The sequence below is a fragment of the Psychrosphaera sp. HA2-10 genome (assembly GCF_055693745.1).
The window spans coordinates 285,209-400,551 of sequence record NZ_CM146341.1; the positions used below are offsets into that span (position 1 = coordinate 285,209).

Annotated in this window: 105 protein-coding genes and 4 tRNA genes (2 of these 109 running past the window's edge); 64 read left to right on the top strand and 45 right to left on the bottom strand. The window is 39.3% G+C overall.

Annotated elements, in window-relative coordinates; all coding sequences use genetic code 11:
• Positions 1 to 143, bottom strand: the start of a protein-coding gene (locus ACZ1GV_RS01445) for an EAL and HDOD domain-containing protein (protein WP_472674929.1). 1,090 nt of this gene lie to the left of the window's left edge; only the first 143 of its 1,233 coding nucleotides appear in the window; the start codon lies at positions 141 to 143; its stop codon lies beyond the left edge, outside the window.
• Positions 144 to 482: 339 nt separating this feature from the next.
• On the opposite strand from ACZ1GV_RS01445, the gene ACZ1GV_RS01450 reads away from it, so the two are divergent.
• On the top strand, positions 483 to 1,379 hold the full coding sequence (locus tag ACZ1GV_RS01450) for a methyl-accepting chemotaxis protein (RefSeq protein WP_472674930.1): 897 nt from the start codon (positions 483 to 485) through the stop codon (positions 1,377 to 1,379).
• 42 nt (positions 1,380 to 1,421) lie between these two features.
• Here ACZ1GV_RS01450 and ACZ1GV_RS01455 read toward each other — a convergent pair whose 3' ends face one another.
• A complete protein-coding gene (locus ACZ1GV_RS01455) occupies positions 1,422 to 2,633 on the bottom strand; it encodes a GNAT family N-acetyltransferase (RefSeq protein WP_472674931.1) in 1,212 nt (403 codons plus the stop codon).
• 134 nt (positions 2,634 to 2,767) lie between these two features.
• Between ACZ1GV_RS01455 and ACZ1GV_RS01460 the strand changes: the two genes are divergently transcribed.
• The 25 genes from ACZ1GV_RS01460 (at position 2,768) to ACZ1GV_RS01580 (ending at position 25,024) form a co-directional block, all read left to right on the top strand.
• Complete coding sequence (locus ACZ1GV_RS01460) at positions 2,768 to 3,511, top strand: hypothetical protein (RefSeq protein WP_472674932.1); 744 nt, start codon at positions 2,768 to 2,770, stop codon at positions 3,509 to 3,511.
• Entirely contained in the window at positions 3,512 to 3,994 is a 483-nt protein-coding gene (locus tag ACZ1GV_RS01465; RefSeq protein ID WP_472674933.1) for a regulatory protein RecX, read from the top strand.
• 30 nt (positions 3,995 to 4,024) lie between these two features.
• Positions 4,025 to 6,649 (top strand): alanine--tRNA ligase, encoded by a 2,625-nt coding sequence (gene alaS, locus ACZ1GV_RS01470; RefSeq protein ID WP_472674934.1) that lies wholly within the window; start codon positions 4,025 to 4,027, stop codon positions 6,647 to 6,649.
• A gap of 11 nt (positions 6,650 to 6,660) precedes the next feature.
• A complete protein-coding gene (locus ACZ1GV_RS01475; RefSeq protein ID WP_472674935.1) occupies positions 6,661 to 7,920 on the top strand; it encodes an aspartate kinase in 1,260 nt (419 codons plus the stop codon).
• 118 nt (positions 7,921 to 8,038) lie between these two features.
• Positions 8,039 to 8,230, top strand: a complete 192-nt coding sequence (gene csrA / locus ACZ1GV_RS01480; protein WP_155696319.1) for a carbon storage regulator CsrA — start codon at positions 8,039 to 8,041, stop codon at positions 8,228 to 8,230.
• Positions 8,231 to 8,419: 189 nt separating this feature from the next.
• Positions 8,420 to 8,512, top strand: a tRNA-Ser gene (locus ACZ1GV_RS01485).
• A 23-nt stretch (positions 8,513 to 8,535) separates the two neighbouring features.
• Positions 8,536 to 8,612, top strand: a tRNA-Arg gene (locus ACZ1GV_RS01490).
• A gap of 22 nt (positions 8,613 to 8,634) precedes the next feature.
• Positions 8,635 to 8,711 (top strand) — tRNA-Arg (locus ACZ1GV_RS01495).
• Positions 8,712 to 8,798: 87 nt separating this feature from the next.
• A tRNA-Arg gene (locus ACZ1GV_RS01500) sits at positions 8,799 to 8,875 on the top strand.
• A 902-nt stretch (positions 8,876 to 9,777) separates the two neighbouring features.
• Positions 9,778 to 10,017, top strand: coding sequence for an OadG family protein (locus ACZ1GV_RS01505; RefSeq protein ID WP_472674936.1), 240 nt, complete (start codon positions 9,778 to 9,780; stop codon positions 10,015 to 10,017).
• Between the two features lie 11 nt (positions 10,018 to 10,028).
• Positions 10,029 to 11,819 (top strand): sodium-extruding oxaloacetate decarboxylase subunit alpha, encoded by a 1,791-nt coding sequence (gene oadA / locus ACZ1GV_RS01510; protein WP_472674937.1) that lies wholly within the window; start codon positions 10,029 to 10,031, stop codon positions 11,817 to 11,819.
• A 4-nt stretch (positions 11,820 to 11,823) separates the two neighbouring features.
• Positions 11,824 to 12,954 carry a sodium ion-translocating decarboxylase subunit beta gene (locus tag ACZ1GV_RS01515; protein WP_472674938.1) on the top strand — a complete coding sequence of 377 codons (1,131 nt, stop codon included), beginning with the start codon at positions 11,824 to 11,826 and terminating at the stop codon, positions 12,952 to 12,954.
• 256 nt (positions 12,955 to 13,210) lie between these two features.
• A complete protein-coding gene (locus tag ACZ1GV_RS01520) occupies positions 13,211 to 14,842 on the top strand; it encodes a CTP synthase (protein WP_472674939.1) in 1,632 nt (543 codons plus the stop codon).
• A gap of 57 nt (positions 14,843 to 14,899) precedes the next feature.
• A complete protein-coding gene (gene eno / locus ACZ1GV_RS01525) occupies positions 14,900 to 16,192 on the top strand; it encodes a phosphopyruvate hydratase (protein ID WP_472674940.1) in 1,293 nt (430 codons plus the stop codon).
• 125 nt (positions 16,193 to 16,317) lie between these two features.
• Positions 16,318 to 16,965, top strand: a complete 648-nt coding sequence (locus ACZ1GV_RS01530; protein WP_472674941.1) for a hypothetical protein — start codon at positions 16,318 to 16,320, stop codon at positions 16,963 to 16,965.
• A gap of 78 nt (positions 16,966 to 17,043) precedes the next feature.
• Entirely contained in the window at positions 17,044 to 17,331 is a 288-nt protein-coding gene (locus ACZ1GV_RS01535; protein ID WP_244731714.1) for a septum formation initiator family protein, read from the top strand.
• Positions 17,328 to 18,062, top strand: coding sequence for a 2-C-methyl-D-erythritol 4-phosphate cytidylyltransferase (gene ispD, locus ACZ1GV_RS01540; protein WP_472674942.1), 735 nt, complete (start codon positions 17,328 to 17,330; stop codon positions 18,060 to 18,062). Before ACZ1GV_RS01535 ends, ispD begins: the two co-directional genes overlap by 4 nt.
• Positions 18,052 to 18,531, top strand: coding sequence for a 2-C-methyl-D-erythritol 2,4-cyclodiphosphate synthase (gene ispF / locus ACZ1GV_RS01545; RefSeq protein WP_472674943.1), 480 nt, complete (start codon positions 18,052 to 18,054; stop codon positions 18,529 to 18,531). Before ispD ends, ispF begins: the two co-directional genes overlap by 11 nt.
• Positions 18,532 to 19,596, top strand: coding sequence for a tRNA pseudouridine(13) synthase TruD (gene truD, locus ACZ1GV_RS01550; protein WP_472674944.1), 1,065 nt, complete (start codon positions 18,532 to 18,534; stop codon positions 19,594 to 19,596).
• The gene (gene surE / locus ACZ1GV_RS01555; protein ID WP_472674945.1) at positions 19,577 to 20,326 is read left to right on the top strand and encodes a 5'/3'-nucleotidase SurE; all 750 of its coding nucleotides are present in this window, start codon (positions 19,577 to 19,579) and stop codon (positions 20,324 to 20,326) included. The genes truD and surE overlap by 20 nt, the downstream gene beginning before the upstream one ends.
• A gap of 4 nt (positions 20,327 to 20,330) precedes the next feature.
• Entirely contained in the window at positions 20,331 to 20,966 is a 636-nt protein-coding gene (locus tag ACZ1GV_RS01560) for a protein-L-isoaspartate(D-aspartate) O-methyltransferase (protein ID WP_472674946.1), read from the top strand.
• The gene (locus ACZ1GV_RS01565; RefSeq protein ID WP_472674947.1) at positions 20,966 to 21,547 is read left to right on the top strand and encodes a YqaA family protein; all 582 of its coding nucleotides are present in this window, start codon (positions 20,966 to 20,968) and stop codon (positions 21,545 to 21,547) included. The genes ACZ1GV_RS01560 and ACZ1GV_RS01565 overlap by 1 nt, the downstream gene beginning before the upstream one ends.
• A 2-nt stretch (positions 21,548 to 21,549) precedes the next feature.
• Complete coding sequence (locus tag ACZ1GV_RS01570; protein WP_472674948.1) at positions 21,550 to 22,398, top strand: peptidoglycan DD-metalloendopeptidase family protein; 849 nt, start codon at positions 21,550 to 21,552, stop codon at positions 22,396 to 22,398.
• A 56-nt stretch (positions 22,399 to 22,454) separates the two neighbouring features.
• Positions 22,455 to 23,429, top strand: a complete 975-nt coding sequence (gene rpoS, locus ACZ1GV_RS01575) for an RNA polymerase sigma factor RpoS (protein WP_472674949.1) — start codon at positions 22,455 to 22,457, stop codon at positions 23,427 to 23,429.
• A gap of 170 nt (positions 23,430 to 23,599) precedes the next feature.
• Entirely contained in the window at positions 23,600 to 25,024 is a 1,425-nt protein-coding gene (locus ACZ1GV_RS01580) for a hypothetical protein (protein ID WP_472674950.1), read from the top strand.
• A 1-nt stretch (position 25,025) separates the two neighbouring features.
• Here ACZ1GV_RS01580 and mutS read toward each other — a convergent pair whose 3' ends face one another.
• The gene (gene mutS, locus ACZ1GV_RS01585) at positions 25,026 to 27,641 is read right to left on the bottom strand and encodes a DNA mismatch repair protein MutS (RefSeq protein WP_472674951.1); all 2,616 of its coding nucleotides are present in this window, start codon (positions 27,639 to 27,641) and stop codon (positions 25,026 to 25,028) included.
• 104 nt (positions 27,642 to 27,745) lie between these two features.
• On the opposite strand from mutS, the gene ACZ1GV_RS01590 reads away from it, so the two are divergent.
• Together ACZ1GV_RS01590 and recA are read left to right on the top strand one after the other, a co-directional pair.
• Positions 27,746 to 28,246, top strand: a complete 501-nt coding sequence (locus ACZ1GV_RS01590) for a CinA family protein (protein ID WP_472674952.1) — start codon at positions 27,746 to 27,748, stop codon at positions 28,244 to 28,246.
• A gap of 108 nt (positions 28,247 to 28,354) precedes the next feature.
• On the top strand, positions 28,355 to 29,395 hold the full coding sequence (recA, locus tag ACZ1GV_RS01595; RefSeq protein WP_210560300.1) for a recombinase RecA: 1,041 nt from the start codon (positions 28,355 to 28,357) through the stop codon (positions 29,393 to 29,395).
• A gap of 134 nt (positions 29,396 to 29,529) precedes the next feature.
• Here recA and ACZ1GV_RS01600 read toward each other — a convergent pair whose 3' ends face one another.
• From ACZ1GV_RS01600 to ACZ1GV_RS01645, 10 genes are all read right to left on the bottom strand, one after another.
• Positions 29,530 to 30,759 carry a hypothetical protein gene (locus tag ACZ1GV_RS01600; RefSeq protein ID WP_472674953.1) on the bottom strand — a complete coding sequence of 410 codons (1,230 nt, stop codon included), beginning with the start codon at positions 30,757 to 30,759 and terminating at the stop codon, positions 29,530 to 29,532.
• Between the two features lie 13 nt (positions 30,760 to 30,772).
• The gene (locus ACZ1GV_RS01605) at positions 30,773 to 33,190 is read right to left on the bottom strand and encodes a putative bifunctional diguanylate cyclase/phosphodiesterase (protein ID WP_472674954.1); all 2,418 of its coding nucleotides are present in this window, start codon (positions 33,188 to 33,190) and stop codon (positions 30,773 to 30,775) included.
• The gene (locus tag ACZ1GV_RS01610; RefSeq protein ID WP_472674955.1) at positions 33,177 to 33,857 is read right to left on the bottom strand and encodes a methylamine utilization protein; all 681 of its coding nucleotides are present in this window, start codon (positions 33,855 to 33,857) and stop codon (positions 33,177 to 33,179) included. Before ACZ1GV_RS01610 ends, ACZ1GV_RS01605 begins: the two co-directional genes overlap by 14 nt.
• Positions 33,858 to 34,012: 155 nt before the next feature.
• Positions 34,013 to 35,116, bottom strand: a complete 1,104-nt coding sequence (locus ACZ1GV_RS01615; RefSeq protein ID WP_472674956.1) for a phosphoribosylaminoimidazolesuccinocarboxamide synthase — start codon at positions 35,114 to 35,116, stop codon at positions 34,013 to 34,015.
• Positions 35,117 to 35,239: 123 nt separating this feature from the next.
• The gene (locus ACZ1GV_RS01620; RefSeq protein ID WP_472674957.1) at positions 35,240 to 36,859 is read right to left on the bottom strand and encodes a methyl-accepting chemotaxis protein; all 1,620 of its coding nucleotides are present in this window, start codon (positions 36,857 to 36,859) and stop codon (positions 35,240 to 35,242) included.
• 176 nt (positions 36,860 to 37,035) lie between these two features.
• A complete protein-coding gene (locus ACZ1GV_RS01625; RefSeq protein WP_472674958.1) occupies positions 37,036 to 37,803 on the bottom strand; it encodes an ABC transporter permease in 768 nt (255 codons plus the stop codon).
• Positions 37,803 to 38,738 carry an ABC transporter ATP-binding protein gene (locus tag ACZ1GV_RS01630; RefSeq protein WP_472674959.1) on the bottom strand — a complete coding sequence of 312 codons (936 nt, stop codon included), beginning with the start codon at positions 38,736 to 38,738 and terminating at the stop codon, positions 37,803 to 37,805. Before ACZ1GV_RS01630 ends, ACZ1GV_RS01625 begins: the two co-directional genes overlap by 1 nt.
• A 27-nt stretch (positions 38,739 to 38,765) precedes the next feature.
• Complete coding sequence (locus ACZ1GV_RS01635) at positions 38,766 to 39,413, bottom strand: flavin prenyltransferase UbiX (protein WP_472674960.1); 648 nt, start codon at positions 39,411 to 39,413, stop codon at positions 38,766 to 38,768.
• Positions 39,414 to 39,421: 8 nt separating this feature from the next.
• The gene (gene mpl / locus ACZ1GV_RS01640) at positions 39,422 to 40,807 is read right to left on the bottom strand and encodes a UDP-N-acetylmuramate:L-alanyl-gamma-D-glutamyl-meso-diaminopimelate ligase (protein WP_472674961.1); all 1,386 of its coding nucleotides are present in this window, start codon (positions 40,805 to 40,807) and stop codon (positions 39,422 to 39,424) included.
• A gap of 16 nt (positions 40,808 to 40,823) precedes the next feature.
• Positions 40,824 to 43,220 carry a zinc-dependent metalloprotease gene (locus ACZ1GV_RS01645; protein ID WP_472674962.1) on the bottom strand — a complete coding sequence of 799 codons (2,397 nt, stop codon included), beginning with the start codon at positions 43,218 to 43,220 and terminating at the stop codon, positions 40,824 to 40,826.
• A gap of 297 nt (positions 43,221 to 43,517) precedes the next feature.
• Between ACZ1GV_RS01645 and ACZ1GV_RS01650 the strand changes: the two genes are divergently transcribed.
• The 5 genes from ACZ1GV_RS01650 (at position 43,518) to ACZ1GV_RS01670 (ending at position 49,623) form a co-directional block, all read left to right on the top strand.
• Entirely contained in the window at positions 43,518 to 44,498 is a 981-nt protein-coding gene (locus ACZ1GV_RS01650; protein WP_210560290.1) for a class 1 fructose-bisphosphatase, read from the top strand.
• Between the two features lie 182 nt (positions 44,499 to 44,680).
• Positions 44,681 to 45,604 (top strand): manganese-dependent inorganic pyrophosphatase, encoded by a 924-nt coding sequence (locus tag ACZ1GV_RS01655; protein ID WP_472674963.1) that lies wholly within the window; start codon positions 44,681 to 44,683, stop codon positions 45,602 to 45,604.
• A gap of 132 nt (positions 45,605 to 45,736) precedes the next feature.
• Entirely contained in the window at positions 45,737 to 46,891 is a 1,155-nt protein-coding gene (locus tag ACZ1GV_RS01660; RefSeq protein WP_472675853.1) for an MFS transporter, read from the top strand.
• A 2-nt stretch (positions 46,892 to 46,893) separates the two neighbouring features.
• Positions 46,894 to 47,307: a hypothetical protein gene (locus tag ACZ1GV_RS01665; protein ID WP_472674964.1), complete on the top strand. Its 414-nt coding sequence runs from the start codon at positions 46,894 to 46,896 to the stop codon at positions 47,305 to 47,307.
• Between the two features lie 69 nt (positions 47,308 to 47,376).
• Entirely contained in the window at positions 47,377 to 49,623 is a 2,247-nt protein-coding gene (locus ACZ1GV_RS01670) for a putative bifunctional diguanylate cyclase/phosphodiesterase (protein ID WP_472674965.1), read from the top strand.
• Here the strand turns inward: ACZ1GV_RS01670 and ACZ1GV_RS01675 are convergent.
• From ACZ1GV_RS01675 to rpe, 12 genes are all read right to left on the bottom strand, one after another.
• The gene (locus ACZ1GV_RS01675; RefSeq protein WP_210560286.1) at positions 49,612 to 50,025 is read right to left on the bottom strand and encodes an acyl-CoA thioesterase; all 414 of its coding nucleotides are present in this window, start codon (positions 50,023 to 50,025) and stop codon (positions 49,612 to 49,614) included. The genes ACZ1GV_RS01670 and ACZ1GV_RS01675 overlap by 12 nt on opposite strands.
• A 61-nt stretch (positions 50,026 to 50,086) precedes the next feature.
• On the bottom strand, positions 50,087 to 50,881 hold the full coding sequence (speD, locus tag ACZ1GV_RS01680; protein WP_472674966.1) for an adenosylmethionine decarboxylase: 795 nt from the start codon (positions 50,879 to 50,881) through the stop codon (positions 50,087 to 50,089).
• A 145-nt stretch (positions 50,882 to 51,026) separates the two neighbouring features.
• Entirely contained in the window at positions 51,027 to 51,431 is a 405-nt protein-coding gene (locus tag ACZ1GV_RS01685) for an OsmC family protein (RefSeq protein WP_472674967.1), read from the bottom strand.
• An 11-nt stretch (positions 51,432 to 51,442) separates the two neighbouring features.
• On the bottom strand, positions 51,443 to 51,793 hold the full coding sequence (locus tag ACZ1GV_RS01690; RefSeq protein ID WP_472674968.1) for a DUF3802 family protein: 351 nt from the start codon (positions 51,791 to 51,793) through the stop codon (positions 51,443 to 51,445).
• Positions 51,794 to 51,827: 34 nt separating this feature from the next.
• Entirely contained in the window at positions 51,828 to 52,634 is an 807-nt protein-coding gene (locus tag ACZ1GV_RS01695; protein ID WP_472674969.1) for a 2-oxoadipate dioxygenase/decarboxylase family protein, read from the bottom strand.
• An 81-nt stretch (positions 52,635 to 52,715) separates the two neighbouring features.
• A complete protein-coding gene (gene astD, locus ACZ1GV_RS01700; protein ID WP_472674970.1) occupies positions 52,716 to 54,209 on the bottom strand; it encodes a succinylglutamate-semialdehyde dehydrogenase in 1,494 nt (497 codons plus the stop codon).
• A gap of 9 nt (positions 54,210 to 54,218) precedes the next feature.
• Entirely contained in the window at positions 54,219 to 55,244 is a 1,026-nt protein-coding gene (gene astA, locus ACZ1GV_RS01705; protein ID WP_472675854.1) for an arginine N-succinyltransferase, read from the bottom strand.
• A 66-nt stretch (positions 55,245 to 55,310) separates the two neighbouring features.
• Positions 55,311 to 56,516: an aspartate aminotransferase family protein gene (locus tag ACZ1GV_RS01710; RefSeq protein ID WP_472674971.1), complete on the bottom strand. Its 1,206-nt coding sequence runs from the start codon at positions 56,514 to 56,516 to the stop codon at positions 55,311 to 55,313.
• A 353-nt stretch (positions 56,517 to 56,869) separates the two neighbouring features.
• Entirely contained in the window at positions 56,870 to 58,015 is a 1,146-nt protein-coding gene (locus ACZ1GV_RS01715; protein WP_472674972.1) for an HDOD domain-containing protein, read from the bottom strand.
• 21 nt (positions 58,016 to 58,036) lie between these two features.
• Positions 58,037 to 58,621 (bottom strand): anthranilate synthase component II, encoded by a 585-nt coding sequence (locus tag ACZ1GV_RS01720; protein ID WP_472674973.1) that lies wholly within the window; start codon positions 58,619 to 58,621, stop codon positions 58,037 to 58,039.
• Between the two features lie 9 nt (positions 58,622 to 58,630).
• Positions 58,631 to 59,635 (bottom strand): tryptophan--tRNA ligase, encoded by a 1,005-nt coding sequence (gene trpS, locus ACZ1GV_RS01725; RefSeq protein WP_472674974.1) that lies wholly within the window; start codon positions 59,633 to 59,635, stop codon positions 58,631 to 58,633.
• An 85-nt stretch (positions 59,636 to 59,720) separates the two neighbouring features.
• Entirely contained in the window at positions 59,721 to 60,386 is a 666-nt protein-coding gene (gene rpe, locus ACZ1GV_RS01730) for a ribulose-phosphate 3-epimerase (protein ID WP_472674975.1), read from the bottom strand.
• A 165-nt stretch (positions 60,387 to 60,551) separates the two neighbouring features.
• Between rpe and ACZ1GV_RS01735 the strand changes: the two genes are divergently transcribed.
• The 3 genes from ACZ1GV_RS01735 (at position 60,552) to ACZ1GV_RS01745 (ending at position 61,998) form a co-directional block, all read left to right on the top strand.
• A complete protein-coding gene (locus ACZ1GV_RS01735) occupies positions 60,552 to 60,815 on the top strand; it encodes a DUF4404 family protein (protein ID WP_210560275.1) in 264 nt (87 codons plus the stop codon).
• A 218-nt stretch (positions 60,816 to 61,033) separates the two neighbouring features.
• Positions 61,034 to 61,228, top strand: coding sequence for a hypothetical protein (locus ACZ1GV_RS01740; protein ID WP_472674976.1), 195 nt, complete (start codon positions 61,034 to 61,036; stop codon positions 61,226 to 61,228).
• Positions 61,229 to 61,275: 47 nt separating this feature from the next.
• Entirely contained in the window at positions 61,276 to 61,998 is a 723-nt protein-coding gene (locus tag ACZ1GV_RS01745) for a SapC family protein (RefSeq protein WP_472674977.1), read from the top strand.
• 136 nt (positions 61,999 to 62,134) lie between these two features.
• Here ACZ1GV_RS01745 and ACZ1GV_RS01750 read toward each other — a convergent pair whose 3' ends face one another.
• From ACZ1GV_RS01750 to ACZ1GV_RS01775, 6 genes are all read right to left on the bottom strand, one after another.
• Positions 62,135 to 63,418 (bottom strand): inorganic phosphate transporter, encoded by a 1,284-nt coding sequence (locus ACZ1GV_RS01750; RefSeq protein ID WP_472674978.1) that lies wholly within the window; start codon positions 63,416 to 63,418, stop codon positions 62,135 to 62,137.
• A 37-nt stretch (positions 63,419 to 63,455) separates the two neighbouring features.
• Positions 63,456 to 64,133, bottom strand: coding sequence for a TIGR00153 family protein (locus ACZ1GV_RS01755; protein ID WP_472674979.1), 678 nt, complete (start codon positions 64,131 to 64,133; stop codon positions 63,456 to 63,458).
• 239 nt (positions 64,134 to 64,372) lie between these two features.
• Positions 64,373 to 65,077, bottom strand: a complete 705-nt coding sequence (phoU, locus tag ACZ1GV_RS01760) for a phosphate signaling complex protein PhoU (RefSeq protein ID WP_472674980.1) — start codon at positions 65,075 to 65,077, stop codon at positions 64,373 to 64,375.
• A gap of 25 nt (positions 65,078 to 65,102) precedes the next feature.
• On the bottom strand, positions 65,103 to 65,927 hold the full coding sequence (pstB, locus tag ACZ1GV_RS01765; RefSeq protein WP_472674981.1) for a phosphate ABC transporter ATP-binding protein PstB: 825 nt from the start codon (positions 65,925 to 65,927) through the stop codon (positions 65,103 to 65,105).
• Positions 65,928 to 65,987: 60 nt separating this feature from the next.
• On the bottom strand, positions 65,988 to 67,637 hold the full coding sequence (gene pstA, locus ACZ1GV_RS01770) for a phosphate ABC transporter permease PstA (RefSeq protein WP_472674982.1): 1,650 nt from the start codon (positions 67,635 to 67,637) through the stop codon (positions 65,988 to 65,990).
• Between the two features lie 25 nt (positions 67,638 to 67,662).
• On the bottom strand, positions 67,663 to 69,912 hold the full coding sequence (locus ACZ1GV_RS01775; RefSeq protein WP_472674983.1) for an ABC transporter permease subunit: 2,250 nt from the start codon (positions 69,910 to 69,912) through the stop codon (positions 67,663 to 67,665).
• Between the two features lie 189 nt (positions 69,913 to 70,101).
• Between ACZ1GV_RS01775 and ACZ1GV_RS01780 the strand changes: the two genes are divergently transcribed.
• Positions 70,102 to 70,614 (top strand): glycine cleavage system transcriptional repressor, encoded by a 513-nt coding sequence (locus ACZ1GV_RS01780; protein WP_472674984.1) that lies wholly within the window; start codon positions 70,102 to 70,104, stop codon positions 70,612 to 70,614.
• 145 nt (positions 70,615 to 70,759) lie between these two features.
• On the opposite strand, the gene udk is transcribed toward ACZ1GV_RS01780, so the two are convergent.
• From udk to ACZ1GV_RS01800, 4 genes are all read right to left on the bottom strand, one after another.
• Positions 70,760 to 71,389 carry a uridine kinase gene (udk, locus tag ACZ1GV_RS01785; protein WP_210560265.1) on the bottom strand — a complete coding sequence of 210 codons (630 nt, stop codon included), beginning with the start codon at positions 71,387 to 71,389 and terminating at the stop codon, positions 70,760 to 70,762.
• Between the two features lie 17 nt (positions 71,390 to 71,406).
• A complete protein-coding gene (locus ACZ1GV_RS01790) occupies positions 71,407 to 72,780 on the bottom strand; it encodes an alkaline phosphatase (protein ID WP_472674985.1) in 1,374 nt (457 codons plus the stop codon).
• A gap of 65 nt (positions 72,781 to 72,845) precedes the next feature.
• On the bottom strand, positions 72,846 to 75,995 hold the full coding sequence (locus ACZ1GV_RS01795; RefSeq protein WP_472674986.1) for a TonB-dependent receptor: 3,150 nt from the start codon (positions 75,993 to 75,995) through the stop codon (positions 72,846 to 72,848).
• A 47-nt stretch (positions 75,996 to 76,042) separates the two neighbouring features.
• Positions 76,043 to 76,873: a S1/P1 nuclease gene (locus ACZ1GV_RS01800; RefSeq protein ID WP_472674987.1), complete on the bottom strand. Its 831-nt coding sequence runs from the start codon at positions 76,871 to 76,873 to the stop codon at positions 76,043 to 76,045.
• 256 nt (positions 76,874 to 77,129) lie between these two features.
• On the opposite strand from ACZ1GV_RS01800, the gene ACZ1GV_RS01805 reads away from it, so the two are divergent.
• Positions 77,130 to 78,092: a type 2 periplasmic-binding domain-containing protein gene (locus ACZ1GV_RS01805; RefSeq protein WP_472674988.1), complete on the top strand. Its 963-nt coding sequence runs from the start codon at positions 77,130 to 77,132 to the stop codon at positions 78,090 to 78,092.
• Positions 78,089 to 79,030: a hypothetical protein gene (locus ACZ1GV_RS01810; RefSeq protein WP_472674989.1), complete on the top strand. Its 942-nt coding sequence runs from the start codon at positions 78,089 to 78,091 to the stop codon at positions 79,028 to 79,030. Before ACZ1GV_RS01805 ends, ACZ1GV_RS01810 begins: the two co-directional genes overlap by 4 nt.
• A gap of 83 nt (positions 79,031 to 79,113) precedes the next feature.
• On the opposite strand, the gene ACZ1GV_RS01815 is transcribed toward ACZ1GV_RS01810, so the two are convergent.
• The 5 genes from ACZ1GV_RS01815 to ACZ1GV_RS01835 form a co-directional block, all read right to left on the bottom strand.
• Entirely contained in the window at positions 79,114 to 79,686 is a 573-nt protein-coding gene (locus ACZ1GV_RS01815) for a hypothetical protein (protein ID WP_210560260.1), read from the bottom strand.
• Between the two features lie 13 nt (positions 79,687 to 79,699).
• Complete coding sequence (locus ACZ1GV_RS01820) at positions 79,700 to 80,872, bottom strand: glutathionylspermidine synthase family protein (RefSeq protein WP_472674990.1); 1,173 nt, start codon at positions 80,870 to 80,872, stop codon at positions 79,700 to 79,702.
• Between the two features lie 2 nt (positions 80,873 to 80,874).
• Positions 80,875 to 81,504, bottom strand: coding sequence for a DUF1190 domain-containing protein (locus tag ACZ1GV_RS01825; RefSeq protein ID WP_472674991.1), 630 nt, complete (start codon positions 81,502 to 81,504; stop codon positions 80,875 to 80,877).
• Positions 81,505 to 81,514: 10 nt separating this feature from the next.
• Entirely contained in the window at positions 81,515 to 81,928 is a 414-nt protein-coding gene (locus ACZ1GV_RS01830; RefSeq protein WP_472674992.1) for a DUF350 domain-containing protein, read from the bottom strand.
• A 93-nt stretch (positions 81,929 to 82,021) separates the two neighbouring features.
• Entirely contained in the window at positions 82,022 to 83,371 is a 1,350-nt protein-coding gene (locus tag ACZ1GV_RS01835; RefSeq protein WP_472674993.1) for an MATE family efflux transporter, read from the bottom strand.
• A gap of 305 nt (positions 83,372 to 83,676) precedes the next feature.
• Between ACZ1GV_RS01835 and ACZ1GV_RS01840 the strand changes: the two genes are divergently transcribed.
• Complete coding sequence (locus ACZ1GV_RS01840; protein WP_472675855.1) at positions 83,677 to 83,913, top strand: helix-turn-helix domain-containing protein; 237 nt, start codon at positions 83,677 to 83,679, stop codon at positions 83,911 to 83,913.
• 34 nt (positions 83,914 to 83,947) lie between these two features.
• On the opposite strand, the gene ACZ1GV_RS01845 is transcribed toward ACZ1GV_RS01840, so the two are convergent.
• From ACZ1GV_RS01845 to ACZ1GV_RS01865, 5 genes are all read right to left on the bottom strand, one after another.
• Positions 83,948 to 85,285 carry an AmpG family muropeptide MFS transporter gene (locus tag ACZ1GV_RS01845; RefSeq protein ID WP_472674994.1) on the bottom strand — a complete coding sequence of 446 codons (1,338 nt, stop codon included), beginning with the start codon at positions 85,283 to 85,285 and terminating at the stop codon, positions 83,948 to 83,950.
• A 68-nt stretch (positions 85,286 to 85,353) separates the two neighbouring features.
• Positions 85,354 to 85,677 carry a hypothetical protein gene (locus ACZ1GV_RS01850; protein ID WP_210560254.1) on the bottom strand — a complete coding sequence of 108 codons (324 nt, stop codon included), beginning with the start codon at positions 85,675 to 85,677 and terminating at the stop codon, positions 85,354 to 85,356.
• A 96-nt stretch (positions 85,678 to 85,773) separates the two neighbouring features.
• Positions 85,774 to 86,379, bottom strand: coding sequence for a peptidylprolyl isomerase (locus ACZ1GV_RS01855; RefSeq protein WP_472674995.1), 606 nt, complete (start codon positions 86,377 to 86,379; stop codon positions 85,774 to 85,776).
• An 8-nt stretch (positions 86,380 to 86,387) separates the two neighbouring features.
• Positions 86,388 to 86,921 (bottom strand): YajG family lipoprotein, encoded by a 534-nt coding sequence (locus tag ACZ1GV_RS01860; protein WP_472674996.1) that lies wholly within the window; start codon positions 86,919 to 86,921, stop codon positions 86,388 to 86,390.
• Positions 86,922 to 86,982: 61 nt separating this feature from the next.
• Complete coding sequence (locus tag ACZ1GV_RS01865) at positions 86,983 to 88,191, bottom strand: methyltransferase (RefSeq protein ID WP_472674997.1); 1,209 nt, start codon at positions 88,189 to 88,191, stop codon at positions 86,983 to 86,985.
• A 62-nt stretch (positions 88,192 to 88,253) separates the two neighbouring features.
• Between ACZ1GV_RS01865 and ACZ1GV_RS01870 the strand changes: the two genes are divergently transcribed.
• The 24 genes from ACZ1GV_RS01870 to lpdA form a co-directional block, all read left to right on the top strand.
• Positions 88,254 to 88,883 (top strand): alpha-ketoglutarate-dependent dioxygenase AlkB family protein, encoded by a 630-nt coding sequence (locus ACZ1GV_RS01870; RefSeq protein ID WP_472674998.1) that lies wholly within the window; start codon positions 88,254 to 88,256, stop codon positions 88,881 to 88,883.
• Between the two features lie 60 nt (positions 88,884 to 88,943).
• On the top strand, positions 88,944 to 89,270 hold the full coding sequence (locus tag ACZ1GV_RS01875; protein WP_472674999.1) for a BolA/IbaG family iron-sulfur metabolism protein: 327 nt from the start codon (positions 88,944 to 88,946) through the stop codon (positions 89,268 to 89,270).
• A gap of 102 nt (positions 89,271 to 89,372) precedes the next feature.
• Positions 89,373 to 89,876, top strand: a complete 504-nt coding sequence (locus ACZ1GV_RS01880; RefSeq protein WP_472675000.1) for a TRAP transporter small permease subunit — start codon at positions 89,373 to 89,375, stop codon at positions 89,874 to 89,876.
• Position 89,877: 1 nt separating this feature from the next.
• Positions 89,878 to 91,242 carry a TRAP transporter large permease gene (locus ACZ1GV_RS01885; RefSeq protein WP_472675001.1) on the top strand — a complete coding sequence of 455 codons (1,365 nt, stop codon included), beginning with the start codon at positions 89,878 to 89,880 and terminating at the stop codon, positions 91,240 to 91,242.
• A gap of 20 nt (positions 91,243 to 91,262) precedes the next feature.
• On the top strand, positions 91,263 to 92,360 hold the full coding sequence (locus ACZ1GV_RS01890) for a TRAP transporter substrate-binding protein (RefSeq protein ID WP_472675002.1): 1,098 nt from the start codon (positions 91,263 to 91,265) through the stop codon (positions 92,358 to 92,360).
• 119 nt (positions 92,361 to 92,479) lie between these two features.
• The gene (fabV, locus tag ACZ1GV_RS01895; RefSeq protein ID WP_472675003.1) at positions 92,480 to 93,670 is read left to right on the top strand and encodes an enoyl-ACP reductase FabV; all 1,191 of its coding nucleotides are present in this window, start codon (positions 92,480 to 92,482) and stop codon (positions 93,668 to 93,670) included.
• A 331-nt stretch (positions 93,671 to 94,001) separates the two neighbouring features.
• Positions 94,002 to 95,342 (top strand): Na(+)-translocating NADH-quinone reductase subunit A, encoded by a 1,341-nt coding sequence (locus tag ACZ1GV_RS01900; RefSeq protein WP_472675004.1) that lies wholly within the window; start codon positions 94,002 to 94,004, stop codon positions 95,340 to 95,342.
• Between the two features lie 2 nt (positions 95,343 to 95,344).
• Positions 95,345 to 96,547 (top strand): NADH:ubiquinone reductase (Na(+)-transporting) subunit B, encoded by a 1,203-nt coding sequence (locus ACZ1GV_RS01905; RefSeq protein WP_472675005.1) that lies wholly within the window; start codon positions 95,345 to 95,347, stop codon positions 96,545 to 96,547.
• Positions 96,540 to 97,307 (top strand): Na(+)-translocating NADH-quinone reductase subunit C, encoded by a 768-nt coding sequence (locus ACZ1GV_RS01910; RefSeq protein WP_472675006.1) that lies wholly within the window; start codon positions 96,540 to 96,542, stop codon positions 97,305 to 97,307. The genes ACZ1GV_RS01905 and ACZ1GV_RS01910 overlap by 8 nt, the downstream gene beginning before the upstream one ends.
• Complete coding sequence (locus tag ACZ1GV_RS01915) at positions 97,307 to 97,930, top strand: NADH:ubiquinone reductase (Na(+)-transporting) subunit D (RefSeq protein WP_210560242.1); 624 nt, start codon at positions 97,307 to 97,309, stop codon at positions 97,928 to 97,930. Before ACZ1GV_RS01910 ends, ACZ1GV_RS01915 begins: the two co-directional genes overlap by 1 nt.
• A gap of 4 nt (positions 97,931 to 97,934) precedes the next feature.
• Entirely contained in the window at positions 97,935 to 98,558 is a 624-nt protein-coding gene (gene nqrE, locus ACZ1GV_RS01920; protein ID WP_210560241.1) for an NADH:ubiquinone reductase (Na(+)-transporting) subunit E, read from the top strand.
• A gap of 61 nt (positions 98,559 to 98,619) precedes the next feature.
• Complete coding sequence (gene nqrF / locus ACZ1GV_RS01925; RefSeq protein ID WP_472675007.1) at positions 98,620 to 99,843, top strand: NADH:ubiquinone reductase (Na(+)-transporting) subunit F; 1,224 nt, start codon at positions 98,620 to 98,622, stop codon at positions 99,841 to 99,843.
• A 5-nt stretch (positions 99,844 to 99,848) separates the two neighbouring features.
• Positions 99,849 to 100,889: an FAD:protein FMN transferase gene (locus tag ACZ1GV_RS01930; RefSeq protein WP_472675008.1), complete on the top strand. Its 1,041-nt coding sequence runs from the start codon at positions 99,849 to 99,851 to the stop codon at positions 100,887 to 100,889.
• Between the two features lie 2 nt (positions 100,890 to 100,891).
• Positions 100,892 to 101,104, top strand: coding sequence for a (Na+)-NQR maturation NqrM (gene nqrM / locus ACZ1GV_RS01935; protein ID WP_210560239.1), 213 nt, complete (start codon positions 100,892 to 100,894; stop codon positions 101,102 to 101,104).
• 176 nt (positions 101,105 to 101,280) lie between these two features.
• Entirely contained in the window at positions 101,281 to 102,348 is a 1,068-nt protein-coding gene (dinB, locus tag ACZ1GV_RS01940; RefSeq protein WP_472675009.1) for a DNA polymerase IV, read from the top strand.
• A gap of 77 nt (positions 102,349 to 102,425) precedes the next feature.
• Positions 102,426 to 103,964 (top strand): M17 family metallopeptidase, encoded by a 1,539-nt coding sequence (locus tag ACZ1GV_RS01945; protein ID WP_472675010.1) that lies wholly within the window; start codon positions 102,426 to 102,428, stop codon positions 103,962 to 103,964.
• Between the two features lie 25 nt (positions 103,965 to 103,989).
• On the top strand, positions 103,990 to 104,844 hold the full coding sequence (locus ACZ1GV_RS01950) for an MBL fold metallo-hydrolase (protein WP_472675011.1): 855 nt from the start codon (positions 103,990 to 103,992) through the stop codon (positions 104,842 to 104,844).
• Between the two features lie 33 nt (positions 104,845 to 104,877).
• Positions 104,878 to 107,592 (top strand): ATP-binding protein, encoded by a 2,715-nt coding sequence (locus tag ACZ1GV_RS01955; RefSeq protein WP_472675012.1) that lies wholly within the window; start codon positions 104,878 to 104,880, stop codon positions 107,590 to 107,592.
• 14 nt (positions 107,593 to 107,606) lie between these two features.
• Positions 107,607 to 108,185, top strand: a complete 579-nt coding sequence (gene ampD, locus ACZ1GV_RS01960; RefSeq protein WP_472675013.1) for a 1,6-anhydro-N-acetylmuramyl-L-alanine amidase AmpD — start codon at positions 107,607 to 107,609, stop codon at positions 108,183 to 108,185.
• Positions 108,186 to 108,216: 31 nt separating this feature from the next.
• Positions 108,217 to 109,122, top strand: a complete 906-nt coding sequence (gene ampE, locus ACZ1GV_RS01965) for a regulatory signaling modulator protein AmpE (RefSeq protein ID WP_472675014.1) — start codon at positions 108,217 to 108,219, stop codon at positions 109,120 to 109,122.
• 133 nt (positions 109,123 to 109,255) lie between these two features.
• Positions 109,256 to 110,008: a GntR family transcriptional regulator gene (locus ACZ1GV_RS01970; protein ID WP_472675015.1), complete on the top strand. Its 753-nt coding sequence runs from the start codon at positions 109,256 to 109,258 to the stop codon at positions 110,006 to 110,008.
• A 31-nt stretch (positions 110,009 to 110,039) separates the two neighbouring features.
• Positions 110,040 to 112,715, top strand: coding sequence for a pyruvate dehydrogenase (acetyl-transferring), homodimeric type (gene aceE / locus ACZ1GV_RS01975; RefSeq protein WP_472675016.1), 2,676 nt, complete (start codon positions 110,040 to 110,042; stop codon positions 112,713 to 112,715).
• A 21-nt stretch (positions 112,716 to 112,736) separates the two neighbouring features.
• A complete protein-coding gene (aceF, locus tag ACZ1GV_RS01980) occupies positions 112,737 to 114,773 on the top strand; it encodes a pyruvate dehydrogenase complex dihydrolipoyllysine-residue acetyltransferase (RefSeq protein WP_472675017.1) in 2,037 nt (678 codons plus the stop codon).
• A gap of 152 nt (positions 114,774 to 114,925) precedes the next feature.
• Positions 114,926 to 115,343 carry the start of a dihydrolipoyl dehydrogenase gene (gene lpdA / locus ACZ1GV_RS01985; protein ID WP_472675018.1) on the top strand. 1,004 nt of this gene lie beyond the right edge of the window, so 418 of the gene's 1,422 nt are visible here — the first part of the coding sequence; the start codon lies at positions 114,926 to 114,928; its stop codon lies off the right edge, out of view.

The following is a 115,343-nucleotide window of genomic DNA, read 5'->3' on the forward strand; positions in this document are numbered from 1 at the left end:
GCTCCCTCAATAATTCTAGAAGTAGCCATGTCACCGTCAACATCTGGGAACACGTTGTCTACGCCATCTCGAAAAAGAAGTTCATAGGCATAAAGGTTTTTGTCAGCATCCAAAATGGGTTGGCGCGCCGCGTAAAAGTACATTAAAAAATCACCGAAATTAGTTTGGTCGTTCAATTATTAGCTTGTGTGATTCTAGACGTAATTCCACAAAAACTCATCTTATTTATTAATAAATTCATGTTGCTAGCGTTTCGTTTTGCTCGTTTTTCTATTTATAGAATATTCTCAAATATATTTTTAATAACTTTTTGATTCCATACTATAATTAGTCGAAGTTACTAGTAAAAGATAAAGATTTTTCGATTTTGTCCGATAACGTCTAAACTAAAATTACTAATGAATAACAATAAATTTTCTACGAAGGTTAGTTTGTTTGTTGTTTTAAACTTTAATTAGATAAAAAACCGAAGGTTTACACTAATGTTGAATTTTTTGAAACCGTCTATCCCTGACGGACACACAACGGTAAGTATACGAGAATTAAACGAACTTAAAGAGAAAGCGCTTGCTTATGACAGTTTCTCTAATAGTAACTCGTTAGAAATTGCCCATAAAATTCATGAAACTGCCAAAAGTGTAAACGAGGTAGCGGAAGAAAAGCTGCATTCAATAGATGCAGGATTTCAAGAAATTACTGCGTTTCTAGATCAGAGTAATGAAATAGAAATCAACTCTTCAAGCTCTCAAGAAAGTGCCAATGAAACCTACCAAATGAGCCAAGAGTCAATTGAACAGTTAGCGAGTTTGGTAAATACCATTAAAAGCTCTGCAACTTTTATTTCAGAATTCACGCAGTTGCTATCGTCATTAGATGAAAACAGTAAAAATATTGACCACCTAGTTGAATCGATTAAAGGTATCGCCGAACAAACAAACTTGTTAGCACTAAACGCCGCCATCGAAGCCGCCCGAGCGGGTGAACATGGGCGTGGTTTTGCGGTCGTTGCAGATGAGGTTCGTTCATTAGCAAATACCGCCAATAGTTCGGCAGACCAAATTCAAACTGAAATGAAAAAAATCATGGATATATCTTCATCCATTATTACTAAACAGTCTGAAGTTGAAAACTTAATGGATACCTCCGTTAGCATTGCAGATGAAACCACATCTCGCCTTAGTGCTTTAGCGGAACTTGCTGAAACCAGCAAGTCATCGGTTGAACAAACTATTACTATGGTGCAGCATCAATTAACGTCCTCACAAGACATACTGAATCATTTAGCGCAAATAAGAGAAGAAACAGAGCAAACCGTTTCTGGCTCGTCGCAAAACTTAGCGTTAAGCGCTCAGTTAATTGAATCGTTAAAAAATAAGTAACAAGAACTTTATTTAATGCCAATTAATTGTTGGCGATGCCGTTTATAAATCTAGTTTATAAGGGAGTCTTTCACTACAAGCACTAATATAAGCCTCGTTGTGGACAGACTCCTCATTACAAAATCGTTCTATCGCGTCGTGAAAAGGTTGTAGAAAAATTGAGTGCAACGAAGTTGTCTCAACCGGCTTAAATCCCCGAGCGATCTTATGCTCACCCTGAGTGCCAGGGTTGAAACGTTTTATTTTGTGCTTTATGCAATACTCTATGCCTTGGTAGTAACACGCTTCAAAGTGCAAATAATCAAACTCCGCCAACGCTCCCCAATAACGCCCATAAAGTGTATCTTCATCAACGAAGTAAAGTGCAGTTGCAACGATTTCGTCTTCTTTAAAACACAGGAGGAGTCTAACTTTTGTTGCTAATGATTTGAATATCTCTTGAAAAAAGGCAAGTGAAAGATAGCCTGAACGACCACGTTTGATATAAGTACTTTGATAACTCAAATAAAATGCATTTAACTCGTCATTAGTAATTTGTTCGCCGCTTTTCCAGCTAAATGAAAAATGACTTTTAACTTTACTTCTCTCTTTTAAAATCATTTTTCGCTTGCGAGCCGTCAATATCGACAAAAAGTCTGTGAAACTTTTAAATTGATTGGATTCGTTTTGCAATAAACACTCGTCAATTGCATCTAACTTCGCGATATTCCTATTATTGAACCAATGGAACTGATGGCCTTTACGGGTAATAAAGTTCTTCGCATCGTTAATTTCTTTTTCTGCGAATAATAAGTGAACACCGGAATATTGATTTGACTCAGCGTATTGGAAAGCAATGCTTAAAGCCTCATTCATACTTAGCGTTAAGTTGCCAACAAGTTTGCGACAAGGAACAGGAGAAAAGGGGATGCCAATAGTATATTTGGGATAGTAATGAATGCCATTTCGATGAAAAGCATCTGCCCATGCCCAATCAAACACGTATTCACCATAGGAGTCAGTCTTTTGATAGCCGATTAGTAAACCATATTTATCGTCGCTGTCTTCGCACAATAGATACTCTGGAATCCATCCTGTACCTTGACCGATGCTACCACTATTTTCTAATGCAGCTAAAAATTCAAAAGAGTGGAAAGGACAGTTCACATTAGCGAATAAAATACGCTTTTGATTTGCAGTTAAATCGTTGATTGAAGACAAGACACGCCAGGAATTAGGCAATATTAAATTTTCATTAGCTTTAACTTCGCGCACAAATTGCCTCAATGTCATGTTATTCGTAGTTTAGTTGATGGAAATAGATATTGATTAGGGTATTATTAACGCCTAATTTTATATAATCTGTACATTAAATTTTTAAACCCACCATCTAGAGTAGACTTTAAAATATGCAATTAGAAGTAACAAGAGCTAAAGCCTTTGCCGGATTTACATGGGTAAAACAGGCTTGGAAAATTTTTACTCTAAAACCAGCGGTTTTTATGGCAATGAGCGCCATTATAATAGTTATTTCAATTCTTCCCGCATTTATTCCATATGCGAATTTTATCGTGTTGTTCTTAATGCCTTTTATATCATTAGGCTTTTATCAAGTAACATCAAATGTAGAACATAACGAGCCAACAGATGTACCAGATATCTTTCAGTATTTAGGACAGATTCCTAAATATGCCGTGTTGTTAAGAATCGCAGCGGTAACCTTGATATTATCTATACCAATTACCATGGTAGCGAGCGATATGCAGTTGTTATTCGCCGAGCAAAAGTTACCGTCATTTTCTGATGTATTGTTATTGGCCATATTATTTTTCGTGAACGCAATGATAACGGCGTTTGCTGCCCCCACTGCATGGGTTGCGCCTGAAACACCTTTGTCGACAATTCTAAAAAATAGTTTTAAAGCCTGTTGGATAAATGCAATGCCATTAACAGTATTTGGTTTAATAGTGTTGTTAATTGTAATGGTGAGTATGCCGTTAATTATTTTTGGTTGGTTAATCGCATATGCAATCACAACAGTTGCATTTTTACAGGCCTTTTTGGATATTTATCAACCGGTGAAACCTGCGACTGATGATGCGTTTGTTGAAAGTACAGTCTCATCAAATCGAGATAGTGACATAGAACAATAAATGAGTTTTAAACAACCGGTACAATACGATCCGATTACAGATCCTAAAAAGCTCTACAACAGGGCCCTTTACTGGTTGTCGAAAAGAGATTATTCAATTGCAGACTTTTCAAAAAAGCTAGATAAAGTCTGTCTAATTCAAGAAATGAAAGATGATTTAATCGTTCGTTTAATTGAAAATGACTGGTTAAGTGAAAAACGTTATACAGCCGCATTTGTTAGAAGCAAAATATCCGCTGGATTAGGTGCGTTTAGAATTATTAATGACTTGAAGCAGCATGGAATAAAGGACACCGATGCTAAAGCTTGTATTGAAGAGCAGTCTGTAGACTGGTTTGAGCAAGCTAAAGCAACGTATATGAGAAAGTATGGTGAAACCACCATTGAAGAATATAAAGAACGAGCGAAACGTTTTCGATATATGCAATATCGAGGTTTTTCGATTGATCAAATTAATTATGCAATGTCGCCAAACGAAGATTGAGCGACTAATACAACTTTTTAGGTAACGCACATGTACAATACAACTGCCAGTTTAAGAACTGCCTTTTTAGATTTTTTTGCCTCTAAGCAACACCAAGTGGTGGCTTCAAGTTCATTAGTGCCAGGTAACGATCCAACACTATTATTTACTAATGCTGGGATGGTGCCATTTAAAGATGTTTTTTTAGGTGCGGAACAGCGACCATATACTCGAGCTACTAGTTCTCAGCGTTGTGTTAGAGCTGGTGGTAAGCACAATGATTTAGAAAACGTCGGTTATACCGCCCGCCACCATACTTTCTTTGAGATGCTAGGCAATTTTAGTTTTGGTGACTATTTTAAACTTGATGCAATTCAATACGCGTGGGAGTTTTTAACTCAAGTACTTGGTCTACCAGAAGAAAAACTATTAGTAACTGTTTATGAAACTGATGATGAAGCGTTTGATATTTGGAACAAAAAAATAGGCGTTCCAGCTGAAAAAATAATCCGCATTGGTGATAAATCTGCAGATAAAAAATTCGAGTCAGACAACTTTTGGTCTATGGGTGATACAGGTCCTTGTGGGCCATGTTCTGAAATATTCTATGATCACGGTGAGCATATTTGGGGAGGGCCTCCAGGATCTCCAGAAGAGGATGGTGACCGTTTTATCGAAATTTGGAATATTGTATTCATGCAATTTAACCGATCAGCTGATGGTGAAATGGCTAAATTGCCGAAGCCATCTGTGGATACGGGGATGGGTATTGAACGAATTGCAGCAATATTACAAGGCGTTCACTCAAACTATGAAATTGATATTTTCCAAAATCTAATCAAAGCGACAGCCACGTTGTTAAACGTACAAGATTTAGAAAATAAGTCCTTGAGAGTTATTGCCGACCACATTCGTTCATGTTCGTTTCTAATCGTGGATGGAGTCATGCCTTCGAATGAAGGCCGTGGATATGTTCTACGCCGAATTATTCGAAGAGCGGTAAGACACGGACATCAATTAGGAGCAAAAGGACTGTTTTTCAATAAACTAGTATCTACGCTTGTTGAGCAAATGGGTGAAGCCTATCCTGAGCTTGCTCAAAAACAAGCGGTAGTAGAAAAAATGTTGAGAATTGAAGAAGAGCAGTTTGCAAAAACCTTAGAGCGCGGTTTAGCGATGTTAGAGTCGCAGTTATCGACTCTTGAAGGTAGCGAAATTCCAGGTTCGGTAGTATTCAGTCTTTATGATACTTATGGCTTCCCTGCCGATTTGACAGCAGACATTGCGAGAGAAAAAGAGCTAACAATTGATGAGTCGGGTTTTGAAGCTCACATGTTAGAGCAACGTAAAAAATCACAAGCCGCTTCATCATTTAAAGCTGACTACAATAACCAATTAACATCACAACAACAGAGTGAGTTTACTGGTTACGACAACGAAGAATTTGCCGGCAAAGTCGTTGAACTGTTTGCAAACGGTGCTTCTGTCGATGAACTTTCTGATGGTCATCAAGGCATAGTAATATTGGACAGCACTCCTTTTTATGCTGAGTCTGGTGGTCAGTCTGGTGACAAGGGCGAAATTCAAGTTGCGGGCGGTACTTTTGTTGTTGCTGATACGCAAAAATTAGGTAACGCAGTCGCTCACTACGGCACTGCAAATGGCAACATTAAATTAGGCGACGACGTTAGCAGTAAAATTGATTCGGCACGTCGAAATGCAATAAAGAAAAATCACTCTGCAACGCATCTGATACATGCGGCGTTAAGAAATGTATTAGGAGAGCATGTTGGACAGAAAGGTTCATTAGTTGAAGCGGATAAGTTTCGCTTTGATTTTTCCCATTACGAAGGCGTAACAGCGGAACAGCTTAGAGAAGTGGAGTTACAAGTAAACCTACAAATACAACGCAATTTACCACTTAACACCGAAGTAATGGCGATTGATGCAGCGAAAGAGAAAGGCGCAATGGCGCTGTTCGGCGAAAAGTATGACGACGAAGTTCGAGTAGTCACAATGGGCGATTATTCTATCGAGCTTTGTGGTGGTACACATGTTAGTCGTACAGGTGATATCGGTTTATTTAAAATAATTAGTGAAGCGGGTATTGCTGCTGGTGTTCGCCGTATCGAGGCCGTGACCGGTTTAGCAGCGATAGAGCATGTACATGATCTTGAGTCTGTAATTGCAAACGCTGCAGCTGCTCTGAAGTCGGAACCAAGTGCGCTGGTCGAAAAAGTTGAGCAGTCAATTTTACGCACTAAAACGTTAGAAAAAGAGCTCCGTGGATTACAAGATAAAATGGCAAGTGCGCAAGGTAGTAACTTGTCTGAGCAAATTAAAGTTGTAAATGGCGTTAATGTTTTGCTTGTTAATTTAGGCGAGGCAGATCCTAAGTCATTGCGCGGTCTAGTCGATGATTTAAAAAATAAAATTGGCTCTGTAGCGTTATTGCTTGCTGCTACATCAAGTGGCAAAGTAAGTTTAATTGCTGGTGTAACCAAAGATCTTGTTGGTAAAGTTAAAGCTGGCGAGCTAGTTAACGTTGCTGCTGCTGAGGTTGGTGGTAAAGGCGGAGGTCGTCCTGATATGGCCCAAGCTGGTGGTTCACAACCAGAAAACGTTGAGCTTGCGATTAAAGCTGCGGATGAGTTTTTATTAAATAAACTTAGCTAGGCATTTGTGCATTGGCACTATTCGTACAAAAATATGGCGGCACATCGGTAGGTTCTATTGAACGTATCAATGCTGTCGCTGATCGAATAATTCATACGGTCCAGCAAGGACATCAAGTTGTGGTTGTTGTATCCGCTATGAGCGGAGAAACAAACCGACTTATCAATCTGGCCGAGCAAGTCGCACCTAACTATGCGAGCTCGGCAAGCCGTGAGCTAGACGTTTTGATGTCTTCAGGTGAGCAGGTTAGCGCATCTCTTTTATCTATTGCTCTCGTTTCGAGAGGCTTTTCAGCAATTTCTCTACTAGCCGATCAAATTGGTATTCGAACTACATCGACGTTTGGTAAGGCTCGCATCGTTTCAATTCAAGCTGATATTTTACGAGAACATATACAGCATGGTCGTATTGTTATAGCGGCTGGTTTTCAAGGACGTGACGAAGAAAACAATATTACAACGTTGGGACGGGGTGGAACGGACACGTCAGCTGTTGCAATAGCTGCAGCAATAAATGCCGATGAATGCCAAATATTTACAGACGTTGAGGGTGTTTACACCACAGATCCAAGACTTGAACCAAATGCAAAATTACTAAAAACAATAGCGTTTGAAGAAATGATTGAGTTGTCGAGTTTAGGCGCAAAAGTATTACAAAAGCGATCGGTTGAATTAGCTGGAAGGTTTAATGTCAAACTAAGAGTTTTGTCTAGTTTCATAGCATTTAACAAAGATACGTCAGATCAAGGCACATTAATTACCTACGAGGAGAGTGAATTGGAAGACTTGTTAATTTCGGGAATTGCAGCAACAAAAGATGAAGCTATGATCTCTTTCTCAAATGTTGGCGTAGATTTCTTTAGTGGTGCAGATGTTTTATCTTTGTTATCCGATAAGTCAATCGAAGTGGATATGATTAATCAGAGCTTGAATGCTAAGCGTGACAACAAAGAAATTGACTTTGCATTTACTGTAGGACTAGACGATTTTAAGGCGACTATGTCCCTTTTACAGCAATATATTGAAAAAAATGAAAATATTTGTTCTGAAAGTATGCAAGGTAGTGAAACTGTTGCTAAGATTTCTGTAGTTGGAATCGGAATGAGAACTCATGCTGGTGTTGCATCAAAAGTATTATCGACATTAGCTAAAGAACATATTCCTGTGTTGTTGATTTCCACCTCTGAGATTAAAATTTCAGTACTGATTGATCAAAGGTATACGGAACTTGGTGTAAGGGCGCTTCATAACGCCTTTGAATTACACATGTAAAATCAATTCAATTGTAAGATGCTTTAACTCTAGGTAGAATAGCAAAGATCAGCCTTGTGCTGGTATGTAGCTTTCACTTTATGAAAGAAACCTAAGTAAGCATATTAAGGAGCTTAGAATGCTTATACTAACTCGTCGTGTTGGTGAAACGTTAATGATCGGTGATGAAGTTACCGTGACTGTCTTAGGAGTGAAAGGCAACCAAGTAAGAATTGGTGTTAATGCCCCTAAAGAGGTAGCGGTTCATCGTGAAGAAATTTATATGCGAATTCAAGCAGAAAAAGGCGGAGCGCCTTCGGAAGCTGAATAAGCAGCAACCGGCCTAGTGCCGGTTTTTTTATGTTTATTTTTTATCTGATAGTTATATCTATAATTTAGTAATGGTTAAATTTGATCCTGTTTAATTTAAATTGGTTAAAATCAACGCAAACAAACGCGATTTTACAAATTTTTGTTTGACTTATATTTGTAGATCATTACTATACACCCCGCATTGATTGGAGAGGTGGCCGAGTGGCTGAAGGCGCTCCCCTGCTAAGGGAGTATAGGGTTTGTAGCCCTATCGGGGGTTCGAATCCCCCCTTCTCCGCCATTCTTTGTGTTTTTATGTATTGCGCGCTCGTAGCTCAGCTGGATAGAGTACCTGGCTACGAACCAGGCGGTCGGAGGTTCGAATCCTCCCGAGCGCGCCATTCATAAAGTTTTAAATATTGCGCGCTCGTAGCTCAGCTGGATAGAGTACCTGGCTACGAACCAGGCGGTCGGAGGTTCGAATCCTCCCGAGCGCGCCATTTTAAATACCCTCAAAATTATTCAAAATAAACCCTGCAAAAACGGAATTTTCAATCTAGGTTTAACTAGTTTCTAAAGATTATTGCGCGCTCGTAGCTCAGCTGGATAGAGTACCTGGCTACGAACCAGGCGGTCGGAGGTTCGAATCCTCCCGAGCGCGCCATTCTTTCAAAACAAACAATCTACAAACTCAAAAAAATATCGTCATAAAAATCAGATCTGCCTCGGGTCGGATGAGAACCTCCGTTAGGTTCGATAATTTTGTATGGAACAAAATTAAACGCCTTTAGGCGGCCCGAAGGGCGAAGTACAGGATGTACGTAGTAATCCTCCCGAGCGCGCCATTCTTTCAAAACAAACAATCTAAAAACTCAAAAAAATATCGTCATAAAAATCAGATCCGCCTCGGGTCGGATGAGAACCTCCGTTAGGTTCGATAATTTTGTATGGAACAAAATTAAACGCCTTTAGGCGACCCGAAGGGCGAAGTACAGGATGTACGTAGTAATCCTCCCGAGCGCGCCATTCTTTCGAAACAAACAATCTAAAAACTCAAAAAAATATCGTCATAAAAATCAGATCCGCCTCGGGTTGGATGAGAACCTCCGTTAGGTTCGATAATTTTGTATGGAACAAAATTAAACGCCTTTAGGCGACCCGAAGGGCGAAGTACAGGATGTACGTAGTAATCCTCCCGAGCGCGCCATTCTTTCAAAACAAACAATCTACAAACTCAAATAAATATCGTCATAAAAATCAGATCCGGCTCGGGTCGGATGAGAACCTCCGTTTTCAAACTTGAATATTATCTTTTAGTTCTTTTATATCCTAAACTTACTCAGCAACAAAAACGCACCTCAAAACAATTTTATTCATTAATTTGTTTTGTTTTAACTGTCTTTGTTTACAAGATACGGTTGCAAAATTTTCGTAAAACTTTTGTTTTTAGAGTGTTTTATGTTAATTAAGAGTTAAAGCTCTAAAAGTATGAGAATAAAGCTCATGTATTTTAATTCCAATTTCATGGTTTTATATTCAAAAGCTTATGTTAAGTAAGGAAAAGTAATGTCTGTATCAGAGTTATTGTACGAAGCTGCGATTTTAATGTTAGTAGGCATGGTTGTCGTATTTGTGTTTTTAACCTTGCTAATTTTTGCAACAAAATTGTTATCAAAATTTGCGGCTGGTGATACATCAAACTTAAAAGCTCCAGATTCTGCACCGCGCACTAAATTAAATGCACCAGAGCCTGTTATCGCCGCAATAAGTGCCGCCATCCATCAATATAAACAAAATAAAAAGTAAAGGACTGTCAAATGAAAAAGCCCTTATTACTAACAGAATTAGTATTACGTGACGCCCATCAATCTCTTCTCGCTACGCGTCTTCGACTCGAAGATATGCTCCCGATTGCTGATAAGCTCGATAAAGTTGGATATTGGTCAATGGAATCTTGGGGAGGGGCAACATTTGATTCGTGTATTCGTTATTTAGGTGAAGATCCTTGGCACCGTATTCGAGAGCTAAAAAAAGCAATGCCGAACACAAAACAACAAATGTTGTTGAGAGGACAAAATTTACTGGGCTATCGTCACTATGCTGATGATGTTGTTCGCAAGTTTGTAGAGCGCGCCCACCATAATGGCGTTGATGTTTTTAGAATATTTGACGCTATGAATGATATCCGAAATTTAGAGACAGCTATTAAATCGGCGGTTGATGTCGGTGCACATGCGCAAGGCACGATTTCTTACACCGTATCGCCAGTTCATAATCTAAATACTTGGTTAGATATGGCGAAAAGACTTGAAGACATGGGTAGTCACTCGATATGTATTAAAGATATGGCGGGTCTACTAAGGCCATATGAATGTGAAGAGTTAATTACAGAATTAAAGGCAACAGTTGATCTACCGATAGCGATGCAATGTCATGCAACAACCGGCTTATCAACAGCGACTTATCAAAAAGCGATCGATGCAGGCATTGATATGCTCGATACCGCTGTTTCTTCAATGAGTATGACTTATGGTCACAGCGCTACTGAAACTATGGTTGCTATTGTTGAAGGAACCGATCGCGATACGGGTTTAGATTTAGAGTTGTTAGCAGAAATCGCTGCCTACTTCCGTGATGTCCGTAAGAAATATGCAAAGTTTGAAGGTAGCTTAAAGGGCGTTGACTCTCGTATATTGCTAGCGCAAGTGCCAGGCGGAATGTTAACTAATATGGAAAATCAGTTACGAGAGCAAGGCGCAGAAGATAAACTTGATGATGTATTAAAAGAAATTCCAATTGTTCGAAAAGATCTTGGTTACATACCTTTAGTTACACCAACGTCACAAATTGTAGGAACACAAGCGGTTCTTAATGTATTAACTGGCGAGCGATACAAATCAATTACTAAAGAAACTGCCGGTGTATTAAAAGGTGAATACGGCGCTACTGCAGCACCAGTGAATTCAGAGCTACAAGCCAAGGTTCTTGATGGTGCGGAAGCTATTACTTGTAGACCAGCAGATGTTCTAGACGACGAACTCGATAAGCTAACTGATGAATTAGCGACTAAAGCCAAAGAGAATGATATTGAATTAGCAACAGATGTTGTTGATGATGTACTGACTTATGCTCTGTTCCCACAAATTGGCTTAAAGTTTTTAGAGAATCGAAATAACCCAGATGCTTTTGAACCAGCGCCGACGGGACTTGAAACTAAATCATCAGAACCAGCAGATATCAAATCCAAAGGCAACGAGGTTGAAGCTTATTCAGTATCGGTAGATGGTAAAGCCTACGAGGTTGTTGTCGCACCGTCAGGCACTATAGCAAGCGTAGAGCCTGCGCCATCTTCTTCTAATCCAGCATCACCAGTTCAGGCGGTAAACCCCACGTCGTCTACACCTTTAGAAGCGCCATTAGCAGGTAATATATTTAAAGTATTAGTTAAGCCTGGCCACGTCGTTCAAGAGGGCGATGTAGTTATTATCTTAGAGGCAATGAAAATGGAAACAGAAGTTCGTGCGCAGCATGCTGGCGAGGTTGTATCTGTTGAATGTAAAGAAGGCGATGCAGTGTCAACTGGCGACGTATTGTTAAGCATAGGATAATTATATGGAAGGCTTACAAATTTTGTGGGCGTCAACGGCATTGGCTAATTTTGAAATTGGTCAAATTGTAATGATGCTGGTTGGTTGCTTACTGTTATTTTTGGCGATTAAAAAAGGTTTTGAGCCGCTATTGTTATTGCCGATTGGTTTTGGCGCGATATTAGCAAACATTCCACTTGCTGGTTTCACAGAGCCAGGTGGTGTGCTTTATTATATCTATTATGTGGGTATAGAAACTGGAGTATTCCCATTACTCATATTCATGGGCGTAGGTGCAATGACGGACTTTAGTGCGCTTATAGCTAATCCAAGAATGTTGCTTCTTGGTGCTGCCGCGCAGTTTGGGATATTTGCCACTTTATTTGGCGCCATTGCACTGAATTTAGTACCAGGGTTTGAATTCACGTTAAAGGACGCATCGGCAATAGCCATCATAGGCGGTGCAGATGGTCCAACGGCTATCTTTCTTGCCTCTAAACTTGCCCCGGATTTATTAGGAGCGATTGCTGTTGCGGCGTATTCATATATGGCTTTGGTTCCTATTATTCAACCGCCTATTATGAAAGCGCTAACTACACCGGAAGAACGACAAATAAAAATGGAGCAACTTCGAGTTGTCAGCAAAAAAGAGAAAATCCTTTTTCCGTTAGCCGTTCTTATGTTAACAATTCTATTTTTACCAGCAGCAACTCCGTTAGTCGGCATGTTCTGTTTAGGTAATTTGATGAAAGAGTCGGGAGTAGTAGATCGTTTAAGTAACACAGCACAAAACGAACTTATCAACATAGTAACCATCTTTTTAGGATTAGCGGTTGGCTCTAAACTTAGTGCAGAACAATTTCTAACGCTAGAAACGCTAGGTATATTAGGACTAGGCGCGGTAGCCTTTAGTATTGGTACTGGCACGGGAGTACTGATGGCCAAGCTGATGTCTAAGTTTAGCGACAAACCGATCAACCCACTTCTTGGTGCTGCCGGAGTTTCAGCAGTTCCAATGGCAGCGCGAGTTGTCAATAAAGTTGGTCTGGAAGCAAATCCGCATAACTTCTTGTTAATGCATGCGATGGGACCAAATGTTGCGGGTGTATTGGGCTCAGCAGTAGCTGCGGGTATTCTTTTAGCTCTTGTTGGCTAGGTGCCGGGATGAAATCGTAACATTATAAAAACAAAAGCCTATTTATTGAAAAATGAATGGGCTTTTTTTTTGCAAATAAACTATCACATCTTCATTGTTGGAATAGTGTTCGTTTGTTATACTTTTATCCCGTCCTATGTACATCCAATTTAATTTTTTAACACTCACTTTGCTGTAGTTCCTATTAGCGAAGGTTTTTGTATTGTGTTGGCACTGTATGTAACCACGAATAGCAATCTAACTTGTAAAGGTTTGTATGACGACTCGATATATTTTTGTCACCGGTGGTGTAGTTTCTTCACTAGGTAAAGGCATAGCGGCGGCTTCTTTAGCAGCAATTCTAGAGGCACGTGGATTAGACGTGACCATTCTTAAACTTGACCCATATATAAATGTTGATCCAGGCACTATGAGTCCTATTCAGCATGGTGAAGTATTTGTTACCGAAGATGGTGCAGAAACGGATCTAGATTTAGGTCATTATGAGCGATTTATTCGCACCAAAATGACAAAAAAGAACAACTTCACTCAAGGCCGCGTATACCAAGATGTATTGTCTCGCGAAAGACGAGGTGATTATTTAGGCGCTACAATACAGGTCATCCCTCACATCACAAATGATATAAAGCGTCGAGTAATCGAGGGTGCACAAGGCCATGATGTTGCTATTGTTGAGGTTGGTGGCACGGTAGGTGATATTGAATCACAACCGTTTCTAGAGGCCTTGCGTCAGTTAGGTACTGAGTTAGGCCGTGAAAATGCCATGTATATGCATTTGACCTTAGTTCCGTATTTAGGCGCAGCGGGTGAAATTAAAACAAAACCAACTCAGCATTCGGTTAAAGAGTTACGCTCAATAGGGATTCAGCCAGATATTCTAGTTTGTCGCTCTGATCGTTCTATTCCAGCTAATGAAAGAGCGAAAATCGCGCTATTTACAAACGTAGAAGAAAAAGCGGTTATTGGCCTTAAAGACGTTAGCTCAATTTATCAAATTCCAGCGTTATTAAAGTCACAAGGTCTTGATGAACTTATTTGCCGTCGTTTCCACATTGAACCACCTGAAGCTGATTTAAGTGAGTGGGAACAGGTTCTTTATGAAGAGTCGAACCCTATTGGCGAAGTTACAATTGGTATGGTTGGTAAATATGTTGAATTACCAGACGCCTATAAATCGGTAAACGAAGCGTTAAAACACGCAGGATTGAAAAACCGCTTAACTGTTAATATTCAATATGTTGATGCACAAGACTTAGAGATTAAGGGAACTGAAATTTTAGCGGACTTAGATGCTATATTGGTGCCTGGTGGTTTTGGTGAACGCGGTACAGACGGTAAAATTATTGCTGCACAGTATGCTCGAGAAAATAAAGTACCGTATCTTGGTATTTGCCTTGGTATGCAAGTCGCGTTGATTGAATTTGCTAGAAATGTGGCGGGATTAGAAAATGCCCATTCAACTGAATTTGATGCCAATACACCTCACCCGGTTGTTGGTTTAATTACTGAATGGCTTGACGAAGATGGCCAAATTGAAATGCGTAATGCAAACTCAGATCTTGGCGGAACAATGCGCTTAGGTGCGCAGCAATGCTACTTAAAACCTAATTCAAAGGCAAAAGAAGTTTATGGCAGTGAGTGGATTACAGAGCGCCATCGCCATCGTTATGAAGTAAACAACAACTACATAGATAAGCTAGAGAAAGCCGGTCTTGTCTTTGGTGGTTTATCAGCAGATAAAAAACTGGTTGAAATGATAGAGATACCGGGACATCCTTGGTTTGTTGCTGGTCAATTCCATCCGGAGTTCACCTCAACGCCGCGAGATGGCCATCCTCTATTTTCTGGTTTTGTCGGTGCAGCTGGCCAATATCATAAAAATAAATAAAATTAGTTTAAACGCAGCTTATGGCTGCGTTTTTATATTTAAAATAAGGAATTGAGAATGTCTCAAATTGTAAAAATAATTGGTCGTGAAATCATGGATTCACGAGGTAACCCTACAGTAGAAGCTGACGTTTACTTAGAGTCAGGTGCATTTGGTCGAGCGGTAGCGCCTTCTGGTGCATCTACCGGTTCTCGTGAAGCACTTGAATTACGAGACGGAGACAAAGCTCGTTACTTAGGCAAAGGCGTTTTAAAGGCTGTCGCAAATATTAACGATAAAATTGCACCAGCTTTACTTGGTAAAGACGCACAATTACAAGTTTTGATCGACCAAACAATGCTAGATTTAGATGGCACCGAAAATAAAACCGAACTTGGTGCAAATGCGATCTTAGCTGTGTCACTTGCAAATGCAAAAGCAGCTGCACTTGAAAATGGTATTGCTTTATTCCAACACATAGCAAATTTAAATGGTACTAAGGGTGAGTTTTCTATGCCTGTACCTATGATGAATATCTTGAATGGTGGCGAGCACGCTGACAATAATGTTGATATTCAAGAGTTCATGATTCAGCCGGTATCAGCGCCAAACTTTAAAGAAGCGCTACGTATGGGTGCAGAAATATTCCATAGCTTGAAAAAAGTATTAAGTGAAAAAGGCCTAAGTACTGCTGTTGGAGATGAAGGTGGTTTTGCTCCGAACTTAGCTTCAAATGAAGAAGCCTTATCTGTGATTGAAATTGCAGTTGAGCGTGCAGGTTACAAACTAAATGAAGATATTACTCTAGCACTAGATTGCGCGGCATCTGAATTCTACAGTGATGGTGTGTATAACCTTAAAGGCGAAGGTAAAGAGTTTGATTCAGCTGGTTTTGTTGATTACCTAGCAGACTTATCGACGCGTTACCCAATTGTTTCTATTGAAGACGGCTTAGACGAGTCAGACTGGGATGGCTGGAAGCTACTTACCGATAAAATTGGTAAAAAAGTTCAGCTTGTTGGTGATGACTTATTTGTTACTAATACAAAAATTCTTCGTCAAGGCATTGAAAAAGGTGTGGGTAACTCAATCCTTATCAAATTTAACCAAATTGGTTCGTTAACGGAAACGTTAGAAGCGATTCGTATGGCTAAAGAAGCGGGCTATACGGTTGTAATATCACACCGCAGTGGTGAAACAGAAGACTCAACAATTGCCGACTTAGCAGTTGGTACTGCTGCTGGCCAGATTAAAACGGGCTCTTTATGTCGCTCAGATCGCGTAGCTAAATATAATCAATTGTTACGTATTGAAGAGCAACTTGGTGAAGTAGCTTACCGAGGTCGAGCTGAAATTAAAGGTCAGGCTTAATTTCTGTACTTTTAATGAATTAATTGATTAAAAAGTGTATAAACAAAAGGAGCGAATAAACGCTCCTTTTTTATACAAAAAGTCGCAGTTACTAATTTTTGTTATTGATTAAATAAGTTAACGCCATGTCACAAAATGATTTACAAAACACACTCTGGCAACAACGAGGCAATCTGCAAATAAAGGCAGAGCTGTGTAATGTTTTGTACGAACGTGAATTGGCGCGATTAGCTAAAGACCCAGACATAACCTTGGTAAAATTAAAGAGAACAATGCTTTCGTTACCGTTTTATATAGGGCGAGCAGCAGAAAATATAGTTAATACTTACTCACCTCTTGATTTAGATAGTAGCAACGCAAGTTGGTTAAGTCGTCAGTCACCACAACCCTTTAGTGTGAAAGCTAATGCTGCAAAAACCTTTGAGTTTTACCAAAACTCCAGCCAAATAGCGCTAGTTGTTCCTATCTCTATTGATGTTTTCGGGATTGAATGTGTTGTATTAGATAGTATTGATGAAATCGATGCTAAAAATAATAGGGTACACTGCAATCAACACGGTTGGTTTAATTACGATGGTAGCGAGCTAGATCAAATAAGTGGTGAAAGGAAATTATTGTTAAAACCAGGTAAACCAGTTATGTCGGCGGCATGTTGCGGGCATCAGTGGAAAAATCTTCAAAAAAACAGTGCAAGAGCACTCAGTCTTCGTGAGCTGCTGTTAGCGACACGCGTTAATTGGCATAATTTTTCAAAATTAGTTGCAGCAAAGTAGTAAATTCTAAGATTCTCCTTTATCTATGAGTTGGAGATTTGCATAATATAACCATGTATTAATTTGGAAGGAGATCACGTGAAGCCGCTCAATATATTAATGGTAATTTGTTCAGTGCTATTGCTTGTTCGTTTAATAGCTGGACATAACGGTATGCAATTCTATGCCGACAATAGAGCTGAAGTGAATAGTTTAAAACGTGACAACGATGAATTAATAAAACGCAACGAACTATTGGCTGCTGACGTAAAAGATCTCAAGGTAGGTTTGGAAGGAATTGAAGAAAGGGCAAGAAATGAGCTTGGTATGATTCGCCAAAATGAAACCTTCTTCCGACTAGTACCAAATACTGAAGAGAAACGATGAACTTGAATGAACAAGTAGCCTTACCAAAACTAGCGGTAGTAATACCTGCGTCAGGTGTTGGTAGCCGAGTTGGCGCTTCTATCCCTAAACAATACATCCCGCTGCTTGGTCAACCCATTTTAGCGCACACAATTGAAAAATTCATAAACCTGCCTTTTGTATCTAAGATCATTGTTGTGATAGCAAATAATGATGAATGGTTTTCGTCTTTAGCCATTTCTAAGCATGAAAATATACATGTTGTCATTGGCGGTAAAGAGCGTGCTGATTCTGTACTCAACGGTTTAAAGGCCGCAACAGAACTTGGTTTTGACTGGGTCATGGTACATGACGCCGCTCGCCCATGTGTTCTCACACAAGACATTGAAGTTCTTTACAAGAGTGCGCTTTTAACCCAGCAAGCCACAATACTTGGTAGTAAAGTACGAGATACGATGAAACGGACACTCAGCGCTAGTAATATCATAAAGTCGACAGTTAGCCGCGATGACTTATGGCATGCTTTTACGCCACAGTGCTGTAAGACAGACGACTTAATGCAGGCGTTATCTGCTCAAATTGGTGTGGATGGTTTAGTCAGCAAGTTAGTTACAGATGAGGCGTCAGCGCTGGAGTTAGCTGGATTTAATGTTGATATCATTGAATCTAGTGCCCGAAATATAAAAGTAACCCATCAAGATGATATCGAATTGGCATCATTTTATTTGAGAAGTGAGAAAAATGAATATTAGAATTGGTATGGGCTATGACGTCCATAAGTTTGGTGGCGTTGGGCCATTGTCATTAGCGGGTGTAAAGATCCCTTTTGAGCAGGGTTTTATTGCGCACTCTGATGGCGATGTAGCCATACATGCGTTATGCGACGCTATGCTAGGTGCCTTAGCGATGGGTGATATTGGTCAGCACTTCCCAGATAACGCCGATGAGTTTGAAAATATCGATAGCAGAATTTTATTACGTCATGTTAATAAACTAATTGCTGAAAAAGGTTATGTAGTAAGTAACTGTGATTTAACTATTATCGCTCAAGCGCCAAAAATGGCGCCGCATATCTTAACAATGAGAGAAACATTAGCGACCGACCTAGAAATAGATCCTAGTTATGTCTCTGTGAAAGCAACAACAACAGAGAAGTTAGGTTTTGAAGGCCGTAAAGAAGGGATATCCGTGCAAGCAGTCGTTTTATTACAAGGCAAATAAATGAGCGAATCGAACTTTTTTCAAGACTGGGATTTATCTCATTGGCAGTATTTACATGGTAAACCGCTAGGTGAAGCCGATTTTAAGTTATACCCAGAAGACTTTGTTGTTACAGAAAGCTTACCGTTTGAGCTAACAGGTGATGGCGAAAACTTGTACATGTTGATTGAGAAGCGTGAATTAAATACCCAACAAGTATGTCAACATTTAGCAAAAGTATTGGGCAAACGTTTACGAGACGTAGGTTATGCGGGTCTTAAAGATAAGCAGTCAGTAAGTCAACAATGGTTTTCGGTCCAGTCAAATGTCACACAAGAACTAGATCTTAGCGGTGTAGATACTGACCAAATTAAAATTGTTAAGACCAAACGTCACCAAAAAAAGTTAAAAGTAGGTGCGTTAAAAGGAAATCACTTTTCAATTAGGTTACGTAACGTCTCAAATATTGAAGAACTCTCCAGCAGACTAAAAACGGTAGCTGAACTAGGGGTTCCAAATTATTTTGGCTTGCAACGTTTTGGCTTTAAAGGGAACAACTTAAATTGGGCAAATCGCTGGGCAGATGGCGAGTCTATTCGAGATAAAAAAATCAAAGGCTTTGCGTTATCAGCGGCAAGATCATACGTATTTAATGAAGTAGTTAGTGCCCGTATCGAAAAAGGAATCTTTTCGACTCCAATTGACGGAGATGTATTTGTTTTAGCAGGAAGTAACTCTTACTTTACCGCAGAATTAGATGACTCGATAGACACTCGTTTGGCTGAGAAAGACATAATGCTGTCAGCACCGATGATAGGTAAAGGGCAGTCTATTTCTATTGCATCAGCGGCAGAGTTTGAAGAACCTATTGTTGCCAAGCATAAAAGTTGGTTATCGTTATTGGCTGAGCAAGGTTTAGAGCAACAAAGAAGAGTAATACATCTAACTCCACAAAATCTGATTTGTCAGGCTCAGGACGACGACTTGGTAGTAAAGTTTGAACTCCCCAGTGGAGCATTTGCAACATCGGTTTTAAGAGAGTGTGTAAACTTTAGGGAGCAACAATTTGAAAATACTAATAAGTAATGACGATGGGGTATTTGCACCAGGCTTAGAGGCTTTGTATGATGCGCTGAGCACAATTGCTGAGGTTACTGTTGTTGCACCAGATAGAAACTTGAGCGGCGCGAGTAGTGCGCTAACACTAACAAATCCATTACGATTGCAGCAACATAAAAACGGATTTTATAGTGTTAACGGCACACCGACCGACTGTGTGCATTTAGCAATTAATCAATTAATGCCAGAGCCACCAGATATTGTTGTGGCAGGAATAAACCATGGCGCCAATTTAGGTGATGATACATTTTACTCTGGAACTGTGTCCGCGGCTGCAGAAGGGCGTCATCTAGGCCTTCCGGCCATTGCGATGTCATTAGCGAGTAGGTCTGAAACTAATTTATCTTGTGCAGCACAAGTGGCGAAAAAGGTTGTAGAGCATTTAATAGCGCATCCAATTAAGTCAGACCAAATATTAAACGTAAACGTTCCCGATGTATCATTTGAGGCACTAAACGGTTTTTCAGTAACAAGACTAGGAAAACGTCACAAAGCGGAAATGATGACGAAACAAAAAGATCCTTGGGGACGCGAGATATATTGGTATGGTACCTTAGGAAAAGAACTCGATGCCGGTGAAGGTACAGACTTCTTTGCAGTAAACAACAATGAAGTATCAATTACACCGTTAAAAATTGATATGACCGCATATTCAAGTTTGGAAACGGTGTCCTCTTGGGTTGATAAAATTAAGTAGTGATATGAATCAATTTACTCGTAGCGGAGCTGCGCTTGCTAATCAGGTCAAAGGACTGGGCATTACAAACCCCGTTGTATTAGATGCACTAGCATCAACTCCACGACACCTTTTTGTAGAACAAGTGTTAGCTCATAAAGCTTATGAAAATACAGCTTTACCAATAGGGCAAGGACAAACAATTTCTCAGCCGTACATAGTTGGTAAAATGACTCAGATATTGGTTGAGCATGGAGTGACATCTAACGTACTGGAAATCGGCACAGGCTCAGGTTACCAAGCTGCTATTTTAGGACGCGTATTTAAAAATGTATTTTCTGTTGAGCGTATACGTCAACTTCAACTTGTTGCGAAACGTCGCCTTCAAAAGTTGGATATTTACAACGTGCAAATGAAACATGGTGATGGCTGGCTAGGTTGGGAGTCTAAAGCTCCCTTTGACGCTATTATTGTTACCGCGGCGCCAAGTGCTATACCTGTAGCGCTAAAAGAACAACTTAAAGATGGCGGCATTTTAGTGTTACCTTTAGGGACAGAAAATCAAACATTAGTGACAGTGACAAGGCAAGGAGATGAATATTTAGAAGTTCATCATGAGGCTGTTAAATTCGTACCTTTAGTGTCGGGAGATACAGCATAATGAAGTTGTTTACAAAGCTATACGATGCTTGTATCCGATGGGCTAAACATAAATACGCCACTTATTACCTAGCACTACTTACCTTTTCTGAGTCTATATTTTTTCCTATTCCACCAGACGTTATGTTAGCGCCTATGGTAATTAGTCAGCGCGATAAAGCATGGACATTAGCTCTAATTACCACAATAAGCTCTGTTATTGGTGGGATTGTCGGTTATATGCTTGGAGCATACTTATACGAGCCTGTTGTTTTACCTTTCATTGAAATGATGAGTTATCAGGATAAGTTCGCAACAATTGTGGGTTATTTTGATAAATATGGTGTGTGGATCGTTTTCCTTGCCGGATTTACCCCAATTCCGTATAAGTTATTTACTGTTAGTGCAGGTATGCTGTCTATGACGTTTTGGCCGTTTGTTTTAGCATCAGGAATTGGACGAGGAATGCGCTTTTTCTTAGTGGCCGGTATCTTATATTTTGGTGGCGAAAAAATGGAACAAAAGATCCGTCAGTATGTCGATGTATTAGGTTGGCTGGTTATTGGACTTATTGTGTTTTATGTAGGATATAAGCAATTTTAAATATGAAGTTACTTTTTACTATTTTGTTATGTTTTATATTATTCGGGTGTGCATCTCGAAAATATCCAGCTCCTATTGTTCAAATTGATCAGGCTGGATCTTCATATACAGAACGTAACAAAGCCTCATTAACGCAAAGTGTTTATGAGGTGCAAAAAGGTGAAACCTTGTACTCCATATCATGGCGTGCCGGTATCGACTTTCGTTTACTCGCGCAAATAAACGATATTTCTGAGCCATACGATATTTTTCCTGGACAGCAATTGGCGTTAACGAGAAACACCGTCGTTGATAATAAGAATCGATCGCAAAAACAGCCTGTTACCATAATAAATACAACACAAAAAAATAATAAAAAAACTATTGCAAAAGAAAATACAGAGGAGTACGGTAAAAAACAGACGAATCAAAAAGTAAAAAAACAAGTTCAAAAAGAACTAATTAAAAAGAGTGAAAATGATTCGTTTCCTCACAAGGTACGCAAATGGCAATATCCTAGTGATGGTAAAATTATCGATACCTATTCCACCAGGGAAAACGGTAACAGAGGCATCGATTTCGGAGGAAGACCCGGCGACCCTATTATTGCTGCAGCAGACGGCAAAGTAGTTTACGCAGGTAGTGCGCTAAGAGGGTTTGGCAATTTAATTATCGTCAAACACAACAATGATTATTTGAGTGCTTATGCTCACAATCGTGCTTTGTTGGTTAAAGAGCAAGATTGGGTAAAGGCGGGTCAAGTTATTGCGGAAATGGGCAGCTCTGGAACCGATAAAGTCAAACTTCATTTTGAAATTCGATTTCGTGGCCGTACTGTTAATCCTCTTAAATACCTACCTAAAAAGCGATAAGCATAGATTGTTAACCTGAAAAACGTTGTTAATACAACGTCGATAGGAGTCACACTATGGGTCAAGAACTGATATCTGAAGCTGAAGAAAATGCAAAAGAAAATGTTGAGCTTATTGAAGCGCAATTAGACGATTCAGATGATACCGTTGAAGAGGATGAGGTAGTTCTAAAAGCGGAACAACCAAAAAATCTTGACGCTACGCAAATATACTTAAGCGAAATAGGGTTTTCTCCTCTGCTTACCGCGGAAGAAGAAGTGTTCTTTGCTCGTAAATCTCTCAAAGGTTGTGATGCTTCACGCAAACGAATGATTGAAAGCAATCTGCGATTAGTAGTAAAAATAGCACGTCGATATAACAACAGAGGCCTTGCTCTGCTAGATTTAATAGAAGAGGGCAACCTTGGCTTAATCCGAGCTGTTGAAAAATTTGACCCAGAACGTGGTTTCCGGTTTTCGACATACGCAACGTGGTGGATCAGACAAACCATTGAACGTGCAATAATGAATCAAACTCGCACCATTCGCCTACCAATTCATGTTGTAAAAGAACTAAACGTGTACTTGCGCACGGCCAGAGAATTAGCACAGCAACTAGACCACGAGCCAACCGCAGAAGAAATTGCAGAAAAATTAGATCGTCCTGTGGAAGATGTATCGAAAATGCTTCGGTTAAACGAGCGTATTAGTTCAGTAGATACTCCTATTGGCGGAGATTCAGATAAAGTTTTACTTGATGTTATTGCTGACGATCGTATGAAAGGACCAGAGCTTAAGACCACCAACGATGATATTAATGACAACATAGTAAATTGGTTAGAGCAGTTAAACCCTAAACAGCGAGAAGTTTTAGCAAGACGTTTCGGTTTATTAGGTTATGAGCCATCTACGCTTGAAAATGTAGGAACAGAAATCGGACTAACAAGAGAGCGAGTTAGACAAATACAAGTAGAAGCTTTACGTAGACTAAAAGACATGGCGCTACATGAAGGTTTGAATATGGAGTCGTTGTTTCAGGTTGAAGAACACTAAGCCGTGACATAACAACGTTAAGATTTAAAATTTTTATGTTGTATAGACAAAAAGCCAGTAAATTACTGGCTTTTTTTGTACCATTAATTGGTAGTAATTTACTTACAAATCTGCATAAAATAGAGCTCGTTATGTAACTTCAAACATTGTAACCATAAAGACAGGCCATATTGAAAATACTAAACAAAATCATAGCCTTATTAATTGTGTTTTGGACCGCTTTTGCTAGTGAGAACGTTGCGGCATCTGTAAATGAAGAGCAAGTTTTAACGTCGGAACCACGCAACATTATAACATTGAGAACCCCGCCAGCGAACGCCCAAGGTTACTACTTATCTGAAGTGTTAACTATCATTTATAACAAGCTCGGGTACGAGGTATCGTTTATAAATACCCCGGGAGTCAGAGAATTACAACTAGCGGCAGCTTCAAATTTATCGGGTGTATTAGCAAGAGATAGAGTAATTGAATCTTCATTTCCTGATCTGGTTAGAGTCGATGTTTCTCTGTTTGAATACCAGGTTATTTTAGTCGGAGATAGAAGGGAGTGTGGTTATTGCTTACCGGAAAATATTACTTCTGTAGGTTACCCAAGAGGGTTAGTGGTTTTTGACAGCATCATAGAGCGATTTTTTAATAAGCCTAATGTCATTGCGTTGACTAATACCCATGATGTAGAAGAAGTGGTATTAAAAAAACGTCTGCCTGCTTTTTTGACCGTAAATATAGATTACTCTGCGAACTTGGATACAAGCCCACATATTGTTAAGCATGTTTTGGATGTTCGTCCCGATTACCATTATTTATCGCCCCAAAATGCTTTTTTAAAACCATTGGTTGAAAAGGAGCTTCGAATTTTAAAAGAGAGTGGCCAGTTAACTAAATTAAAAAATCAGTTTGGCATTCATGACTTTGAACAACAAGTTGCTAATCAACCGAAAGACTTAACGGTAAAGGCTGTTAGCGGCCATTGGGAAGCTTATACCGAGACAGATGGAACCGGTGTTTATTGGGGGATTTTAGAGGAAGGCTTGCCTAAGTCCATTAAGTTGCAGAAAGAGGCTAGCTCATGGGTTCGTGCAACGCGACAATTTAAGTCAAATAAAGCGGACATATTAGTAGGGACATATAAGGACATGCCAGAGGGTTACTTGACCTCGAAGTATCATATTGATTACGAAACATCGGTTGTTGCTTTAACCCAAGATTTGGAAACACTTAACCGGCTAAAAAAGAAAGACTTAGAACTAAATATTTGCGCAGCAGAAACCTATGAATTAGCAAAAAAACAACTCTCCGACAAAGCGTTAATTTACAGGGCGGACTTTTTCCTATGTGAACAATTATTTTTACAAAAGCGTGTTGATGTGATTATAGAATACCCTTACAACGTCACTTCATTTTTTGATCAATACCCCTCGATGGAATTTTATGAGTCGCTACCATTATTTATAATGTTTCAAAATAACGATAAAGGTCGATGGTTAAAGATGATGTATGATGATGGTATTGAGCAGGCGAGTAGAAAGAATATGTTATCCAAGCATTTCATATCCCTTGAAGACTATAAAAATGCTCGGATAAAACCTAATTAATTTAGCTAACCATATTCTTTAATTGATTAAGTAAATCCCATGCCTGTCTTGGCGAAAGTTCATCAAGGTCAGTACTAGCAATAATGTCCGCGGCTTGTAATTTAGACATTTCTAACAACGACATTGCAGGTAATGCTGAGTTATTGGCAGTTGCATTGCTTAGGCTATCGCTACGGCTTTTAGGCAGCTCGCCGAGGGACTCTAATTGGACTAGTTTTTGTTTCGCAAAACTCAACACTTCTTGTGGTAAGCCCGCTAGTTTTGCTACCTGAATACCGAAACTCTTACTTGCTGCACCGTCTTGTACGGCGTGCATAAAAATAATGTCATCCTGATGCTCTTGAGCATTAAGATGAACATTAACTACACCGTCTAGTGTATGGGCAAATTCGGTTAGTTCAAAATAATGAGTCGCAAAAAGCGTCAGAGAACGAAGTTTTGTTGCAAGATACTCAGCACTTGCCCAAGCTAAGCTTAAGCCATCATATGTACTTGTTCCTCTTCCTATCTCATCCATTAAAACTAATGAGTTTGGAGTGGCATTGTGCATAATGTTTGCTGTTTCTGTCATTTCAACCATGAATGTAGAGCGACCAGATGCCAAATCATCGGATGCACCGATTCGAGTAAATATCTTATCAATCTCACCAATCTCAGCCTGCTTTGCTGGTACAAATGAGCCAATATTTGCCATTAACGTAATTAACGCAATCTGACGCATATACGTCGACTTACCACCCATGTTTGGCCCTGTTATGATTGCTAAACGACGCTCATCGCACAAATCAACAGGGTTTGAGATAAATGGTTCTGACATGACTTGTTCAACAACAGGATGACGACCTTCAGTAATATTTATAACTCGGCCATGAACTAAGGTTGGTTTATTGTAATTTAGTGACTCCGCACGTTCCGCAAAGTTACACAACACATCTAACTGCGCGATTGCTTCGGCGGTATGTTGTAGTGGTTGAATCACTTCAATTAAAGAAGTGAGAAGTTCATCATACAATTTCTTCTCAAGAGCTAGCGAACGGCTTTGGCTCGTTAACACTTTTTCTTCATGTTCTTTTAACTCAGGAACAATATAGCGTTCATTATTTTTTAGCGTTTGACGCCTAATATAATGGTCAGGTACCTGCGCCGAGTTTGCTTTGCTGACGTCGATGTAAAAACCGTGTACTCGGTTATAACCGACTTTTAACGTTGCTATACCAGTTTGTTCGCGCTCTCTAGCTTCAAGCTCTTCAACAAATCGAGTAGCGCCTGCACTTAGCTCTCTTAGCTCATCAAGCTCTGGGTTAAACCCTTCACGTATGACTCCACCGTCTCGGATTAAAACAGGCGGGTTTTCAATAATTGCATCATTTAATAACTTCGCAATAGTTGGTAAATCTTCTACTTGATGGATTAATGCAGTAATGCGACTGGCGTTTACAGACTTTATACAAGATTTCAGTAAGGGAATTACTGCTAATGAATTTCTTAAACGCGCTAAATCTCGAGGTCTTGCAGACCTTAAGGCAAGCCGAGCGACAATTCGTTCAATATCACCAATTTGTTTTAAATAGCTTTGTGCTTCTTCAAAAAAACCATCTTGCATCAAAGCATCTACTGCATCTAAACGCGCGGAGACCTCAAGTTGCTCGCGACTTGGCATATGGATCCAACGTTTTAATAACCGGGATCCCATGGGCGTTGATGTTTTATCAATTACACTGGCTAACGTGTTGTCGTTACCACCAGATAAATTATGAGTTAACTCTAAGTTTTTACGAGTAGCCGAATCGATCAAAATAGTAGTGTGTAATGACTCGATAGTAATGTTACGAATGTGAGGCAATGCAGTACGCTGGGTATCTTTTACATATTGCATTAAGCAACCTGCAGCTGATAAACCGGCTGAATAATTTACAACTCCAAAGCCAGTTAGCTCTTTAGTATTAAACTGTTGGTTCAAAACACGATGGGCACTTTGCAGATCAAACTCCCAATCAGGTCTTCGGCGAGCGCCTTTATCTCGATCTATAACAGAAGTATGTGAAAACGATTCTGGGTAGAGCAGTTCGGCTGGCGATATTCTGGTTAACGTTGCTTGTAAGTCAGTAAGTTGTTCAAACTCATTGAGCAAGAATCGGCCACTATTTATGTCTAAATATGCAAGTCCAAACAGCACTCCTGTTTTGCTACTTTTCTCGAATACAGCTGCAATTAAATTGTCTTGTCGGTCAGGTAACAAGTTTTCATCAGTTACCGTTCCAGGTGTAACTATCCTAACTACTTTACGATCAACCGGGCCTTTACTCGTCGCCGGATCACCCACTTGTTCACATATTGCAACTGACTGCCCCATTTGCACCAGTCTTGAAAGATAGTTATCTACCGCATGATAAGGTACACCAGCCATAGGGATGGGTTGACCATGTGCTGTGCCTCGCTTTGTAAGTGATATATCTAAGAGTTCAGAGGCGCGCTTAGCATCATCAAAGAACAACTCATAAAAGTCGCCCATTCGATAAAATAAAAGCACATTCTGATGGTCTTTTTTCAGTTTTAAAAATTGCTGCATCATTGGCGTTTGAGCAGAAATGCTTGCATCGCTGTATAAATCTATCATTACAAAGTATGGACTGACGGTTGACTGTTAATATCGTATATTGTCACAGATCAGTTAACGAGTGTCTTGTAAAAATTGACTTTAGCGCTTTGAGGAATAAAAAAATGAACAGCTTTACCAACGCTCGACGTTTGCTAGCAGAGCATTTATTAAAAAACGGCTGGACCATAACTACGGCTGAGTCATGCACTGCTGGTGGAATATCGGCAGCAATTACAGATTTAGCAGGTAGCTCGGATTATTTTAATGAGGCTTATGTCACTTATAGCAATGAGGCCAAACAGCGTTTATTAGGCGTAAGTAAAAATACCTTAGATACTTTTGGGGCTGTATCTGAAGAAACAGTTGTAGAGATGGCAACTGGTGCCGTAAAAGCAGCAGATGCAAATATAGCAATATCGGTAAGTGGTATAGCTGGACCTGGTGGCGGTACAGAATCTAAACCAGTTGGAACAGTTTGGTTTGCATTTGCTGTGACTGCTACTAAAAATAATACAGATATTACTGTGCACACTACCAAACAACTGTTCGATGGCGATCGACATGCAATTAGAAATAAAGCTGTTGAATTTTCTATAAATCAATTGGTTACGATTTTATTTTAAAAATAATCTAAAAAAAATTCTATACAGTATTGATACTGTTTAATTATACAGTATACTCATTCCATAAATTTTGGTGGAAGCCCAAACAAAGTCATTCCGGAGAGTTAAATGGACGCAAATAAAGAAAAGGCACTTGGTGCAGCGTTGCAACAAATTGAACGCCAATTTGGTAAAGGTTCAATTATGAAGCTAGGCGACAGCAAGGCGCTAGATATAGAGTCAGTGAGCACAGGCTCGCTAGGTTTAGATATTGCATTAGGCATAGGCGGATTGCCGTGTGGTCGTATCATCGAAATTTACGGCCCTGAATCTTCGGGTAAAACAACTCTAACGTTACAGGTCATTGCACAAGCTCAGAAACAAGGTAAAACTTGTGCTTTCGTTGATGCTGAGCACGCACTTGACCCAATATATGCAGCCGCATTAGGTGTTAACGTAGATGAGCTATTAGTTTCTCAGCCAGATACAGGTGAGCAAGCCTTAGAAATTACCGATATGTTAGTTCGTTCAGGTGCAGTAGACGTTCTTATTGTCGACTCTGTAGCCGCGTTAACGCCAAAAGCTGAAATCGAAGGTGACATGGGTGACTCGCACATGGGTCTACAAGCTCGTTTAATGTCTCAAGCTCTTCGTAAACTAACAGGTAATATTAAGCGTTCAAACACACTGTGTATTTTCATTAACCAAATTCGTATGAAAATTGGTGTTATGTTTGGTAATCCAGAAACCACTACTGGTGGTAATGCGTTAAAATTCTACGCATCAGTTCGATTAGATATTCGTCGTATTGGTTCGGTTAAAGAAGGCGACGAAATTATTGGTAACGAAACTCGGGTTAAAGTTGTTAAAAACAAGGTTGCACCTCCGTTTAAACAAGCTGAATTTATTATCATGTATGGCAAAGGTATCTCTAAAGAAGGTGAACTTATTGATCTTGGCGTTAAAAATAACGTGGTTGATAAAGCAGGTGCTTGGTATGCATACAACGGCAGCAAAATTGGCCAAGGTAAAGCAAACTGTATTAAGTTCTTAAAAGAAAATACCGATATTGCGGAAGAAATTGAAACAAAATTAAGAGATATGTTGTTGTTACAAGCAACAATAAAAGATGAAGAACCAGAAGATAAAGACGCGACCTTAGAAGGTTAGTTCTTAGTTTTTCATTTAGTAAGATTGACCCTGTTAAAGTCGCCTCAGTTCAAGGCGGCTTTTTTTATGGAAATAAAAATTAGTATTAATTAACCACTATTTACGACTAACGGCACATAACAATGTGACACTGACTAAAAACGATACTGCGCGGTTAACGCAAAAGACTTCTGTGTGTGTTTAGGTGTCCAGTTCAGCCAAAGTGTTCTGTTTGTATTATTACTAGTTGTAATGGTTAGCTCTGTTCCTAGCTGCCAATTATCGTTGTATTCATAACGATAACTTAACGTTACGCTTTTGCCGGCGCTACTATTTGGATCAAACTCGTTCTTATCTGTGTCTATCACTCTAAAAGCGTCATGACGAATCGAATATCTATGTTGTGCGAGTTTATAATTTAGCATGACGTACCACGCTTCAAAGTCATTAAAAACGCCGTTTTCAACATCGCCCATTTTGGTTTTACCAGTCATTATTTGCGCAAGAAGTCTAAACTCACGATTAAACTTATGTAGCAAAGCCAACGAGAAAAATTGTGTATCCCAACCATATTGCATATCTGACTCAATAGATAATGGGTCTGCATTGTTATCGTAATAATAAGCACGGAGATCAGTTTTTCTTTGGTACTGAACGTGAAGACCAGCGTAATAACCTATTCTATGATCAGTTTCGTCATTAATGTCGACGTAGGTTGGGTTGGGTGCCTCAATAGGTTGAAATTGAAAGTAATTGGCAAAGCGAACTTTCTCCCCGATAAGTGATTGACGGCTATGTATGGCCCAGCCACGCCAAGCTAATAGCGATGCTATGCCGTCATTTTGAACGTAGGCAGATACCACACCGGTAAATGTAAAATTACTGTTGTGTGCTCGACCAGGTCGCTTTACTTGCCACTCTATACCTAAAGGTCTTACTTCTTCTGCAACCCAGCTATTGATCGACGAAAAATTAAAGGTATAAGGACTAGTCCAGCCAATGTCTGAATTCTCTAACGAAAATTGTGGATAAAAGTAACCAAGCTTCCACTCGTGTTTAATCTTATGTGTTAGTGGCTTATATTTTATATACGCTTCATTAACACCAAGATGTGTGTCGCCATCGGGCGTATATTGAGCAACAGTAAAAAACGATAAATTGTTAGTTAATTCATAGTCAATTTCAAGCAAAGCATGATTTAGGACCGCGGTAATTTCATCGTCGTATCTGTGTACACCAACACCATTTTCTAACCAAGCGTTTAGCCAAGGTTCAGGCGTTTCGTTGTGTATTAGGCTCGCGTCTATAACACCCTTTGTTGTCAAATCTGCGTTAGCAACGTTACTAATGAGAAGACTGATTAAAAGTGTAGTTTTAAGAGTCATTAGTTGGGTAACTTTAATCATCTTTAACTTTACCGTAATCAAGTTCATTATTGGCGACATAATTTACTTGAAAGTCGGTTTTATCGAGAGGGGCGTAAATTCCTTTATTTTCATCTAACCAAGTTTCTAAAGTTAAAGAATCAACGGGTTTACTAATAAAATAGCCCTGTGCTGTTTCTATATTTAGTTGCTTTAATTTCATTAAGCTACCTAAATCTTCAACACCCTCGGCAACTATTGTCATTCCTAGGTTATGTGCCAAACTTGTTATAGATTTTACAATGATAAAGTCATCTTTGTTGCTAGCTAGGTCTAATACAAAGGACTTGTCTATCTTAAGCTCGTCCACCGGCGCACGTTTGAGTTGCTCCATTGATGAGTAACCTGTTCCAAAGTCATCAATCGATAATTTAATGGACATACTTTTTAGCATGTTTAAAGCTTTCATCGCTTTGTCAGCATCAGCCATAATTGCGCTTTCAGTAACTTCTAAAATGAGCGACGTAGGTGCTACCTTATACTTTGCCAACAATACGCCAACAAAAGGAGGTAACTCTAAGTCAGACAAATCTACAGCCGATATGTTGACGGCCATTTTGATATCATATCCAAGCTGCTTTAAACGAACATGTTCAACTAGTGCTTGTTCAATAGCCCAGTGTGTTAGATGACGAATGTTACCTGTTTGCTCCGCCAAAGGAATAAAGTCATCCGGAAAAATGAAACCATGCTGGGGGTGACGCCAACGAACGAGTGATTCAACACTAACAACTTTACCAGATGCTATATCTATTTTCGGTTGGTAATTTAAAGTGAGTTGTCCTTCTTCTATGGCATTTTTAAGCTCAGTCATTAAGCTTAAACGAACAACAGAATATTTATTATTCGACGCGATATAACGAGCAATACTGTGGTGTTGTTCCTTCGATTCATACAAAGCGATGTCTGCATATTGCATTAACTGTTCTGCTAGTCTTGTATCATCGGGGTACAAAGATATACCTATGCTGATTGATACATCTAGTGCTATTTCATTAACTAGGAATGGTTGCTCAAATAAGTTTTCAATTTGACCTGCGGCAAGCATCGCTTCCTGTTCATTGTTCACATTGATATAAGCCGCAAATTCATCACCATCAAGGTAGGCAATGAATGTGTTTCGCTGTGCATTATCCTCGAGTCGGTGAGCAATCGCTTTGATGACGTCATCGCCAAATTCGTGACCTAATGTATCATTTATGTCTTTAAATCGATCCACGTCCATCCACAAAACGGCAAAGCGTTGATCTTCATGTTGTGCAATTTGTTTTTTAACCTGCGACATAAAGTAGGTTCTATTTGGGAGACCTGTTAACGAACTGAAGTAAGCAAGTTGGTGATTTTCTTTTTCCCTTTTTTGAATCGCACTTTGCATGCCTCCTAATGCTAACGATAATGTTTCTACTTCGTAGAGTGTTTTATCATGTTGAATATCAGGGTACTTACCTTTTCTAATTTCGTTGGCGACATCAGCCAGAATACGAAGAGGTTTAGCAATACTTTTAGAAAATGAAAACGTCAAAAATGAAATAAGGATCATAATGACGGCAATAGCCGCCGACAGTTGAAGTATTAAGTTGTCGTAATTTAAATGTGCCTCTGACTCTAGCAATGTAAAAAAAACGTTTATTGGTTGCTGGTTGATACGAGACAAGAAGGCTTGATAACTTATATATTTTTGGTTATCTAGAACTATAAATTGTTGAAGCTTACGTTTTTGCTCTTCCGCTATAGAAGGAACACTTAAAAACCCTTGGTCTAGCTGTTCTGCGGTGAGCCCTTCAATACTACTAGCCATGACTTTTTTGTTAAATCGTATACTGACTTCAAAGTTAGTTATTTTTCTAATATCAGCAGAAAAAAGACGAGATACATTTATGCCAGTAACAATATATGCGTTCGGCTTAGGTATTCTTTCAACTTCTTTAATTCCTTTAATCGAAATTAAATATAACTGTTGATTAACTAAACCAAATCGCAATTTTCCGCTTTTTGATCCAATCACTATCTCTTCATTTAATGGCAGGGTACTAACAACCGGAGTTTTATCTTGATCTAATACGGTAATAAAATCGGCACCTAGCCGTGTTTGGTAATTTGTTAATGCAAGCTTAAGCGAGTTAGGGTCTTTTTTACCGCCTAATATTAGACTTTTTATATTAAAGTTTTTACTTGCTGTCTCAAGTCCGCCATCTAAATTTAACGCCTCGGCTTCTAATCGATATAGAAGTACTGAGTATGAGCTATCAAATTGATTATCAATTTGTTTAGTAGAGTGGCCGTATGTTTGTTTTAGCGTTACCGCAAGTACAGCGCTAACGGTAACAATAAGTGCAAATAGAAAAAGAAAAAAATTGCGATTTTGTAAAGAACGAAAATTAATACGCGTCAAATTCGTCACCTTCTTCAAAACTATCAGTAGCTCTTAACATCGAGTGCTTTAATTGAATAGTGATATTTTTATTGGCTGAGATGGATACTTTATCAACTCTTTGTAGATCACTTTTTTGCAAAAGAGGATTATAGATACGAACTTCATAATCACCATCTGGCAATTCAAGTTGTAAAAAACCAGACTCGTTTGTTTTAGAAAAGTACGGAGTATCGACAACATATACATAGCCTAGCATCCAGTCGTGGATATTACAGCCGAGCGTGACTGTGCCCGCTTGTTCAAATGGCAAAGGCTCAGGTTTTTGGTCTTTATATAGTTTTAACTCAAATGTCTTAGCTTCAGAGAACGAATAAACATGATGTTTAACATTATCTGAATTAGGAAAACTAATGTTCGCACCTTTTTGCGCCATAAGGATATGAGGTGAAAACTGTGTATCAATTTGATTCATTACCTGAGGTTTAGGCGCCGTTGTTTGCTCTTGGTTTTTGCCTACTAGCGTTAAAGAAACTCCAACATTTGGTACCGATTGATGGTTGTTAGACAATACTAAAATATCAACCTTATTAGCAAAAGTATTACTGCTAAAAGCTGTCGCTAATAAAGCTATAAAAAAGGTTGAAGCAAGCGTTACACGTTTACGGGGAAGAGAGTTGAACGACATGATGACCTCATCAAAAAAGCAATAATTTCAGTGTACGGATATTGTTAACGATAGGCAAAAAATAATTGATTTGAAATATGTTAAGGCACGATTTAAATTTTATTATTAATTAAAACATGCCTTTATGTAGTTTGGATAATGTACCTAAGCAGCCTCTATACAATGAGGTCGTAATCTTCGCGAAGTATATCTATGATTTCTTGTTTAGGGTTATTGCTTAATACCAGCTTTGTTCCAGTAATTTTTTCTGCAATATTTAGGTAAGTTGTTGAAACGTCCATTAGTACACTTGTAGGTAGTGAGTTATTCCTCGCGAGTGCGTTACGTTCGTCCATTCTATTTTTGTTTAAAAGGATGTCTGGATCAGGGAAATAATTTAGCAATACCTGACGAAAGCCTTCTTTCGAGTTTTCGACGACCTTGCCATTGCGATATGCCTCTCCATCCCAAATACGAGATGAATCCGGCGTGCCTACCTCATCCATATATATAAGCTTTTCTTGTTGCTGTGAGTCTTTTACGTAACCGAATTCAAACTTCGTATCGATAAACATTTGTCCAATTTTAGCAAGCTCATTAGTAATCAATGAAAAACCATCTTTTAAAAGCGTTTGATATAAAGACACATCTTCAATACTTTTAAAATTAAAAGACGAGTAATTGTTAACTATATCTGCATTACTAATATTTGCATCATCCGCCTCCGGTACGTTTGGAATACCTTTAAGAATGCCTTTGGTCGATGGTGTTATTAAAATTTGATCTAACTTTTGGTCTTTGGTCAGGCCTTCAGGTAGTGTGATGCCACAAAACTCTCGTTCACCTTTTTCGTAGCTGCGCCACATTGATCCGGTTATGTATTGGCGAGCAATTGCTTCAATCATTACTGGTTTAGCTTTTTGTACAATCCAAACAAATGGATGTGGGATATCTAAAATGTGGCTGTCAGCTAAACCTTTCTCTTTAAATAATTTAAACCAATGATTAGAAATAGCATTTAGAGCAGCTCCCTTACCAGGAACACCATTTAGTCCGTTTTCTCCATGCCATACACAGTCAAAGGCAGAAATACGATCACTTATTACCATAATAGCTAATGGCGTGTCTTCGGCTACGTCGTAACCTTTATCTCTAATTAATCGGCTACTATCTTCGGCCGTAAGCCAGTAGACAGAGCGAACTTTTCCACTATGGACAGGAAGATTGGTTTTTATAGGAAGATCATCGTTTACCGCTAATACTGATTGAGCCAAATTCATTGGAATAGTTTCCATTTAGGTGAGGAAGCAAATTTGGCTTTAAAGTCTAGCAAAATGCGTCAAGAAATAGAAAATAAAAAAGGCCGATAATCGACCTTTTTCATGTATTTATCTTGGTTTCGCTTAAAGTTTAAATTTAGAAGCGGCCTCAAGTAAGTCATCAGATAATGTATGTAGGCTTTTCGAGACATCACGTATGCCATCAAGTGCCTCTAATGAACTTCCAATTGACTTGTTCATATCGTTAACATTCATCATTACAGTATTAGCAACAGACGTTTGTTCTTCAGTTGCCGTAGCAATTTGAGTATTAAGGCCATTAATCGTGTTGATATGCCCCGCTATTTTGTTAACAGACTCACCCGTTTGAGCTGCATATTCTTCATTACGCTCCGCTTGGGCGCTAGCACTTTCCATTGAGTCAACCGAAGCTGTCGCAGCTTCTGTTAGGGCATTTAATAGTTCTCGGATTTCAGTAGTTGATTTTGATGTTCTAGATGCAAGCTCTCGAACTTCGTCAGCAACAACCGCGAAACCACGGCCTTGTTCGCCAGCACGTGCCGCTTCAATTGCAGCATTCAATGCCAACAGGTTAGTCTGTTCAGCGATTGAAGTAATAACGTCAAGAATTTGATTTACGTTTTGAGTATCTTGAGCCAATTTATGGATAACTGAAGATGCGCCCTTTATTTCACTGTTCAATGCTTGAGAAACAGCCATAGACTGGTTAAGAATGTCTAAGCTTTGGTTAGCTTCTTTCTCTGCGTTTTCTGTAGCAACCGCCGCTTCGTTTGCAGAGTTAGATATTTCATTTACGCTTTGATTCATCTCTTCCATGGACTGTTTAACCATTTCTGAGTCTTCGCTTTGCTTATGCATTGCAGACTCAGCAACTTCCATCCGTTGGATTAATCGTGTTGAGTTATCAAGCAGAGGTTGAACAACCGCCATAACATCACTAATGGCCGCACGTAAAACCTCCATAAAACCATTGAAGTTTTTCGACATTTGACCAATTTCATCTTCGCTTGTGACATTTAGTGTTGAATTTAAATCACCGTCGCCCTTAGCAAGCTCACCAAGGGTATCAGCCGCATCGGACGCTGCTTGGCGAATAACTCTACCAATAAATACACCTAGAATGACGATTAAAACAACAAGCACAACCGATACAATAATACTTTGCATTATGGTGTTTTCAGAGCGTGCTTTTGCGTTTTCAGCTAGTTCAACGTACTCACGATCTGACTGAGATTTGTATTGTTCAAGATTATCGTTTAGTTGTTTAAATAACTCTGCTTTTTCAGAAGACTTTTGCTGTATAACAGAAAAATCTGCATCGCCACTTAAGAACGTGGTCACGATTTCTTTTGCTGTAATGTTGTATTTTTCTAGCGTTTGCTCGAATTGTTCTAATTTAGAACGATTAGCTTTATCTAGTTTAAGTATGCTTTCAATGTTCTTTTTTAATATTTCATATTCGGCGTCTGCTTTACTAATTAGCTCTTCGTCACCAAAGGAGACAGCTTGGCTATAAAACTCATCAATTCTGTTGATGATAAATGAGTTAGCCGTAGAAATTTTTGCTATTTGATAACGACGGTCCTTTAGATCGTCAATATTTTTATTATTTTCTTGGCTAGCGAGCGCATTTAAAACAATAACGACGATCAGAGCGATTAGCGCGATCAAGGTAATGACATTGATCTTTATGAAAACACTGAGATTTTGGAATTTATTCACACTTAATCTACCTATAGATTTATCGAAAGCATTAAATATATCGGCTTAAGCCGCCAGCCCTTTAGCATTAAAGAGCTGAATAATGTTTCTATGGTTATAATTTGACCATAACTGCTTGTAACGACTTAAGTTTAGACAAAGAATTTGATCTAACAAGGCAAACCGCAAATAAATATCTAACTTCGTATACCAATGCCTTTGTTTATCAACGTCATTGCGACACTAAAAAATATAATTACAAAAATAACAATCATACTTATAGCAACAGATAAATTGACATCAGACACGCCTAAAAAGCCGTACCTAAAAGCGTTAACCATATAAACGATAGGATTCGCTTTGGAAACGGTTTGCCAAACATCTGGTAGTAAACTTAAGCTATAAAATACGCCGCCTAAATAAGTAAGCGGTGTTAAAATAAAGGTTGGAATAATTGAAATGTCATCAAAGGAATTTGCGAATATTGCATTGATTAATCCAGCCAATGAAAACACCATAGACGTCATTAATACGGTAATAATTAGAATCGGGATGCTGTGAATTTGAATATCTACAAATAATAAGGACACGCAGGTAACGATTAAGCCAACGAGCAAACCGCGTAGCATTCCGCCGCCAATAAAGCCCAATACAATAACGAAGTTAGGCACCGGAGCTACAAGCATTTCTTCGATATTGCGCTGAAATTTAGCACTAAAAAATGAACTAGCTACATTGGAATACGAATTGGTTATCACCGACATCATAATGAGGCCCGGGACAATGAAAGACATGTAATCATACCCACCCATTTCGCCAATTCTAGACCCGATTAAGTTACCGAAAATAACAAAGTAAAGGGTCATAGTAATGGCCGGTGGCACTAAAGTTTGAACCCAAATACGTAAAAATCGAGTGCACTCTTTTATTAAAATTGCCTTTAATGCAACTGAATAACTGCCCATTATGCGTTCGCTCCTTTTTTACCATCTTCCACGAGTCTTACAAATAGCTCTTCTAAACGATTGGCTTTGTTTCTCATACTTAATACTTGAATGCCTTGTTCTGTCAGTTGCGTAAATACACTATTTAAGCCTTGCCCTTTCATGACATCAACTTCGATGGTGTGGTTGTCTTTTGTTTTTGAAGTAAAGCCTTCAATCGTTGGCGCGTCATTAAACTCAGACGTATCTAATACAAAGGTCTCCACATTGAGTTTGGCGAGTAAGTTTTTCATTGATGTATTTTCACCAATAACGCCTTTATCAATAATGGCGATATTACGACACAACATTTCCGCTTCTTCCAGATAATGTGTGGTTAGAATAATAGTTATGCCTTCATCGTTTAACTTTTGTAAGGCTTCCCACATACTACGGCGAATTTCAATATCCACGCCAGCGGTCGGCTCATCTAATATTAAGAGCTTAGGTTCGTGCATTAGCGCGCGAGCTATCATTAGACGTCGCTTCATTCCGCCAGACAGTGTGCGAGCTTGAGAGTCACGTTTTTCCCATAGATCAGTTTGCTTCAAATATTTCTCAGCACGTGTAAGGGCGGTTTTTCGCTCTACGCCATAATAACCAGCTTGGTTAACAACAATCTGTAAAACCGTTTCAAACTGATTAAAATTAAACTCTTGCGGTACTAAGCCAATATGAGATTTTGCGAGTTCAAGTTCTGAATCAATATCATGACCAAAAACTTTAACCATTCCGGACGATTTATTTACTAACGAACTGATAACGCCAATAGTCGTTGATTTACCTGCTCCGTTTGGTCCAAGCAGTGCAAAAAAATCACCTTCTTGAACATTTAGTGTAATGCCCTTTAACGCTTCAACGGTTCTATTTTTCGAGTGATAAGTCTTTTTTAAATCTTTAATTTCTAATGCGTACATAGACGTAATTATTCTCAATATTGTCGATTAATGAGTATAGCCCCAACGAGGCACCAATGTTTGTTCTATTTGTAAGTGATCTAACACTCTAGCAACCATAAACTGTACAAGATCATCAATACTTTTAGGGTGATGATAAAAGCCAGGAGCCGCAGGCATAATAGTGACACCTAGATTTGAAAGTTTAAGCATGTTTTCTAAATGAATAGAGGAAAAAGGAGTTTCTCTTGGTACCAATATAAGCTGTCCACGTTCTTTAATTACAACATCAGCAGCACGTTCAATTAGGTTATCTGAGCTACCTGTTGCGATAGCCGATAGTGTGCCGGTTGAACAAGGTAATACTACCATTTGTTTAGGAGCCGCTGAACCAGATGCAGGAGGACTAAACCATTGCTCCTTGCCTAATACTTCAATTTGATGTTGCTTAGCGGAAAAATAGTTTTTACACCATTCTGTTGCTTGACTAGGGCTGCCTGGAATATCGAGTTCCATTTCGGTCTTTAAAACGACCTTTGCTGCGGACGATAACAGTAAAAACACTTTAATATCTTGATTGATTAATTGCTGAATAAGCTCCATTGCGTAGGGCGCGCCGGACGCACCTGTCATAGCAATGGTAATTCGTCGTTTGAAAGAATTATCCATATAGGATTCAGCATTATTTTGAGACATGGAAAAAATTAACCCTTTTGCGTTATCACTTGTTTTAATTGTTGGTGAATACCACCAAAACCGCCGTTACTCATCACCACTATATGGTCATTGGGTTTAATTAGTTCAACCACACGCTCAATAATAGCATCAATACTACTGAAGATTTTGGTTGGTGTATGGTTTAACGACAGATCTAGCTGCCAAGTGCTGTCACTATTAAATATCAATACTTCATCAGCATTCTGCCAAGAGGATGCTAGAGTATGGTTGTGCACACCCATTTTCATGGTGTTAGATCTTGGCTCTAGTATGGCAATAATGCGTTGATTACCAACTTTGGCTCGAAGCCCGGCAAGTGTTGTTTTAATTGCAGTAGGGTGATGAGCGAAATCGTCATACAGGGTTATGTTATTGTGTTGCATCACCACTTCCATACGGCGCTTAGCATTGGTAAACGAGCTTAAAGCCTTGATGCAGGTGCTAATATCCATACCACAGTGCCTAGCAGCAGCAAGCGCGGCGAGACCGTTGTGAACATTATGTATACCAGTTAGCTGCCATTCAACCGTCCCAATTAATTCGTTTTTAAGGTATACCTCGAACCTACTACCGTCATATAAATCTAGCGCATTCGACTTTATCGAAACTTGCCAATCGGAGTCACTGTTGGTGGACAAACCTGAAGTGCTAATGGTTTCGCGAGGGCTCCAACATCCTAATTCTAGTGCAGACTCAATGTGTGTTTCGTCGGGATTAGAAATCAATAAACCATTATTCGGTAAAATGCGCACTAGATGATGAAACTGAGTTTTTATGGCATCAATGTCTTTAAATATGTCAGCGTGGTCAAACTCTAAATTATTGATAATAAGTGTTTTAGGTAGGTAATGAACAAACTTACTGCGCTTGTCAAAAAAGGCCGTGTCGTATTCGTCAGCTTCAATAACAAAAAATGGACTGTCGCCTAAGCGTGCTGACACTTCAAAATTTCCAGGCACTCCACCAATCAAATAACCTGGGTTCATACCACAAGACTCTAACAACCATGCAACCATACCGGCGGTAGTAGTTTTCCCATGAGTACCAGAGGCTGCAACTACCCATCGATGTTGGAGGACTTCTCGTTTCAACCATTCTGGTCCAGAGGTATAAGGCAAGTTACGAGCTAATACATATTCTACAGCGGGATTACCTCGCGACATGGCATTACCGATAATAACGAGATCCGGCTCTGGCTTAAACTGTTGTTCATCCCAACCCGTTGTCAAAGTGATACCTAACTGTTCTAGCTGAGTAGACATAGGTGGATAGACATTTAAGTCTGAGCCCGTTACGTCATGACCCAGCTGTTTAGCAATAGCTGCAATACCGCCCATGAATGTGCCACAAATGCCTAGAATATGTATATGCATAAATATAATCTGTTCGTTAAATTGGAGAGCCAGGAGGCAGTTTACTGGTATCTACTAATGGTAGCCACTTTCTGTGTTCAAAATACCAGGACAAATGGTGGCTTAACAAACGGTAATAGCCTCGTTGGCCAGAGCTCATATCGAGCGATGCTTGTTTTAACCAACTGTTTAGTTGTGACAATTCATTAAATAAGTCTGCTTTCACTTCAATTGGGGTTTTATCTGAGTTAAGCGTAGACACTAAGGTTTCAATTGTTAGTGCGCCAATTCTCTGTTGGACGGCAGACTCTAGACCTATCGACGCTTCGCTTTTGACTGTAGCGCTAATGATAGTTTGTAGGTACTCACCTACAGTTGAGTGTTTGCTATTTAAATTTGCTTGTTGTGCAATTCGTGTAAGACGAGCAGGGTGCAGTAGCCCAGACAAGGTGTGGTTCGCACTGGCCGCAGCTAGAGTTACGGGATCAAATGCTAGCCCAGTTTTATTTGGACCACTCTCTCTATTACGATAACTGCCGTATGCTTTAGGCGGAATGACATCAATAATAGAGGTTGGCAATGTCAGAGTTTTAGCATGTAGAGTCTTCAGTAACGACGCTAAGGCTTGAGATTGTTGCTCAGCACTTACCGGATTTACATTGGAAACACTATTTGGCTCTTTAATCGCATAATTATATTCAAGCCCACCAATTAACTTCACTGCAGCTGTTGTTTGATAACGATGGAAGTAATAAATAGGCATTAATATTTCTTCAAGATCCGATATTGGTTGGTTAGGAGCTAAGTTATCTAAACCAAATTTTGCCAGCGCGAGCTTGCGTATTTTTAAAACTCTGTCTAGTTCAGCTGCCGGATTATTTCCGTTGTCCCATAAGTGTCCAGTAGGGTGCGCGCCACTTAACGGTCGAGCATCCGAGTCAGACATATAAAGTAAACCTTGCGCTCTTGTTTTTGAAATTAAGTCACTAAGCGCTGTGGTTTCTTCTTCTTTGGATGAAAACTGCTGATAACCGTACTTAATAACATATTTGTCCCATTCGCCAATGCCTTCGGAATAGGCATCAGACAAATCTATTTTATCATCTTCAATCTTTATGTAAGGATGCGGGTAGTCCATTACCGAGGCTCTATTGTTTGCTGACGCGGCAAAGTTATGGGCAATTCCGAGCGTGTGACCAATTTCATGAGCAGCAAGTTGACGAATTCGAGCTAAGGCCATGTCTTTTATGTTACTGGTATCGTTATCTACAGAATTCTTAAATGGTCCAGTTAAGCCTTGTGCTAGCAGATAATCATGTCTAACGCGCAATGAGCCCAGCGTAACGTGTCCCTTTATTATTTCGCCAGTTCTAGGATCTATGACAGATGCGCCATAACTCCAACCACGAGTTGCTCTATGTACCCACTGAATGGTGTTGTAGCGGACATCCATTGGATCAGCTCGTTCGGGTAACATTTTAACCTGGAAACCGTTTTTAAAGCCGGCTGCGTCAAATGCTTCTGTCCACCATCTCGCGCCTTCGAGTAAAGCCGAGCGAACTGGTTCAGGTGTTCCAGGATCAAGGTAATAAACAATAGGTTCTTTGTCATTAAGTCGATGGCGTGGGATAACTTTTACATCCATGCTTTCATCTAAAGACGCTGCATAATCTTTATGGCTAATGCTCCAATAACCACTGAACGGATGAAATGCACGTGCTTGGTAGTTGTCGTCTGGTAGTTTAACCAAAGAATGATGCATATGGACGGTTATATTATGCGCATCAGGAGCAACTTGACGAACGTACTGGCCTGGTGAGCTCCCACTAAATGAAACAATGGACTCTAGTTCTGTATTTTTAGGAAATGACTTACTTCGAGCAAAATTTACAGCGCTGCGGTTTTTAACAACCGAGTAATTGCCTTGCTTTTGTGCTTTTAGTGTACGCGCAACGCCGTGAATATCACTTAATAAGAATGGCGTATAGTCGATGAGAGACGTGCCTCTGTCTTTGGCTATTATTTCAAATCCAAAAATAACAGACTTTGCAAAGGCCTCTTCAACACTTTTTTGCTCTGCGCGGTTATCACTATTTGCTCGGTAATCTGTATTAAGTTGCGTTAGTAAAACCTTATTGCCGTAACTTTCGAACTGCACTATTCGTGTGTCACCAAGTTGGCCTCGGTCAAGACCAATATCGTTTGAGCCTAAGCCATGAGGCAAGCTACTTTGAAAAAGGAATGGTTCTTTTTGCTCTTCAATTTGTAAATAAATTTTGTCGTTTTTTTTATCGTAGAAAAATGTAAAGTATCCTTCAACTTTCAACATACCGGATGTGAAATCCTTAACGGACTTAATCTCAGCAAATGTCACGCTTGTCATAAAAAAAGCAAATAAAGCGATTATACTAAGTAGGTAGCGACTCATTCTCATTGGTCATCCTTAAACTCTTATAGTTTTTAGAAGGTTGGCAAAATTTACGTTTAAGTGTGCCGTAGTTTATGAATTATGTGAACCAATAACTCACAACTGAAAATCATTCTGAAAGTGCGATTGAAAGTTTTCATAAAATAATCCCAAAAAACTGCAACTCACTTAAAAAAATGGTTAGAATAGCGCCATCTAAAAGTTACGCTTGGATTTATTGATTTTGTCCAAGCACGATATTGACTTAATTGTTGATAAGTTCCGCTTGTTAACTGATAAAATCCATAAAAGGCTTTAAATACAATGAAAAGACTAGCTCCTGAGTTACGAAAAGAAGGCGTTGAACTAGACCTGATTTCTTTAATTAGAACCATATTAGCGGCGTGTAAAGATATCTCTTTTCGAGTAGGTCAAGCGGATTTGTCTGGTGTATTAGGCTCTACCTTAAATGAAAACATTCAAGGTGAAACACAGAAAAAACTAGATATATTGTCTAATCAACTTCTCAAAGATATGTTATTAGAGTCTGGTTTTGTAAGGGCGATCGCGTCAGAAGAGGAAGATTACATTGTTGAAGGTCAGCATGGTGGTCGGTTTTTAGTAGCATTTGATCCGTTAGACGGCAGTTCTAATATAGATGTAAATAGCTTAACAGGTACGATATTTTCAATTCTTCCGGTACCAGAAGATAAGTTAGATGGAGCGCCAATTACCGAACAAGACTTTTTACAGCCGGGACGTAATCAGGTTGCTGCCGGTTATGTTATGTATGGCCCATCTACAATTTTAGCGCTGACTACTGGCAAAGGTGTACATTTTTATACGTTAGATAAAACCCATGGCTCGTTTTTGAAAACACGCGAGGACATTGCAATACCAGAAGAAACGCAAGAGTTTGCCATAAACAGTTCTAATCAGCATAAATGGGATATCCCAATGCAGCGTTATATTCGTGACATCCTTGATGGCAAGGCTGGTATTCGAGGCAAAAACTTTAATATGCGCTGGATCGCTTGCATGGTTGGTGACGTACATCGAATTTTATGTCGTGGAGGTATATTTACTTACCCTCGCCATACTGACAATCCTGACAAGCCAAACAAATTACGCTTATTATACGAAGCAAACCCTATGGGTTTATTAGTTGAACAGGCTGGTGGCCTTATTTCAACAGGTGAGCAGAACATTTTGGATATTCAGCCTACGGAACTTCATCAACGAGTACCGGTTATTTTAGGCTCCAAACAAGAAGTTAAAATCTGTCTTGATTACCACAATCAATAAGTAATATCAGCGCCATATTCATCATTGAATATGGCGCACCATCTCCTAGTACTATTCATTTGTTTATTATCGATATTTGTTGCTCGAATTTTTAATTGATTTGGTTATAATTCACGCCATCATTTTTACTATTTATAAACGTGCCTAGGTACGTAGCCAAATTAATTTATCAAAGGTGTGATATGCCAAATTATGTAGTGGGCCATAAGGTTCCAGATTCAGACTCTATTTGTTCTGCCATCGCGTTGTCTTATTTAAAAACTGAACTTGGTCAAGAAACTGTGCCTGCACGTTTGGGTGAATTGTCACCTGAAACTATGTTCATTTTAAATCGTTTTGGCTTTGAGCAACCTGAGCTTAAATTAAGCTATGCTGGAGAAAGTCTTTATATTGTTGATCACTCAGATCGTGTACAAGGCCCAGACGACATCGACGATGCGACTATCTTAGGGATTATTGATCACCACAAACTTGGCGACATCACCACATCTACACCGTTAGAGTGTTGGATTCGTCCGGTTGGTTGTACAAATACTATCATTAAAATGATGTATGACTTTGAAGGCATCGCTATCCCTAAAGATATAGCTGGCGCAATGATGATGGCTATTTTAAGTGATACTGTTTTGTTTAAATCGCCAACGTGTACAACTGCAGATATAAAGTGTGTTGAAGCATTAGCGGAAATTGCAGGTGTTGAAGATTACATGGATTTAGGCATGGAAATGTTTAAAGTAAAATCTGACGTAGAAGGTACGCCTGCACGTGACCTTGTGCTTCGTGATTTTAAAGACTTTAATATGAAAGGACAGTTGGTTGGTATTGGTCAGCTAGAAGTGATTGACCTTGCCATGCTAGATGAAATGAAAGATGACTTGCATGCTGACCTTCAAGCATTAAAAGAGGAAGGTAATCGTCATTCCGTAATTTTATTGCTAACAGATATTATGAAAGAAGGTTCAGAACTTTTAGTCGTTTCAGACGAACCAAGCGTAATAGAAAAAGCATTTGATGTAACTTTGGTTAACAATCGTGTTTGGATTGACGGCGTTCTAAGCCGCAAAAAACAGGTAGTGCCGCCATTACAAGATAGCTTTGTTGCTTAGTTTCCTAGTGTAAGATTTGGTCTTACTTAAAACATTAAGCCGTGATTGTTATCGCGGCTTTTTTGTTTAATAAAACAAATAATTTGGAGTGTAGATGTGACGCGTTTGAGCCCTAAGGTGTTTTTACTAGCTATGGCCTTTATTTTACCGTTTGTTTTTGCGGTTTGGGCTACCTTGCTCAATAACTTCGTCATTGAAAAAGCGGCTTTTACCGGTGCCGAAATTGGTATGTTGCAGTCAATCCGAGAGATCCCTGGATTTTTAGCGTTCACGGCTATTTATATTTTGCTTTTTATTAAAGAGCAACGCTTTGCAATATATTCAATAGCTGTATTGAGTATAGGCGTCGCATTTACCGGTTATTTCCCTACTGAGTACGGCTTGTATGTGACGACCTTTATAATGTCTATCGGCTTTCATTATTACGAAACAACGCAGCAGAGTCTCACTTTACAATGGGTCGATAAAAAAGAGTCCGCACATTTTTTAGGACAAGCCTTAGCAATGAAATCATTTGCATCATTACTGGCTTTTGGCGGCATTTGGGTGTTAATGGAATGGCTTGAGGTAACCTACAAAACTACTTACTTAATAGCAGGTGGTGTTGGTTTTGCGGTGGCATTATTGCTATTTTTTGGCTTTCCTATGTACGAACAACCTCATGTGCAAACTAAAAAAATAGTGCTTAAAAAGAACTACATGCTTTACTACGCGTTAACTTTTCTAAGCGGCGCTCGACGACAAATCTTTATGGTCTTTGCCGGCTTTATGATGGTTGAAAAGTTTGGTTACAGTGTTGGTGAAATTAGTTTGCTGTTTGGCGTCAACTACATATTTAACTTGTTATTTGCCAGTAAAATAGGGCAGTGGGTTGGAAAAATCGGCGAACGTCGAGCGTTAACCTTTGAATATATTGGACTTATATTTGTATTTGTCGGCTATGCATTAGTCGAAACCGCAGAAATTGCCGCAGCCTTGTATGTCATTGATCACATGTTTTTCGCGTTGGCCATTGCCATAAAAACCTACTTTCAAAAAATTGCTGATCAAAAGGACATAGCCGCAACAGCCTCTGTTAGCTTTACAATTAACCATATTGCGGCAGTAATAATACCCGTGATGTTAGGTTTAGTATGGTTATATTCAAGTACTTTAGTGTTTATGATTGGAGCGTCTTTTGCAATCTGTAGCCTTATTATAAGCCAGTTGATTCCAGATCAACCGAGTGAGGATAAACCATTTAGATTTAGCGCAAGTCCAAAAACACTCGACATAAATGCAAAGTAAAAATGTTTAAACGACAAGGCTTAGGCTCCAGACGAAACAAAAACTATATGGTTAAGAAGGGTGGTTTACGTGAAGCGTTAGTCGACCAGCAAGTTCTAATCATTCATCAAGCCATTGCTAAAAAGTTAGTTGCGTGTCATCAGCAAGGTGATCATCAATATGAAATTAAAATATTAGAAACGATGAATAAACGCCGTGATGAAGGTCGAATGAAATATGGCGAATACCTGACATGGCAAAGTCTTTTAGAAATAATTGGCAATTCGGATGATTTTATTAAGGGCATGTTAGAAGACTCGCCACAGATGCGAAAATATCGTCGTAGAACGCCATGTGTAGGGATTCTAACAGAAGAAGAACGAACTTTAGCTCTAGAAATAGGTACAAGCGAACAAATAGACAGTGCTCATTTTTAAGCATTGACACAAGCTTTCAGTTACTTACAATCAGATAACGATTACAGGGAGCGGGACAGCGGTTAGCTCGTGAATATAGAACAACTGAACAAACTGCTATTTGAAAAGGCAAACACACTATCGTCAATTGCAAGTGGTCAAGCTAATCACGATGCATTGGATCAAGTGTGTCTAGATTTAGAGAATACTATTTCTATTTCAAATGCACAGTGTGCAATATTTGAGAAAATAGGTGAAAACTTTTACTTTATCGCCGCTCCAAGTAATAAAATCGAAAGCTTAAATGATATTGATGAAGTTCCGCTGTCTTATTTTGGGTATAAGCCTGAAGCGCCAGCCTTTTTCGACTTGAAATATCGTTCCTTCGAGCTTGAGTCTAGTATACAGACGCACAGCGAATCTGAGTTAAATTCTTCTTCCAACATATTGCATACTGTCGGCGTGCCGATTATTGATGACGATAATACGTTGCTTGGGCTTATGGTCCTATTTTCCACTCAGGAACTAGCTATTAATCGAAGGCAAGTAGAGTTTTTGAAGTTTTTTAGTCATTTTACGTCTGCGATATTAATCGCTATAAATACGGCTCGAGATAACGAACTAAAAATTGAAGCGTTAAAAAAGAGTAATGAAAAATTTCGAGCATTCACCAAAGTAATGCCAGACTTAGCTTTGATCATTGACGAAACTGGTTTGTACGAAGATGTTCACGGCTCGCCAGATAACTTAGTTTATATCTCCGCTACTGAGATTATTAACCAAAATGTAAATGATATTTTTCCGCCAGCAGACGCGGAAAAAATAATGTCAGTCATAGGTGCTGCATTAGCCACAGACAAAACCCAAGAATATGAATACTCCATTCAAGGCGATTCTGGAATAGCTATATTTGAAGGCCGTATAACCCCTATCCATTATAATACCGATGAGTCAGAGAAAGCGAAACATGTGCTTTGGATGGCTAGAGACGTAACTGAAGCAAAAAAGACACAAAAGAAAGTAAAGCAGTTAGCTTATTTTGATCCTCTGACTCAGCTACCTAATCGTAGAATGTTCAATGAACGTTTAGAGCTTACGGTTGATAGCAAAGCGATGTCGCAAGAGTTTGGGGCTATTTTGTTTTTAGACTTAGATGAATTTAAGCGTATTAACGACTCGTTAGGGCACTCAGCAGGAGATAAGTTGCTTAAAGATGTATCAGAGCGTTTACGTTCTGCGTTACGAAAAAGCGACATTTTAGCCCGTATTGGTGGTGACGAGTTTGTTATATTGGTCGAGAATGTCGGAAAAACACTTGAACAAGCACAGTTGGAAATATCAATTGTCGCAAAAAAAGTTCAAGAGGCATTTACGACTAAGTTTGAAATTGAAGAACTAGTCTTTCAAGTATCTTGTAGTATTGGCATTTGCGTTATCGATGGCACGACAAGCGCGCAAAATATTATGAAATTTGCAGATACCGCGATGTATAACTCAAAACGGCAAGGGGGTAATAGCTATAGCTATTATGATCCTCAAAAACAAACGCTCCTAGATAGACAGCTAACCTTCGAATCTGAAATCGTGTCGGCTATCGAAAATCGTCAATTTTGTGCTTTTTTTCAACCTCAAGTCGACCGTTATGGCAAGTTATGCGGCGCCGAGGCGCTTATAAGGTGGCTTCACCCTGACAAAGGTATGATTCCACCAAATGAGTTTATTTCTGTAGCAGAACAATTTGGCCTGATACAAAGCCTACAAGATATCGTTCTTGAAGATATTTGCCAGCTGATTAAAACTTTAGAAGTTGAAGCTGTTCTTCCGAAAGACTTTAAGATTTCAATAAATATCAGTCACTCACAATTCAAGTCGACAAACTTCAAACGTTTGTTAATGAGTACAATTAATAAATACAATGTGGATGCGAGCCGTATAACCCTTGAAATTACTGAAAGTATGCTTTCTCATGATATTTCGAAAACGGTTCAACAGATGAATGACATCGCTGGAACTGGTTTTACATTTTCAATTGACGATTTTGGCACTGGTTATTCAAACTTATCAAATCTACATGCTTATCCTGTCCAAGAGCTCAAGATAGATAAATCATTTGTCGATCGACTATTAGACAGTTCTGGTTTGAGCATAGTTGAAACCATCATCAGTCTTGCTAAAAACTTAGAAATGCGAGTAGTTGCTGAGGGTGTTGAAGATGAAAAACAAGTCGCTGTGTTAAAAGGAAGAGATGTTGATATTCTACAAGGCTATTATTTTTCTAAGCCACTGCAATTTGAAGACTACGTACAGTGGCATAAAAACAATTTATTAGCTTTTTAACAACTCATCTTTATCTACTAAATGTTCAGTTAATTGGTCTCGTTCGTTGTCTGTGATAGCTGACGATGTGTTGGTCTTATAGTCAAACTTGACCATTACACACTCACCCCAAGCGACTCGCGACCCTTGTTGCCACACTTCTTGCAAAATATTTAATGAAGAACGACCTATTTTACTGACATGAGTCCGTATCTCGACTTCATGTTTGTAGTGAATCTGTGCTACGTAATTAACCTCAATTTTGGCAATAATTAAATTCCAATTATCTAAGTCTTGCGTTGGATTAAAAATTTTAAATATACCAGGACGTGCACTTTCAAACCAAACGGGTATCACAGTGTTATTGATATGTGCTAGTGCGTCCGTCTCTTGAAATCTGGGTTGGATTTTTATAGCAAACATTTAACTTCCTTAGGCTCAAAAAAAAACGGCACTTAAGCCGTTTTATGTTGTGAACTGTAGATTAATATATATTACGACCGTAGAAGATCTCTTGCATCTCTCGTTGTAATTTATCACGAATTTCTTGTTGTTCTTCTTCACTCAAATCATCTGTGCTTAAACCAAATAGATAGTTGTTTAAGTCGTTATTGTTGATCATCATTTTGGTGTGGAACATATTCTCTTGGTAAACATTTACGTCGATCATGTTGTATTGGTCAAGAATATCATCACCAATAAAGTTTTGAATAGAATTTATTTCATGATCAATATAGTGTTTGTTGCCTTCCGTATCACGGGTAAAACCGCGCACACGGTAGTCTAAAGTAACAATGTCTGACTCTAACGCATGAATTAGATAGTTCAAGGCTTTAAGTGGAGAGATAACGCCACAAGTTGATACTTCTATGTCAGCTCTAAAGGTACAAATACCATCGTGAGGGTGAACTTCAGGATAAGTATGGACACAAATATGGCTCTTATCTAAGTGACTTACGACACTCTCTGGAATAGGCCCTGGCGTTTCACTTTGGTCTACTTCATCTGGAGATTTAATTTCTTCTTCACTCACTAAGATAGTGACGGAAGCGCCTTGAGGATCATAATCTTGACGAGCAACATTTAAGATATTTGCACCTATGATGTCACACACTTCAGTGAGAATATCTGTCAAACGGTCAGCATTGTATTGCTCATCAATATATTCGATATACTCTTGGCGTTGAGCCTCGGTTTGGGCATAACAGACGTCATAAATACAAAAGCCTAAGCTCTTTGTTAAGTTGTTAAAACCGTGAAGTTTAAGTTTAGATTGCAACTAACAATTCCTCAAAACAAAATAGATTAATGAAAGGGCGGATGATAAATCAATACGGCCCATTCACAAAATTATTTTTCCAACTATAGAAGTGAATAATAAAGTTATCAACATAGATAATGTTAATATTATTTAGTTAAACGGCTTAAAGTTCTTTTATTTCATAGTTATGAGAAATAGTGACGCTAGCCTCAAGCATTTTCGCAACTGAGCAATATTTATCAGCAGATAAACGAACTGCTCGTTCTACATGGCTTTCGGCAACCGCAGTACCGGTCACAATAAATTTAAGGTGAATTTTAGTGAATACCTTAGGAACGGTTTCCGCTCGTTCAGCATCGACTTCAACTTCAACATTTTTGAAAGTTTGACGTGCTTTTTCAAGAATAGACACAACATCAATCGCGCTACAAGTTGCCGCTGACAATAGCACCATTTCCATCGGACTTGGACCACTGCCAGGGTTGCTGCCGTCTAACACTATTTTGTGTCCTGACTCCGTTTGACCTTCAAAGGCCATACCTTCACGCCATGATACATTTGCTTTCATTGCTAATTCCATTAATCGAGTAGGTCAGCGATAGCGCTGTCGAATACATTTTTAATAAGAGACGTGAATTCGGTAATGAATTCTATCTGTGTTTGATTTACTGGTTTATCCCAGTAGTCAGCCAGCACCTGCTGCATGTCATAAACTATGCCGTCTACTTCACGAACAATAATCGACCTGTGGTTAGTTTCTAGGTCGTCATGCTGGCTACAAAGGTTTATAATTTGAGTGGAAATTTCATTTTCAACCAATACTTCTAATGTAATATCAGAAAGAGTCTCACTCTCCGATTGAACAAAAATATCTATACTACTAGTAAGATAATTCATTAGTTCTACATAAGCGGTTTTGTCTGTGACCATAAAAATTTCCTTTTTTACAACTCAAAGCATAAATTTAACCTTTTACGTTAGTACTTTCAAAGATCTTATCAGCAGAAGCTGCAACAAATCCTGAATAAAGCTCGCCAGGTTTTACTTCGTAACGCTTTGCGAACTCATAAAAACAACTTGGCACTAACTCATCACCATCGATAAAAGAAACTGTAGCTTTATCAGCCATAGTTGAAGACTGTTCTAATAATACTTCCGCAGAACCTTTTATTTCGCCACCAGATGCATTTAAAACAAAACCTGCATCTTTAAGCTTTTGGTTTACTTGCTCAAGAGTTTCAAATTTTGTTAATTGATTTACACTTACGGTAAAGTGGTTCGGAATATATCCCCAAGCTGCCATCCAAGCCGCATACTCACTTTCTTCTAATAACACTTTGTAGTCATTAGAACTAACTTTCCATTGCGTACCTGAGTATAAGAAGTTATCTGCAGTCACAGAAGACTCATCAATCTGGTCAACCAAGTCCTTAATAATACGCTGAGTATTCTCAGAAAACTCTTCTACTAATAGCTCACTAATAAACACTTTTGGCAAAGTTGGATCTGCGTGTTCGAAGTGTTTCGCTTTTAATTTCTTCGCCTCAAAATCATAGTCACCGCCGTCTTTGTAACCAAGTGATAAAAAGTGTTGCGCGAGTTTATCTAAGCTCACTTTTTCTAAATTAAATGTGCGTAATGCAATATGATCATTGATAACGTCTTTGCCATTCCCTTCACCCAATAAAGCGTGGATTTGTTTTGCTGAAGGAGTAACGGTTAGATATTTTTCCCACATGTTATCAAAAAGAGCGTTTACATTTGTATGCATGACAATTCCTTGAATCTTTCTACTTGATGTTGATAAAACAAATTTGTTGTTTAAAAAAAGCGGCTAAGCCGCTTCTTTATTTTAAATACTTAGGCCAGGGCTTAAGGTTTCTGGCATGGTGACTTGTTCAAGCTCAACCGATGCAACAGGGTATGCACAATAATCAGCGGCATAATATGCACTTGCTCTGTGGTTACCAGATTGACCAATACCACCAAATGGAGCTGCACTGCTTGCTCCTGTAATTGGTCGATTCCAGTTAACAATACCTGCTCTAATTCGACTTAAGAACTTGTTGTACAGTTCTTGATCATCACTTAGTAGACCAGCTGATAAGCCGTAGTTTGTATTATTTGCGATTTCAATTGCTTGATCAAAATCATCAAAACGGAAAACTTTTAATAACGGACCAAAATGTTCATCATCTGGGAAGTCTGTAATATCAGTACAGTCGATAATACCTGGCGATACAAAACCGGTATCTTCTTTTAAGTGAGTAAGTTCAACAAGAACTTTACCGCCTAATTCAACTAGCTGTTGTTGTGCTGCAACCATGCCAAGCGCTGCTTTGTCAGAAATCATAGAGCCCATAAATGGTTGCTCAGAAGCTTCATCTAAAGAGTCGCCAACAACAATTGAGTTTGTTGCTTCAATTAACTTAGCAAGCACTACGTCACCTTCAGCACCTTTAGGTAGAAGTAACTTTCTTGCACATGTACAACGTTGACCTGAAGATATAAATGCTGACTGAATAATGTCATGAACAACGGCATCGGTATTTTTTGCGTCTTGGATAATTAGTGGGTTATTACCGCCCATTTCCAACGCTAAAATTTTGCCTGGTTGTGCAGCAAATTGCTTATGCAACAAATGGCCTGTACCAGAGCTACCCGTGAAGAATAAGCCATCAATTTGTGGATGGTTTGCTAACGCTTTGCCAGTCTCTACTTCGCCTTGAACTAAATTCAACACGCCTGCTGGTAAGCCAGCTTTTTGCCATAACTCAACAGTAATTTGAGCAACCATTGGTGTTAGTTCGCTTGGCTTAAAGATCACCGTGTTACCGGCAATTAAGGCAGGAACAATATGACCATTTGGTAAATGACCTGGGAAGTTGTAAGGTCCGTAAACTGCAACAACACCATGTGGACGGTGACGCAACATAGCGCGACCTTGAGGCATTGGGTTTTCTGTTGTACCAGTACGTTCGTTGTACGCTTTTTCAGAGATAGCGATTTTACCAATCATGGCGCCAACTTCAGTGCGAGTTTCCCATAACGGCTTGCCCGTTTCTTTTGCAATTGCAAGTGCAACTGGCTCTTTATATTCACCAAGTAATTCAGCAAAACGTTTGATAATAGTTAAACGTTCTTCTACGGTTTTGTCTGCCCATGGTAAAAATGCGGCTCGTGCAGCCTTAACAGCTTGGTCTACTTGCTCTTCAGTTGCGGTTAACGACTCCCATAACAATTCGTCAGTTGCAGGGTTAAGAGAACCAATTAGGTGTCCTTCGCCAGCAACCCATTCGCCGTTTATAAATTGGCCATTAATATATTTGTTTTCACTATTTGACATAAAATAATCCTATTTTAAAAGGGCAGCGCGTACTTGATCGCCGGCTTTCACATTTAATAAATCAGCATAATCCGAAGTTAATAGAACCGTCATATTTTCATGATCTAACGTGGTTTTTAGTCCAGTTGCTCTAAACTCTTCAACAGATAAGTTAGCAATGATGACGTTTTTGTCGGATTCAAGCTTTTCTACAATGTTCACGGTAAATAAATCGCTGTTTTGAACAGTATGGATTTGAGATATATCCGCTTCTACAGTAGGGCCGCCATCAAAAATGTCTACGTACTGCTTATAAGTAAAGCCTTCAGATTTAAGTAACTTTAATGCCGGCTCAGTGTTCTTATGAACTTTACCAATCACTGCTTGTGCTTCTTTTGACAAAAGATTTACATAAACTGGGTATTTAGGCATGAGTTCAGCAATAAATACTTTTTGACCTATACCCGTAAGGTAGTCAGCCGTTGGGAAGTCCATTGAGAAAAAGTGTTCTTCTAACCATTTCCAAAATGGTGAGTCGCCATTTTCATCAGAAACACCGCGCATTTCTGCGATAACGGTATTGGAAAAGCGCTCTTGGTGTTGAGCTAAAAATAAGAACCTAAACTTACTTAAAATACGACCTGTGCAGCCTTTACGGAACTCTTCTCTTAAGAATAATGTGCATAACTCACTCGCACCCGTATAGTCATTACACAAGGTTAATATATCAGCTGTGTTATAAATATTGAGCTGTCGACTATTATGAACAACCTTGCCTAAATGATAATGGTAAAAGGCATCATCAAGTCCTACATATGACTCTATGCCACTGGTGCCCATAATCTTTCCAGACGCTACGTCTTCCATAACAAAAAGAAAGCCATGTTCTTCTTTTTTGTCAGACACTTTTGACTTAAATGACGTTTCAGCACGCTGGATTTTCTTGGCAATTAGCTCATCATTAACAGGTAACGACGTAAAACCATGTCCTGATTCTTCTGCAATTTTCAAAAGTTCAGGAAAGTCTTTTTCTTGGATTGGACGAATTACAAACATCACATCTTCTTCCTTTATAAAAATAGCCAATAATCAATTGGCTATTTAAACTTAACGAGCGCTAAATTAAGCGTTTACGATGCTTGCAACGGCTTTTTCAAACTGAGCCATGCCTTGATCAATGTCTTCTAAAGGAACAACTAAAGAAGGTGTAAAGCGAATTACGTTTGCGCCTGCAACTAAAATCATAGTGCCGTGCTCTAAAGCTGCGTTTACAAACTCTTTTGCGCGACCTTCAAAAGCATCAGTCAGTTCAGCGCCGACTAACATGCCTTGGCCACGAATATCTTTAAACACGTTATATTTGTTATTAATTTCTTCAAGTTTCGCTTTGAAGATAGCTTCACGTTCTTTAACACCATTTAATACCTCTGGAGTATTAATAGTATCTAATGCAGCTTCTGCAACAGCACAAGCTAATGGGTTACCGCCATAAGTAGAACCGTGAGTACCAATCTTAAGATGTTTAGCTAACTCTGTAGTTGTTAGCATTGCACCGATAGGGAAACCACCACCAAGGCCTTTCGCTGAAGCTAGGATGTCTGGAGTTACGCCAAGACCCATATATGCATATAACTCACCTGTGCGACCAGCGCCAGATTGAACTTCATCAAATATTAACAAGGCATTGTTATCATCACAAAGCTGACGAACGCCTTCAATAAATTCTTTTGTCGGTGGGATAATTCCGCCTTCACCTTGAATAGGCTCTAGCATTACCGCACAAGTTTTATCTGAAATAATTTCTTTTAGGCTTTCTAAGTTGTTGTATTCAGCATGAACGATATCGCCTGGTTTAGGTCCAAAACCGTCTGAGTATGCAGGTTGACCACCAACAGTTACCGTAAAGAACGTACGACCGTGGAAACCTTTTTTGAATGAGATGATTTGTGTTTTGTGCTCACCATGAACATCAATAGCCCAACGGCGTGCTAGTTTTAGCGCCGCTTCGTTTGCTTCTGCGCCTGAGTTAGCAAAGTAGACTTTTTCAGCAAAAGTAGCATCAGTTAGTTTTTTTGCTAAACGTAATGCTGGTTCATTTGTCATTACGTTACTAAGGTGCCAAATTTTTTCGCCTTGCTCTTTTAATGCACCAACTAAAGCTGGGTGACAATGACCAAGGCAGTTGACCGCAATGCCTCCGGCAAAATCGATGTATTCTTTATCGTTTTGGTCCCAAACGCGAGAGCCTTGTCCTCTAACAGGAATCACAGCCGCAGGAGAATAGTTAGGTACCATTACGTCATCAAATAAAGCGCGTGTTACAGTCATTTTTGTTTCCTTGTGTTAAACCTATCTCGACAAATCGAAGAATTTCAAAACAGGATTTTAAAAGTAAATACCCGCCAATTATTGCAGATTTAGACGCAAATGTCTCCATTTCAAACATCTGAGCAGTTGCTATTCGGGCTGGATAGCCAAGTTATGAATAATTAGTGAATATTTATTTAGTGCGATTTTTTATGGGGAATTATTGTGCCTATCTGCACGCTTTTAAAATTAGACATTAACTATAAATTGTCTAATTATTGCCTCATAGTGGTGCAAAATTACCGATGAATAGATTGTCAGAAAAAAAATTAACAAAATTATAGATTAGAGGGATTTTGATGTTTTTTTTGCAATTATTGGCTAGTTCTATTCGATAAATTAAGTTTTGTTAGATTTATTTTATTAAGGGTAGTGACAAAGTCATTATTGATTTTGCAGCCAGTAAGAAAGCGCTTTGCTTCTGGTAATTCAATCAGTCTAGCTTTTTGTAATAACTTGTATTGAGAATAAGTCTTTGATTTTAATAATAGAGACGCCATCGGCGTAAGCGAATCAATCGCTTCATTATTAACAATTTGCTCCATTGCTGGAGCTAGTGGAGCAAATTTTAATTCTAAGTGTTGCAGTAATAAAAGGCTCACATCTAACCCATGGTTAAGTACCAACTGACTCGCAAACTCACCATCTAATACTAAAGAGTTTAAAACCTTTTCAATATCACTGCGACCAGAGTTTCGTGCCTTGTGCATTTCTTCAAGCCTAATTTTATCAAAAGCCCTAAGGTACATTCTCATCACTAAACCGTAACCAAAACTATGCAAGAGTCCAAGAGTGAAGGCGTGAAGAGGGTTCACATTAAAACGTGGTGCCAAGGTTTCCATACAATTTGCTGTTGCAATGGAGTATTGCCACAATTTTAGTTTAAAGTCTGAAAAAGGATCTGTGCTGTGCGGCAACCACTGTTTTGCAATTATCGCCAGCAGTGGCGCTTTTATATTGTCAATTCCAACATACCGAATCGCTAAACCAACATCTTCTTGAAAAGGTTTTGTCGAGTCTTTTTCACGGAAAGGGGGTTTGTTTACAATGTTTAGTAGTTCCCGCTTTATAATAGTATTTGGCTCTATAAGCGCAGCGAGCTGTTTGGTATTTAATGCTTTCGAGAGGCAAGCATCTACAGTTTTAGCTAAATTAGTGTCTAGCTTTAGAACTTCGCTGAACAAATATTCAGGGTCAGTCACTTTGCTGTCAATATAATCAAACAGTGCGTCATGAAAATATTCGTTAACGTAAACCTTAAACTCTTCTTCGGTTTTTATTTTTCGTTCTTTTAGTTTTTGAGCTTTGGCTTCAACCGACAATAAGTCTCGCGTTGTAGCAGTTTCTATTAATGTGGGTGTTAAACCTAAACGGGTTTTAGCGACTTTGTCAGATATCATCAAGTCAACAAAACGAGCTTGAATAATTTGATGAAATTTATTATTTGATGACTCTGTCATTTACGTTTTACCGGTTTCTAGTTAGGTTGTTTTTATAAAATTATTAAGCATATCAAGCCCATATTCAGACATTACTGATTCTGGATGAAATTGTACACCCATAACTGCATAATCGCGCATAGCCAGTGCCATCAATTCGACAGCTTCGTCACTCGATGTAGGCTTTACCCAGGCCGTAGGGTTTATGTATTCAGGCAATGTATCGGGTTTTACAATTAACGAGTGATAGCGAGTAACCGATAACGGATTAGGTAACGTTGTAAAAATGCCTGACTCATTGTGTTCAATGAGCGACGTCTTACCATGCATTACTTGCTGTGCTTTGCATACCGTCGCCCCAAAATATTGGCCAATAACTTGATGGCCCAAACATACACCTAAAATAGCTTTGTTTTTGTAAAAATGTTTTATTACGTCAAGGGAAAGCCCAGCTTCGTTAGGCGTGCCGGGTCCTGGTGAAATTACAATTCGTTCAGGGTTAAGAGACTTTATCTGATCGATAGTTATTTCGTCGTTTCTCTTAACAACAATTTCTTGGTCTAAAGACTCAAAGTAATTGACTAAAGTGTAAGTAAAAGAGTCGTAATTATCGATCATTAACAGCATGAAAAGCTCTTATCTTGGGTCAGCCACAAATCCTAGTGCGTCATAAACAGATTTTAATGTTTTCTCCGCTCTTGCTGAGGCTTTTTCAGCGCCAACTCGCATAATTCTATTTAATTCAGTTTGATCTTCTCTGATCTCTTTAAATTTAGCTTGAATAGGCTCAATCATTGACACTACCGCGTCAGCCGTATCTTTTTTCAAATGACCATACATTTTGTCTTCATATTCAGGAACTAACTGCTCAACAGATTTACCAGTTGCTACGCTTAATATAGTTAATAAGTTAGATACACCTGGCTTTTCATTAGTATCAAAATAAATTCGAGCTTGTTCGTCAGAATCGGTTACGGCTTTTTTCAGTTTCTTTTCAATTTTTTTAGGCTCGTCTAATAACATGATGTAACCATTAGGGTTATCATCGGACTTAGACATTTTCTTTAACGGATCCTGGAGGCTCATTACTCTTGCACCAAATTCAGCAATTTGAGGTTCTGGTACCGTAAATACGTCGCCATATATGTTATTAAAGCGAGTTGCTATGTCTCTCGTTAGTTCTAAATGTTGTTTTTGATCTTCACCAACAGGAACTTTATCTGCCTGATATAAAAGGATATCCGCAGCTTGTAAAACAGGGTAACTGAACAAGCCAACATTTATATTATTACTATGCTTGCTAGACTTGTCTTTAAACTGGGTCATGCGGTTTAGTTCGCCCATTTGAGCATAGCAGTTAAGAACCCAAGCTAATTGCGCATGCTCCTTAACTTGTGACTGCACGAATAAAGCAGATTTATCAGGGTCGATACCACATGCTGTATATAAAGCAACGCCGTCTAAAGTTCTGCTTCTTAATACATCAGGCTCTTGACGCACCGTTATAGCGTGTAAGTCAGCTAACATGAAATAACAGTCGTGGTTCTCTTGCATGATTCGCCACTGGTTAATAGCACCGATGTAGTTGCCTATAGTCATGCCACCAGTTGTTTGAATTCCACTTAATACTGTACTTTTCATTGTTACGCCGTTTGTTAGCTAATTTAAAATTTTCAAAGCGCATTGTAACGTGTCTTTGCCAACGCGCAATCGTGTATGTTTGTTTTTAAGAAAGGTTGGCTAGAATTTGCGCAATTCGGGCCGATCTGTTTTCTGCATTAAATATTGCCGAGCCCATAACAAATGTATCTGCACCAGCATCTGCAATCTGTTTTACATTGTCGGCGTTAACACCACCATCAACACTAATGCGAATGTTTCGACCTGATGCATCAAGCTTTTCTCTTAAACGAGTGATTTTATTGAGTGAGCTTGGAATAAAAGACTGTCCACCGAATCCAGGGTTAACTGACATAACCAGAACCATATCAAGCATGTGTATTACATCATCTAAAACGTCTATTGGTGTGCCAGGGTTTAGTGCTAAACCAACTTTACAGCCATGATCTTGAATCAAAGTTAATGAACGGTGTAAGTGTTTACTAGCCTCTGGGTGAAAGGTAATCATGTCGGCACCGGCTTTCGCAAATTGTTCAATCATGTCATCAACCGGCTCCACCATTAAATGTACGTCAATTGGAGCTTCTACACCGTGGTCTTTTAACGCTTTGCAGATCATAGGACCAAAGCTTAAGTTTGGAACGTAATGATTATCCATTACGTCAAAATGTACCCATTGACACCCGGCCGCTAACACTTCGTTCACGTCATCGCCTAATTTAGCGAAATTTGCAGATAAAATAGATGGTGATAATACAAATTCGTTGGTCATAGTAATCCTAATCGTATTTAGCTTTAGTCAATTGGTAGCGTTACCAGACTATCTTATAAAACTTTGTCTCTAACATCGACTCAATTGTATGTATTCCTTTTAACGACAATTTCCTTTTCGTAAATATCAGACTAAACTTTTATATAACCAAAGGAGTTTAACATCATGCTACCAAACGATTTAGTTGATTCACTTGCAAAACTTCATGCCGAACTTGAAACGTCAAAAGATGTTGATCCCCAAACTTTAAGCCAAGTTAGAGAGCTTGATAAACAAATGCATGAAATGATTAAGTCAAATGAGCTAAAAGCAGAAGAGACAATGTTGTCGCAACTTTTAGCATTGGAAACAAGATTCGCGTCTGAGCACCCTACATTAGAGCGAATAACTAGGGAGGTTATCGATCGACTCGCTATGATGGGGGTGTAGTCAGAGGCTAAATGCAACATGAAGGATATTTATAGCAATGAAGTATGCTTCAAATGCCATTTCGTTATATTAATCCAGCTTATTATCCGCGTTAAGTAGCAAACTGCTTGTTATTTAGGCAAGCAAAAAATAAATTTACCTTTTCTATTGCGATAGCCTTTAATTATGGCTTATTGTCCTCATGTACTTTCATAAGATATCTAGTATAGAAGGTGAGGATGGACTTTTCAGCCCTCAACAAAGCTACCGCTAATTCTTTTCATCAGCAAAAAGCGATTATTAAAAAAGTATTAGCGGGTAAATCGGTTCGGTGTCCTTCATGCAAACAACTTTTACTGCTCAAAAGTAGCGAAAAACAGCTAAAAATTGAGTGCGTAAAGGGTTGTACCGATATTCAACTTGAAACAGAATAATAATTATAGAAGTCACAAAGACTGACTCGGAACTTTGGAGAAAGAACATGGCGACAGATTTTCAGCCGTTACACAATGAAACACATAAAGATGTAAAAATTGGTCCTGCTAAGAGTGTAGAAGACCTAAAAGACCAGCATGCGCTAGGTTTGGTAGTTCAAGAGTTTGCAAAAGCGTCTGGTGAGTTTCCAGTTGTTTTCCTTAAAGACACAGCATCAGAAAAGTTTTTCCCAGTTGCAATGCTAGGAATAGAGCAAAATGTTAATTTATTTGTAACCGCTGATAACAAGTGGGACGCTAGCTACATGCCTGCTCGTTATACACATAAACCGCTTAGCGTTATACCTCATAAAGATGATGAGAATAAATTCGCAATCGCGATTGATATGGCAAGTTCACTTATTTCTGATGATGGCTTTCCATTGTTTGACGAAGAAGGTAAAGAAAACGAGCATTTAGAAAAACGTAAAAACGCTCTAATGGCTTATATTGAACACGAAAAGCTTACATCATCATTTATTGAAAAATTGGTTTCATTAGATTTAGTGCAGCCTAGAAACCTAAAAGTGAATGTTCAGGAAAAAGAATTTAATTTAAATGGTTTATATCTAGTTGATGAAAAGAAATTGACAGAATTGCCGGATGAGCAGTTCTTAGAGCTTCGCCGACTTGGTTACATTGCTCCTATTTATGCTCAATTAAGCTCAATGAACCAGTTAAATAAATTGTTAGAACGTCAAGCTAAAAGAATGGTTGCTGAAGCTTCATAAATTAGATTGATAAAAGTAAAAAGCCAGCGATAAGCTGGCTTTTTTGTTTCTGAATATTGGAGCTTAAGTTTTAGAAATAGTTACAAAAAAACCGAGCCTAAGCTCGGTTTTCGATAATGCTATTTGGTAATGCTAATTACGCTACACCAAACACTGCTTTAAGGGCTAAGAAACACATAATAGATAGTGCAGCGCCGATAGGTAATGTAATTACCCAGGATACTACGATGTTTCTAACTACGCCTAAATTAAGAGCTGCAATACCTCTTGCCATACCAACACCTAATACAGCACCCACTAGGGTTTGTGTTGTAGAAATTGGAAGACCAGTACCAGATGCGATGATTACTGTAGATGCAGCCGCTAACTCCGCAGCAAAACCGCGGCTAGGAGTAAGGTGTGTAATACCGTTACCAATAGTTTTAATTACTCGATGGCCAAATAATGCAAGACCAGCAACAATACCAAAAGCACCTAGAGGTAATACCCACCATACTAATTGCGCTTTGCTTGTGATTTCACCTTCATTTTGTACGATGCTTACTACAGCAGCTAAAGGACCGATAGCATTCGCTACGTCATTTGAGCCGTGTGCAAAAGCCATACAACAAGCAGTAACAACCATTAATACCGCAAAGATCTTTTCAACGTTAGTGAAATGCATTTCTTTGTCAGCATTCGGATCGATTTTAATCTTGTTAATAAAGAACTTACCAATTAACGCCACTAGGATACCAGCTAAAATAGCGTAGATATAAGCATCAGCCGCAGTGATAGAAAGATCGCCAGATTTAACAACATGCTTTAAGCCTTTTTTGATAGTTACCAAAGCCATAATAAAGCCAGCTAGGAACATGTAAAAAGGAACATATTTCTTCGCATTTTTTAAAGGCTCTTTGGTATCAAAGATAAGCTTTTGAGCTGAGATGAATATTACAAAAGCGATAAAGCCTGATATCGCAGGAGTTAAAATCCAACTACCGACAATGCCGCCTACTTTTGCCCAGTTAACTGCGTCCATACCAACACCAAACGCAGCAAAACCAACAATTGCACCAACAATAGAGTGGGTTGTACTAACAGGCCAGCCTAAATATGACGCAACCGCAAGCCATATAGCTGCAGCAAACAGTGCCGAAATCATACCTAAAACAAGTAGTTCAGGGTTTGGAATAAATGGTGCAGAATCAATAATACCTTTACGGATTGTTGAGGTAACTTCACCACCTGCTAAATATGCACCCGCAAATTCAAAGACCATTGCAATGATAATAGCTTGTTTAATTGTTAATGCTTTTGAGCCTACCGAAGTACCCATTGCATTTGCGACGTCGTTAGCACCAATACCCCAAGCCATAAAAAAGCCTACGATTGCTGCAATGGCGATTAACATAACGCCGTAAGTAGAAATAATATCCATTGAATATACCTAATATTTTCTTTTAAATTGGTTTTGCTTAACGGGCAAGCATAAGTTCTAATCGAGAACCTACACGTTCTGCTAAGTCGGCTAATTCCCCAATCCATTCAATCATTCTGTATGTCACCATGACATCGATAGGATTTAACTCGTCTTCGATTTGTTTTAATTGCTGACGAATAGAAATTTGCATTTCATCAGTGTCGTCTTCAATTGCATCTAACTCTGTGATCATTCGCTCAACTAACTCAACTTCACGGCCACGGAATCCCGTTTCCAATAATTCGTCAAATTCATTGATTGCTTTTGATGCTTGTGCGGTAGCGTCTATATTTCTTTCTACAAACGCCATAAAACTTGGTTGGATTTGCACTGGAATAGTTAATTCACGACCTAAATAACGCCCAGCTAAGTCTTTAGCTTTATTAGCGATTTTATCTTGTTGCGTTATTAACTCTAAAATGTCTGTTCTTTCTACTGGTAAAAATAAGCCTCTTGGAAGATTCATTCTTACATCGCGCTTGATAACATCCGCTTTTTTCTCAAGTTGAGAAATCTGGTAGCGAAGCTCAGTTGCTTCAGTCCAATTTTCTTCACAAACCGCTTCAAAAAACGGCTTTAATAACGAAGCCGCTGAATGAACGGTATTGATATGTTCTTCAAGTGCTTTTAACGGCGACTTTGCAAAAACACCTAAAATTGAGTGACTAGCCATAGTGAACCCTTATTTAATGGCAAAAAAAAACCAGCATGTTATTGCAGGTTAGTATCAATATTCATAGTGTACTACAAAAACAAGAATTCATGTCTTTATAATACAGGGCGTATTATATGACACATTTGTGACAAAATTGTTACAGAAGGGGGAAAAAAGATCCGTCCGCTTATTAATTCATCGACATGTTTGAATCAATATGCGAACTTAGGTCAGTATTTTTGATATAAAACAGCACCTTATGAGATGCTGTCCTGTATATCTGATTGGGACGTGTGACGTACATCTTTACCTTTAACAAAGTAAATAATGTACTCAGAAATATTTTGACAGCGATCGCCAATGCGTTCTAATGATCTTACTGACCAAAGAACGTCCATAACTTTAGGTATAGAACGTGGATCTTCCATCATGTATGTCATTAATTGACGTGTAATTGCTTCATATTCTTTATCTAATGCTTTATCTGCAGTATGAACATTAAACGCAGCATCAACATCCATGCGAGCAAAAGCGTCCAATACATTATGTAACATAGATAGTGCTTTACGACCCATATTATCCATCGACACTAAAAACTCTTGCTGTGTTTTATTAAATGACTCTAAAGCGACTTTTGCGATGCGTTCAGCTTCATCTCCAATGCGCTCTAAGTCGGTAATGGTTTTAATAATCGCCAAAACCAAACGAAGATCAGAGGCTGCAGGTTGACGTTTCGCGATAATCCGAGTGCAGGCCTCGTCTATTTGTACTTCCATTCTGTTAACCTGGTAATCGGTTTCCAGTACGTGTTTTGCCAACTCTTGATCTGCTTCATTTACAGCGTTTAATGCATTTGTTAGTTGCTGCTCAACTAAGCCACCCATTTTTAAAACGTCGTTTCGTATTTGTTCCAATTCAACGTTAAATTGGCCAGAAATATGTTTATTTAAATTAAGTTCCATAATTGCCTCTTAAACTCTTTATTGGTTACCCGTAACGACCGGTAATGTAGTCTTCAGTTTTCTTCATTTTTGGCGTAGTAAATAAAGCGTTGGTATCTGAATGTTCAATTAATTGGCCCATATACATAAATGCTGTTTGATCTGAAACACGAGCGGCCTGTTGCATGTTATGTGTAACAATAACAACAGTATATTTGTCTTTTAATTCAGTTATCAATTCCTCAATGGTCAGAGTTGATATTGGATCAAGAGCAGAGGTTGGCTCGTCGAGTAATAATACTTCTGGCTCTATGGCAATAGCACGGGCGATGACTAATCGTTGTTGCTGACCGCCAGATAGTCCAAGCGCACTATCATGAAGCCTGTCTTTGACTTCGTTCCAAAGCGCGGCATTAATTAACGACTTTTCAACCACTTCGTCAAGCACTCGACGATCATTAATACCTTGTAAACGTAGTCCATAAACTACGTTCTCATAAATACTTTTTGGGAAGGGGTTAGGGCGTTGGAACACCATGCCTACTTTACGACGTAATGATGCCACATCAACAGACCTGTCATAGATATTTTGGTTGTGCAGAAGTATCTGTCCATCGATTTTACAGCTGTCAACCAAGTCATTCATACGATTCATACAGCGTAATAATGTGGACTTACCACAACCAGAAGGTCCTATGAAGGCTGTTACTTGGCCTTTAGGAATCACCATGCTGATGTTTTCTAAAGCTTGTTTGTCACCGTAGAACAAGTTTAAATCTTTTATCTCTAGCGCAATTTGCTCTTGCGACAAGTTATCGATGTCGATGATAGATGACGACTTGTTACTCATATCAGGTGCTACCGAAATCATCTTAAAACCCCATTTTAAATTTATCTCTAAGCTACATAAATAGCTTTGTTTTAATCTTAATTAATGCTCTAACGACTTATACTTTTCACGCAAATGGTTTCGAATACCTATCGCAGTAATATTTAACGTTACAATGACAGTCACTAATAGTAGCGATGTTGCATAAACCAGTGGCCTTGCAGCTTCAACATTTGGACTTTGGAAACCAACGTCATATATATGAAAGCCAAGATGCATAAATTTCCGATCTAAGTGTACATATGGAAAGTTGCCGTCAATTGGTAACGTCGGCGCCATTTTTACCACGCCAACTAACATTAACGGTGCAACCTCACCAGCGGCGCGTGCTACCGCTAATATAAGACCCGTCATGATGGCAGGTGATGCCATTGGGACAATGATTCGCCAAATAGTTTCAGCTTTTGTTGCCCCAAGCGCTAATGAACCTTGTCTTAAAGAACCCGGAATACGAGATAAACCTTCTTCAGTAGATACAATAACAACCGGTAGAGTAAGTATAGCCAATGTTAAGGCTGACCAAATAACACCTGGCGTACCAAATGTAGGGCCTGGTAGTGCTTCAGGGTAAAATAATTGGTCTAACGAACCGCCAAGCATGTAGACAAAAAAGCCAAGACCAAAAACGCCGTATACAATAGATGGAACACCCGCTAAATTGATTACTGAAATTCGAATTATCTTAGTTACGGCATTATTACCAGCGTATTCATGTAGATAAATGGCTGCGATTACACCAAAAGGGGTAACGATAATCGCCATGAGCATAACCATAAACACAGTGCCAAATATTGCAGGGAATACACCGCCTTCAGTATTAGCTTCACGAGGATCATCAGAAACAAACTTGCCGAGTTGCTTGCCATACTGCACTAGCTTCTCAAAAAAGTTCATGTCATTTGGAAAAGACACGTCTAAAACATAATAAATTGGTAAGGTGACAAGCTCACCGCGCATATCTCGAACAATTACAGAGTCGCGACGAGCCAGGTCTCTATACTCAAACAGTTGCTTTTCATATACCTTGTATTCGTTGCGTAGTTCAGAGCGTTGGCGTTCTAGCTCAGAAAGTGCTTCACTGGTCAGCGCATCCTCTAATTCTAACTTACGCTCTTTTAATCTTAACTTTTCAAGTTGATAGTTAATCGCACCAATTTCGTCATTTTGCAAATCTAGCGCTTGATCGTTTAAATCAACGGCTCTATCAATAGCAGTAAACAGTACCTCTTCTTTGTTTTCTCTAATCGTTACACCGTCAACAACAAGCGAGTCGACAAAGCCGTAAAAATTACCGTTTTTACTGCGTTCAAATACTGCAATTCCACTAGGCTTTGACTGGGCCAAAATTTCTGGTCCTAAAATCCATTGAAAGTCTAAATCAACGTATTCTCGGTTACCTGTTTTAATTAAGTAACGCTCAACAAACTCACCCTGTAGCTCTTCAAACTTAATACCAGAGGTAATGAGTCGTTGAGTTGGCACTTTTTCTGTCTCGTAAATTTCACCAATTACCACACGAGATTCGCCACTGGCATTGGCAATTTCAAATTGATGTATATCTGATGGCCAAAAGAACGATAAACCGCGTGATGCAATAAGCAGCAACAAACCAATTACTGATAGTAAACTAATACTAACAGCGCCTGCGGTCATCCAAATCCAAGGGGCACCCGACTTAAACCATAACTTCATATTACATCTCCAACAAAGGTGCTAATTAAAGTGAACTGTACTTTTCACGAAGTCGCTGACGAACAAATTCAGCAATCGTGTTAAAGACAAAGGTAAAAATGAATAAAACAAAGGCTGCCAAAAACAGTATTCTGTAATGAGAGCTGCCCACTTCTGACTCTGGCATTTCTACCGCTATATTTGCGGACAAGGTGCGCATTCCTTGGAATATGCTCCAGTCCATAATTGGTGTGTTACCCGTTGCCATTAATACAATCATGGTTTCACCTACCGCGCGGCCTAACCCCATCATTACGGCCGAAAAGATACCTGGACTTGCGGTAAGCAATACTACTTTAATTAATGTTTGCCACTGCGTAGCGCCAAGAGCTAATGAACCACTAGAAAGCGTTTTAGGTACACTAAATACCGCATCCTCAGCAATTGAGAAGATAGTAGGGATTACCGCAAAGCCCATGGCGATACCAACAATTAGAGAGTTCCTTTGGTCAAAGGTGATGCCTAGTTCATTGGTAATATACAAACGTGTATTGCCATCAAATAACCAGTCTTCAACCAACGGGCTTAACTCAAATGAAAAATAACCGACTAATGCAACAATAGGAATGAGCAAAATAGAATCCCAACCTGCAGGCATTCTGTTTCTAATTGATTGTGGGATATTGTGCCAAGCAAAAGCAGTAAGGAAGATAGCAACCGGCAATAAGATAATTAAAAGAATCACACCAGGTAATTTGTCTTCGATAATAGGTGCTAACCATAAACCCGCCAAGAAACCTAAAATAACCGTTGGTAAGGCTTCCATTATCTCAACGGTTGGTTTTACAACTTTACGTACACTTGGGGCCATGAAGTAGGCCGTGTAAATTGCTGCTGCTAACCCAATAGGTACTGCGAATAACATGGCATACATAGCGGCTTTTAAAGTACCAAATGAAATCGGAACTAAGCTGAATTTAGACTCAAAGTCATCGCTGGCTGAAGAAGACTGCCAAACATAATCCGGTTCAGCGTAACCTTCATACCAAACTTCTTGCCATAATCCTGACCATGTCACCTCAGGGTGTTCATTTTCTACATTTAGGACGCTAATTTTATCGTTAGATAAAACGACAAAAGCGTTGGAACGAGGCGAAAAAGACACATCTATGACGTCGTCAACAGGAAGTTTCCCTTGCCATAAATCCGCTTCTGATGTGGTATGAAATAAGTTTGCAACGCCTTCAGAGTTAGTCGCAATAAACGTTCTGCGGTAGAACTCAGGATAAATATTTTTAATAGCTTTGTTAGCAGAAGGGACGTCAATGTTAAAATCACGAACCATGACAAAATCACGGCCGGCTTCACCATTGATTTCAAACCATTGTGTCAGCAAACCATCGTTGTAACCCAACACTAACGAGTTGGCACTTGCTAACAATTCAGCACTTGTTAAGCTTTGGTTTTTTCTACTGATATTTTTTGTATAAAGTAGCTCTACATCAGACCCGACACGACTATTTGCTACATATAGTTCATGTTTAGTTAAAATAAAGATCCTGCTGGTATCTGGTGATATCAGTAAGTGTTCTACTTTGCCTTCAACAAAATCCAAGTCTGACTGCTCTAACTGCCACTCAACTTCTTCGGTGAACATATTTTCTTCACCTTCATATCGAGCAAATCTAACAGAACCATTTTGCAGCTGATACAGTACAGCAACAACGCCTTCTTCTTCGGCAAAAGAAAACTTGTCTACGGTATAACCTTCATCGTCAAACAACTCAGGTAGAGGTTCTGTGCCCATTGGCATTTGAACAACAGGGGTAAGTGAGCGAGTGTTGTTCTTAAAATCGACTTTAAAAAAAGGCTTAATGATTGTGAGTTGAGCGTCATCATTAATAAACCCGTATAGGCCTTTATGAGGAGCGCTTTTTGAATAGGCTGTTATGTTACCAGGGATAGATGTTTGTATTGACGCTAATTGATTGTCTGTTTGACCACTTTGAACGTTAAAAAAGTCTACCGTTGCGTCACTAGTGATTGCGTATGCAATTTCGGTCTGTTCCTCAATACCGATAGCGAAATATGACTGCTGGAGTGTAACTTGGGTGTTTCGTGGCTCAACATGTGCTGAGTCAAATACCGGTTTCACAACATATAGTAAATAAAAGAAGATCAGCAATAGAGCGCAAAGCACTAAAATGCCACCTGTCATTACACCATATTTGGCTAATTGATCCTTTAGCTTTCGAGTTGATTCTGTCTTCAACACCAGTTTTGTCGACTCAGACATAAATAAATACCTACCCTTTATCAGATGGCAAAGATTATATTTCATTATTGTTACAATATTGTGACACTTTCTAAACACGAACAAAGGTATTCAGAAGTAAAAAGGGGCGTTAATTTCTAAAACAGGTACTGGATTAATTAACAATAATTGTTAATACTTAGTTTAACCAACATTAACGGAGCATGCTTGATGCAGCACTTGGTATTAACGGTTATTGGCGCCGACAAGACTGGCCTTGTAAAGACCTTGTCTGAAACGCTCAATCAGAACGAAGCAAATTGGTTAGCGAGTAACTTATCCCATCTTCGCGGTTACTTTGCTGGCGTTATAGAAGTTGCGGTAGTAGAAGCGAATATTCAAAAATTAACCCAAGACTTAGAGAATATAGAAGGCTTAACGATTTCAATTCATATATCGAATGATATTGAAGCCTTGTCACAACAAGAATTAGAGTTTGTTATTACCGGCAATGATAGACGCGGAATTGTTCAGGAGCTCTCATCTGTCATTAGTCACAAAGGCGCCAATATTATGAGCTTTGTGTCAACTCACCAGAGTGCTCCAAATTGGGGAGGCGAGTTATTTCATGCCGTTGCTAAAGTTGTATTACCGCCTGGTATGAGCCCAGACGTAATCGTTGATGCTTTAGAGCAAATAGCGACAGATATAATTGTTGATATTGAATTAGAGAAAGCAAGCTAAGACTTTGTGTTGATACGAGTCAGTTGAGCCGGTATTTGTTTAAAACAAACTTAAATAAAAAAGCCAACTTTGAGGTTATAGCAAAGTTGGCTTTTCTAATTTCAGTAACGTTCTAATTTCAATAACGTTGAGATATTCAGTAACATTAATTTAACAAAAGCTGCTTAATTTGCGCTTTTAATACATCAATCGCGATTCGATTTTTACCGCCATTAGTTACAATTAAATCAGCTACTTGTTTAGACGGAGCGATAAACGCTTGGTACATTGGTCGCACCGTTGTTAAGTATTGCTTAATAACGGAATCGAAACTTCGAGCTCTTTGTTTTATGTCACGCTCTAAACGTCTGACTAAACAGATTTCAGGAGGTGTATCCATAAATACCTTGATATCAAACTCACCGTACAATTCTGGGTGTGTTAACAGCATAATACCTTCAATTAAAATAACTTGAGCCGGTTGAACAGGCGTTGTTTCTTTTAATCGTGTATGTGTTTTATAACAATACTGAGGCATTTCAATTGCTTTACCAGCCTTCAGATCGCGAAGGTGTTCGATCAGTAAGTCGTGCTCAAATGCTTCTGGATGGTCATAATTGGTTTTTTCACGAACCGACATTTCCAGATGATCTTGGTTACGATAATACGCATCTTCAGAAATAAATGAGATTTGATCAGAGCCAAGCTCTTGTGCCAATTCTTCAAATATAGTGGCTGTTAATAATGTCTTTCCAGATGCCGATGCACCTGTAATTGCTAATATTGTGGTTTTCAAAGGAGTCTCTTCTCTTGCTACTTTGCCGAATTCAATTGAATAAATAATTTTTTGGCAATATCCGTATTGTCTTGTTGACCTGCAAAAAGGTGGCTATTTACGCCTGTTGCAAATACCTGAACATCACCAGCAGAGTGTCCACCGGTAGTCCAACCAGTCAGAGTTGTATCGTTAATAATAGCTTTTATTTCACGAGTCATCTTCTCTTTTTTCAACTTACTGTGAAGTGCCGCTTGAATTTTTGATACTTGAGCGTCTGATAACTCAAAATCAACATGTTTTGCCCAAGTAGATTGCACGTCGCTTGCCGAGGCATCCTTGTCCAAGCCCAAAAACGAGGGGATTATAACAGCTAATGATGATTTTATTTGTCTAACTTTATCAGTTTTCCAATCATATGTGCCGTTGGCACCGATACTTAGGCCACCAGTTGAATGGTCGGCAGTAATAATAAGTAAAGTGTCGCCATGTTTTTCGGTAAATGCTTTGGCATATTTAATCGCTTCGGAAAAGTCATGTAATTCGCCAATCGCACAACCAATATCATTGGCATGTGCACACCAGTCTATTTGGCTTCCTTCAATCATGGCAAAAAAGCCCTTTTCAGAACTGTGTGTAGCTAACAGCTCTAATGCTGCCTTAGTCATTGCCGTAACACGGTTTGGTAACTCTTTGTTATCAATAGCAAAAGGCAAGCCAACTGGTGCAAATAGTCCTAGTGCTGGTAACGAGTTTAACTTAGATAAATCTTCTAATTTATCAATGTAGTTATAACCGATAGATTTAAACTCATTCACGATATTTCTGTCATCGCGAATAAAAAATGAAGTGCCACCACCTAACATCAAGTCAGCTTTTGGTTTGCCATTAATTTTTTCGTCTATGTATGCGTTCGCAATTTCATTGTAGTTCTTACGTGACTCGTTATGTGCCATAAAACTAGCAGGTGTTGCATGATTTATTTGTGAAGATGAAACAATTGCTGTTGTTTTACCTAACTGCTTTGCACGTTCTAATAACGTAAGTACTGGATTTTTGTTTACGTCGACACCAATAGCACCGTTATACGACTTGATGCCTGAACTTAATGCGGTTGCTGAGGCAGCAGAGTCAGTGACATAAGTGTTGTCGTCTGGATATGTAGCAGCGGTTCCAACAAGAAGCTCGTCAAAAACCGTTCTTTCTACCATTTTTGTTGATTTGTCGTCAGAGAAATAACGATATGAAGTAGTATGCGCTACACCCATGCCATCACCAATCATAAAAATGATATTTTTTGGTGGATTGACGGTCGCAGCAGCTAAACAAGAAGTTAACCCAAGGCTAACGGCGGCTACTTTAAACAACGTAGTGAAAACATGATTCTTCAAAAGGATTCTCCAACTATTCATATGTAAATACAAAAATGCCCACCTATAAAATAGGTAGGCATTCTACTTTAGCGTTTAATTATAAATTAAAAGCTATATTTAACACCAACTTTGACGGTCCAAGATGAACGCTCAGCTTCGAAGTTATCGTAGTTGTTAGTATTAACACCACCAAAACGATTTCTTAACTGGTATTGGTTACCAACAGTTTCTAAGTCAAATAAGTTCTGCTGTGGGAAGTTCATGTTATAAATCTTGCCCCAGTCATCATTTAGTAGGTTAGCAAAGTTATCAATGATGAAGTAAAGCTGACCTTTATGACCTTCTGCAAAACCAGGTAATTGTTGAGTAATTGCCAAGTCCATGTTGGTTGTCCATGGTTGGTTACCAACATACTTAGGAATTACGCCACCTGCATACTGAGTTACACCTGCTGCTTCCATTAACGCATATGTTTCTTCATAGCTTACGCGAGAAAAATCAAAGTTTGCATCGTCTGGACCACTTGGTAATTCAGGTAAGTATGTACCAGCACGGTAGAAGCGTGATTGGTCACCAAAGTCTCTATCGTTGTAAAGACCTAATGTCCAAGAGAACGGCTTACCAGACTTGCGCTCGTAGAATAAGTTGAATGAAGTTTCATAACCTTCAAACAGCTCAGTTTCGTAACCTAAGTTAAGAACAAAACGGTGCTCAATTTCATAGTAAGCACGGCCCATTTCTGGGTTGTTACGGTTTGTTGTAACTTCATACTGGAAGTTAGATGTTGCTGTTGAACTTGTACCAGGGTTCACTTCATCAATATTTTGATTAGTGTAAGACATATTTAGTGATACGCCATTATCCCATTTTTTGTTTAATGCAGTTGTTAAGATACGGCTGTAACCGCCTTTGTCTATGTTTGTTAACTGTAGGTCATAACGGTCACGGTTATCCCAACGGTTTTCAAACACGATACGTTCGTTACCGATGCGCTCACCAGAGTCTACACGAGCTTCGTCTATCCAGTATGCAGCGTTTTCACGTTCAACAAATGTGAATTCTGTGAACCACTGGAAGTTGTCGCCAAGTACAGGAAGGTCAAACGTGTAGTCCGTTGAAACTTGGTAACGCCAATCTGAAGGCATTTCGAAGCCTTTAGCGATTGTATTTGTATTACCATTACCTGGTACTAAAGAATCTTGTAGTGTTTGAGGTACTTGGTCAAACATTACTTGTGAAGGATCTGCAATTACAGCATTTTGAGCGTCTTCTGTTGAAGAAATCAACGTAACGCCATCATTTGTGTATGCGTTAGAAACCCAAACTAAAGGCATACCACCTGAGAATCGACCTACGCCACCACGAACAGTTAAGTCGTCGTTTACAGTCCACTCAAGGCCGATACGAGGAAGGAAGATATCCGCGTCATCTAAGTTTTCTTGGTTATCAACACCGTATTCGTTTAGATAGTTTTGGTTTAAAGTTGGCTCGTCTTTAACTGATAGACGCTCATAACGAACACCTGCAGTTAACATTACGTCGTCCATGATCTCAGTGTTAACTTCACCGTATAGCGCGTACTGTGTAGACTCAACAGAAAACGCTAAGTCTTGCATGTCGTTTGTAAATGCATTGTCATAAGCAATAGACGCAGGTACTTTATTTTCAAAGTCTTCTAGTGAATCAAAAGTCCAAGTACCTGATGCATGACGAGCATAAAGGTTGTAATTTTCTACATTTTCAACTTCTAAGCCAAACTTATACTCTAAGTCGCCTACTAAGTATAAACCGTGGAAACCAAAGCTTAATGTTTCGTTAGAAAGTTCATTACCGTGACGGTTTTCATCTTGACCAGCAACAACAGTACCGCCGTCTAGACGAACATTGATTTCACCTAAATCAGATGCTGTGTTTGATGCTTGTACATAGTCTTTATATGCGAAGTTGAATTCAGTAGAAAAGTCTGCGCTCCAGTCAGAGAAAAGGTGACCAGTTAGGATCTCTGTATCAGAGTCTTGCGACCAAGCGTTAGACGCTAAATTTACTGTTCCGTCACTGTTTGTATAGTTACGAGCAGCTGAGTTTTCTTGAGTGCTGTATGTTAAATCAGCACGGTGATCGTCATTGATGTTCCAATCAAGCTTAACTAATAGTTTTTTGTCGCTATCTGGAGCAGGAGCTGCGCCCATTGAATCAGAGATACCGTAAGTATTTTGAAGAGCATCAATTACGCTTTGTACTTGGCCTGTTGAAAGGTTATGACCAGCTAATGTTGCAGGGTTAAATGTTACAGGAACATCTTTTTCCCATTCTTCATAAGAAACGAAGAAGAATAGTTCATCTTGAACAATCGCGCCGCCTAGTGCTGCACCGAATGTCATTTCTTCGTTCTTTAGGCTTTCTCTATCATACTGAACAACTTCAAATTCGCCTTCACGACGATTAAAAGATTGGTCATCACGAACTTCACCATTATATGGAGTACGTTCGTAGAAAACAGAACCAGATAGGTCATTAGTACCAGACTTAGTTACTACGTTGATAGTACCGCCTGAGAATTTTGCAGCACGTGCATTAAACGGTGCAAACTCGATGCTTACTTGGTCAACCGCGTTTAAAGAAACCGGTGGACGTTGAGCTGGGTAACCGTTTGAGTTAAGACCAAAAGTATCATTTACGCCAACACCATCAACTGTTAGTGAATTGTACTTAGGGTTAGAACCAGCAACACTTAGTTCAGTACCTGACGCATCTACAACTGCTAGAGGGTTAGAACGTACGATGTCTTTTAAGTCACGGCTAACAGTTGCTGCTTTAGCGATATCTTCAGACGTAAATACAGAGCTTGAACCTGAGTTAGCAAATAATACATTTGCAGAAGCATTAACAGAGATTTTCTCGATGCTATTGCTTGTTTCTAACTTAGCTGAAAGGTCTAAAATGTCATTAAGTTCAAGGTAAACATTTTCAAATACTTTACCTTGGAAACCTTCAGAAGCGATAGTTACTAAGTAAGGACCGCCAACACGTAAACCACGTGCACGGTATGCGCCTTCACTATTAACAGTTACTTCTTTTACGCTACCTGATGGTACGTGTAAGAATTTAATAGTTGCGTTAGTAACAGATTGGCCTGCAACAGTTTCAATCTTACCGCGAACGGCAGTAGAAGTTTCTGCTGAGTAAACAGAACCTGCGCTTAGTGCAGCTGTAACTGCTAAAGCTAGGGCGCTATGTTTAATGACATTTTTCATTGTCTTTTCCTGGTTGTTTTGTAGTTAAAGTTAAAGTTGTTAAATTATTATTTTATTTTTACACCGTTTTTGCCGATTTTTGCATTCGGATCAAAAATAGCATTTAGAATTCCAGCTAAACGTATGCCACCTTTTTGTAATTGGCTTTTAACCGTAGGCATATGTTGGTAAATATAATCGTATTTGAACTTAGCGTCTTTTACATCGTAAACATCCGCACGCAGTTTAAACGATTCAACTACCCAATCTCGTGGTTGAGTAGACATATAATTAGACACGACTTTTGTGTCATTTGTATTAACGAAACGTGCAAATTCAGTAAAAGATAAGTTTTGACTTTCAATTAGGTGAGTATCCCAAAGCGAATGTAAGTTCATCTTATCGCCAAAAAACTCTACTTGGATAGCGTTGCCACCTTTATCTTCAGCACGACCAACATGCAATGGCATGTGAAGATCACCAACTAAGTGAGTGAGGAAGCGAAGGTAAAATTCTTTTTCTTGTTGTTTTGAAGAGGGGGAGGTTAGAACGTCGATTGATTTACGAATTGCGGTGTATACATCTTTTACTTCACCATCATAGGCATCTGGTTTGAAGTCATCTAGCGTATCTAAGCTTATATAGTGCCACTTAGATCTCGAACGCCATTTCTTGTCTGGCGAAGAACGCATTTCGTCTGCCCATGTCGTGACTTCAGGAAGAAGATCACCACCAAGCAGCTTTTCGATGGCTTGTTTAGTCGCTGGCGTCAAATGCCATTCAGCTATTTGGCCAATTACTCTATGTCCATTTTGACCATAAGCTGCAGCATTATTTGAGACCGCCAACAACATTAGAGACAAAAAAGTAGTTGCAACTACCGACGTGAAGTTCTTCATTATTACCGTTTCCATTTTTTTGTAATGTAACTTGAAAATTTACAGTGTGCAAATAATGCACAGTTGTGTAAAAAACTTGCGCACATTATGCGGATTTAAAAAAGAATAGAAAGGATATATAGACATTCATAATTACATGTTAATAATCGTTTAAAATCAACAGTTTAAAATTAATGAGTAAAATTACTTAAAACAATAAGTAAATAAAGATAGAATAAATTGTTCGCACTTAGTGCAGTTGAAGGATTTTGAAAACATGCATTTGCTTTTTGCAAAAATACATAAAAGTTGGTACGTCACTATTATATTAATGGCCTCTGCTATCGTTTGGGGCATTGGACAGTTACACCATGACAAACAAGTAAACTCTTTAGTGCCACTTGTAGACCCGTCTTTGGATTGCCAAACAGACTCACAAGGTAATAATAGAACTTTTGTTATTTATAGTGGCGGAGAGTCAAGTTCAACACTGTTAAATAGTATTGTGTGTGATAACAGCATCATTAATAAACAATTTGGTATGGTCTCTTCATATTGGGGAGTAAGTGATGTAAATACCATTAGTATGTTGGGTAATGGCAAAGCTGATTTAGCATTAGTTAAAGAAAATATTATGTCTGCTTTAAAAGCTGAAGATACTCATGGCTATAAAAAGATAGCTTTTTATCCGAATTACAAAACTTATCTGATTTCTTTAGACGAAAAGCCGGTTTTATCAAAAGAATACTTTTTAGATAAAAAAATAGGCCTAGTGGTATATCCGACAAGCCGTTCTGGGCATATTGTCCCAAAAAAGCTGTTCACACAGTTGGGCTTAACGTTTAGTCGGATGAATATAGTTTATGCCAGTACTCACGGCGAATTACGAGAGCTTTTGATAGCAGGTAAAGTGGATATAATTTCTTCTTATTGGCAGGCTGAGGACGAAATACAGTTCTCCGAAAATTATATAACTAGTATTGCTGATTCAGTGTCAGGTACAGCCTGGTACTTGAGATTGGCACGACAGAATGATGACTTATTATGTGCTGCCCAGCAGTTTTTGACTGAGTTCGCAGCCCAGCAACAGTCATCGTACTATCAAAAATTAAAACTAACAGAGCAAAATTGTCGAGTTAGTCATAATTTATCTACAACTAATTTCAAAAATACGGAACAAATGCCGGCTCAAAGTTCAGTAAAAAAGTCGGCACAAAATAAAAGAGAGATTAGCTTGTGATTAATCAATTATCAGAACAAGTAGGTAAGTCACTGAAGTTACAAGGTCTTATAGCTTTTCTTGTTTCGCTTTTTATTCTTACCCTTGTGCATCAGTTAAGTGTTTTAAACACACACAATGACTACTACTCGCAAATAAAGTCAACAATACTGCAACGAATTGCACTAGACCTCCCTACAATTCCAGTTGAAAAACACTGGTTGAATGAGGCCGGCGATGAACAAGAAGTTAATAATTATAGGGTAACACTTAATAACTCTATTAAAGTTAATGAGTGGCCCATTAGCGTGACTTACATAGGCACTCAAAAACCAACAAACGCAAAGTATGAAATCTTGTCCGCAGTAGAGCAAAGTGTATATGTCACCTTTGACTATAAAGAGCTTGGCTTTTGGCATTCTATTAGTATTACTCCGATACTGTTTTCGGCGTTATTAACATGGATAGTGGTATTTAGACGTCACGCTAAAGAACAAATGAAACCAGTCGAGCAAAGGCTCAATGCATTGCCTCTAATACTTACGATCGATTTGAGGAGCAAACTGTTAATAAATGCGCGTTCAGGTAAAGAAACTGCGTTATCGAATAAACCGTTATGCTTTTATTGTGCGTTGATTGATTTTTGTATCGCAAATCCAGACTTAAACTTGAATATGAACAAAGACTTGCCTGAAGAGTTTTTGATCTTGTCACAAAAGTACTTTTATAGATTAATCGAATTAGGACATACGATTCGAAAACGTCCAAATTTTGAGAGTAACTTAGATAAAACATTAAGCGAGATTAGAGCCGCCCTAGAGGATGTCCTTGAGCAAGATGTGCTATCAAAAGAAAAATTGATACCACCAAAGGCGATTGGAGAAGGCTCTCGTTCAAAGCTGCATAATTTTGGCTTGAGTGATATCTCACAGGACATTGTGGAAATTGTTGGCAAGTAACTAAATGACCGGCGAACCTTTCAGTTAATCAATAAAAAAGGCCTGATATCTATCAGGCCTTTTTTATTTTAGACAAACTAGTTCTAGTTACCTTTTTCTAACTCTCTGTCTAGTTCTTGTTGTGCCTTATATGCCTTGAATTCTTGATAAAGCACGCTTTCTTGGCTCATTGATAGCTTCCTGTCGCTGGCTTCAATTAATCCCTTGAATAGCGCATCTGTTTTCTCGGGAGATAAGCCAGTTAATACACACAATTGATTTTTGCCATTAAAGTTAGCGTAACTGGTTTTAATTGGTGTCGCACCAACTAATGCTTGATTCGTCACTTGTTTTGACACCGATGAAAAGGTAGCACCAACCACTGATTGCCCCTCTACATCGACTCGTTCTTGAAAAGTCTTGTCTAATGCTTTAACTCTTGTGCTAATTTGTTGAGCCAGACCTACTCTAGCGAGAGCTATTGCTTGAGCCTTATCAATAGACATATTGCCAGAACTAGATACACATTCAGCATGAGCGATGCCGTTTTCGATTGACGGGTTTAGTACCCAATCAGGAATATTCTCGTTGAGTACTTCTGGTGTTGGTTTTGTGCTACAAGCCGACATAACTGCGACAACAGCTAAAGTTACTGATAATTTAATTGCTGATTTCATTGTTTATTCCTTTTTAACTTAAAATAATATGCGGTACAAACCTACTCAAATCTTGTGTTATAGGCTGACTATCCTCTCGTATTGAAATACCTGCAGACTTGTCATCAACCAGCCAACTGCCTATTAATGTATGGTTTTTACCAAACCTCGGCAATAAATGTTTTTGTTGATAAATATAGCCTTCTTGCCCATAAGGTCCATCTGACATTAATACTGACTTTGACCCGTCGACAAAACTAATATTAGCGCCTTCTCTGGAAAATAATGGCTTTTTAACTAAACCTATGACGCTATTGCTGTTATTAAGTTCATCTTCAAAAAATGCCGGGAGCAGATTAGGGTGGTGTGGAAAGTGTTTCCACAACATAGGTAACAAAGCTTTGTTTGATAAAACGCTCTTCCAAGCAGGCTCTAACCAATTTATATTTGCATTAGAATTAAGGTGGTGGCCAAACTCCTCCTCAAACATAAACTCCCACGGGTAGAGCTTAAACATCCACGTAATGACTTGATCATTATGATCGGTAAAATCCCCAAGGCTGGTCATTCCAATGTCTTCAATGTAAACAAACTGGTTAGGCAGACCGGCTGCAGATGCGCAGTCTTGAAGGTATTGAACGGTGCCTCTGTCTTCCTCGGTGTTTTTACAACAAGAGAAGTGTAAGATTTGAGCAGGATTTTTGAGTAATAATGTTCGAAATCGTTGAATTAGCTTGTCTTGAAGGCTATTAAATTGATCACTATTTCTATGCAAAACAGCGTTGTCGACATTTTGCTCTAGCCATAACCATTGCCAAAATCCGGTTTCGTAGACAGAGGTAGGGGTGTCAGCATTATTTTCATATAACTTAGCAGGAGACTTTCCGTCGTACGCAAAGTCTAACCGCGAATATAAACTTGCTTGATTTGTTAACCAAGAGTCTCTAACAAACTCCCATTTGTGCTCAGGTATGCAAAATCGACTAAGCAGTTCTTCATCGGCGACAACACGATCTACAATATCAAGGCACATTTGATGTAGTTCTTCAGTAGGGGCTTCTATGTCTTGTTCAATTTGCTTTAAACTAAATTGATAGTATGCGGTCTCATCCCAGTAAGCTTGCCCAAACATGGTATGAAACTTAAAGCCCATTTCATTTGCTAAGTCTTGCCAGTTTTTTCTTGGAGAAATTGGATGACGAAACAAAGTTAGCCACCCCAGCTTCTAGATCTATTTGTAGATTTTCGCTGATTAATTTGTACTTTTTGTGCTGCTACTTTGCCAAAACCGCCACGGGAAACGGTTCGTGAAAATTTTGGCTTTGGTTTAAGTGAATCACCTGAAACTTTAAATGCAGACCTTCTCATTGAGCCTAGCGTTTTGCCATCGGCGTACATATAGTTGTTATGAAATTTAGAGCCTTTTCGTTTGTAACCAAAAACAGGCGTATAAGTACCTCTATATTTTTTCTTTTTATAATCAAATAAGCTATCGGCTATTAGGTAACCAGCCATCAGCGGAAAAAAGAAATTAGTATCTTGGTCTTGATAACAACCTTCTGCTCCAAACTCCCACTCACAGTCTTGCTCATTAAAAAAGCTTGGTCCTGTTCTTTTGGCTTCATGTAGCGCTTCTTGATAGGCGACTTCACACTGTTGAAAGTCTAAATTGGTATCAGCAACACAGTCCTCTACCGTATTAGCGACAATTGCGGTGTAGTCTGGTTCGCCACAGCCAACAAGGACTAGCCCAGCGAGACTGATGTAGAGAGGTTTTGTAGAGTGAAACCACGTTGTGTTACATGAATGGGGTTTGAGGATACTTTTGCTTCGTTTCATAATGACGTCCTCAGTAACTCATACAGGCAGCATTAAGTAGTCCAATTGATACGCTGGTCGCACCTAAAATAACACCGGCACTAATTTCATTTTGTTCGATTCGTTCAACAATTTTTGGCATAAATACATAACGAGTGACAGCAAAGGCGAGGCATTGAGCGATTAGTGCGATTGCACCCCAAGTTGTGTAGTCAATTAAAGATACAGAATTACTAGCGGCACTTGCTAAAGCAATAGAAAAACCAATAATTGCTCCACCAAAACCAATCGCGGCTGCAACACTTTGTTGTTCTTTGATGAGGTTCCACTCATCATGAGGCGTGACAAAGGTGTAAACAATTTTAAAAAGCATTAAAAACACCAAGCTTATGCCAAAATATAACGCAAAATTGCCAATCGCGATAAGTAAGTCCGAGTTGTCCATTTGTAGTCCTAACGATATAAAGAGAATTTACATTTATTAAGGCACTTTAATAGATAGCCTAACAGCCGTCAAAACATAAAAGGTTTCAAAACTTTACGATGTTAGGTTTTTCATCCAACGTTTATTTTTCACTCGCCAAGCGAACATAAACATCTTACAAACTTCTTCTGAATACATAATTACTACAACCCATATAAAAGCAAGTTGCCAGTAAAAAGCAGCTAGCCAAACCAAAGGAATGCTAATTAACCACATACATAAAGTATCGGTAATTAAACAAAAACGATTATCGCCACCTGCTCTTAATATACCCATTGCAAGAGTCATATTAATGACTTTTAGCCAAGCTAAACCACCAATCACGTAAAAAATCGACTTTGCCAAATTAATCGTTTGCTCTGAAACACCTTGATAAGGAGATAAAACTGCATCATTAAATATTATGAGTAAAAGCCCTAGGAATAATGCAACTGCAGGACCAAGCCCCGAAAACATCTTAGCCATAGTCCATGCATCTTCTAGGCGGTTTGCGCCTAAGTGTTGACCAACGACAATTGAACAGGCAGAAGCGATACCAAAAAATATCGATAAAAATATCCCTTCAACAGGAAGTAACATGCTAATCACGGCGAGCTCAGTTGTACCGATACGACCAAAAATAAGCTGATAAGTAAATGAACCTAAAGACCAAATTCCAAAACTAAGCATCATTGGTAATACGAGCTTTAAAAGGCGCGACCAATTGGGTCGATATTTTAAGAAGTCAAAATCTGCAGCGGAGATGTGTAATATATGTTTTTGCGTTTGTAAAAAGCTAACTAGTATAAGTAGTTGAAACAAGCGTGATATTGAGGTTGCCCATGCGGCACCTGCAACACCTAAAGGTGGAATGCCGAACCCTCCATTTATTAACCAGTAATTAAGGATCACATTCAATACAATAGATATAGAGCTGAAAACCAAAGGTATTTTGACTTGATTGATACTTCGAAGCGCGTTTTCAAAAACCTGAACGATTGCTACAAAAACCATGCTAGGCATAGTTATCCACAAATAGGTTTCACCTAACCCAATAACCGTAGGATCTAAGCTGCCTAAACTCATAACGTCATCAGCTAAAAAATAGCTCGCAACAATAACGGGAATTAATGCGATTAACGAATAGCAAATGGCGATTAGAATACTGCCACGTATTTTTTGCCCTTGTCCGGCTCCGTGATATTGAGCCGATAGGATACCGACAGCCCAACTTAATCCCATCACAATAACCATAACAACGAATAACACTCGGTTGCCAAGTCCAACCGCTGCAATCGCTTCATCGCCCAAGTGACTGACCATCATTACATCGATCATACTAAGAAAAGTGACCAGCATGCTTTGTAATGAGATTGGCCAAGCAAGCCTTAGCGTTTGTTTAAATTGAGTTTTTTTAATAGTCACGCATAGGCCTCCAATTTTCAGGGCGCAAGGATGCCTGCTTTTATTTTTATTGTCGAATAATTATAGATCAGACTTGCAAATGTTGTTTATGACAAGTGTGTTACAAAATTGTGAAAATTCCGTTATTTAAGCAACTTGTTTTTTAGTAAAAATTCACTTTAAACAGTGTGTTAGCAAAAGTGTTAGCAAACATTAACAGCTTGTTGATGCCCTTTAATTACTGTGGTATTAATACGTTTGCTGATATGGGAGTGTCAGTGGTGTGTTCAATTGTTTCAAATCTGATGTATATGGGAGTAGTGACTATGATGAACGGCAGCGTTTCATCTGATGAAAATAAAATATTAATGGCGTGGCTCAAGGATAAACGTAAAGAAAAAGGCCATACTATGCGGACGTTATCTCAAATAATAGGTACTCCACATTCATTTGTTGGAAAAGTCGAAAATCAAGAGCGTCGGTTAGATATCGTTGAATATATAAGATATTGTCGAGCGCTTGATATTGATCCTATTGAAGGGTTAAAAAAAATCGCTCAATAATATTTTTAATCCTTTTATTGTCAAAATGGCACGTTTAGGCGTGCCATTTTTTTTTCATTAAAACCAACAATGCAATAATAGCCGGAATACCAAGGCCAGCTGTCATGGTAAAGAATTGGCTGTAGCCGAGATTCTCTAACCATACTCCAGAAAAACCACCAAGTGATTTGGGTAATAGTAACATTGCCGAGCTTAGCCAGGCGTATTGTGTTGCGGTAAACTCTTTATTTGTTAATGAGCTTAAAAACGCAATTAAGGCCGCCATTGCGATACCTGCGCTTAAGTTGTCAATCGATATCACCAACGTTAACAATTCTATGTTGTGACTAGATTTTGACAATACGACAAAAAGTAAATTAGTTAATGCGGAAAGTATGGCGCCGGACAATAAAATCGGCAGGATTCCAAAACGATTTATTAAACCGCCACAGACAAAGGCGCCCACTAAGGTCATTATAACGCCAAACACTTTTGAAATAGCAGCAATTTCTTGTTTAGTGTAACCCATGTCCACGTAGAATACGTTGGCCATTACCCCCATTACGATATCTGATATTCGATAAGTCGCTATAAGTATAATTAGTAAAATAGCGTGGGACTTATACCTAACAATTAAGTCAATTACTGGGTCAATAAAGGCTGATTTTATCTTTTTTAGGATTGGTTCATGGGAAGAGCTAGTTATAGTCTTTTTTTGTTCTAATGGTTCTGGTGCACTTACCGTAAAGGCGATCAACAATGCCATTAGACCTGACATAATTAAGTAGCTAGACTTCCAAGCTGAATAGTCGTAATTGGTGCTAACCTCGAACAAAGAGGTAATGTAGAGCACACCAGCAGTGGCAACGATCATAGCTAATCGATAACCTATCATATATGCAGCGGCCATTGCGGCTTGCTGCCGTTCATCGCCAGACTCTATTCTAAATGCGTCAATCACTATATCTTGAGTTGCTGAAAAGAATGCAACTGCAACAGCAGCAAGTGCCATCGCATAAAGATTATGCTTTGGGTCGGTTAGAGCCATGGAAGCAATACTCGCGACTAAAAATATTTGAGTTATAAAAAGCCAACTTTTGCGTCTTCCTAATAGTGCTGATAACACCGGTATTTTAATTTTGTCTACCGCAGGTGCCCAAATCCACTTCATCGCATAGGCCAATGTTACCCAGCTAAAAAAACCGATTGAACTGCGCGCAGCCCCAGCTTCTCGTAACCAAAAAGACAGTGAAGAAAACACCAGCATGATGGGTAAGCCTGCCGCAAACCCAAAGGCAAATAACCGTAATACATTTAGCTCAAGGTATATTTTGAAGGAATTTAGTAGTTGAATTAGAGATTGACCACTGAGTGTGGTGGATAAGAATTGCAAAATAAAATCGGCCTAATAGTGAAAACTAATAGGCCGATTGTTGACAAGATTTTATCTAATATCAAGTCTTAAGGTCTAACACCTGAACAAAAGTCCGGGAATCGACCATATCCTTGTAGATAACTAATACAGGAAACCATTTCATTTTTCAGTTTTTCACTCGTCCGAATTTCAGATGAACTCCAAAAAGAAAGCTGATGTAACAAATACCAAAAAGCACTTTCCAACGGTGTTAGAGATGTATCTTTAGCGTTTATTTGTGACCATTCCTCAATAGTATCCCAACAATATAAATCAACTTCTGAATCTTGAATCTCTCCATCCAATAATGCATTAGCATAAAAGCTAAGTTGATTCGCTTTGTTGTGGATAAATCGCTGTGTTTTTACCACTTTATTCACCCCCATTTTTTATTTGTATTAGTAAAGGGTACGGGTTAGTAATAATGCTCGTGTTTACTAAACCAAAGTCAGTATAGACACAAAAAGCTATTCGGACAAAATTTGAACTGAAATAATTTCGATTTTTTTGTTAGGAAAGTTAGGCCAGCCAAGCTCTTCAGAAAAATCACTACCAATTTCAATTGCTTTTTCTAAAACACTTTGCCCCTCTACCACTTCCCCAAAAACGGTGTAACCCCATTTTTTACCTGGATTTAAACTATCGTTATCCACAAGGTTAAAAAAGAACTGGCTAGTTGCAGTGTGCGGTTCGTATTGCCTAGCCATAGAAATAGTGAACTGATTGTTTTTTAAGCCATTTCCTGATTCGTTTATGATTTCAGGAAATTCTTTGATTTGCTCAATATCAGTTGTGTAACCGCCACCTTGTAAAACAAATTCTGGCTCTAATCTATGAAATATGGTGTTATCGTACCGCTTGGCCACTACATAACTTAAAAAGTTATCCACAGTAACTTTGGTTTTACTTCGATCCAATTCAATTATCATTTCACCAAGGTTGGTGATCATTTTAACTTTAGGGAATAAATTGTCGGGTTGAATATATTCACCACGCGGTATTTCATTTGCACTTGTTGCAAAGTGGGTAAATAGCGTAATAAATAGTAATAAGCCACAAGTTCTTTGCAACATAGCTACCTCTAGCGACTTAAGGCTTTCTGAAATTCATCATCTTGAAGCGTACGTTCAAGCAATGTAGATAACATGATATTCATGTTTTTTGTTACGTCCTCTTGATCAAACTTCATTGGCCCTTCTTGATTGATACCGGTTTGGTAGCTTTTAGTCCAAGTTCGTTGTGGAGACGAAACCGTCACTTTCCACTCAAGTATGGCTTCAGATTCAAAGGTCATAGCGTATTGCTTTATATAACTAGTGGCGGTTGTAATATCAAAGTTAAGCTGATTTCGGCCATTAGGGCTTGTTTGCAAACTGCTCGTTAACCAAGGACGAATAAGGTTTGCAATATTATTTACCTGCATAAACTCACTACTGTTAACCATTGCCATTGCTTTATTCTGTCGCGAGTCTGAGATGTTTATATCTTTTACACTCATAAGTAATTTAGGGGATACGGCGCTTGGTGCCAACTTAACAGCTTGTTCAAACTGATTTGCGCAACCAGATAATATAAAGCTAAGAGTTGAAATTGCGATTAACTGAAGAAATCTCATAATAGTGTTTACCTTTTTTGTGCGCGTTAACGGTGGAATAGTTCGTTTTTTTAATGTCATTTTATTTTTTACATTGATATATCACGAATTTCGCATTGCTCGCTAGAATAGTAAAGCCACCAAAAGTTGTTTTCAACATAGATTGGTAAGGCAAGTGTCTATTTGCGACTAAATACAAGACTCCTTGTTTTTTAAGAACTTGAGCGGCCTGATTTATCATTTGTTGCGCAATGTGTGTCGTAATTGCATTTTGCTGGTGGAACGGAGGGTTACACAAGATCAAATCAGCCGAATTTGTTGCTTGTTGCGATAAACAGTCATCTTGGACGAATAAAGTTGCTTGTGACAATAAAGGCACATTTTGTTGAACATTATATTGTGCAGACGCGATTGCCATATGTGACTCGTCACAAAAAATTATTCGGTTCTTGGGTTGGTCATTTTTGGTGCTTGGGTTTAAGAATAGGCTTTCGTTTTGTTGCAGCAACGAGAGTCCGACTAAACCATTACCACAGCCTAAATCTATTGCCGTAAAAGGCTCTTCTGTCGCTTCGAGATAAGGCAGGTGGTCCACTAAAAAACGCCCGCCAATGTCGATTTGGTCTTTGCTAAATACATTTGCGTAGGCGCTGAGTGTTAACTTTTTGTCCGGCCAATGCGCAGTGAAGTTAGGCTGTGCATTTACAGAACGAGCGTTATCAACAGTCGCCTGACTTTGGTTGTGTGATGCTGAATGTGTTGCAAATATTAGTCGGCTTTTTCTTTTCGCTAAACTACTTTTAACGTTTGCAAAATAGCGTTCAAATAGTTTCATTACCGCTGTAGTAATTAATGTTGTTTTACCTGTGGCGATAACATCACAATTTATCGACTGAGCGCTAATTGTCTGCAATTGATGTTCAAGATAGGCAATGTTTTTTGTTATTTTAACAATAGCTAGGTTGCAATTAGGAACAATGTCTAATGAACTATATATGGGCGGCCTAACAAGTTGGTTAATTTCATGGTTATGCTCGATTGCTAACTGACTAACGTATGAATCTAAGACACAAATTGGACCAAAGCGATTTAAGCCTATTGAAATAGCACCAAATAAATCGTCATATATAACCGTGGTTGGTAATGAAGATGCGTCTGAATAACGCTCGTTGACATACTGAACAACAAGTTCATCAGAACTATCCCACCCTTGCAGTGACTTGTCATGCTGGTTAGGCGGGTAGCGAAATAATTGATACTGATTATTATCAATTGACCAACTCGTGTTCATGTTATGCTCGTTATTAAAGTCGTTATTTCTTTATTGTCCCACTGCTTAGATGAGATGTAAATTTGCAAAAAGATTTATTCGAAGATTCATCAATCTCACCCAAAGATAGTAGCGCATTGCTGCCGGAGTTGATCGCGCCTTGGTTAATGTATGAACGTTCATTTTTGTCAAAGCAAGAAGCTGTAGCAGTGTTTGAAACTTTAAAAGCAGAATTGCCTTGGCAGCAACCTGAGGTAGTGGTATTTGGTCGCAACCACCGAATTCCACGTTTGCAATGTTGGCAGTCTGATCCAGATGTTATCTACCAATACAGTGGTAAAGTGCTGGAGCCACAGCCTTGGCACCCGTTACTTTTGGACATAAAAGCACGTCTAGAATTAAGTTGCGGTTATAAATTTAACTCTGTTTTGGTGAATTTCTATCGTGATGGTAATGACAAAATGGGCTGGCATTCTGATGATGAGTCAGAGCTTGGTCCGAATCCCGTTGTGGCCAGTATTTCACTTGGTGAAACGAGAGCTATGTTTTTTAAAAATAAAAAATCTCAGCAAACGGCGAGTATTGATTTGTTGGCTGGGTCAATGTTAGTAATGAAAGCTGGCATGCAAAGAGTATTTCAACATCAAATTCCAGCGCGACGAAAAGTTAGTCACGGGCGTATTAGCCTGACATTTCGTTACATTGTTAATTAGACTCGTCGCCTTGTATTTGGTTTACTAGCATTTGAATTTCTTAAATAAGGATTAATAAAAATGACGTCAGGTCAGGTAGAGTTAAAAATAATCGAAAAGTTAACAAATACGTTTTTACCAGACATTTTGGATGTGGTGAATGAAAGCTCGCAGCATAACGTTCCCGAAGGTAGTGAATCACATTTTAAAGTCGTTGTTATTGCCGACGCGTTTAAAGATCAAAAACTAATCCAGCGCCATAGAGCCATTAATAGTTGTTTATCTGAAGAGTTAAAAAATGACATTCATGCGTTAGCAATTCACACATTTACACCAAAAGAATGGAGAGAAACGGACAAGGTACCATTGTCACCAAAATGTTTAGGCGGCAGTAAATTCGATCGTTAACTTTGCTTTTCGATTCTGACAATGGTTGTTTATTAAACTGAATTCAGAGAATATACCTCCGCATAAATTACTCTACCAATAAAAATAATAAGAGGTAACGGCGTGGAATTTATCGAACACTTATCCGATCGGCTTGGTAAAGCGGTCAGTTGGTTGACTAGTATTATGGTCGTCGTAATGACCTTGGTGGTTGTTCTGCGTTATGGCTTTAATCTTGGTTGGATTTCATTACAAGAAAGTGTTCTGTATTTGCATGCTGCAGTTTTAATGTTAGGTATGTCTTATGTACTTAAACATGATCAGCATGTTCGGGTTGATATCTTTTACAATCGCTATTCACCAGTAAAGCAAGACGTCATCAATATATTGGGTCACCTCGTTTTACTCATTCCCACCTGTGTTTTTATTATTTACATAAGCTTCAATTATGTTGCTCAATCGTGGCAATTTATGGAAGGCTCGCAGGAAGCTGGTGGACTGCCATTTGTTTACCTGTTGAAGTCATTGATTATTGTAATGCCTTGTTTGCTAATACTGCAGGCCTTAAGCAATCTTGTTATTCGTTTTAATAGAGTTAAAGCATCACAAGCCAAGGGAGCGAATTAACATGGAATGGATGGCTGTTTTAATGTTTTTGGCGATTTGTTTAGTATTGCTACTAGGTTATCCAGTTGCTTTTAGTTTAGCAGGCACAGCTCTTATTTTTGCGGGTATTGGCTCACTAATTGGTAACTTTGACACGTCGTTATTGAATGCTTTGCCAAGCAGAATTTATGGCGTAATGACGAATCAAACACTCTTAGCCGTGCCACTTTTTGTATTTATGGGCGTGATGCTTGAAAAGTCAAAAATTGCAGAGGATTTATTAACAAGCCTTTCACAAGTATTTGGTCGTATGCCGGCCGGTTTGGGCATTGCTGTCACACTAGTTGGTGCGTTAATGGCTGCTAGCACTGGTATTGTTGGAGCAACAGTTGTAACAATGGGTTTGTTAGCCTTACCATCAATGCAAAAACGCGGTTACAACGAGAGTTATTCAACAGGTGTTATTGCAGCAACCGGCACCTTAGGACAAATCATTCCACCGTCTATAGCGTTAGTTTTACTCGGTGATGTCTTATCAAGTGCATATCAACAATCTCAATTATCACAAGGGATATTTTCTCCCGAAACTATCTCTGTAGGTGACCTTTTCGCTGGTGCGTTGGTACCAGGTCTTATACTAGTTTCAATGTATTTACTTTATTCGTTGGCGATAGGTTTTTTTAAACCACAATGGACGCCTCCCGCTAACACAAGCGATAGACTCAAGCTGTCAGTGTTATTTCTAAGTTTAATTCCACCGCTATTTTTGATGGTCATTGTTTTAGGTTCAATTTTATTGGGTATCGCAACGCCGACTGAAGCCGCTGGCATTGGAGCGTTTGGTGCGACAATAATCGCTTTGCAAAAGCGAGAGCTTACGATTAAAACACTAAAAATGGTAATGGAATCAACTCTGTCGGTGACATCAATGGTGTTTATGATCCTTATCGGCGCGTCAATATTCTCTTTGGTATTCAGAGGGTTTGGAGGCGAAGAGCTGGTTCACTCATTTTTTAAAGATATGCCTGGAGGGCAGTTTGGAGCCGTATTAACAGTGATGTTAGTAATATTTGTCTTAGGCTTTATTCTTGATTTTATAGAAATAACCTTTGTGGTCGTACCCTTAGTTGCTCCGGTTTTGTTTATGATGGGTGTGGATCCTATTTGGCTAGGAATTATGATTGCGATTAATTTACAAACGTCGTTTTTAACTCCACCTTTTGGGTTTGCGTTATTTTATTTACGAGGCGTCACTCCAAAGTCAATCGCGACCAATAAAATTTATAAAGGAGTGGTTCCTTTTATTGTTATGCAGTTAATTCTGTTAATCATTTTGGCAATTTGGCCCGATCTAGCAACGGCGCTACCTGCCATGATTTATAGTTAAAAAGTATACAAGGAAAGATTATGTCTTTAGTTTCAAAATCGCTGTTAACTGTCGCTATGTCTATGCTGTTTTTAACAGCGTGCGGTGGTGATGAAGCGCAATCACAAAAAAGTTCGACTGTAGAAAAAGTATATAACTGGAAATTAGTAACAAGTTGGCCTAAAAACTTTCCTGGTCTAGGCACGGCTCCAGAGAATTTTGCCAAGTTAGTTAATAAAATGAGTAATGGACGGTTAACCATAAAGGTTTATGGCGCAGGCGAGATAGTTCCAGGGTTTCAGGTATTTGACGCTGTTTCACAAGGGACCGCAGAAATGGGCCATGCCGCCTCTTATTATTGGAAAGGCAAAATGCCTGCTGCACCAATTTTTACTGCCACACCATTTGGACTAAACGCACAAGAAACAAATGGTTGGATCCATTACGGTGGCGGTTTGGAACTTTGGCGCGAGTTGTATAAACCATTTGGTGTTATTCCTTTTGCTGGCGGCAATACGGGCGTGCAGTCAGCAGGCTGGTTTAAAAGAGAAATCAACCGTGTTGAGGACCTTCAAGGGCTCAAAATGCGAATTCCAGGGTTAGGTGGTGAAGTATTACAAAAGCTGGGCGGAGTTCCAGTAGCATTAACAGGCGGAGAGATTTTTACGTCGTTGCAGTCTGGCGCTATCGACGCAACCGAATGGGTTGGCCCTTATAACGACCTGGCTTTTGGTTTTCATAAAGTGGCTGAACATTACTACGTAGCGGGATGGCATGAACCCGGCGCTATGTTGGAATTTACCGTCAATGAAAGTGCATTTAATGAATTGCCTGACGATCTACAAGCAATTGTGGAGGTTGCTACCCGGGCTGTGAATCAAGATATGTTAGATGAATACACAGTTAGAAATAACGCAGCGCTTGAGCAGTTAAAGAATAAACACGGTGTAGTGCTTAAAAAGTTTCCTGCTGAGGTAATGTTTGCATTAAAACAGGCCAGTATTGAAGTTATAAATGAACAAATGTCTAAAGATGACATGTTTAATAGAATAATGAGTTCTTATCAGGCCTTCCAAAAGCAAGTTACGGAATATCACAATCTGTCAGAACTTGAGTATTACCAAAATAGAAATCGATAACGCTTTGCTAGTCTGATCTGTTTTTGGTTAAAACAGATGTACACTGGCGCCAAATTGATATTCGGCCGAAGCCATTAGTGTTTATCGGCCTCATTTGCTTATGTTAAGGAAATACATATATGGTTATTAAGCCAAAAATTCGTGGTTTTATTTGTACAAATGCACATCCAGTTGGCTGTGCGGAGAGTGTAAACCGTCAAATCCAATATGTTAAAGAACAAGATTTTGGCGCGAGTGGACCTAAAAATGTTTTAATTATTGGCGCGTCTACAGGTTACGGACTAGCATCGAGAATTGTGTCAGCATTTGGTTATAACGCAAATACGTTAGGTGTTTTCTTTGAAAAGCCAGGTACCGATAAAAAAACAGGCTCTGCAGGTTGGTATAACACAGCAGCCTTTCAAACCGCGGCTGAAGCAGAGGGCTTATATTCAAAAAGTATTAATGGCGATGCTTTCTCGCATGAAATTAAGGCTAAAACTATAGACGCGATAAAAGCGGATATGGGTAAAGTTGATTTAGTTATATACAGTCTGGCGTCGCCACGACGCACTGATCCAGACAGTGGCGAGACTTATTCATCAACGTTAAAGCCAATCGGCAATGACGTTACGACTAAAAACTTGAATACCTCAAAACGTATTATCGATGAAGTTTCAGTAGAAGCGGCAAATGAAGATGAAATAAATAATACAATTAAAGTCATGGGCGGTGAAGACTGGGAATTATGGCTCAATGAACTTAGTAAGGCTGGCGTACTTGCTGACGGATTTAAAACAACGGCTTATACTTATATAGGCAAAAAGTTAACTTGGCCAATTTATGGGCATGCAACAATCGGTAAAGCAAAAGAAGACTTAGACCGTGCTGCAGCTGCAATAAACAAAGCGACAACGAGTCTTAATGGTAAGGCTTATGTGTCGTCGTTAAATGCAGTAGTAACGCAAGCAAGTTCGGCTATTCCGATTATGCCGCTGTATATTTCAGCGTTATTTAAGGTGATGAAAGAAGACGGCACGTACGAGGGCGTCATTCAGCAAATCTCGGGGCTATTTAAAGAAAGTTTATTGTCTGATACACCTCGACTAGATGATGGTGGTCACCTATTTCAAAATTACAAAGAACTTGAGGATGATGTTCAAGCCCGTGTTCAAACCATTTGGGATACCGTTGATACTGAGACTATCGATGAACTGACGGACTACAATGGATATCACCAGGAATTTCTTCATTTATTCGGGTTCGGTTATGACAATGTCGATTATGACAATGAGGTAAACCCGGATGTTGAAGTTAAAGGGTTGATATAACCTAGATTATTGAAAACAAAGGGTTGTATAAAGTTTATACAAACAAGGAGCCAGTTGTATATCAAATTACACTGGCTTTTTTTTATGATTGGGTCTATGCATCAATCTTTCTTTACAGATGATTTATTTTTATTCGAATAATGAGCGCCTTGCGACTAAAATAAGTCCAAATTCGAATGGTCAAAATATTGATAATAGTGCTACAATTGTCGGCTGTACCGAAACTAAACTATATTTGAGTCTCGGTACGTACATAATTTTATAAATATGCGATTTAATCGGGTATTTGAGAGAATTCCATTTCTTCCAACTTAAACTAGTGCATATGCGTATGATCAACATAAAAAAAGGTTTGGATCTACCTATTGAAGGTGTTCCACAACAAGCCATCCACGATGGCCCAGCAGTGAAAACTGTTGCTACGCTTGGTGAAGAGTACAACGGCATGCGTCCAACGATGTATGTCAAAGTTGGTGACAGTGTAAAAAAAGGTCAAGTTCTTTTTGAAGATAAAAAGAATCCTGGCGTTAAATTCACTGCACCTGCAGCCGGCGTTGTAAAAGAAGTAAACCGTGGTGAAAAGCGCGTTTTACAATCAGTCGTTATTGAGCTCTCTGGTGATGAACAAATCACTTTTGACAGCTTCAGCGTTGACCAACTAAGCAGCCTTGATCGCCAACAAGTGGTCGACCTATTAGTTGAATCAGGCCAATGGGTAGCATTACGTACTCGTCCGTTTGATAAAACGCCAGCAATCGATAGCACTCCATCATCTATTTTTGTTAACGCAATGGATACCAATCCATTAGCCGCTGATCCAGCGCTAATTATTGCAGAACAACAAGAAGCCTTTAATGCTGGTCTTACAGTATTAAGTAGATTAACAGATGGTAAGCTTAACGTAGTTAAAGCTGCGGGTTCTTCGGTTAAAGCCGATGCGCCGAGTGTTGATCTTCATGAGTTTGGTGGTAAGCACCCAGCTGGTTTAGTTGGTACACATATCCACTTCATTGATCCAGTATCAAGCACAAAAACAGTTTGGCATATTAACTACCAAGAAGTTATTGCTTACGGTCAATTATTCCTAACTGGCGAAATTAATAATCAACGTGTTATTTCTCTTGCTGGTCCTGTTGTGAAAAACCCTCGTTTGATTCGTACTATTTTAGGTGCGTCAACAGCTGAGTTAACATCAGGTGAATTAGAAGCGGGTGAAAACCGTATCGTATCTGGTTCCGTATTGTCTGGTAATGCTGCACATGGTGTGCACGGTTATTTAAACCGATATGACCTGCAAGTGTCTGTTTTAGCAGAAGGTCGTGAAAAAGAATTGTTTGGCTGGATACGTCCAGGCTCAAATCAATTTTCTATCACTCGTGCATTCTTAGGACATTTATCACCTAAGAAACTATTCAATATGACAACTACAACTTATGGCTCTGACCGTTCAATGGTTCCAATTGGTAACTACGAGCGCGTAATGCCATTAGACATTTTGCCAACTTTATTACTGAGAGATTTAATCTCTGGTGATACGGAGTCGGCTCAAAGCCTAGGTTGTTTGGAATTAGGCGAAGAAGATTTAGCACTTTGTACTTTTGTTTGCCCAGGTAAATATGAGTACGGCTCAATTCTTCGTAACTGCCTAACCAAGATTGAGAAAGAGGGCTAATCATGGGTCTTAAGAGTTATTTAGAAAAAATTGAACCTAACTTTGAGCAAGGTGGAAAGTACGAAAAGTTCTATGCTTTATATGAAGCCGCTGCGACTATTTTCTACACACCAGGCTTAGTTAATAAAGGTCAAACACATGTTCGTGACAGTGTTGATTTAAAACGTATCATGATTATGGTTTGGTTGGCATTATTCCCAGCCATGTTTTTTGGTATGTTTAATGTTGGTCATCAGGCCGCTGATGCATTAGCTCAAGGCTTTGCGTTAGGCGACTCTTGGCAAGTTGGTTTATTCCAAACGCTAGGCGGAAGTCTTACAGCTGAGTCTGGCTGGGGCATGAAGATGCTCTATGGTGCGTGTTTCTTCTTACCTATCTACGCAACAGTTTTTATTGTTGGTGGCTTTTGGGAAGTAATCTTTGCCTCGGTTCGTAAGCATGAAGTTAATGAAGGTTTCTTCGTAACATCAATTCTGTTTTCACTAATTCTTCCTGCAACTATTCCTTTATGGCAAGCAGCACTAGGTATAACGTTTGGTGTTGTGGTAGCAAAAGAAATCTTTGGCGGTACAGGCCGTAACTTCTTAAATCCTGCTCTAGCTGGTCGTGCGTTTTTATTCTTTGCATACCCAACTGAGATATCGGGTGATACAGTTTGGACTGCAGTAGACAGCTTCTCTGGCGCGACTATGTTAAGTCAGGCTGCATCTGGTGGTTTAGACTACAACAACATCGCGCTTTGGACTCAAGCTTTCTATGGCTTTATCCAAGGTTCTGTTGGTGAGGTTTCGACCTTAGCTATCATCATTGGTGGTTTGTTTATTATCTACATGCGCATAGCATCGTGGAGAATAGTAGCAGGTGTGTTTGCGGGTACTATTTTCTTCGCATCATTACTTAACATGATCGGTAGTGATACCAACCCAATGTTTGCTATGCCTTGGTTCTGGCACGTAGTCATAGGTGGCTGGGCAATTGGCGCTTTCTTTATGGCAACAGATCCTGTGTCGGCAGCTTTCACTAACCGTGGTAAGTTCTGGTACGGCGCATTAATCGGCCTAATGGTTGTATTAATTCGAGTTGTAAACCCAGCGTTCCCTGAAGGTATGATGCTGGCCATTCTATTTGCTAACTTGTTTGCTCCACTGTTCGACTACTTTGTTGTTCAAGCAAACGTGAAACGGAGGCTTGCTCGCAATGTCTAGTAATAAAGAAACATTTGGCAAAACGGTTGGTTTCGTATTTGTCGTGTGTCTTATCTGTGCTGCGTTGGTATCAATTTCAGCGGTTCAATTAAAACCGCTTCAAACGGCTAACAAGTTATTAGATAAGCAAACAAAAATCTTAGAAACGGCAGGTTTACTTGAGCTTGCTGGCAAAGACATAGTTGCAACTTACAACAAGTATGTTGAAGCTAAAATGATTGATTTAGAGTCTGGCGAATACGTTGAAGGTGACGTGAAAATGTTCGACGAACGTCGTAATGCTCGTGATCCTCAAAAGTCAGAAAAGCTTGAGAATGATCCTGCAGGCATTAACCGTCAGTCACATACAGCGGTTGTTTACCTAGTTAAGAATGAACAAAACGAAGTGGAAACTGTTGTATTCCCAATTGTAGGCGCAGGCTTGTGGGATCTTATGTACGGTTATGTTGGCCTAGAGTCAGACCTAAACACTATTTCACGTCTAGTTTATTCTGATCATAAGGAAACTCCAGGATTGGGTGCAGAGATTCTGAATCCAAAATGGAAAAAATTATGGCCTGGTAAAAAAATCTATAACGATGATAAAGAGCCAGTAATTGAACTTGTAAAAGGTGGCGCTAAAAAAGATGACGTGCACGGTGTTGATGCGTTATCTGGTGCGACGTTAACAAGTAATGGTGTAACTAACACCTTACAATTCTGGTTTGGCGAACAGGGTTACTTACCTTATATCGAAAAAAATCGTGGGGAGTTTAACTAATGTCTTCTGATGCTAATAAGGTTTTAACTAAACCGATTTTCGACAACAACCCAATTGCTTTGCAAGTATTAGGTATTTGTTCTGCTTTAGCGGTAACAAGTTCAATGGCTAATGCGTTAGTAATGACATTGGCGGTAATCGTTGTAACAGCTTTCTCTAACCTTTTCATCTCAATGATCAGAAACATGATCCCATCAAGTGTTCGTATTATCGTACAGATGGCGATTATCGCTTCGTTAGTTATCGTAGTTGACCAAGTGTTAAAAGCATTCTCTTATCAGCTTTCAAAAGAGCTTTCAGTATTCGTTGGCCTAATCATTACTAACTGTATTGTTATGGGTCGTGCAGAAGCTTTTGCAATGAAAGAAAAGCCAGGTGTAAGCTTCATGGATGGTATTGGTAACGGTCTTGGTTACGGTTTCATTCTAATGACAGTTGCATTTTTCCGTGAACTATTAGGTTTTGGTACCGTATTTGGTGTCGAGATTCTTCCTCTAGTTCAGAATGGTGGTTGGTATCAAGCAAATGGTTTATTAGTTCTTCCATTTAGCTCGTTCTTCATCATTGGTTTGATCATTTGGGCTATCCGTCAGTGGAAGCCAGAGCAAGTAGAGAAGGATTAATCTGATGGAACATTACTTAAGCTTATTTGTAAAAACTATCTTCATTGAGAACATCGCTTTATCCTTCTTTTTGGGTATGTGTACTTTCTTAGCGGTATCAAAGAAAGTAAGCACAGCGATGGGTCTTGGTGTTGCAGTAGTTGTGGTTTTAGGTATTTCAGTACCTGTTAACCAAATTATTTATCAAGGCATCCTTGCACCTGGTGCATTAGATGGTGTTTTAGGCATTACAGATCCAGCTGAGTCAGTAGACTTAAGCTTCCTAAGCTTTATCACCTTCATTGGTGTTATTGCAGCGTTAGTACAAATTCTAGAAATGATTTTAGATAAGTACTTCCCGCCGTTATATAACGCGTTAGGTATTTTCTTACCATTAATTACAGTTAACTGTGCAATATTTGGTTCTGTATCTTTCATGGTTTCAAAAAACTTAAACTTACCTGAAAGTGTGGTTTACGGTATCGGCTCTGGTATCGGTTGGGCGTTAGCAATTGTATTGTTGGCGGGTATTCGCGAGAAGATGAAATATTCAGACGTACCAGCAGGTCTGCGTGGTCTAGGTATTACATTTATTACTACAGGCTTGATGGCGTTTGGCTTCTTGTCGTTTGGTGGTATCTCTCTGTAAGGTTAATGTCGGTTTGTGGTCTCGGCTGCAAACCCTTAGATAAGAATTAAAGGACAGGTCGATGGAAATAGTTCTCGGCGTATCGATGTTTACCGTTATAGTTCTACTTTTGGTTATGGTAATTTTATTTGCTAAATCAAAACTAGTATCTACCGGCGACGTCAAAATATTAATCAACGATGACGAAGAAAAGTCAGTTGTTGCATCAGCAGGCGGTAAGCTATTAAACGTCCTTGCTGATAAAGGCATATTTATTCCATCAGCGTGTGGTGGTGGTGGTACATGTGGTCAGTGTCGTGTACACGTACATTCAGGTGGTGGCGATATTCTACCTACTGAAGAAGGTCACATTACTAAGCGTGAAGCAAAAGAAGGTTGTCGTTTGTCATGTCAGGTTGCTGTTAAACAAGACATGGAAATTGAATTAGAGCCTGAGATTTTTGGTGTTAAGCAGTGGGAATGTGAAGTTATTTCTAATGATAACAAAGCAACTTTCATTAAAGAGCTTAAATTAGCTATTCCAGACGGTGAAAGCGTGCCTTTCCGTGCGGGTGGTTATATCCAAATTTCTGCTCCTCCACATCATGTTAAGTACTCAGATTTTGATGTACCAGACGAATACCGTCCGGACTGGGAACGCTTTAACTTCTTTAGCATTGAATCAAAAGTAGACGAAGAAACTATTCGTGCCTACTCAATGGCTAACTACCCAGAAGAAGAAGGCATCATTATGCTTAACGTCCGTGTAGCTTCTCCTCCGCCTAATAACCTGTCGTTACCGGCTGGTAAAATGTCTTCATATATTTGGAGCTTAAAAGCGGGTGATAAAGTTACAATTTCTGGTCCATTTGGTGAGTTCTTTGCTAAAGAAACTGAAGCTGAAATGGTATTTGTTGGCGGTGGTGCTGGTATGGCTCCAATGCGCTCGCACATTTTCGACCAATTACGTCGATTAAATTCTAAGCGTAAAATTAGTTTCTGGTATGGCGCACGCTCAAAGCGTGAAATGTTCTATGTTGAAGACTTTGATGAGTTAGCAGCAGAGAATGAAAACTTTGAATGGCATGTTGCGCTGTCTGATCCTCAACCTGAAGATAATTGGGAAGGTTATACGGGCTTCATCCACAACGTACTTTATGAAAACTACTTAAAAGATCATGAAGCGCCAGAAGACTGTGAGTTCTACATGTGTGGTCCTCCAGTGATGAACGCGGCCGTAATCAACTTGCTTAAAGACTTAGGCGTTGAAGACGAAAACATCCTACTTGATGACTTCGGTGGTTAGTAGACGTGACTCGTAAACAAGTCGTATTAACATGGCTGGCCCTTATCGGGCTGGCCATTTTGCTTTTTTTTCCAAAGCAAAATAGTGACCAAGCGCAACCCGTTTTACTGCAAGGTAAAACTATGGGTACAACCTTTAACATCAAGCTTTATCCATCGGCAGAGCAACTTTCGCAGTATAATCTTTATGAGTTGGTAAGCGCTGAGTTAGAGCAAGTGAATACACTTATGTCGACTTATATAAGCGACTCTGAGCTTAGCCTATTTAATCAGGCTAAAGCGGGAGAAACGCGGATATTGTCGCCGGAAACAATTACTGTACTAAATGAATCAAAACGCTTGTTTAACGACAGTGATGGTGCTTTTGATCCAACAGTAGGTCCGCTTGTTAATTTGTGGGGGTTTGGCCCTGATGGACGAGTATTAAAACGACCTAGCGACGCAGAAATTGCCAATGTTCGCGATTGGGTCGGTATGGACTTAATTGAAGTGTCCGGAAATGCTGTTACTAAAAAACACGACAATTTGTATATCGACTTTTCCTCGATAGCCAAAGGCTTTGGTGTTGATCAAGTGGCAAACGCTTTAGAGAGTATTGGTATTTTTAACTATCTTGTAGAGGTAGGTGGCGAAATGCGAATCTCTGGTGCTAAACCTAACGGCGATAAATGGGCAGTGGCCATCGAGAAGCCGGTTAGCGATAGTCGTCAAGTGCAACTTATTATTCGTCCTGAAAACTTAGCAATGGCAACATCAGGCGATTATAGAAATTACTTCGAGCAAGATGGCATACGTTATTCTCATACCATTGATCCAACGTCAGGGAAGCCAATCACTCATAAACTGGTGTCAGTCACTGTGTTACATAAGTCAGCAATGACAGCGGATGCAGCTGCAACTATGCTGAATGTGATGGGACCAGTAAAGGCTATGGAATACGCAGAAGCGAATAATTTGGCTGTTTATTTAATTGTAAAAACAGACGATGACTTTAATGGCATAATGTCGAGCAAATTCGAAACATTATTTCCACAGAAAAAGGGCTAATCATGCAAGTATTCTTATTAACTCTTGGTTTATTACTCATTGTTTTCGTTGCGATGTCGATCGGGTATATTCTGCAAAAGAAAACCTTAGCGGGAAGCTGTGGGGGATTGGGCGCGTTAGGTATAGATAAGGCCTGCAATTGTGATAATCCTTGCGACAGACGAAAAGAGCGATTAGCAAAAGAAGAACGCTGGAAGCAGGATCAAATACTGTAACCATCTGATAGAATCATTAAATACAAAAAGGGCGTTTGCCCTTTTTTTGTGCGTCACACCCTCAGTTACTCAGAAATAAAATCGTAGTGCATTAGAACTTATCTTTATGTTGCTAAAGGTACTGTTTTTATATACAGTTTGTTTGGCTGTGATTCCCTTGTCGAAGGGTGAGGTTAATGAGTAAACAAAAAAAGATAATCCATGTTGATATGGACGCCTTTTATGTATCAGTTGAAATTCGTGACAACCCAGAGTTGCAAGGTAAGGCTGTTGCGGTCGGCGGTCGTTCTGATCGTCGTGGTGTATTGTCTACATGTAACTATATCGCACGTCAGTTCGGTGTTAGTTCTGCTATGCCAACCTCTTTGGCTTTAAAAAAATGTCCAAATTTAATTGTTGTCCCCGGACGCATGGCCGTATATCAAGAAGTTAGCCAAACAATACGACAGGTATTTAAACGTTTTACCGATAAAATTGAACCCCTGTCGTTAGATGAGGCTTATTTAGATGTAACGGATTGTTCACTTCATCGTGGTTCTGCGACGTTAATTGCTGAACAAATTCGCCAAGAAATTTATGACGCTACAGGTTTAACAGCGTCGGCAGGTATAGCACCAATAAAATTTCTAGCGAAAATCGCCTCTGACCAAAACAAACCCAACGGTCAATTCACGATTACGCCATCTGAAGTACTACCCTTTATAAAAACAATGCCTTTAAAAAAGATCCCAGGGGTAGGGAAAGTGACGGCTGAGAAACTCAATCAGCTCGGGCTGAATCTGGGCGTTGATATTCAAAACAGTAACGAGAGTTTTCTTAGCCAACATTTTGGTAAATACGGACATGTGCTTTGGAATCGTTGCCAAGGAATAGATAATCGAGAAGTTGAAGTATCAAGGGTCAGAAAATCTATCGGTGTTGAACGAACCTTTGATCAAGACATTTCAGATATAGAGATCCTATTTAATTTGCTCTCCGTAAAACTACTTCCAGAGCTAACGAAGCGCTGCGAAAACAAAATAGTAAACAGAAAGTTAACTAAGTTAGGTGTGAAAGTTAAGTTTAGTGATTTTCAACAAACCACCAAAGAGCAAAAATACGAAAGAATAGATGAAAGTATTTTGAGACAGTTACTGTCCGAGGCGTTGGAAAGAGGTAACGGTAAGTCGGTTCGATTGCTTGGCGTACACGTTGGCTTGTCGGACCAAGAAGATGAAAAACATCAATTAGACTTAGGTTTTTAATATTAACTTACGTATTATTGCTAACAAGTTGTATTCACAGTTTTGTTTACTAACATTATAAATTTAGAGAGATTTTTATGGCCCACCCAACTCCTTTAGTTATTTCAAATATTAATACTGCTCTTAGTGATGCAAACTGGGACGCATTGATTATTGTAGGTCAAACGTTCGATTCAGGTTTACCAGACGATTTACTCATAGAAATTAATAAACTCGCCGAAGTAGATAAACGCGTAAACAAATCAGAGGTTAGTTTTGTTTCTGATTTAGTTGCACAGCGTCGTGTCATTCTTGCACCTACAGGTCCGTTAAATCGATACTTTGACGATGTTCGTCGCTATTTTGATGCTGCAAAGTCGGCAGCTAAATCTTTATTAGCGATGGGCTCAGTAAAACCATTATTAGTCGTATTGGGTAATGATGACATCAAATACCAAAACGCAACTGCTGTGTCTTATTTGGGATTTTGCCAGGCCTTTTGGCAACCTTTAGAAGCCAGAGAAGCATTAGGCGACAGTATTGAGCCTGTTAGTCTCATGGGCCTTGTTGGCGATAATATAGATGCAGCAGAAGCCGCTGCTATTGCAAGTGGTCAATATGTAGCTCGAGACCTATGCGGAACAGAACCTGAGCGCATGGCCCCGCCGCGCTTTGCTGAATATTGTAGTGACACGTTTAAAAACTCGAAGGTTAGCGTATCCATCATCGACGATATGAAAACGTTAGAGTCTGAGTTCCCTCTATTATGGTCTGTTGCCAGAGCGTCAGTAGAAGTTGAGCGACATCAGCCTCGTGTGATTCGTTTGGAATACATACCTCAAGGCAATATAGAGAAAACCTTGATGCTGGTAGGTAAAGGCATCGTTTATGATACAGGTGGTGCAGACCTTAAGGTTGGTGGTCATATGGCTGGTATGAGCCGTGATAAAGGTGGAGCAGCCGCGGTAGCTGGCTTTATGAAAGCGGTATCAGAAATTGCACCAATAGGAATTAAAGTTGTAGCAGAAATCGCAGCAGTAAGAAATAGCATTGGCGCTGAGGCGTTTGTTGCAGATGAAATCATTACTGGCCATTCAGGTATTCGCGTTCGAATTGGTAATACCGATGCCGAAGGCCGCTTAGTGATGGCAGATTTACTGTCTAAATTACGTGAAGAAGCGTTGGATGAAATTAATCCGACACTGTTTACAGTGGCTACCTTAACAGGTCACGCAGCAAGAGCTGTTGGCCCTTATACGGCGCTAGTTGAAAACGGTGCTGCGAAAGCAGCATCAGTTGGTGCGAATATGGTGGAGCAGGGCGACTTAATTGCAGATCCGTGTGAAGTGTCGCTATCTCGTCGAGAAGATTACGACTTTGTGGCGCCAAGAACCAAAGCGGATGACTTGCTGTCATCAAACAACGGGGCGTCGGCGGTAACAGCTCGAGGGCATCAATTCCCACTGGCATTCCTAGCAATTGTATCTGGCTTAGATAAACACGATATTGACAGCGATACTCCACTACCATACGTGCATGTGGATATTGCCGGTAGTGGCATTGATGGTGGTGATTGGCAACATGGAAAACCCTCAGCCGCGCCAGTATCAACATTAATTAAAACATTTATTGGTTAGCGACATAGCCTATTAAGGAACAGTAATGAAAAAAGCAACTTTTGGTTTATCGGTTTTTACAGCGTTATCAATGACTGCAGCTGTGTCTGCAAACTCAATGGATGAAGTAAAAATTAGTGCTCAACAAGTCTCAAAAAACGTTTATATGTTGGCTGGGGCAGGTGGCAATATTGGTGTATTGCTCGGCAATGACGGTACCTTGATGATTGATGATCAATTTGAGCCGTTAGCGCCAAAGATAGAGCAGGCAATTATTGATATTAAAGAGGCGGTAAATCCAAAAGTTAGTTATGTTGTAAACACTCACTATCATGGTGACCACACTGGCGGTAATGTTTATTTTTCTAAATCAGCAAGCTTGTTAGCGCATGAAAACGTCCGTAAACGACTTGCTCAAAAGGCCGACCAAGGCTTGCCTGTTATTACGTATGAGTCGGGCGTAATGCTGCATGTGAATAATGAAGATGTGAAAGTTATGCATTTACCAGCAGGGCATACAGACGGTGATTCTGTAGTTTACTTCGCAAAAGCGAATGTATGGCATCTAGGAGACTTGTTCTTTCAAAATCGTTTTCCATATATTGACACTGAAGGAGGTGGTTCAGTAAAAGGATATATTCAGAATCTTTCTTCTCTGCTTCTTAAGATTGATGAGTCCGCGCAAATTATTCCGGGCCACGGTAAATTAGCCAATAAAAATGATCTGCAAAACTTACTTAGTATGATTATTGCGACTAAACTAGAAGTTCAAACAAAGCGAGCCCAAGGCAAGTCTCAAGAAGAGATAATTGAAGAAGGTTTAAGCGAAAAGTGGAGTAGCTGGAATTGGTCTTTCATTACGGAAGAAAAATGGATAAAAACTCTATATAATTCAAAGTAATATTTAAAAAGCAACATCGCTTCGGAAGTATTCATGCGTTTACAACATAAAGCGGTTCTATTTACATTACCTTTTATACTCATCCCTACCTTGATATTGGGGTGGCTTTCTCTCAGGTATACCGAGAGTGCGCAACGTCAAATAGAACATGCTAGCTTACAAACCGATGTTAACTATCGAAGCGATACGTTAAACCGTTACTTTGAATCTGAACGAGTAAGTCTCACCACCTTACTCAATTCATTTGAATTCAAAGCTTTGACTGCGGCGTGGTTAAAAGACAAAGATTCAAAGGACTTTGAAAAGCAACTTAAGCAACCCACAGAATTATTATTCAATGCTTATCCTAGTGCATTAGCGATAAGAATTTTTGACAATAGTTTAAATGAAGTAACAACCCTCTGGCGTGATGAAATTAAAATCCCCCTTACAACGGCACATTTATTAAAAACTTATAATGAATGGCACATAATGGGTGGCGACGACACAGAACGGCCGTTGTCCATGATCCAAACGCCATGGTTCGCAAATAGTATTGATAGCCACGCAACTTTAAATTCGATTGGATTTGTTCAACTTATTAGCAGGCCAAATTGGCCGGAAACACTCAGACTTGATAACGACGACGCTAATAGTTTCTCCAATAAGCATCAAATAATGATTACCAATAAAAACGGTGAAATTCTATTTGCTTTTCCCCAGTCAAACCTTGGTAAGGAATTACCGTCACAAATATTTCAAAAGCTTCTGCAAAGTGCTCAAGACCATACAGCTATTCAAGTTGTAAATAACGGCCTTAAAATGAATTATGCAGGAAGAATGGTGGAGAACAGGTTTTTAGTATTATATGGACACCAACAGCAAAGTATATTTGCCGCCGATACCACTTATACCTGGGTCTCAATCTTAACTGTTTTACTAACCATTCTTATTTCGCCAATTATACTTTACGTTAACTTTACTAGACTGATAATTGAACCAATTGCGAAACTTACATCGGCAAAGCGACAGGTAGCACAAGGAAACTTAGATATAAAGCTGGATATGCCACGACAAGACGAAATAGGTGACTTGTTTGCAGCTTTTAATGTAATGGTTCGCCAGCTAATCGTGTACAGAGAAAATGAGAGTGAAAGTCGCTTAAAACTAGAATATAAAGTTCGCGAACGAACGGAAGAATTAGAGTCGACAAATACCGCGTTAGCCAAATCGAATAAAGCCTTAGAAAGTGCCAAGGAACTTTCTGAACAAGCGAATGAATTGAAGAGCGCTTTTGTCGCTAACATAAGTCATGAAATCAGAACGCCATTAACAGCAATATTAGGCTTTACCGAGCAAGTATTATCTACTGAGTTAAACGATAAAAACCAAGTCGATTTGTTAAATAGAGTACTTAAAAGTGGCCGGCATCTACTAGCACTAATAAATGACATTCTAGACTTGTCTAAAATAGAGTCGAATAAACTCGATATTGAAATACAAGAAGTAGAATTATTTGATGTATTGCAAGATGTAAACACCTTATTGCAATCCCACTCAGCCAAAAAACAGTTAGACTTTCACTTCGACTTTAAATTTCCACTTCCATCCAAAATTTGGACAGATGCAACACGTTTAAAACAAATTTTAATTAATCTTGCCAGTAACGCCATTAAATTTACCGACCAAGGTAGTGTCGTTATAGAAGTCTGGTTTGAGGCGTCAACCCAAAAACTTTATATCAAAGTTATTGATACCGGAATCGGTATGTCTGACGAAGTTCAAAAGAGAATTTTTTCACCATTTGTACAAGCTGATGTCAGTATATCGAGAAAATTTGGTGGTACAGGTTTAGGTTTAGTGATCTCTAATAGCCTAGCCAAATTGCTAGGCGGAGAGATTGTGCTTGAGAGTGAAGTAAATAAAGGTAGTACATTTACCGTGAGTATACGTGCTGGCGACGATAAGCATCCCATTGCAAAAAGTTTTATCGAAACTTCAGAGCAACTCCAAGCAATAGCCACAAAATATGAATCTTCATCAAACGTAAAAGAAAAAGCGATTACCGGCCGAGTTTTAGTAGCTGAAGATGTTGAAGATAACCAATATCTGTTTAGTATGATTTTAGATTCCTTAAAATTAGATTATGAAATTGTTGGCAACGGGAAAGAGGCCGTAGAGCGAATATTGGCTGAAGATTTTGATTTGGTGCTAATGGATATGCAAATGCCGATAATGGGCGGCCTAGAGGCAACAAAATTAATTCGCCAAGCGGGAATAGATATCCCTGTTTATGCGCTTACAGCAAATGTAATGAGAGAAGATGTTGCGTTACATCTAAAAGCCGGGTGTGATGGCACAATCGCCAAACCAGTAGATAGAGCTGAGTTAATTACTATTTTAAAAACACATTTAAGCTCTAAAAATGTAAAAGACAGTCCGGTAATTAACGATGAGACAATGGCAGAGTTAACACGATTTTATTTAAATCAACTTGAAGGTCAACTAGACCTAATTAAATCGTTTACTCACGTTACTCAAATTGAGTTACTAAAAAGTGAATGTCATAAGATTAAGGGTTCAGCAGGGAGTTATGGCTTTAACGACTTAACGTTAAAGGCCAGTGAAGTAGAAGACACCTGCAAGCTTCTTGTTTCGCATGCTAACGACGACGGTGTTAGCGATATGCAGTGGCAGACTGTGAAATTGATGGCCGATGAGTTAATAGCAGATATCGAACGAGTCATTTCTCAAAACAAGCCAAGTTAATGCAAGGTAGTTAAATGCTAAAAGATGTTGATATTAATAATCTAAGACATGAGTCGCCTGTGTGGCTCGCACAAGCTAAACATTACTTTAGCGAACACTGCGACCAACGAGAGCAAGATCTTGTAGATTTATTAGTTATTCACAATATAAGTTTACCGCCAGCTATTAGCGAAAAAGACTTTGATAATGACTTTGTTGAAGATTTTTTTACAGGAAAACTAGACTCAAAACTTCACCCATATTTTGAATCGATTGCTAATGTTAGAGTATCAGCACATTTATATATTAAAAGGGATGGCACCTTAATACAGTTTGTTCCACTAAACCTGAGAGCTTGGCATGCTGGTGTAAGCAATTTCAAAGGACGAGAAAAGTGTAACGACTTTTCTATTGGAATTGAACTTCAAGGAACGGACGACTTACCTTTCACACAGGCCCAATACAATAAGTTAGTTGAAGTAACGAGGCAAATACAAGGTATATACCCTAAAATTAAAAAAGATAATATTGTTGGTCATTCAGACGTCGCGCCGGGAAGAAAAACTGATCCTGGACCATGTTTTGATTGGAACTTATATATTAGCCAATTATAGTGATGTTTAATAAGGAATTTAAGGTCGGATTATGACGCTTATCATTTTACTAATAGTGTTACTCGTTGAGCGAGTTTCTTTACAATCAGCGACCTGGCAAGTCACCCGATATTTAACGTGGTATACAAATAAATACAGCAAAAAAATAAAAGCAAACGACCAACTTAGTCTCCTTTTATTTGTAGTATTACCCTCAGTGCTTATTGGCACTTTATTGTTCATTTTTGACAGCAGGCTTATCGACTTTATCGTTAGTTTATTTGTACTTGCGGTATGTATAGGTCACCAACCAATTAGACGATATTACCGACAATATTTGAACGCGACACAACGAGGTGATACCGAAGCTGCATCTATATTACATTTCAAGTTAATGGGTGAGCCACTTGAGGATGACAGAGTTTGTGAAGTTGAAGGCAAAGAAACCCCAGAAGAAAGTATTGGTGAAACATTAATTTGGCTTAACTTACAATATTACGCCGCCCCTATTTTTTATTTTGTCGTGTTGGGTGTTCCTGGAGTTGTTCTGTACAGCACCATATTATTCTTAGCAGATAGTAAATACATCGGCACTTTAGAAGATGAAAATAACCAAGCGACACTAGTAAAGTGGCATGAATGGGTCATGTGGATTCCGGCTCGGCTTGTAAGTCTTGGTTATATGTTTGTGGGCCATTTTGGTAACGGACTAGAGGCATGGTTAAAATATTCAGCAAACTTAGCAAAATCGTCTAAATTTGTAGTTACTAAAGTGGCGCTAGCATCAGAGGGGCTTGTTAATGAAGATAACAACAAGTCGGATAATAAAGAATCTCAGGAAATAGAGCCACAGCGCCTATTAAATAATGCTGAAGTTATGGTTCGATTGGCAAAACGGAACATGGTTCTGTTTCTTGTCGTAGTAGCATTATTAACCCTATATGGTCAGATTGTATAAAATTTTTGATGATCATTTGTTCTGGTCATGCCACTTAGTTAGTGGGTTTACTTTGAAAATTTGAGCTGTTACGATCTAGAAATATTGGTAAGACCAATTTACCAATTTAATTTCAAATAGAATGGAACGGCTCGTGACAAAAGTAGTTACTACAAAAGTATCAGAACAAGTGGCTTCTCAATTAGAAAGACAAATCATTGACGGTACTTTTGCAGCAGGTGAACGATTAGCCTCAGAGCGAGACTTAGCACAGCTATACGGGGTTTCCCGTCCTTCCATTAGAGACGCAATAAAACAACTTGAAGCCAAACGTCTTGTCACCCGAAAACAAGGTGGTGGTACGTTTGTAAGTCAGCAATTAGATGCGCCTTTTGCCGCACCTTTATTTGACCTTTTGGCGAATAACCCAGAATCGCACTATGATTTATTGGAATTTCGTTGCGCTTTAGAGAGTGTTGTTGCGTATTACGCTGCATTGCGTGGCGATAAAGATCAACTACAAAACATTAAAAGTGCGTTCGAAGTTATTAACGAAATTGATGATACTGATCTAGATTCTGTTTCAGATGCTATTGTTATGTTTTACCTAGCAATTGCAGATGCGGCGCAAAACGTTTTGTTGGTTCATTTATTGCGAGGCGTTAAAGATTTACTTCGCCATAATATAAAAGAGAACTTGTTGGTTTTTAAGGATCATAAATTGATCCGCTCACAGTTGAATGAACACAGATTTGAGTTGTTAACGGCAATCTTAGATAAACAGCCGGAAGCAGCGCGTGTTGCCAGCGGGCAGCATTTAGCATTTATAGAACAGTCGCTATTAAAGCTTGATCAAGACCAAAATCGTATCCAAGGATCGGTTCGACGTCTATTAAGCAGTCAGTAAATTAAAATTATTAACTACAGGAACCTGAAATATGTCAGAGAATCCAACTCTAAATCAGGATATAGATCCACAAGAAACTCAAGAATGGCTTGAGTCGTTAGAAGCGGTACTTGAGGTTGACGGTGTTGAGCGTGCTCACCATATCTTAGAGTCATTGATTGATAAAGCTCGTCGTAATGGCGCACACTTACCATTCAAGCCAACTACTGCATATCTAAACACAATACCAGCAGGCCAAGAGCCACAAATGCCAGGTGATCGTACGTTAGAAGCTAGAATTCGTGGTGCAATCCGTTGGAATGCATTAGCAATGGTAGTTCGTGGTTCGAAAAAAGATTTAGAACTTGGTGGACATATTTCATCTTTTGCATCTTCTGCAATGCTTTACGATGTTGGTTTTAATCACTTCTTTAAAGCAGATAAAGACAACTCAGGTGGTGACTTCCTTTATATTCAAGGCCACGTATCACCAGGTATTTATTCTCGCGCATTTTTAGAAGGCCGTTTATCGGAAGAGCAACTTGATAACTTCCGTCAAGAAGCTGATGGCGAAGGTATATCTTCTTATCCACACCCAAAACTGATGCCTGACTTCTGGCAGTTCCCAACAGTTTCAATGGGCTTAGGTCCAATCGCTGCAATTTACCAAGCTCGTTTCCTTAAGTATTTAACAGACCGTGGCATCAAAGACTGCTCTGGTCAGCGCGTATATTGTTTCATGGGTGACGGTGAGTGTGATGAGCCAGAAGCACTAGGTGCGATTGGTTTAGCAGCACGTGAAGGTTTGGATAACTTAACGTTTATCATCAACTGTAACCTACAACGTTTAGACGGTCCGGTTCGTGGTAATGGTAAAATCATTCAAGAGCTTGAAGGCACATTCCGTGGCGCTGGATGGGAAGTGATCAAGGTCATTTGGGGTTCATATTGGGATCCGTTACTGTCTCGTGATAAAGACGGCAAGTTACTCGATATCATGGAACAAACAGTAGATGGCGAATACCAAAACTACAAAGCGAAAGGTGGCAAGTTCACTCGCGATAACTTCTTTGCCAAAACACCGGAAACTGAAGCTATGGTTGCCAATATGTCTGACCAAGATATTTGGCGATTAAACCGAGGCGGTCACGATCCAGTAAAAGTCTATGCCGCCTATGACAGAGCAACTAAAACCAAAGGTCGTCCGCAGGTTATCTTAGCTAAAACGGTTAAAGGTTACGGCATGGGTGACGCTGGTGAAGGTAAAAACATCGCTCACGGCGTTAAAAAAATGGATATCGATGCGTTAAAAGCGTATCGCGATCGTCACCACATAGATATTTCTGATGAAGATTTACCAAACGTGCCTTACGTTAAATTTGAGGAAGGTAGTGAGGAATGGAAATACCTTCATGGTCGTCGTGAATCGTTAGGTGGATACTTACCAGCTCGTCGTCGTAATTCAGACGTCGAAGTTGATACGCCAGATTTAAAAGCGTTTGATGCAATACTAAAAGGCTCTAATGGTCGTGAAATATCAACGACAATGGCATTTGGTCGTATTTTGTCAGCGGTTATTAAAGATAAACAAATTGGTAAACGTATTGTGCCAATTATTCCAGATGAAGCGCGTACGTTTGGTTTAGAAGGTCTATTCCGTCAAGTTGGTATTTATGCACACGAAGGCCAAAAATATACGCCTCAGGATGCTGATCAAGTGGCTTATTATCGTGAAGATAAAAAAGGCCAAGTTTTGCAAGAAGGCATCAACGAACTAGGTGCAATGTCAGATTGGTTGGCGGCAGCAACGTCGTACTCAAATAACAATGAGCCTATGATTCCTTTCTACATCTACTACTCAATGTTTGGTTTCCAACGTGTTGGCGACATGGTTTGGGCAGCTGGTGATTCTCAGGCACGTGGTTTCTTAATCGGTGGTACCGCGGGTCGTACAACGTTAAACGGTGAAGGTTTGCAGCACCAAGATGGGCATACGCACTCTCACTTTGGCACAGTTCCAAACTGTATTACTTATGATCCAACTTACGGTTATGAGCTTGCGGTAATTGTTCAAGATGGCATGAGAAGAATGTACGGTGAGAACGAGAACGTTTTCTATTACATAACGGTTATGAATGAAAACTATGTTCAACCAGCCCTACCAGACGGTGTTGAAGAAGGCATCGTTAAAGGTATTTATAAGTTAGACCGTGTTGAGCCTAAAAAAGCCAAAGCAAACGTTCAGTTATTAGGTTCGGGAACTATTCTTTTACAAGTTCGTGAAGCCGCTAAAATTCTTGCTGAGAAGTTTGACATTAGCTCTGACGTATACAGCGTACCTTCATTTAATGAACTAGGCCGTGATGGATTAGAAGTAGATCGTTTTAATATGCTTAATCCAGAAGCGCCAGCACAGAAAGCCTATATCACTGAAGTACTAGAAGGTAACGAAGGTCCAGTTGTAGCGGCAACGGACTATATCAAGTCTTATGCGGACCAAGTTCGTGCATGGATTCCTTCAGACTATAAAGTACTTGGTACAGACGGCTTTGGTCGTTCAGACAGTCGAGCTAATCTTCGCCGTCATTTTGAAGTTGATCATAACTACATTGCGGTGGCTGCATTAAGCCAACTTGCAAGACGTGGCGAAATTGAAGCTTCTGTTGTGACTAAAGCGATTGAAGAATTTGGCATTGATGCCGACAAACTTAGCCCACTTTACGCATAAGCGCCTGAGGAGATTTATTAGATGGCTGAATTAAAAGACATTTTAGTCCCAGATGTGGGTGGCGATGAAGTTGAAATCATTGAGTTATGCGTAGCAGTTGGCGATACCGTTGAAGCGGAAGATGCCATTGTTACGGTAGAAAGTGATAAAGCGTCAATGGATATACCAGCACCATTTGCTGGCAAAATTGCCGAAATTAAAGTTGCTATTGGTGATAAAGTTTCAGAAGGCACTTTACTGGTTAAACTGGAAGAAGCTGGAGCAACAAGTTCAGCATCTTCTGAAGCGAAATCAGAAACTAAAGAAGAGCCTAAAGCTGAGGCTGCACCTGCATCAGAGAGCAAAGCAGAAGCTAAAACAGAATCATCAGGCTCTGCAGAACAAACAATTGAAGTTGAAGTGCCAGATATTGGCACTGATGACGAAGTTGACGTAATCGATGTTTTAGTTGCTGAGGGCGATACAGTAAGCAAAGAAGACGGCTTAATTACGCTAGAAACTGACAAAGCGACCATGGACGTACCGTCACCGGAAAACGGTAAAGTAGTATCACTTAAAGTAGAAGTCGGCGATAAAGTAGGTCAGGGTAAGGTTATTCTAACTTTGGCTATCGCTGGTGGTTCTTCAAGCAGTGCAAGCGATACTCAAGATGAATCAGCACAAGAGACTTCAAGTGCGTCATCTAAAGACAGCGATTCTAGTGAGAGTGCTTCATCTGCTGGTACGTCAGAAGTTAAAAATGTTGAAGTGCCAGACATTGGCACTGACGGCGAAGTAGATGTTATTGATGTTTTAGTTGCAGTTGGTGACACCGTCGAAGCTGAGCAAGGCTTAATAACACTAGAAACCGACAAAGCAACGATGGATGTTCCTGCACCTTTTGCGGGTGTAGTGAAGTCATTAGAAATCGAAAATGGCGGAAAAGTATCTATGGGTACTTTGATAGCAACGATTGAAGTTGTTGGTGCCGAAAATTCAGGTGGCGCGTCGTCGGCAAGTAATACAGAATCAAAAAGTGACTCAAAACCTGCCGTAAAAACAGAGTCACAACAAGTAAATACAAAACCTGCGCCAAAAGCGCCACCTGTAGCACAAGATCACCCATCTCTATCAGGTGGCAAAAAATCAGGCAACTTACACGCAACGCCTTCAGTGCGTCGTTTAGCGAGTGAGTTTGGTGTTGATTTATCTAAAGTTACCGGTACAGGTAGAAAAGGCCGTATTTTAGCAGAAGATATTAAGTCGTTTGTGAAGTATGAACTTTCTCGTCCAAAAGCGACGGCAGCATCAAGTGTAGCTGCTGGAGAAGGTGGCTTACAGGTACTTGCGGCACCTAAAATTGATTTCTCTAAGTTTGGTGAAATTGAAACGAAGGCGTTAACACGAATTCAGAAAATTTCAGGTCCAAACTTACATCGAAATTGGGTGACGATTCCACATGTTACGCAATTCGATGAGGCGGACATCACGTCGCTAGAGGCGTTCCGTAAAGAACAGAATGCGATGTTAGCGAAACAAAAATCGGATCTGAAAATAACGCCATTGGTTTTCATAATGAAAGCAGTTGCGTCAGGACTATTAACGTATCCACAGTTTAACTCTTCGTTGAGCCCGGATGGTGAAAGCATTGTACTTAAAAAATACGTGCACATTGGTGTTGCGGTTGATACGCCAAATGGTTTAGTGGTTCCAGTTGTTCGAGACGTTGACAAAAAAGGCGTAAATGAAATTTCTCGTGAGTTGATGGAAATTTCAGGCAAAGCCCGTCAAGGCAAGCTAACAGCAAAAGACATGCAAGGCGGATGTTTTACAATATCAAGTCTTGGTGGCATTGGTGGTACAGCATTTACACCTATCGTCAATGCACCAGAGGTTGGCATTTTGGGTGTTTCTAAGTCTGAAATGAAACCAAAATGGAATGGTTCGGAATTTGAGCCTAAACTAATGTTACCGTTGTCGTTATCATATGATCACAGAGTTATAGATGGCGCGTTAGCGGCTAGGTTTGCCGTTCATGTGTCGAGTGTTTTGTCTGATATACGAAAATTAGTATTATAATCTGCAAGAAAGTCCTGTTCTAACAGGACTTTCTATTTTTGCAGTGATAAACTTTAGCAACAATTTTTTTGATAATGCGCACTGCATTATCAGTTTTAATCCTAAAAGATGAAATGATTTGTCTTTTACTCTTGAATAGATAGAGGTTAGTAATGAGCAACGATATCAAAACCCAGGTAGTGGTTCTTGGTGCTGGCCCTGGTGGCTACTCTGCTGCATTCCGCGCAGCTGATTTAGGTTTAGATGTAACTTTAGTTGAAGCACGCGAAACACTTGGTGGTGTGTGCTTGAACGTTGGTTGTATTCCTTCTAAAGCGTTATTACATGTTGCAAAAGTAATTGATGATGCAAAAGATATGGCATCGCACGGTGTTACATTTGGCGCACCAGAAATTGATTTAGACAAAATTCGCGACTGGAAAGACAGCGTAGTATCACAATTAACTAAAGGCTTAGACGGTATGTCTAAAATGCGTAAAGTTAAAGTGGTAAACGGTTACGGCAAATTCACAGGTAGCAACACTATTGCCGTTGAAGGTAAAGACGGTGTAACAAACATCAATTTCGACA

Excerpts from the sequence above, each read along its gene's own strand:
- csrA (WP_155696319.1), top strand. The coding sequence starts at position 8,039 with ATGCTTATACTAACTCGTCGTGTTGGTGAAACGTTAATGATCGGTGAT.
- ACZ1GV_RS01855 (WP_472674995.1), bottom strand. The coding sequence starts at position 86,379 with ATGTTGCAAAGAACTTGTGGCTTATTACTATTTATTACGCTATTTACC.
- ACZ1GV_RS01825 (WP_472674991.1), bottom strand. The coding sequence starts at position 81,504 with ATGAAACGAAGCAAAAGTATCCTCAAACCCCATTCATGTAACACAACG.
- ACZ1GV_RS01830 (WP_472674992.1), bottom strand. The coding sequence starts at position 81,928 with ATGGACAACTCGGACTTACTTATCGCGATTGGCAATTTTGCGTTATAT.
- aceF (WP_472675017.1), top strand. The coding sequence starts at position 112,737 with ATGGCTGAATTAAAAGACATTTTAGTCCCAGATGTGGGTGGCGATGAA.
- ACZ1GV_RS01685 (WP_472674967.1), bottom strand. The coding sequence starts at position 51,431 with ATGAAAGCAAATGTATCATGGCGTGAAGGTATGGCCTTTGAAGGTCAA.
- ACZ1GV_RS01660 (WP_472675853.1), top strand. The coding sequence starts at position 45,737 with ATGGCCTTTATTTTACCGTTTGTTTTTGCGGTTTGGGCTACCTTGCTC.
- ACZ1GV_RS01795 (WP_472674986.1), bottom strand. The coding sequence starts at position 75,995 with ATGAAAAATGTCATTAAACATAGCGCCCTAGCTTTAGCAGTTACAGCT.
- ACZ1GV_RS01945 (WP_472675010.1), top strand. The coding sequence starts at position 102,426 with ATGGCCCACCCAACTCCTTTAGTTATTTCAAATATTAATACTGCTCTT.
- ACZ1GV_RS01690 (WP_472674968.1), bottom strand. The coding sequence starts at position 51,793 with ATGGTCACAGACAAAACCGCTTATGTAGAACTAATGAATTATCTTACT.
- ispD (WP_472674942.1), top strand. The coding sequence starts at position 17,328 with ATGAACTTGAATGAACAAGTAGCCTTACCAAAACTAGCGGTAGTAATA.
- rpe (WP_472674975.1), bottom strand. The coding sequence starts at position 60,386 with ATGACCAACGAATTTGTATTATCACCATCTATTTTATCTGCAAATTTC.
- pstB (WP_472674981.1), bottom strand. The coding sequence starts at position 65,927 with ATGATTTCGGTAGCACCTGATATGAGTAACAAGTCGTCATCTATCATC.
- ACZ1GV_RS01650 (WP_210560290.1), top strand. The coding sequence starts at position 43,518 with ATGAAAAGACTAGCTCCTGAGTTACGAAAAGAAGGCGTTGAACTAGAC.
- ACZ1GV_RS01775 (WP_472674983.1), bottom strand. The coding sequence starts at position 69,912 with ATGTCTGAGTCGACAAAACTGGTGTTGAAGACAGAATCAACTCGAAAG.
- truD (WP_472674944.1), top strand. The coding sequence starts at position 18,532 with ATGAGCGAATCGAACTTTTTTCAAGACTGGGATTTATCTCATTGGCAG.
- ACZ1GV_RS01655 (WP_472674963.1), top strand. The coding sequence starts at position 44,681 with ATGCCAAATTATGTAGTGGGCCATAAGGTTCCAGATTCAGACTCTATT.
- ACZ1GV_RS01505 (WP_472674936.1), top strand. The coding sequence starts at position 9,778 with ATGTCTGTATCAGAGTTATTGTACGAAGCTGCGATTTTAATGTTAGTA.
- mpl (WP_472674961.1), bottom strand. The coding sequence starts at position 40,807 with ATGCATATACATATTCTAGGCATTTGTGGCACATTCATGGGCGGTATT.
- ispF (WP_472674943.1), top strand. The coding sequence starts at position 18,052 with ATGAATATTAGAATTGGTATGGGCTATGACGTCCATAAGTTTGGTGGC.
- ACZ1GV_RS01610 (WP_472674955.1), bottom strand. The coding sequence starts at position 33,857 with ATGTCGTTCAACTCTCTTCCCCGTAAACGTGTAACGCTTGCTTCAACC.
- ACZ1GV_RS01900 (WP_472675004.1), top strand. The coding sequence starts at position 94,002 with ATGATCAACATAAAAAAAGGTTTGGATCTACCTATTGAAGGTGTTCCA.
- ACZ1GV_RS01805 (WP_472674988.1), top strand. The coding sequence starts at position 77,130 with ATGCATTTGCTTTTTGCAAAAATACATAAAAGTTGGTACGTCACTATT.
- ACZ1GV_RS01560 (WP_472674946.1), top strand. The coding sequence starts at position 20,331 with ATGAATCAATTTACTCGTAGCGGAGCTGCGCTTGCTAATCAGGTCAAA.
- ACZ1GV_RS01720 (WP_472674973.1), bottom strand. The coding sequence starts at position 58,621 with ATGCTGTTAATGATCGATAATTACGACTCTTTTACTTACACTTTAGTC.
- ACZ1GV_RS01715 (WP_472674972.1), bottom strand. The coding sequence starts at position 58,015 with ATGACAGAGTCATCAAATAATAAATTTCATCAAATTATTCAAGCTCGT.
- ACZ1GV_RS01750 (WP_472674978.1), bottom strand. The coding sequence starts at position 63,418 with ATGGATATTATTTCTACTTACGGCGTTATGTTAATCGCCATTGCAGCA.
- nqrM (WP_210560239.1), top strand. The coding sequence starts at position 100,892 with ATGCAAGTATTCTTATTAACTCTTGGTTTATTACTCATTGTTTTCGTT.
- ACZ1GV_RS01520 (WP_472674939.1), top strand. The coding sequence starts at position 13,211 with ATGACGACTCGATATATTTTTGTCACCGGTGGTGTAGTTTCTTCACTA.
- ACZ1GV_RS01735 (WP_210560275.1), top strand. The coding sequence starts at position 60,552 with ATGCTACCAAACGATTTAGTTGATTCACTTGCAAAACTTCATGCCGAA.
- ACZ1GV_RS01530 (WP_472674941.1), top strand. The coding sequence starts at position 16,318 with ATGTCACAAAATGATTTACAAAACACACTCTGGCAACAACGAGGCAAT.
- ampD (WP_472675013.1), top strand. The coding sequence starts at position 107,607 with ATGCTAAAAGATGTTGATATTAATAATCTAAGACATGAGTCGCCTGTG.
- ampE (WP_472675014.1), top strand. The coding sequence starts at position 108,217 with ATGACGCTTATCATTTTACTAATAGTGTTACTCGTTGAGCGAGTTTCT.
- astD (WP_472674970.1), bottom strand. The coding sequence starts at position 54,209 with ATGTCAAATAGTGAAAACAAATATATTAATGGCCAATTTATAAACGGC.
- nqrF (WP_472675007.1), top strand. The coding sequence starts at position 98,620 with ATGGAAATAGTTCTCGGCGTATCGATGTTTACCGTTATAGTTCTACTT.
- rpoS (WP_472674949.1), top strand. The coding sequence starts at position 22,455 with ATGGGTCAAGAACTGATATCTGAAGCTGAAGAAAATGCAAAAGAAAAT.
- fabV (WP_472675003.1), top strand. The coding sequence starts at position 92,480 with ATGGTTATTAAGCCAAAAATTCGTGGTTTTATTTGTACAAATGCACAT.
- ACZ1GV_RS01450 (WP_472674930.1), top strand. The coding sequence starts at position 483 with ATGTTGAATTTTTTGAAACCGTCTATCCCTGACGGACACACAACGGTA.
- astA (WP_472675854.1), bottom strand. The coding sequence starts at position 55,244 with ATGTTTGTAATTCGTCCAATCCAAGAAAAAGACTTTCCTGAACTTTTG.
- nqrE (WP_210560241.1), top strand. The coding sequence starts at position 97,935 with ATGGAACATTACTTAAGCTTATTTGTAAAAACTATCTTCATTGAGAAC.
- ACZ1GV_RS01860 (WP_472674996.1), bottom strand. The coding sequence starts at position 86,921 with ATGAGATTTCTTCAGTTAATCGCAATTTCAACTCTTAGCTTTATATTA.
- ACZ1GV_RS01915 (WP_210560242.1), top strand. The coding sequence starts at position 97,307 with ATGTCTTCTGATGCTAATAAGGTTTTAACTAAACCGATTTTCGACAAC.
- ACZ1GV_RS01955 (WP_472675012.1), top strand. The coding sequence starts at position 104,878 with ATGCGTTTACAACATAAAGCGGTTCTATTTACATTACCTTTTATACTC.
- ACZ1GV_RS01755 (WP_472674979.1), bottom strand. The coding sequence starts at position 64,133 with ATGGCTAGTCACTCAATTTTAGGTGTTTTTGCAAAGTCGCCGTTAAAA.
- ACZ1GV_RS01910 (WP_472675006.1), top strand. The coding sequence starts at position 96,540 with ATGTCTAGTAATAAAGAAACATTTGGCAAAACGGTTGGTTTCGTATTT.
- ACZ1GV_RS01625 (WP_472674958.1), bottom strand. The coding sequence starts at position 37,803 with ATGGGCAGTTATTCAGTTGCATTAAAGGCAATTTTAATAAAAGAGTGC.
- ACZ1GV_RS01695 (WP_472674969.1), bottom strand. The coding sequence starts at position 52,634 with ATGCATACAAATGTAAACGCTCTTTTTGATAACATGTGGGAAAAATAT.
- ACZ1GV_RS01515 (WP_472674938.1), top strand. The coding sequence starts at position 11,824 with ATGGAAGGCTTACAAATTTTGTGGGCGTCAACGGCATTGGCTAATTTT.
- ACZ1GV_RS01600 (WP_472674953.1), bottom strand. The coding sequence starts at position 30,759 with ATGACTCTTAAAACTACACTTTTAATCAGTCTTCTCATTAGTAACGTT.
- mutS (WP_472674951.1), bottom strand. The coding sequence starts at position 27,641 with ATGATAGATTTATACAGCGATGCAAGCATTTCTGCTCAAACGCCAATG.
- ACZ1GV_RS01615 (WP_472674956.1), bottom strand. The coding sequence starts at position 35,116 with ATGAATTTGGCTCAATCAGTATTAGCGGTAAACGATGATCTTCCTATA.
- ACZ1GV_RS01865 (WP_472674997.1), bottom strand. The coding sequence starts at position 88,191 with ATGAACACGAGTTGGTCAATTGATAATAATCAGTATCAATTATTTCGC.
- ACZ1GV_RS01590 (WP_472674952.1), top strand. The coding sequence starts at position 27,746 with ATGAACAGCTTTACCAACGCTCGACGTTTGCTAGCAGAGCATTTATTA.
- ACZ1GV_RS01885 (WP_472675001.1), top strand. The coding sequence starts at position 89,878 with ATGGAATGGATGGCTGTTTTAATGTTTTTGGCGATTTGTTTAGTATTG.
- ACZ1GV_RS01465 (WP_472674933.1), top strand. The coding sequence starts at position 3,512 with ATGAGTTTTAAACAACCGGTACAATACGATCCGATTACAGATCCTAAA.
- alaS (WP_472674934.1), top strand. The coding sequence starts at position 4,025 with ATGTACAATACAACTGCCAGTTTAAGAACTGCCTTTTTAGATTTTTTT.
- aceE (WP_472675016.1), top strand. The coding sequence starts at position 110,040 with ATGTCAGAGAATCCAACTCTAAATCAGGATATAGATCCACAAGAAACT.
- ACZ1GV_RS01630 (WP_472674959.1), bottom strand. The coding sequence starts at position 38,738 with ATGTACGCATTAGAAATTAAAGATTTAAAAAAGACTTATCACTCGAAA.
- ACZ1GV_RS01635 (WP_472674960.1), bottom strand. The coding sequence starts at position 39,413 with ATGTCTCAAAATAATGCTGAATCCTATATGGATAATTCTTTCAAACGA.
- ACZ1GV_RS01890 (WP_472675002.1), top strand. The coding sequence starts at position 91,263 with ATGTCTTTAGTTTCAAAATCGCTGTTAACTGTCGCTATGTCTATGCTG.
- ACZ1GV_RS01665 (WP_472674964.1), top strand. The coding sequence starts at position 46,894 with ATGTTTAAACGACAAGGCTTAGGCTCCAGACGAAACAAAAACTATATG.
- eno (WP_472674940.1), top strand. The coding sequence starts at position 14,900 with ATGTCTCAAATTGTAAAAATAATTGGTCGTGAAATCATGGATTCACGA.
- oadA (WP_472674937.1), top strand. The coding sequence starts at position 10,029 with ATGAAAAAGCCCTTATTACTAACAGAATTAGTATTACGTGACGCCCAT.
- ACZ1GV_RS01905 (WP_472675005.1), top strand. The coding sequence starts at position 95,345 with ATGGGTCTTAAGAGTTATTTAGAAAAAATTGAACCTAACTTTGAGCAA.
- ACZ1GV_RS01815 (WP_210560260.1), bottom strand. The coding sequence starts at position 79,686 with ATGAAATCAGCAATTAAATTATCAGTAACTTTAGCTGTTGTCGCAGTT.
- ACZ1GV_RS01675 (WP_210560286.1), bottom strand. The coding sequence starts at position 50,025 with ATGTTTGCTATAAAAATCCAACCCAGATTTCAAGAGACGGACGCACTA.
- ACZ1GV_RS01780 (WP_472674984.1), top strand. The coding sequence starts at position 70,102 with ATGCAGCACTTGGTATTAACGGTTATTGGCGCCGACAAGACTGGCCTT.
- ACZ1GV_RS01790 (WP_472674985.1), bottom strand. The coding sequence starts at position 72,780 with ATGAATAGTTGGAGAATCCTTTTGAAGAATCATGTTTTCACTACGTTG.
- ACZ1GV_RS01645 (WP_472674962.1), bottom strand. The coding sequence starts at position 43,220 with ATGAGAATGAGTCGCTACCTACTTAGTATAATCGCTTTATTTGCTTTT.
- ACZ1GV_RS01800 (WP_472674987.1), bottom strand. The coding sequence starts at position 76,873 with ATGAAGAACTTCACGTCGGTAGTTGCAACTACTTTTTTGTCTCTAATG.
- ACZ1GV_RS01570 (WP_472674948.1), top strand. The coding sequence starts at position 21,550 with ATGAAGTTACTTTTTACTATTTTGTTATGTTTTATATTATTCGGGTGT.
- ACZ1GV_RS01745 (WP_472674977.1), top strand. The coding sequence starts at position 61,276 with ATGGCGACAGATTTTCAGCCGTTACACAATGAAACACATAAAGATGTA.
- pstA (WP_472674982.1), bottom strand. The coding sequence starts at position 67,637 with ATGAAGTTATGGTTTAAGTCGGGTGCCCCTTGGATTTGGATGACCGCA.
- ACZ1GV_RS01875 (WP_472674999.1), top strand. The coding sequence starts at position 88,944 with ATGACGTCAGGTCAGGTAGAGTTAAAAATAATCGAAAAGTTAACAAAT.
- ACZ1GV_RS01740 (WP_472674976.1), top strand. The coding sequence starts at position 61,034 with ATGGACTTTTCAGCCCTCAACAAAGCTACCGCTAATTCTTTTCATCAG.
- dinB (WP_472675009.1), top strand. The coding sequence starts at position 101,281 with ATGAGTAAACAAAAAAAGATAATCCATGTTGATATGGACGCCTTTTAT.
- ACZ1GV_RS01950 (WP_472675011.1), top strand. The coding sequence starts at position 103,990 with ATGAAAAAAGCAACTTTTGGTTTATCGGTTTTTACAGCGTTATCAATG.
- ACZ1GV_RS01460 (WP_472674932.1), top strand. The coding sequence starts at position 2,768 with ATGCAATTAGAAGTAACAAGAGCTAAAGCCTTTGCCGGATTTACATGG.
- ACZ1GV_RS01840 (WP_472675855.1), top strand. The coding sequence starts at position 83,677 with ATGATGAACGGCAGCGTTTCATCTGATGAAAATAAAATATTAATGGCG.
- ACZ1GV_RS01565 (WP_472674947.1), top strand. The coding sequence starts at position 20,966 with ATGAAGTTGTTTACAAAGCTATACGATGCTTGTATCCGATGGGCTAAA.
- phoU (WP_472674980.1), bottom strand. The coding sequence starts at position 65,077 with ATGGAACTTAATTTAAATAAACATATTTCTGGCCAATTTAACGTTGAA.
- recA (WP_210560300.1), top strand. The coding sequence starts at position 28,355 with ATGGACGCAAATAAAGAAAAGGCACTTGGTGCAGCGTTGCAACAAATT.
- trpS (WP_472674974.1), bottom strand. The coding sequence starts at position 59,635 with ATGAAAAGTACAGTATTAAGTGGAATTCAAACAACTGGTGGCATGACT.
- ACZ1GV_RS01710 (WP_472674971.1), bottom strand. The coding sequence starts at position 56,516 with ATGACTGTAACACGCGCTTTATTTGATGACGTAATGGTACCTAACTAT.